Origin of the sequence: Flavobacterium keumense, assembly GCF_029866485.1 — a bacterium.
GTDB lineage: Bacteria > Bacteroidota > Bacteroidia > Flavobacteriales > Flavobacteriaceae > Flavobacterium > Flavobacterium keumense.
In genome coordinates this window covers 230686-346028 of record NZ_CP092332.1, presented here as the reverse complement: position 1 = coordinate 346028, position 115343 = coordinate 230686, and the positions used below count along the sequence as shown (strand labels likewise).

The 115343-nt window shown below is 34.1% G+C and carries 93 protein-coding genes, 4 tRNA genes and 2 pseudogenes (2 of these 99 only partly in view); 51 read left to right on the top strand and 48 right to left on the bottom strand.

Annotated features, from left to right (window positions below; all coding sequences use genetic code 11):
* The 6 genes from MG292_RS01480 to MG292_RS01455 all read right to left on the bottom strand — a co-directional run.
* A protein-coding gene (locus tag MG292_RS01480; RefSeq protein WP_264534460.1) for a LacI family DNA-binding transcriptional regulator crosses the window boundary here: on the bottom strand, nucleotides 1–65 show its beginning. Its footprint begins 961 nt before the window's first position; only the first 65 of its 1026 coding nucleotides appear in the window; the start codon lies at nucleotides 63–65; its stop codon lies off the left edge, out of view.
* A 232-nt stretch (nucleotides 66–297) separates the two neighbouring features.
* A complete protein-coding gene (locus MG292_RS01475; protein WP_264534461.1) occupies nucleotides 298–2049 on the bottom strand; it encodes a glycoside hydrolase family 13 protein in 1752 nt (583 codons plus the stop codon).
* Between the two features lie 21 nt (nucleotides 2050–2070).
* The gene (locus MG292_RS01470) at nucleotides 2071–2487 is read right to left on the bottom strand and encodes a VOC family protein (protein ID WP_229330420.1); all 417 of its coding nucleotides are present in this window, start codon (nucleotides 2485–2487) and stop codon (nucleotides 2071–2073) included.
* Nucleotides 2488–2490: 3 nt separating this feature from the next.
* Nucleotides 2491–3375, bottom strand: a complete 885-nt coding sequence (locus MG292_RS01465; RefSeq protein ID WP_264534462.1) for a carbohydrate kinase family protein — start codon at nucleotides 3373–3375, stop codon at nucleotides 2491–2493.
* Nucleotides 3376–3377: 2 nt separating this feature from the next.
* Nucleotides 3378–4706 carry a sugar porter family MFS transporter gene (locus MG292_RS01460; RefSeq protein ID WP_374505468.1) on the bottom strand — a complete coding sequence of 443 codons (1329 nt, stop codon included), beginning with the start codon at nucleotides 4704–4706 and terminating at the stop codon, nucleotides 3378–3380.
* A 49-nt stretch (nucleotides 4707–4755) separates the two neighbouring features.
* Nucleotides 4756–6342, bottom strand: a complete 1587-nt coding sequence (locus tag MG292_RS01455) for a glycoside hydrolase family 32 protein (RefSeq protein ID WP_264534463.1) — start codon at nucleotides 6340–6342, stop codon at nucleotides 4756–4758.
* A 514-nt stretch (nucleotides 6343–6856) separates the two neighbouring features.
* Between MG292_RS01455 and MG292_RS01450 the strand changes: the two genes are divergently transcribed.
* The 23 genes from MG292_RS01450 to MG292_RS11340 all read left to right on the top strand — a co-directional run bounded on the left by MG292_RS01450 (nucleotide 6857) and on the right by MG292_RS11340 (nucleotide 40885).
* On the top strand, nucleotides 6857–9928 hold the full coding sequence (locus MG292_RS01450; RefSeq protein ID WP_264534464.1) for a SusC/RagA family TonB-linked outer membrane protein: 3072 nt from the start codon (nucleotides 6857–6859) through the stop codon (nucleotides 9926–9928).
* A gap of 11 nt (nucleotides 9929–9939) precedes the next feature.
* Entirely contained in the window at nucleotides 9940–11523 is a 1584-nt protein-coding gene (locus MG292_RS01445; RefSeq protein WP_264534465.1) for a RagB/SusD family nutrient uptake outer membrane protein, read from the top strand.
* Between the two features lie 182 nt (nucleotides 11524–11705).
* On the top strand, nucleotides 11706–15020 hold the full coding sequence (locus MG292_RS01440; protein WP_264534466.1) for a VCBS repeat-containing protein: 3315 nt from the start codon (nucleotides 11706–11708) through the stop codon (nucleotides 15018–15020).
* Nucleotides 15013–18270 (top strand): VCBS repeat-containing protein, encoded by a 3258-nt coding sequence (locus MG292_RS01435; RefSeq protein ID WP_264534467.1) that lies wholly within the window; start codon nucleotides 15013–15015, stop codon nucleotides 18268–18270. Before MG292_RS01440 ends, MG292_RS01435 begins: the two co-directional genes overlap by 8 nt.
* A gap of 19 nt (nucleotides 18271–18289) precedes the next feature.
* Nucleotides 18290–19648: a vanadium-dependent haloperoxidase gene (locus MG292_RS01430; RefSeq protein WP_264534468.1), complete on the top strand. Its 1359-nt coding sequence runs from the start codon at nucleotides 18290–18292 to the stop codon at nucleotides 19646–19648.
* Nucleotides 19649–19662: 14 nt separating this feature from the next.
* Entirely contained in the window at nucleotides 19663–20574 is a 912-nt protein-coding gene (locus tag MG292_RS01425; protein WP_264534469.1) for a GyrI-like domain-containing protein, read from the top strand.
* A gap of 133 nt (nucleotides 20575–20707) precedes the next feature.
* Entirely contained in the window at nucleotides 20708–22006 is a 1299-nt protein-coding gene (locus MG292_RS01420) for an MFS transporter (protein WP_264534470.1), read from the top strand.
* 37 nt (nucleotides 22007–22043) lie between these two features.
* A complete protein-coding gene (locus tag MG292_RS01415; protein ID WP_264534471.1) occupies nucleotides 22044–22988 on the top strand; it encodes a carbohydrate kinase family protein in 945 nt (314 codons plus the stop codon).
* Between the two features lie 63 nt (nucleotides 22989–23051).
* Entirely contained in the window at nucleotides 23052–23477 is a 426-nt protein-coding gene (locus MG292_RS01410) for a CBS domain-containing protein (RefSeq protein WP_264534472.1), read from the top strand.
* Nucleotides 23478–23632: 155 nt separating this feature from the next.
* A complete protein-coding gene (locus tag MG292_RS01405; RefSeq protein ID WP_264534473.1) occupies nucleotides 23633–25909 on the top strand; it encodes an NADP-dependent malic enzyme in 2277 nt (758 codons plus the stop codon).
* 31 nt (nucleotides 25910–25940) lie between these two features.
* Nucleotides 25941–26522: a Holliday junction branch migration protein RuvA gene (ruvA, locus tag MG292_RS01400; protein ID WP_264534474.1), complete on the top strand. Its 582-nt coding sequence runs from the start codon at nucleotides 25941–25943 to the stop codon at nucleotides 26520–26522.
* 22 nt (nucleotides 26523–26544) lie between these two features.
* Nucleotides 26545–33708 (top strand): T9SS outer membrane translocon Sov/SprA, encoded by a 7164-nt coding sequence (gene sov, locus MG292_RS01395; RefSeq protein ID WP_264534475.1) that lies wholly within the window; start codon nucleotides 26545–26547, stop codon nucleotides 33706–33708.
* Between the two features lie 68 nt (nucleotides 33709–33776).
* Nucleotides 33777–34157 (top strand): glycine cleavage system protein GcvH, encoded by a 381-nt coding sequence (gcvH, locus tag MG292_RS01390; RefSeq protein ID WP_264534476.1) that lies wholly within the window; start codon nucleotides 33777–33779, stop codon nucleotides 34155–34157.
* Nucleotides 34150–34539 carry a VanZ family protein gene (locus tag MG292_RS01385; protein ID WP_342032615.1) on the top strand — a complete coding sequence of 130 codons (390 nt, stop codon included), beginning with the start codon at nucleotides 34150–34152 and terminating at the stop codon, nucleotides 34537–34539. Before gcvH ends, MG292_RS01385 begins: the two co-directional genes overlap by 8 nt.
* Nucleotides 34540–34581: 42 nt before the next feature.
* Complete coding sequence (locus tag MG292_RS01380; RefSeq protein WP_264534477.1) at nucleotides 34582–35721, top strand: MFS transporter; 1140 nt, start codon at nucleotides 34582–34584, stop codon at nucleotides 35719–35721.
* A 71-nt stretch (nucleotides 35722–35792) separates the two neighbouring features.
* On the top strand, nucleotides 35793–36695 hold the full coding sequence (gene cyoE / locus MG292_RS01375) for a heme o synthase (protein WP_264534478.1): 903 nt from the start codon (nucleotides 35793–35795) through the stop codon (nucleotides 36693–36695).
* 2 nt (nucleotides 36696–36697) lie between these two features.
* On the top strand, nucleotides 36698–37285 hold the full coding sequence (locus tag MG292_RS01370) for a cytochrome c oxidase subunit 3 (protein WP_264534479.1): 588 nt from the start codon (nucleotides 36698–36700) through the stop codon (nucleotides 37283–37285).
* A gap of 43 nt (nucleotides 37286–37328) precedes the next feature.
* Nucleotides 37329–38306 (top strand): cytochrome c oxidase subunit 3, encoded by a 978-nt coding sequence (locus tag MG292_RS01365; protein ID WP_264534480.1) that lies wholly within the window; start codon nucleotides 37329–37331, stop codon nucleotides 38304–38306.
* A 21-nt stretch (nucleotides 38307–38327) separates the two neighbouring features.
* On the top strand, nucleotides 38328–38678 hold the full coding sequence (locus MG292_RS01360; protein WP_264534481.1) for a cytochrome C oxidase subunit IV family protein: 351 nt from the start codon (nucleotides 38328–38330) through the stop codon (nucleotides 38676–38678).
* Nucleotides 38679–38756: 78 nt separating this feature from the next.
* A complete protein-coding gene (locus MG292_RS01355; RefSeq protein WP_264534482.1) occupies nucleotides 38757–39398 on the top strand; it encodes a hypothetical protein in 642 nt (213 codons plus the stop codon).
* An 11-nt stretch (nucleotides 39399–39409) separates the two neighbouring features.
* Nucleotides 39410–40093 (top strand): SCO family protein, encoded by a 684-nt coding sequence (locus tag MG292_RS01350; RefSeq protein WP_264534483.1) that lies wholly within the window; start codon nucleotides 39410–39412, stop codon nucleotides 40091–40093.
* Between the two features lie 2 nt (nucleotides 40094–40095).
* Nucleotides 40096–40641 (top strand): DUF420 domain-containing protein, encoded by a 546-nt coding sequence (locus MG292_RS01345; RefSeq protein ID WP_264534484.1) that lies wholly within the window; start codon nucleotides 40096–40098, stop codon nucleotides 40639–40641.
* A gap of 103 nt (nucleotides 40642–40744) precedes the next feature.
* Nucleotides 40745–40885: a hypothetical protein gene (locus tag MG292_RS11340; protein ID WP_374505499.1), complete on the top strand. Its 141-nt coding sequence runs from the start codon at nucleotides 40745–40747 to the stop codon at nucleotides 40883–40885.
* A gap of 1 nt (nucleotide 40886) precedes the next feature.
* On the opposite strand, the gene MG292_RS01335 is transcribed toward MG292_RS11340, so the two are convergent.
* Nucleotides 40887–42296, bottom strand: a complete 1410-nt coding sequence (locus MG292_RS01335) for a DUF4403 family protein (protein WP_264534486.1) — start codon at nucleotides 42294–42296, stop codon at nucleotides 40887–40889.
* A gap of 181 nt (nucleotides 42297–42477) precedes the next feature.
* Here MG292_RS01335 and MG292_RS01330 point away from each other — a divergent pair, with 181 nt between their 5' ends.
* Genes MG292_RS01330 through tsaB form a run of 3 tightly spaced genes read left to right on the top strand, consistent with a single transcriptional unit; the run spans nucleotide 42478 to nucleotide 45810 of the window.
* On the top strand, nucleotides 42478–43842 hold the full coding sequence (locus MG292_RS01330) for a TolC family protein (protein ID WP_264534487.1): 1365 nt from the start codon (nucleotides 42478–42480) through the stop codon (nucleotides 43840–43842).
* Nucleotides 43843–43848: 6 nt separating this feature from the next.
* Nucleotides 43849–45129 (top strand): efflux RND transporter periplasmic adaptor subunit, encoded by a 1281-nt coding sequence (locus MG292_RS01325; RefSeq protein ID WP_264534488.1) that lies wholly within the window; start codon nucleotides 43849–43851, stop codon nucleotides 45127–45129.
* Between the two features lie 6 nt (nucleotides 45130–45135).
* Nucleotides 45136–45810, top strand: a complete 675-nt coding sequence (tsaB, locus tag MG292_RS01320) for a tRNA (adenosine(37)-N6)-threonylcarbamoyltransferase complex dimerization subunit type 1 TsaB (protein ID WP_264534489.1) — start codon at nucleotides 45136–45138, stop codon at nucleotides 45808–45810.
* Here tsaB and MG292_RS01315 read toward each other — a convergent pair.
* Together MG292_RS01315 and MG292_RS01310 are read right to left on the bottom strand one after the other, a co-directional pair.
* On the bottom strand, nucleotides 45794–47809 hold the full coding sequence (locus MG292_RS01315; protein ID WP_264534490.1) for a thioredoxin domain-containing protein: 2016 nt from the start codon (nucleotides 47807–47809) through the stop codon (nucleotides 45794–45796). The genes tsaB and MG292_RS01315 overlap by 17 nt on opposite strands.
* 55 nt (nucleotides 47810–47864) lie before the next feature.
* On the bottom strand, nucleotides 47865–48764 hold the full coding sequence (locus MG292_RS01310) for a NifU family protein (protein ID WP_264534491.1): 900 nt from the start codon (nucleotides 48762–48764) through the stop codon (nucleotides 47865–47867).
* A 118-nt stretch (nucleotides 48765–48882) separates the two neighbouring features.
* Between MG292_RS01310 and MG292_RS01305 the strand changes: the two genes are divergently transcribed.
* Together MG292_RS01305 and MG292_RS01300 are read left to right on the top strand one after the other, a co-directional pair.
* Nucleotides 48883–49869: a PorP/SprF family type IX secretion system membrane protein gene (locus MG292_RS01305; RefSeq protein ID WP_264534492.1), complete on the top strand. Its 987-nt coding sequence runs from the start codon at nucleotides 48883–48885 to the stop codon at nucleotides 49867–49869.
* Nucleotides 49870–49878: 9 nt separating this feature from the next.
* Nucleotides 49879–50394 (top strand): gamma carbonic anhydrase family protein, encoded by a 516-nt coding sequence (locus MG292_RS01300; RefSeq protein ID WP_264534493.1) that lies wholly within the window; start codon nucleotides 49879–49881, stop codon nucleotides 50392–50394.
* An 8-nt stretch (nucleotides 50395–50402) separates the two neighbouring features.
* On the opposite strand, the gene murI is transcribed toward MG292_RS01300, so the two are convergent.
* The 8 genes and pseudogenes from murI to MG292_RS01260 all read right to left on the bottom strand — a co-directional run bounded on the left by murI (nucleotide 50403) and on the right by MG292_RS01260 (nucleotide 58865).
* A complete protein-coding gene (murI, locus tag MG292_RS01295) occupies nucleotides 50403–51179 on the bottom strand; it encodes a glutamate racemase (protein ID WP_264534494.1) in 777 nt (258 codons plus the stop codon).
* A gap of 113 nt (nucleotides 51180–51292) precedes the next feature.
* The gene (locus MG292_RS01290; RefSeq protein ID WP_264534495.1) at nucleotides 51293–51793 is read right to left on the bottom strand and encodes an OmpH/Skp family outer membrane protein; all 501 of its coding nucleotides are present in this window, start codon (nucleotides 51791–51793) and stop codon (nucleotides 51293–51295) included.
* A 20-nt stretch (nucleotides 51794–51813) separates the two neighbouring features.
* Nucleotides 51814–53013 (bottom strand): OmpH/Skp family outer membrane protein, encoded by a 1200-nt coding sequence (locus MG292_RS01285; protein WP_319799844.1) that lies wholly within the window; start codon nucleotides 53011–53013, stop codon nucleotides 51814–51816.
* 30 nt (nucleotides 53014–53043) lie between these two features.
* Entirely contained in the window at nucleotides 53044–55749 is a 2706-nt protein-coding gene (gene bamA / locus MG292_RS01280; RefSeq protein WP_413614229.1) for an outer membrane protein assembly factor BamA, read from the bottom strand.
* On the bottom strand, nucleotides 55721–56461 hold the full coding sequence (locus tag MG292_RS01275) for an undecaprenyl pyrophosphate synthase (RefSeq protein WP_264534497.1): 741 nt from the start codon (nucleotides 56459–56461) through the stop codon (nucleotides 55721–55723). Before MG292_RS01275 ends, bamA begins: the two co-directional genes overlap by 29 nt.
* Before the next feature lies 1 nt (nucleotide 56462).
* Nucleotides 56463–57148, bottom strand: a pseudogene (gene porG / locus MG292_RS01270) (type IX secretion system protein PorG).
* A 151-nt stretch (nucleotides 57149–57299) separates the two neighbouring features.
* Nucleotides 57300–58184: an NAD kinase gene (locus MG292_RS01265; RefSeq protein WP_264534499.1), complete on the bottom strand. Its 885-nt coding sequence runs from the start codon at nucleotides 58182–58184 to the stop codon at nucleotides 57300–57302.
* Nucleotides 58185–58205: 21 nt separating this feature from the next.
* On the bottom strand, nucleotides 58206–58865 hold the full coding sequence (locus tag MG292_RS01260) for a CBS domain-containing protein (protein ID WP_264534500.1): 660 nt from the start codon (nucleotides 58863–58865) through the stop codon (nucleotides 58206–58208).
* A gap of 114 nt (nucleotides 58866–58979) precedes the next feature.
* Between MG292_RS01260 and MG292_RS01255 the strand changes: the two genes are divergently transcribed.
* The 7 genes from MG292_RS01255 (at nucleotide 58980) to serB (ending at nucleotide 66089) form a co-directional block, all read left to right on the top strand.
* On the top strand, nucleotides 58980–59693 hold the full coding sequence (locus MG292_RS01255) for a pyridoxine 5'-phosphate synthase (RefSeq protein ID WP_264534501.1): 714 nt from the start codon (nucleotides 58980–58982) through the stop codon (nucleotides 59691–59693).
* Between the two features lie 98 nt (nucleotides 59694–59791).
* Nucleotides 59792–60553 (top strand): alpha/beta fold hydrolase, encoded by a 762-nt coding sequence (locus MG292_RS01250; RefSeq protein WP_264534502.1) that lies wholly within the window; start codon nucleotides 59792–59794, stop codon nucleotides 60551–60553.
* Between the two features lie 7 nt (nucleotides 60554–60560).
* Nucleotides 60561–60905, top strand: a complete 345-nt coding sequence (locus MG292_RS01245) for a phage holin family protein (protein ID WP_264534503.1) — start codon at nucleotides 60561–60563, stop codon at nucleotides 60903–60905.
* A gap of 116 nt (nucleotides 60906–61021) precedes the next feature.
* The gene (locus MG292_RS01240; RefSeq protein WP_264534504.1) at nucleotides 61022–62347 is read left to right on the top strand and encodes a trigger factor; all 1326 of its coding nucleotides are present in this window, start codon (nucleotides 61022–61024) and stop codon (nucleotides 62345–62347) included.
* 128 nt (nucleotides 62348–62475) lie between these two features.
* Nucleotides 62476–63147: an ATP-dependent Clp endopeptidase proteolytic subunit ClpP gene (clpP, locus tag MG292_RS01235; protein ID WP_264534505.1), complete on the top strand. Its 672-nt coding sequence runs from the start codon at nucleotides 62476–62478 to the stop codon at nucleotides 63145–63147.
* Between the two features lie 98 nt (nucleotides 63148–63245).
* A complete protein-coding gene (clpX, locus tag MG292_RS01230) occupies nucleotides 63246–64478 on the top strand; it encodes an ATP-dependent Clp protease ATP-binding subunit ClpX (protein WP_264534506.1) in 1233 nt (410 codons plus the stop codon).
* 375 nt (nucleotides 64479–64853) lie between these two features.
* Nucleotides 64854–66089 carry a phosphoserine phosphatase SerB gene (gene serB, locus MG292_RS01225; RefSeq protein WP_264534507.1) on the top strand — a complete coding sequence of 412 codons (1236 nt, stop codon included), beginning with the start codon at nucleotides 64854–64856 and terminating at the stop codon, nucleotides 66087–66089.
* Nucleotides 66090–66297: 208 nt separating this feature from the next.
* On the opposite strand, the gene MG292_RS01220 is transcribed toward serB, so the two are convergent.
* From MG292_RS01220 to MG292_RS01210, 3 genes are all read right to left on the bottom strand, one after another.
* On the bottom strand, nucleotides 66298–66645 hold the full coding sequence (locus MG292_RS01220; RefSeq protein ID WP_264534508.1) for a hypothetical protein: 348 nt from the start codon (nucleotides 66643–66645) through the stop codon (nucleotides 66298–66300).
* 86 nt (nucleotides 66646–66731) lie between these two features.
* Nucleotides 66732–67037 carry a DUF4279 domain-containing protein gene (locus MG292_RS01215; protein ID WP_264534509.1) on the bottom strand — a complete coding sequence of 102 codons (306 nt, stop codon included), beginning with the start codon at nucleotides 67035–67037 and terminating at the stop codon, nucleotides 66732–66734.
* A gap of 94 nt (nucleotides 67038–67131) precedes the next feature.
* Complete coding sequence (locus MG292_RS01210; protein ID WP_264534510.1) at nucleotides 67132–68649, bottom strand: GH3 auxin-responsive promoter family protein; 1518 nt, start codon at nucleotides 68647–68649, stop codon at nucleotides 67132–67134.
* 197 nt (nucleotides 68650–68846) lie between these two features.
* Between MG292_RS01210 and MG292_RS01205 the strand changes: the two genes are divergently transcribed.
* The gene (locus MG292_RS01205; RefSeq protein ID WP_264534511.1) at nucleotides 68847–69641 is read left to right on the top strand and encodes a DUF2797 domain-containing protein; all 795 of its coding nucleotides are present in this window, start codon (nucleotides 68847–68849) and stop codon (nucleotides 69639–69641) included.
* A gap of 160 nt (nucleotides 69642–69801) precedes the next feature.
* Here the strand turns inward: MG292_RS01205 and sppA are convergent, their stop codons facing one another.
* Nucleotides 69802–71562 (bottom strand): signal peptide peptidase SppA, encoded by a 1761-nt coding sequence (gene sppA / locus MG292_RS01200; protein ID WP_264534512.1) that lies wholly within the window; start codon nucleotides 71560–71562, stop codon nucleotides 69802–69804.
* Nucleotides 71563–71690: 128 nt separating this feature from the next.
* Between sppA and folK the strand changes: the two genes are divergently transcribed.
* Nucleotides 71691–72827, top strand: coding sequence for a 2-amino-4-hydroxy-6-hydroxymethyldihydropteridine diphosphokinase (gene folK, locus MG292_RS01195; protein WP_264534513.1), 1137 nt, complete (start codon nucleotides 71691–71693; stop codon nucleotides 72825–72827).
* A gap of 4 nt (nucleotides 72828–72831) precedes the next feature.
* Here folK and MG292_RS01190 read toward each other — a convergent pair whose 3' ends face one another.
* The 3 genes from MG292_RS01190 to MG292_RS01180 all read right to left on the bottom strand — a co-directional run bounded on the left by MG292_RS01190 (nucleotide 72832) and on the right by MG292_RS01180 (nucleotide 77210).
* The gene (locus MG292_RS01190; protein WP_264534514.1) at nucleotides 72832–76137 is read right to left on the bottom strand and encodes an Ig-like domain-containing protein; all 3306 of its coding nucleotides are present in this window, start codon (nucleotides 76135–76137) and stop codon (nucleotides 72832–72834) included.
* Nucleotides 76138–76173: 36 nt separating this feature from the next.
* Nucleotides 76174–76710, bottom strand: a complete 537-nt coding sequence (locus MG292_RS01185) for an RNA methyltransferase (protein WP_264534515.1) — start codon at nucleotides 76708–76710, stop codon at nucleotides 76174–76176.
* A 74-nt stretch (nucleotides 76711–76784) separates the two neighbouring features.
* Nucleotides 76785–77210: a DUF1573 domain-containing protein gene (locus MG292_RS01180; protein WP_264534516.1), complete on the bottom strand. Its 426-nt coding sequence runs from the start codon at nucleotides 77208–77210 to the stop codon at nucleotides 76785–76787.
* A gap of 157 nt (nucleotides 77211–77367) precedes the next feature.
* On the opposite strand from MG292_RS01180, the gene mutS reads away from it, so the two are divergent.
* The 4 genes from mutS to MG292_RS01160 all read left to right on the top strand — a co-directional run bounded on the left by mutS (nucleotide 77368) and on the right by MG292_RS01160 (nucleotide 80725).
* A complete protein-coding gene (gene mutS, locus MG292_RS01175; RefSeq protein WP_264534517.1) occupies nucleotides 77368–79974 on the top strand; it encodes a DNA mismatch repair protein MutS in 2607 nt (868 codons plus the stop codon).
* Nucleotides 79975–80120: 146 nt separating this feature from the next.
* Nucleotides 80121–80196 (top strand) — tRNA-Gly (locus tag MG292_RS01170).
* A gap of 15 nt (nucleotides 80197–80211) precedes the next feature.
* A tRNA-Leu gene (locus tag MG292_RS01165) sits at nucleotides 80212–80297 on the top strand.
* 80 nt (nucleotides 80298–80377) lie between these two features.
* On the top strand, nucleotides 80378–80725 hold the full coding sequence (locus MG292_RS01160; RefSeq protein ID WP_264534518.1) for a DUF1508 domain-containing protein: 348 nt from the start codon (nucleotides 80378–80380) through the stop codon (nucleotides 80723–80725).
* Nucleotides 80726–80808: 83 nt separating this feature from the next.
* Here MG292_RS01160 and MG292_RS01155 read toward each other — a convergent pair whose 3' ends face one another.
* Complete coding sequence (locus tag MG292_RS01155) at nucleotides 80809–81003, bottom strand: PG1828 family lipoprotein (protein ID WP_264534519.1); 195 nt, start codon at nucleotides 81001–81003, stop codon at nucleotides 80809–80811.
* Between the two features lie 182 nt (nucleotides 81004–81185).
* Nucleotides 81186–82412, bottom strand: coding sequence for a 3-deoxy-D-manno-octulosonic acid transferase (locus tag MG292_RS01150; RefSeq protein WP_264534520.1), 1227 nt, complete (start codon nucleotides 82410–82412; stop codon nucleotides 81186–81188).
* A 152-nt stretch (nucleotides 82413–82564) separates the two neighbouring features.
* On the opposite strand from MG292_RS01150, the gene MG292_RS01145 reads away from it, so the two are divergent.
* Both MG292_RS01145 and galE read left to right on the top strand, forming a co-directional pair.
* Nucleotides 82565–83698 (top strand): DegT/DnrJ/EryC1/StrS family aminotransferase, encoded by a 1134-nt coding sequence (locus MG292_RS01145; RefSeq protein WP_264534521.1) that lies wholly within the window; start codon nucleotides 82565–82567, stop codon nucleotides 83696–83698.
* Between the two features lie 20 nt (nucleotides 83699–83718).
* Nucleotides 83719–84732 (top strand): UDP-glucose 4-epimerase GalE, encoded by a 1014-nt coding sequence (gene galE / locus MG292_RS01140; protein ID WP_264534522.1) that lies wholly within the window; start codon nucleotides 83719–83721, stop codon nucleotides 84730–84732.
* A 74-nt stretch (nucleotides 84733–84806) separates the two neighbouring features.
* On the opposite strand, the gene fabD is transcribed toward galE, so the two are convergent.
* The 7 genes and pseudogenes from fabD to MG292_RS01105 all read right to left on the bottom strand — a co-directional run bounded on the left by fabD (nucleotide 84807) and on the right by MG292_RS01105 (nucleotide 91608).
* Nucleotides 84807–85679, bottom strand: a complete 873-nt coding sequence (gene fabD, locus MG292_RS01135; protein ID WP_264534523.1) for an ACP S-malonyltransferase — start codon at nucleotides 85677–85679, stop codon at nucleotides 84807–84809.
* A 60-nt stretch (nucleotides 85680–85739) separates the two neighbouring features.
* Nucleotides 85740–86456, bottom strand: coding sequence for a pirin family protein (locus tag MG292_RS01130; protein WP_264534524.1), 717 nt, complete (start codon nucleotides 86454–86456; stop codon nucleotides 85740–85742).
* A 12-nt stretch (nucleotides 86457–86468) separates the two neighbouring features.
* The gene (locus tag MG292_RS01125) at nucleotides 86469–86792 is read right to left on the bottom strand and encodes a DUF6370 family protein (RefSeq protein WP_264534525.1); all 324 of its coding nucleotides are present in this window, start codon (nucleotides 86790–86792) and stop codon (nucleotides 86469–86471) included.
* A gap of 13 nt (nucleotides 86793–86805) precedes the next feature.
* Nucleotides 86806–88668 carry a peptidase U32 family protein gene (locus MG292_RS01120; RefSeq protein ID WP_264534526.1) on the bottom strand — a complete coding sequence of 621 codons (1863 nt, stop codon included), beginning with the start codon at nucleotides 88666–88668 and terminating at the stop codon, nucleotides 86806–86808.
* Nucleotides 88669–88824: 156 nt separating this feature from the next.
* The gene (locus MG292_RS01115; protein WP_264534527.1) at nucleotides 88825–89181 is read right to left on the bottom strand and encodes a bleomycin resistance protein; all 357 of its coding nucleotides are present in this window, start codon (nucleotides 89179–89181) and stop codon (nucleotides 88825–88827) included.
* A 78-nt stretch (nucleotides 89182–89259) separates the two neighbouring features.
* Complete coding sequence (locus MG292_RS01110; protein WP_264534528.1) at nucleotides 89260–90447, bottom strand: pyridoxal phosphate-dependent aminotransferase; 1188 nt, start codon at nucleotides 90445–90447, stop codon at nucleotides 89260–89262.
* A gap of 64 nt (nucleotides 90448–90511) precedes the next feature.
* Nucleotides 90512–91608, bottom strand: a pseudogene (locus MG292_RS01105) (fatty acid desaturase family protein).
* Between the two features lie 106 nt (nucleotides 91609–91714).
* Here MG292_RS01105 and rsmG point away from each other — a divergent pair.
* Nucleotides 91715–92344, top strand: a complete 630-nt coding sequence (gene rsmG / locus MG292_RS01100) for a 16S rRNA (guanine(527)-N(7))-methyltransferase RsmG (protein ID WP_264534530.1) — start codon at nucleotides 91715–91717, stop codon at nucleotides 92342–92344.
* 138 nt (nucleotides 92345–92482) lie between these two features.
* Here the strand turns inward: rsmG and pruA are convergent, their stop codons facing one another.
* From pruA to MG292_RS01040, 12 genes are all read right to left on the bottom strand, one after another.
* Entirely contained in the window at nucleotides 92483–94108 is a 1626-nt protein-coding gene (gene pruA / locus MG292_RS01095) for an L-glutamate gamma-semialdehyde dehydrogenase (RefSeq protein ID WP_264534531.1), read from the bottom strand.
* A 173-nt stretch (nucleotides 94109–94281) separates the two neighbouring features.
* Nucleotides 94282–94668 (bottom strand): Co2+/Mg2+ efflux protein ApaG, encoded by a 387-nt coding sequence (gene apaG / locus MG292_RS01090; protein ID WP_264534532.1) that lies wholly within the window; start codon nucleotides 94666–94668, stop codon nucleotides 94282–94284.
* An 86-nt stretch (nucleotides 94669–94754) separates the two neighbouring features.
* Nucleotides 94755–96008, bottom strand: coding sequence for a type IX secretion system plug protein (locus MG292_RS01085; RefSeq protein ID WP_264534533.1), 1254 nt, complete (start codon nucleotides 96006–96008; stop codon nucleotides 94755–94757).
* Nucleotides 96009–96060: 52 nt separating this feature from the next.
* On the bottom strand, nucleotides 96061–96831 hold the full coding sequence (locus MG292_RS01080; protein ID WP_264534534.1) for a class I SAM-dependent methyltransferase: 771 nt from the start codon (nucleotides 96829–96831) through the stop codon (nucleotides 96061–96063).
* 18 nt (nucleotides 96832–96849) lie between these two features.
* Complete coding sequence (locus MG292_RS01075; RefSeq protein ID WP_264534535.1) at nucleotides 96850–97224, bottom strand: GxxExxY protein; 375 nt, start codon at nucleotides 97222–97224, stop codon at nucleotides 96850–96852.
* A 46-nt stretch (nucleotides 97225–97270) separates the two neighbouring features.
* The gene (gene map / locus MG292_RS01070) at nucleotides 97271–98089 is read right to left on the bottom strand and encodes a type I methionyl aminopeptidase (RefSeq protein ID WP_264534536.1); all 819 of its coding nucleotides are present in this window, start codon (nucleotides 98087–98089) and stop codon (nucleotides 97271–97273) included.
* Between the two features lie 32 nt (nucleotides 98090–98121).
* Nucleotides 98122–99510: a TolC family protein gene (locus tag MG292_RS01065; RefSeq protein ID WP_264534580.1), complete on the bottom strand. Its 1389-nt coding sequence runs from the start codon at nucleotides 99508–99510 to the stop codon at nucleotides 98122–98124.
* Nucleotides 99510–100856: an HlyD family secretion protein gene (locus MG292_RS01060; RefSeq protein ID WP_264534537.1), complete on the bottom strand. Its 1347-nt coding sequence runs from the start codon at nucleotides 100854–100856 to the stop codon at nucleotides 99510–99512. Before MG292_RS01060 ends, MG292_RS01065 begins: the two co-directional genes overlap by 1 nt.
* 4 nt (nucleotides 100857–100860) lie before the next feature.
* Nucleotides 100861–102525: a peptidase domain-containing ABC transporter gene (locus tag MG292_RS01055; protein ID WP_264534538.1), complete on the bottom strand. Its 1665-nt coding sequence runs from the start codon at nucleotides 102523–102525 to the stop codon at nucleotides 100861–100863.
* Between the two features lie 7 nt (nucleotides 102526–102532).
* The gene (locus tag MG292_RS01050) at nucleotides 102533–103204 is read right to left on the bottom strand and encodes a TetR/AcrR family transcriptional regulator (RefSeq protein ID WP_264534539.1); all 672 of its coding nucleotides are present in this window, start codon (nucleotides 103202–103204) and stop codon (nucleotides 102533–102535) included.
* A gap of 118 nt (nucleotides 103205–103322) precedes the next feature.
* Complete coding sequence (gene gpmI / locus MG292_RS01045; protein WP_264534540.1) at nucleotides 103323–104840, bottom strand: 2,3-bisphosphoglycerate-independent phosphoglycerate mutase; 1518 nt, start codon at nucleotides 104838–104840, stop codon at nucleotides 103323–103325.
* 126 nt (nucleotides 104841–104966) lie between these two features.
* Nucleotides 104967–107372 (bottom strand): DUF5916 domain-containing protein, encoded by a 2406-nt coding sequence (locus MG292_RS01040; protein WP_264534541.1) that lies wholly within the window; start codon nucleotides 107370–107372, stop codon nucleotides 104967–104969.
* 247 nt (nucleotides 107373–107619) lie between these two features.
* On the opposite strand from MG292_RS01040, the gene MG292_RS01035 reads away from it, so the two are divergent.
* Entirely contained in the window at nucleotides 107620–108318 is a 699-nt protein-coding gene (locus MG292_RS01035) for a murein L,D-transpeptidase catalytic domain family protein (RefSeq protein ID WP_264534542.1), read from the top strand.
* Here the strand turns inward: MG292_RS01035 and MG292_RS01030 are convergent.
* Nucleotides 108315–108761 (bottom strand): GNAT family N-acetyltransferase, encoded by a 447-nt coding sequence (locus MG292_RS01030; protein WP_264534543.1) that lies wholly within the window; start codon nucleotides 108759–108761, stop codon nucleotides 108315–108317. The two genes, MG292_RS01035 and MG292_RS01030, sit on opposite strands and share 4 nt — an antisense overlap.
* Nucleotides 108762–108924: 163 nt before the next feature.
* On the opposite strand from MG292_RS01030, the gene MG292_RS01025 reads away from it, so the two are divergent.
* Nucleotides 108925–108997: transfer RNA gene (locus MG292_RS01025), tRNA-Gly, on the top strand.
* 47 nt (nucleotides 108998–109044) lie between these two features.
* A tRNA-Gly gene (locus MG292_RS01020) sits at nucleotides 109045–109117 on the top strand.
* Between the two features lie 336 nt (nucleotides 109118–109453).
* Here MG292_RS01020 and pepE read toward each other — a convergent pair.
* Nucleotides 109454–110161, bottom strand: coding sequence for a dipeptidase PepE (gene pepE, locus MG292_RS01015; RefSeq protein WP_264534544.1), 708 nt, complete (start codon nucleotides 110159–110161; stop codon nucleotides 109454–109456).
* Nucleotides 110162–110302: 141 nt separating this feature from the next.
* Here pepE and MG292_RS01010 point away from each other — a divergent pair, with 141 nt between their 5' ends.
* Nucleotides 110303–111031: a carboxypeptidase-like regulatory domain-containing protein gene (locus tag MG292_RS01010; RefSeq protein ID WP_264534545.1), complete on the top strand. Its 729-nt coding sequence runs from the start codon at nucleotides 110303–110305 to the stop codon at nucleotides 111029–111031.
* A 149-nt stretch (nucleotides 111032–111180) separates the two neighbouring features.
* Here MG292_RS01010 and MG292_RS01005 read toward each other — a convergent pair whose 3' ends face one another.
* On the bottom strand, nucleotides 111181–111930 hold the full coding sequence (locus tag MG292_RS01005; protein ID WP_264534546.1) for a hypothetical protein: 750 nt from the start codon (nucleotides 111928–111930) through the stop codon (nucleotides 111181–111183).
* Nucleotides 111931–112134: 204 nt separating this feature from the next.
* On the opposite strand from MG292_RS01005, the gene MG292_RS01000 reads away from it, so the two are divergent.
* The 3 genes from MG292_RS01000 to MG292_RS00990 all read left to right on the top strand — a co-directional run.
* Complete coding sequence (locus MG292_RS01000) at nucleotides 112135–112638, top strand: DUF6702 family protein (protein WP_264534547.1); 504 nt, start codon at nucleotides 112135–112137, stop codon at nucleotides 112636–112638.
* A 56-nt stretch (nucleotides 112639–112694) separates the two neighbouring features.
* The gene (locus tag MG292_RS00995; RefSeq protein WP_264534548.1) at nucleotides 112695–114938 is read left to right on the top strand and encodes a M1 family metallopeptidase; all 2244 of its coding nucleotides are present in this window, start codon (nucleotides 112695–112697) and stop codon (nucleotides 114936–114938) included.
* A gap of 228 nt (nucleotides 114939–115166) precedes the next feature.
* A protein-coding gene (locus tag MG292_RS00990) for a twin-arginine translocase TatA/TatE family subunit (protein ID WP_264534549.1) crosses the window boundary here: on the top strand, nucleotides 115167–115343 show its 5' end (the start). It continues 225 nt past the right edge of the window; 177 of the gene's 402 nt are visible here — the first part of the coding sequence; its start codon is at nucleotides 115167–115169; its stop codon lies beyond the right edge, outside the window.

The following is a 115343-nucleotide window of genomic DNA, read 5'->3' as shown; positions in this document are numbered from 1 at the left end:
TTAGAAACTGTTGTAATCGAAATTCCTAAGGTGGTTGCAATTTCTTTAAGAGTGATATCTTTCATTATCTTGATGTTTCTTAGTAATTAGTTATAGCAGATTGATTCTGTTCTACCTCAATTTAAAGCTTGTTTTTGGCATACAAATTTATCAACAATATTATTGATTTTTATCAAATGATTAACCAATAAATTAAATAATTACAAATTATAAATCTAACGTTATATTTTAAACATTATAAGAGTTCTTAATAAAAAAGCGGTTTCCATTTGAAACCGCTTTTATTAAGATTATCTTTTATTTTAACTCTAAAATCACAGCCTCGTACGGTCGTAATGTATTGTTTTTTATAGATTTAGACTTTGGGTAATTGGCTAATAAAATTCTTGATTTTTCTGTTGAAAATCCTAAATTATACGAACTTTCTTTTTCCGTAAAGTTCAATACAATTACTATTTTTTTGCCATCAAGTTCTCTTAGGTATGAAAATACATTTGGATTTTCTCGGTCTAAAAGAGTGTATTTTCCATATTGAAGCACAGGATTTGCCTTACGAACTTTTACTAATTTTCTGTAATAATTCAATACTGAATTTGGATCTTTTTCTTGTGCTTCGGCATTAATGAATGTATAGTTTGGATTCACTTTTAACCAAGGTTTTCCTGTTGTAAACCCACCATTTGCCCTAGCATTCCACTGAAATGGAGTTCTTCCATTCTCTCTTGATGTTTGTTTCTTGTTTTCTAAAAAGGCATGTAAATCACCACCTGCGTTTTTAAGCTCTTCGTATTTGTTTCGAGTATCAACATCGTTGTAATCCTCGATTTTGTCAAAACGAATATTGACCATTCCAATTTCATCTCCATTGAAGTTGTAAGGAGTTCCTCTCATAGTCATGACAAAAGTGGAAAGCATTTTGGAAGAAATAGCTCTAAATTGCGGAGTGTCATTTCCAAATTTACTTACCATTCTGGGTTGGTCATGGTTTGCTAAAAAGATAGAAAGCCATCCTTTGTCTTTAAAAACTTCATCATATCTTGAAAATATGTCTTTGTATTTTACTAAGCCAAATTCACGAACATGATTCCCAATATCGACACTTTCAAAGTGATAAGCTAAATTCAACTCTTTACGAGCTGGATCAACAAACTTCATTGCCGCTTCAGGAGAATCTCCTGCTCCTTCTGAAACGGTCATAGCATCTGGGTATTTGCTAAGGACCTCGCGGTTCATTTCTTGAATGTGTTCATGGAGCCTTGGTCCGTTTCCGTAAAATTTGATAATTTCAAGCGTGTTTTTAACAATTTCTTTTGGTAATTCAGGGAAAGTATCATCTTTTGAAATAAATTGGAAAGCATCCATTCTAAATCCGTCGATTCCTTTGTTCAACCAAAACGCCATGATGTCATAAATTTCTTTACGAAGTGCAGGGTTATTCCAGTTTAAGTCAGGTTGTTTTTGAGAAAAATAGTGTAGGTAATACGCATTGGTTGTGGCATCGTATTTCCATGCATTACTTTTTACATCAAAAAAGCTCCAACGGTAAGGAGGAGTTCCTTTTTCGGCAGGCCACCAATAGTAGTAATCACGGTATTTATTGTCTCTAGAACTTTTGGATTGTTTGAACCATTCGTGTTCATCACTACTATGATTGACTACCATATCCATGATTAATTTGATGTTTCTTTTGTGCATTTCTTTTAACAAAAGATCAAAATCTGCCATCGTTCCAAAATCCTTCAAGATTTCTCTGTAGTTGCTAATGTCATAACCATTATCATCGTTTGGAGAATCATAAATAGGGCTTAGCCAAACCGCGTCAATTCCTAAACTTTTCAGGTAATCTAATTTTGAAATAATCCCTTTAATATCGCCAATTCCATCTCCATCGCTGTCTTTAAAACTTCGAGGGTAAATTTGGTAAATCACGGCTTCTTTCCACCATTTTGCATCGCTACTTTTAACAATAGTAGTTTTGTTTTCTTGTGCTGTCATAGAAGCCAAAGAAGCAAAAAATAAGGCAATTAATAGTAATTGTTTTTTAATCATAAGTAAGTCAAAATTTAGTTTTTATTTAATGATTTCGTTGAACTCCAAACGTTCTCCGTCAGGACCTAAAATATTGAAATATTTACAGCCTTTATTCCAAAAATCCAGGAAAACAGGTTCTGTTTCAAGAATGGTGAAATTGTTTTCTTTCAGTGTTTTGAAAGTTAAATCAATATCATCTACATCAAAGGCAACGTGGTCAATATGTCCGTCTTTTCTATTAGCAATTTCGGACAGGTGAGAGGCTGGCATTTGGTATAATTCCAAAATCATAGTGCCACGTTGCATCATGGCGACAATTCCACCTTTTTCACCTTCAATTTCAAAGGTTGATGGCATGACATTTTTAAAACCGAATTGCTCATAAAAAGCAATTGATTTTTGAAGGTTGGAAACTGGAATTCCAATGTGTTGTATGTGGTTTATTTTTAAATCCATGGTCTAGATTTGCATAAATTCAGCAATAGCTTCAGGTGAAATTGTTGGATTAGCACCTTCGTTTTGAGCGACTAAAGCACCTAAGGCACAAGCAAAATCAATCGCATTTTGAGGTGCAACTCCCGTTAATAATTTGGTTAACAAACCTGCCAAAAATGAATCACCAGCACCTACTGTATCGGCTACGGTTATTTTATACCCACTATTGTAAAATAATTGATTGTTGTATAACAAAACGGCTCCGTGACTGCCTTTGGTTACACAAATATGTTTAGTGTTAGTTTTTTCGGCAATAAACTGAATATTTTGTTCCAAAGAATGAAAAGGAGAGCCTAGATACTCGCTAATTTCATACAATTCATCATCATTAAATTTGATGAAATCAGCTTTCTTCATTAAGTCTGAAAGTAATTCTTTGGTGTAAAAAGGCGCTCTTAAATTCACATCAAAAATTTTATATTTAGCACAATTTAGCAGACTTAATAAGCTTTGGTAAGAGGTGTTGTCTCTACAAACTAAACTTCCAAAAACAAGTGCGTCCGCATTGGCAACTACATTTTGAGCTTCAGGAGTAGCTTCAATTTTATCCCAAGCTACAGGATAATTGATGGTGTATGAAGCCGAACCTTTTTCGTCTAATTTAACTAATACTTCACCTGTTGCAAAGGTGTTGTCAACTTGGATAGAGTCTGTACTTACACCATTTTGGCTAACAAAATCAAGTAATTCTTTACCGATTTCATCCTGCCCAATACGACTAATGATTTGCGTGTTAATTCCTAATGAAGCCATACGAAGTGCAACATTCAAAGGCGCTCCTCCAATTTTTCTGTGTGTTGGAAAAACGTCAAATAAGACCTCGCCAAAACAAACTATTTTTGTAGCCATAGTTATTCTTTATTAGATAAACTTTCAGACAATTCTTCCAATGTTCTTCCTTTAGTTTCAGGCATTTTAAAGAAAACCCAAAGCAACTGGAATACCATCATAATACAGAAAATAGCAAATACAGTTGTAGTACCAATTTCTTTGAATAAAAACGGAATAAATGATGGGATTAAAGCTGCTAAAACCCAGTGAACAGAAGTTCCAAAAGAAGTACCTGCCGCTCTTAATTTATTAGGAAACAATTCAGATATAAATACCCATATTACCGCTCCTTGTCCAACGGCGTGAGAGGCAATAAATAAGAAAAAGAATGCAGGAACAGCCATCCCTTTCCATTCGTAGAAAAAAGCAGTTGTTACTAATCCTAATGAAACAATATAACCCACCGAACCTAGATACATCAAGGTTTTTCGACCGTATTTATCGATTAATGAAATACCAATCATGGTAAATAATAAATTAATAGCACCAATCCCAATACTGCTTAAGAAAGAAGCTGATTTTTCTAATCCCGCTAATTCAAAAATACGTGGCGCATAATATAAAAACGCATTAATTCCAGAAAGTTGGTTGAAAAAGGCAATGAAAAAAGCCAATAACAACGGTTTTCTGTATTTTTTCATAAATATAGATTCATTTTTAACCTCTTGAGCGGTTTCTTTTTCAATAGCGGCCATTTCTTCGGCTACTTGAGCGTCAGTATTTACTTGTTTTAGAATAAAAATTGCTTGTTCTCTGTCTTTTTTGTATTCAAAAATCCAACGCGGACTTTCTGGAATGCCAAAAACCAAAAGGGTATAAACAAATGCTGGAAATGCTTGGATTCCTAGCATCCAACGCCAAGAATTTTCACCAATATCTTGTAAATAAAAATTAGAAGTGAAGGCAATAAGAATTCCAAATACGATATTAAATTGGTACAAAGCCACTAATTTTCCACGGTCTTTAGCGGGAGCAATTTCTGATACATAGGTAGGTGCTGCAATGGTCGAGGCACCAATTCCAATTCCGCCGATAAATCTAAAAATAGAGAAAATGATTGAATCGTTCGCAAAGGCTGTTCCTAATGCAGAAATGAAAAATAAAAGTCCGATGATAATTAATGTCTTTTTTCTTCCTAAAATATTAGTAGGATAAGAGCCAAAAATAGCGCCAATAACGGTTCCCCATAAAGCAGATGACATCACCACCAAACCGTGGTATAAATCGGAAGAACCCCATAATTGTTGTAACTGTTTGTCGGCACCTGAAATTACAACGGTATCGAAACCGAATAAGAATCCTGCCAAGGCTACTACAATGGACCAGTAGAGAATTTTTTTGTTGTTCATTTTTTTAGTTTTTGTGGTTGAGTTAATTTTGAGTTGGAAAGATACTATTTTACCAAATTCCTTTTACAGATTGAAAATAGATATTTTTAATTTCTTGATTTTCAGAAGACTGAATAATTAATTTTGTATAGGGTTGATTTGGAAAAAGTTGTTCAGTAAAAGTGTACACTCCTTGGTTTAAGAAAATTTCAATCGAAGACCAATCTAAAATAATTTGAAAATCTAGTGATTTTGAACCCAAATTGGGAGTAAGAGTGGTGTGAATTTTTTCTCCAAAACTCTTCTCAAAATTAACCTTGCCCGAATGGCGTCTGTCAATTTCAAAAATTTGTTTTTTGGCATCGTAATTTAGTACAAGCAAGTCATTTGCTTCATTTGTAAAAATCAATTTCAGATTTTTGTTTTTGGCATTGAATTGAATTTGAGATTGATTCAATTTAGAGTAAACGAAAGTTTTTTCATTTCCTTTTTCAATTTCAATTTTTTCTTTTGAGTAGTCTGTAGTTAATTGCTTTTTGAACGGTTCAACTGGTTTGCTTTGTAGTACATAATCTCCATTAATTGTTGAAAGAGATAGCGTTCTAGCTAAAGTCATTGCGCTTCTCCAATTGGTTGTTGGCGTATTTCGAGCATAATTCCAGTTACTCATCCAGCCTAAAAATACGCGTTCGTTCTTGGGCGCATCGTTGTAAGTAACACCTGCGTAATTATCGGTTCCGTAGTCTACCCATTTTATTTCTTTTTGCGCAGTTGTAAACGTTTTTCCGTCAAAATCGCCAATAAAATATTGGATACCTGAACCGCCATTGGGCGCTCCTGGATTAATGCTTACTAAAAGTACCCATTTTTCTTCTTGAGTTCCGTCTATCTTTAGTTTGAATAGGTCAGGGCATTCCCAAACGCCTCCGTGTGCGCCATTGTTTTGTCCAAACTCCCCTTCTAGTTTCCAATGAAGCAAGTTGTTGGACGTATAAAATTGAGCACGATCTCCCGCAACTAAAACTAAGTTCCATATTTTGGCATCTTCGTTCCAAAATACTTTAGGGTCTCTGAAGTCACGAAAAGTTGTATTATTGATAATGGGGTTCGCCTCATATTTTTTCCAAGTTGTTCCTTCGTCTAAACTGTATGCTAAGCCTTGGGTTTGTGTGTTGATTTTACCTGATTTTTCAAATTCCATATTGTGGTAGGTGAAAATAGCAATCATTGGAGGGTTTTCTTTGGTACCAAGACCTGAAGTGTTATTTACATCCATTACGGCACTACCCGAAAAGATGTATCCTAAATGATCTGGAAATAAAGCCATTTTTTTGTGTTGCCAATGAATTAAATCTGTGCTCGTGGCATGTCCCCAATGCATAGGGCCCCAAACAATATCCTCTGGGTAATATTGGTAAAATAAATGGTAGATTCCTTTATAGTACAACAATCCGTTAGGGTCGTTCATCCATTTTTTTTCGGGCGAAAAATGAAATTGTGGTCTAAAAGGTTCTTTGTAATATTGAGTAGAGTCAACAGCGATAGTTTCTTTTGATGAAATTGAAATAGGATGTATTTCTTGCGCTATGCCTTGTAAAGCCAATAGGCTGCTTATGAATAAGCGAACGGCTACTGTTTTATTTCTTTTAAATTCCATCTCGTTTTTTTTGGTGGCTAAAAATACTATCTTTTAACTAGAGTTATCATGTAAGAGCGTTATTATGTTTAAGAATCAATCCGAAAACGTTGTCGTATCTCCAAATCCTTAAATTTTGAAGAGATTAATAGTGTCTTCTATCTACTTTAGTTATATGTAACAGCTTAGTTTTAAATAGTTGATAATTTAAAAATTGATTAATAAATGATAATAATTAAGAGAAATTCACTAATCGCTGAATATTTTTCAATAAAAATTCTATAAACAGCTCTTTTTTGTGAATATTTCAATAAAAAAGTCATAATAATTATTGAAAATGTTTTTTTATCCCTTTTTTTTTGAAAGGTATCTATTTTTTAAATCGTTTTTTTGAGGTTACTACAACAAATCGAAAACGTTTTCGGAGCCCCGAAAACGATATAGTTGACTTTTTCTTAATATTTTCATAAAATTAATATTATGTTTGGTGCAATATTTAAAACAAACCATTTATTAACCAACTTATTTTTTACGTATGAAAAATAGTCTACTTAAAGGCTTGATGGTACTAGTAACCATCCTATGTACAAGTTTGACATACTCGCAAGATGTGTCAGGTACCGTATCCGATGCTAGCGGACCTCTTCCAGGGGCTTCTGTTTTAGTTAAAGGAACGACAAAAGGAGCGCAAACAGATTTTGATGGTAAATTTACTATCAAAAATGTGGGCTCAAACGCAGTTTTAGTTTTTAGTTACATTGGTCTTAAAACACAAGAAGTAAATGTAGCAGGAAGAAGTAATGTAAATGTTACTTTAAAAGAAGATTCAGCAGAATTAAAAGAAGTAGTCGTAATTGGTTACGGTTCTGTGAAGAAAAAAGATGCTACAGGAGCAGTTGATCAATTAAGCGCTAAAAGCTTTGACAACGTAGGAGCTCCATCTCCAGCAGATTTGTTGAGAGGTAAAGTTTCTGGGGTTCAAGTAACTTCTGCAAGTGGTGAGCCAGGAGCTGGTGCTAGCATCAGAATTCGTGGTAATTCATCTATTCGTTCAGGAAATGGACCGCTTATCGTGGTTGATGGTGTGCCATTGGATGGAGGAGATGTTTCTGCAGGTGGTAGTGATATTGGTTTGGGAGCTTCTTCTGCAAGAAACCCATTGAACTTTATCAATCAAAACGATATCGAGAGTATGTCGATCTTGAAAGATGCGTCATCTACTGCTATTTACGGTTCTCGTGGAGCAAATGGGGTAATTGTTATTACTACCAAAAAATCAAAATCTAAAGAGCCTCAATTAACGTATTCTAACTCATTTACATTTAGTACTTTGTCAAGTAATTTGACTATGATGGATGCTACAGAATATGCTAGTCGAGTTGCTTCAGGAGACGTAACTAGAAAAGCTGCTGCGATTGCTGATGCATTAGCTAACGGTAAGTCACAAGCTGAAGCTAATGCGGCTGGTGAAGCTGCTAAATTTGATCAAGGAGGTAGATCTTATAATTGGGAAGATGCAATTCTTCAATCAGGTTTGACTAGTAATCATGATTTAGCGTTTACAAAGTCTACAGAGAATTCGTCAACTCGTTTCGCTGTTGGTGCTTCTAATACTGAAGGGATTGTAAAAAATACAGGATTAGACAAGTATACTTTAGCTTTCAATAACTCTAATGATTTCTTTGGCGGAGCTTTGAAAGTTGATACTAAAGTTAATTATGCTAGTTTGAGAGATAAAGCGTCTTTAATTTCAAACAATGCAGGATATATTGGGAATGTTATTGGGGCAGCATTATACTGGAATCCAACTTTACCTATTTACAACACTAATGGTTCTTATTACACAAAAAGTAATACTTACATTAACCCAGTTCATTTATTGAATGCTTACACAGATTACACTAATACTAACAAATTATTAGCAAGTATTAAATCTACTTTGAAGCTTAATGACAATTTGAACTATCAATTTTTATTTGGTATAGAGACTTCTAATTCAGCTAGAAAATTCCAATTAAACCCAACTATTGATATTCAAAATGTAGCACAAGCAACTCCTCCTGGAGCATCTTCTGCTAAATTTGGTCAAGCAGGAATTTCAAATGTTGAAAAATTTAACAAAACATTTGAGCATACTTTGAACTACAACAAAACGTTCAATGATAATTTTGTAATGGATGCATTATTGGGTTATTCTTACTACCAATACAATGCTAATGGTAATGATGTGTCTGCAAAAGGATTTTCTGCAAATCAAATGAATTTAATTGACAATATTGAAGGAGGTTTACAAAACGAATACCGTGCGTCTTCATGGAAAAATCAAGTAGAATTACAATCTTTCTTTGGAAGGGTAAATGCTACTTTATACAAAAAATTCCTAGTAACAGCTACAATGCGTGCTGACGGTTCTACTAAATTAGGTAAAAACAACAAATATGGCTCTTTTCCATCTGTAGGTTTGGGTTACAAAGTATTTGAAGACAAAGCAGGTTTAGTAAACAGTTTGAAACTAAGAGCTAACTATGGTATCACTGGTAACCAAGAGTTTGCTGTGAATTCAGCAGTTGCTCGTGCTTCTTACGGAAACAATGGTTCGTTAAATGTGGATACTAATGCTAACCCTGATTTGAAATGGGAAACTACTACTTCTTCAGGTGTAGGAGTTGATTTCGGCTTATTGAATAACAGATTGACAGGTACTGTAGATTATTTCCAAAGAGATACTCAGGATTTAATTTTCCCTGTACCATCAGCAGCTACTCAACCAGGTCCACCATCACCTCGATTTGTAAATTTACCAGGAAACTTGATCAACAAAGGTCTTGAGGTAAGTGCAAACTACAAAATTATCGATTCAGAAAAATTAACTTGGGATGTTGCTGCTAATGCCTCTTTCTTGAGTAATAAAATGGAAAACTTCGCTGGATTCATCCAAGCAGGTGCTTTAAATGGTCAAGGTTTGACAGGAGCTTATGCGCAAGTAGTTACTAATAATCAACCAATCTACAGCTACTATATGTACGAGTGGAGAGGATATGACTCTACAGGAGCTTCTATCTATGCAGATGCAGCAGGTGCTGATGCATCTTTAGGTTTAGCGGCTAAAAAATTAGTTGGAAAACAAGGGTTGCCAAAAATGAACTTAGGTTTTTCTACTAATGTAACCTACAAAAACTTTGATGCAGCGGTTTCATTCTACGGAGCATTTGGTCACTATTTATACAACAATACTTCAAATGCGTATTTCTTTAAAGGAGCATTTGAAGGTGGAAGAAATGTACCTAGCAGTGTAGCTACTTCAGCTCAAGCTCAAGGAGATCCTAACTCACCTTCTACTAAATACTTAGAGAAAGGAGATTTCTTAAGAATGGGTAACTTGACCGTAGGATATACTTTCAACGGTGCTGCTTTAGAGAAAATGAAAATCAAATCAGCGCGTTTCTTTGTAAACGGTCAAAACTTATTGTTGTTCACCAACTACTCTGGATTTGATCCTGAAGTGAATACTGATAAATCAATGAATGGAGTTCCATCTGCTGGTATTGATTACTTATCATATCCACGTTCAAAAGCAATTGCTTTAGGTCTTAATGTAACTTTTTAATACTAATATCAATGAAAAGAAATAATATAATAAAAGGATTTTTATACTTAGGTATAGCTTCTTTTAGCATCGGGTGTACTAACTTAGATGAAAAAATCTTAGATGGTGTTTCCAATGATACTTCTGGAGGAGGAACTATTAATACAGCTGCACTTTTAGAAACTGCATACAATGGTTTACGTGATTTCAATGGTCAAGGAGGAGTGTATGCCTTGAATGAAATGTCAACGGATGCTATGGTAGGTCCTACTCGTGGAGGTGACTGGGATGATAATGGAGTGTGGAGACAAATTCATACGCAAACTTGGGCGCCTGACCATGGTGAAGTTAGAGGGGCTTGGAATTCCTTATTATCAAATGTTTACAATTGTAATTTGATAATTGAAAATGGTGGGACTACCGCTCAAAAAGTTGAAGCTCGTTTCTTGCGTGCTTGGTACTACTATAACATTGTAGATTTATTTGGTCAAGCACCATACAGACCAGCAGGTTCAGCTTTAACAGAAGATCCAAAAGTTTGGTCTCGTTCTGAAGCTACAGATTTTATTATCTCTGAATTGGAGGCTATCGTTAATAGTTTGCCAAACAGAACAGCTAACGATGCAAGTATTGCAAATAAAGATGCGGCTCACTTTTTGTTAGCTAAAGTATATTTGAACAAAGGAGTATTCAAAGCTTCTAATCCTGCGGGACCTTATACTTTTGATGCCGCGGATATGACTAAAGTGGTACAACACGTTGATGCTATTACAAATACTTTATCAACGGATTACTGGTCTAATTTTGAAACTAATAACAATACTTCTAGTGAAATAATTTTCTCTTCAAAAAATATCCAAGGTGGAGATGGAGGAAATATGCAATCTAAATGGAGGATGTGTAATCATTATAACCAGAGCCCTTCAGGCTGGAATGGATTTACTACAGTAGCTGATTACTATAGTACATTTAACACATCTGATAAACGTATTAGTTATTCTACACCTACTATACTTTCTAATTTCGGAAATCCTGTTGGATTCTTGGTAGGTCAAATCAAAAACGGTAAAAATATTGACGCAAAAGGAAGTCCTAAAGATGCTAATGGTAATGCTTACACAAATTTAGCAGCAGGTACTTTAAATTTGAAAGACAGAAATGGTAATCCTTTAGTGTTTACTTCTGCTATTACTTTGATTACTTCTGGGACTACATTAGAAACAGCTGGTATTCGTGGTATCAAATACGTTCCTGATGCTGTTAATATTGAAAAACCTGATAATGATTTAGTATTAATGCGTTATTCAGATGCCTTATTAATGAAAGCAGAAGCTATCACTAGAGGTGGTACAGGTACTGGAGTAGCTACAATTTTATCTAATCTTGCAACTAGAGCGGGTGTTACTGCAGCTGCTGCAACTTTGGATGGTATTTATGCTGAAAGAGGTAGAGAATTATGGTGGGAAGGATGGAGAAGAAACGATGCAATTCGTTTTGGAAAATTCTTAGCTGCTAGAGCTTTGAAACCATATGCTTCAGATGCTAAATATTTATTGTATCCAATTCCTGCGGATGCATTATTTAACTCTAATTTATCTCAAAATCCTGGTTATTAATAGCTAGATTTAGATAAGTATATTGTAAGGAGGGTGTAACACCCTCCTTATTTTTTTAAGAGCCGTTACGGCTCTTTTTTATTTCAATAATTTCACAAAATAGCTTGATTTATGAGGGTTTAAATTTTTTTATATACTGAATAATCCATAAATTGCTCGCTATATTTTTGATTTTAAAATAAATGAATATTGTCATGTTGAAACGCATTTTCTTTTTTATTCTTTTTGGAATACTTGTGAGTTGTTCAAAAGGAAATTCTGACACTCTTTTTACTCCATTGGACAGCTCAGATACGGGTATTGATTTCATTAATGAAGTAAAAAACGGTAAGAATATGAACATCTTCAAGTACCGTAATTTTTATAATGGAGGAGGTGTGGCCATAGGAGATATTAATAATGATGGTTTAGCGGATGTTTTTTTTACCTCCAATCAAGGAGAAAATAAATTGTACTTAAATAAAGGCAATTTGAAGTTTGAAGATATTTCTGAAGAATCAGGAATTGTTGGCAAAAAAGCATGGTCAACAGGAGTAGTAATGGTGGATATTAATGGTGATGGTTTTTTAGATATTTATGTGTGCGACGCAGGGAGTAATATAGACGCTATTAGAAAAAGTCAGTTGTATATCAATAATGGTAACGCTACATTTACAGAGAAAGCGAAAGAATATAATTTAGCCGATACAGGAATAACTACTCATGCTGCTTTTTTTGATTATGATAAAGATGGAGACTTAGATTGCTATATATTAAACAATAGTTTTATACCTGTAAATTCATTGAATTATTCCAACAAGAGGGAATTACGTGATAAAGATTGGGATGTAGCCGATATTTTAAAAGGAGGAGGGGATAGATTATTACGCAATGATAACGGTAAATTTGTTGATGTGAGCGAGGCTTCGGGTATTTATGGCAGTTTAATAGGGTTTGGACTAGGAGTTACAGTAGGGGATGTAAATGGAGATTTGTATCCAGACATCTATGTTTCTAATGATTTTTATGAAAGGGATTATTTGTATATTAATAATAAAAACGGCACTTTTTCTGAACAAATTCAGATATGGGCAACCCATATTAGTCAATCCTCAATGGGTGCCGATTTAGCAGACATCAACAATGATGGTAAATCAGATATTTTTACAACCGATATGTTACCAGAGGGGGATGAGCGATTGAAAACAACCACTAGTTTTGATAATTATGATTTATTAAGACGAAAGCTGAACATGGATTTTTTTAATCAATATATGGCCAATGCCTTGCACATTAATGAAGGGGCTTATTTTACAGAAATTGCTCATTTTGCTGGAGTTGGGAAAACAGATTGGAGTTGGGGGGCTTTGATGTTTGATATGGATAATGATGGTTATAAAGATATTTATGTGTGTAATGGCATTTATAATGATTTGACTAATCAAGATTTTATGGATTTTTTTGCTAATGAGGTGATGCAAAAAATGGTGGTCACTGGACAAAAAGAAGATATAGAAACTATTATTGGTAAAATGCCAAGTACTCCAATTCCGAATTATGCTTACAAGAACAACCATGACTTAACATTTACTAATACTGCAGTAAATTGGGGCTTAGCAACACCGAGTTTTTCTAATGGAGCTGCTTATGGGGATTTAGATAATGATGGGGATTTGGATTTGGTGGTTAATAATGTCAACATGCAATCATTTGTTTATCGAAATAATTCAGAAAAGAACAAAACCAATCATTTTGTGAAAGTAAAGTTGAAAGGAGACAAACAAAATACGTTTGCAGTAGGTAGTGTAGTAGAGTTGTATTCGGGCAAAGAGATTATTCGTCAAGAATTGATTCCGTCAAGAGGGTTTCAGTCTTCTATTGATTATGTAATGACTTTTGGATTGGGGAATAAAAAAATTGATTCATTACAAGTTATTTGGCCGAATGGCAAATCACAAACGATTAAAAAAGTAGCTTTAAACACAACAATTAATTTGTCGATTGTTGATGCGAAATCCGATTATGTTGTTAAAACAACTCAGCCAAAGCCTTTGTTTAAAGAACTGAAATCAAATTTTGTTGCACATAAGGAAAATGATTTTATTGATTTTGATTATGAAGGTTTAATATCTAAAATGCTTTCGCAAGAAGGTCCTTCATTAGCAGTTGGAGATATTAATGGAGATGGAAATGAAGATGTATTTATTGGCGGAGCCAAAGGGCAATCAGCTAAAATTTATGTCAATAAAGGGAATAATAGTTTTAGTGTTACCGCACAAAAAGCCCTGGATATTGATGCTGGTTTTGAAGATACCGCAGCAAGCTTCTTGGATGTTGATAAAGATGGAGACTTGGATTTGTTAGTAGGTTCAGGCGGAAATGAGAGAACTAGTCCTACACTGTATGCCAATCGTCTTTATTTGAACAATGGACAAGGTTTATTTATGAAATCAATTACAACACTCCCTTCTGCCACAACGAATGTGTCGGTTATTGCTCCTTCTGATTTTGATAATGATGGCGATATTGATGTTTTTATAGGAAGTAGAAGTGTACCTGGAGTGTATGGAATTGACCCAAAACATGTGTTGTTAGAAAATGATGGGAAAGGAAATTTCAGTAATGTAACTGATAAGAAAGCCTTTAAACTAAACTCAGTAGGAATGATTACCGATGCGGTTTGGGAAGATGTTGATAGCGATGGTAAAAAAGATTTAATTGTTGTTGGTGATTGGATGGCACCGCAAATTTTTAAAAATACTGGTAGACGTTTAAGTCCTTTTAAATCTAATTTGACAAATTATTCAGGTTTTTGGAACTCGGTGCAATGTGTAGATTTGAATAATGATGGTAAAAAAGATTTTATTCTAGGTAATAAAGGAACAAATACGCCTTATAAAGCTACGGCTAAAAATCCGATGAAATTGTTTACCAACGATTTTGATAGTAATGGAACAATTGAACAAATTACGACTCGTTTTATAGACGGAAAGGATAAACCAATTAATTTGAAACAAGAACTAGCAAAACAAATTCCTTTTATTAAAAAGAAAAACCTAAGTTATACTGATTATGCAGTCAAATCAATTCAAGAAATTTTTGAACCTGAGTTGATCGCTAGTTCAATCCAAAAAAGTGCGGTTATTCAAGAAAGTGTAGTTGCGATGAATAAAGGAAATGGACAGTTTGCAATTCAAAAATTACCATCTCAAGTACAATTTTCTACCGTCAATGCGATTTGTGTGATGGATGTCAACAAAGATGGTATTTTGGATATTATTCTTGGAGGCAATCAATATGATTTTAAACCACAGTTTGGTCGTTTAGATGCTAATCATGGAAGTGTATTGATAGGAAATAAAAAAGGTAATTTTACTTGGTTGCCAAATGCTACTTCCGGATTGTTTATTACAGGAGAAGTTCAAAAAATAAAGACCATTAAAAATAAAAACAATACCACTGCTATACTAGCGGTTATAAATAATTCTACTCCAAAATTATATAGTAGCAATGAATAAGTTTATTTCAATAGGTTTAGCTGCATTGCTATTTATTGGTTGTTCAAAGACTGAAAATCAATTATTTGAAAAACTGTCACCAGATGTTAGTAATGTGAAGTTTTCAAATCAACTAGATGAGTCAAAAAACATTTCTATATTGGATTACCTCTATTATTATAATGGAGGTGGAGTTGCTTTAGGGGATATTAATAATGACGGATTAGTCGATATTTATTTTACATCAAATCAAGGGAAAAATAAATTATACCTTAATAAAGGCAACAATACTTTTGAAGATATTTCGGTAAAAGCAGCAGTAGAAGGAAAAAGCGATTGGCAAACGGGAGCTATTATGGCTGATGTAAATGGGGATGGCTATTTAGATATCTATGTTTGTGCTGTGGTTGGAATTCATGGGTTTGAAGGGCATAATGAATTATATATCAACAATAAGGATAATACTTTTACTGAAAGTGCTTCAGAATATGGATTGGATATAGATAATTATAGTACATCTGCTGCTTTTTTTGATTATGATAATGATGGCGATTTGGACATGTATTTATTAAACCACGCAGTTCATTCTGAAGTCTCTTATGGAAAAGCTGACATTAGAAACAAAAGAAATTATGAAACTGGGGATAAATTATTCCAAAATAACAATGGCCATTTTGTTGATGTAAGTGAAAAAGCTGGAATTTTTGGTGGTGCCAATGGATATGGTTTAGGAATTGCAATCTCTGATTTTAACTTAGATGGTAATCCAGATATTTATGTGTGTAATGATTTTCATGAGGATGATTATTACTATTTGAATAATGGTGATGGGACTTTTACAGAGAGCATGAAAAATTATTTTGGACACACCAGTCGTTTTTCTATGGGGGTAGATGCTGCCGATATCAATCACGATGGATTTCCAGATTTGATGACTTTAGATATGTTACCTGAGGATGAAACGGTATTGAAATCCTCAGCAGGAGATGATAATCCTCAGATGTTAAAGTATAGAATAGAAAAATTAGGTTATCATTACCAATATACAAGAAATATGTTGCAAATTAATCAAGGAGGGCAACATTTTACAGAGCAAGCATTGTTGAGTGGTGTAGCGGCAACAGACTGGAGTTGGAGTGCATTATTTGCAGATTATGATCAAGATGGAGAGCAAGACATATTTGTGTGTAATGGAATACCTAAACGTCCTAACGATTTGGATTACATCAAGTATTATTCCAATCAAAGTATAAAAACAAAATTAAATGCTACTAAATTGTTAGACAAACAGGCATTGGAAAAAATGCCAAAAGGAAATGTCTCTAACTATGTATTTCAAGGAGGAAAAAATTTACAGTTTATTAATAAATCTAAAGAATGGATCACAAATGATTCCATTATTTCTAATGGAGGGGCGTATGCTGATTTGGACAATGATGGTGATTTAGATATTGTGACCAATAATTTGAATAGTGTAGCTTCTATTTATAGCAATAAGACGGATGAGAAAGCACATTATTTAAAATTAAAATTGCGTTTTGGAGGAAAGAATACTTTTGCAGTTGGAAGTAAAGTAATTTCGTATGTCAAAGGAAAAAAGCAATTTAAAGAAATTCAAACTACTCGAGGTTTTCAATCCAGTTCAGAACCGATTGTTCATTTTGGTTATGGAAAAATAAGTCAAGTAGATTCAATTCAAATTATTTGGCCGGATAAAACATACCAAACTCTTAAAAATGTAAAAACAAATCAAACGCTGACAATTCAGCCGAATAAGATTCGTAACACATTCAATTATGCTAAATTACATCCTAGAATTTTACCTATTTTTAAAAAATCAGCAACCAATTTAGGAATAGATTTTATACATCAGGAAAATGATTTTGTAGATTTTACAGCTCAAAAATTAATTCCGTATCAACGTTCCGATAGAGGGCCAGCAACAGTAGTTGGAGATTTGAATAATGATGGGAAAAGCGATATTTTCTTCGGTGGAGCTCAAGGAAAACAAGCTGCAATTTATCTTCAAAATGGAAGTGGATTTATTAGAAAATCATTTTCTTCAATAGTTTCAGATTCGATTTATGAAGATGCTTCAGCAGTGATTGCTGATTTGAATAATGATCGTCAAAATGATTTGCTTGTAGCTTCTGGAAGTGGGCAGTATGCAGCCAATTTAATTCATAGATTGTATTCAGGCAATACGTTATTAAAAACCAGTTTCCCAGACACCAAAGCAATGAATGCTTCGGTTATCAAAATAATTGATTTCGATAAAGATGGTGATTTGGATGTATTCATTGGGAATAATTCTAAATCAAATAGTTTTGGTAGAATGCCAAATTGTTATTTGTTTGCTAATAACAAAGGAGTTTTTACATCCGTACAATCCAAGATTTTTGAAGGAATTGGAATGGTAACAGATGCAATAGTTACCGATTTCAATAAAGACGGAAACCAAGACTTGATTGTGGTGGGCGAATGGATGAAACCGAAGTTTTTTGCTAATACAAAAGGTGTATTTAAAGAGGTAACCAATACTTTATTGTCTGGTAATCAAAATGGACTGTGGCAATCTATTGCTGAGTTTGATATTGATCACGATGGTGACCAGGATTATATAATAGGAAATTGGGGAATGAATTCTAAATTTAAAGCTTCGGATACATTTCCAATGAAGATGTATTATGATGATTTTGATACCAATGGGACATTTGAAACCATTGTTACAATAGAAAAAAATGGGAAGTATTATCCAACCATGGGGTTAGATGAATTGGCTGAAGAGTTTAGTGGAATGTTAAAAAAGAAATTTAATACGTATAAATCATTTGCAGGAAAAACAGTGGATGAAATTTTTGATTCCAATATGCTTGAAAAAGCCACTTTGTATGAAGTGCACAATTTGAAATCAGGTTATTTACGTAATGATAAAGGAAAATTTACTTTTGTCCCATTTTCAAATAAATTGCAAGTAGCTCCAATCACATGTTTTGTCAAGAGTGATTTTGATGGAGATGGAAAAGAAGAAGTTTTTGCAGCAGGAAATTATTTTGGGGTTACCCCGTATCATAGTCGATTTGATGGTTTTTCAGGTGCATTGATTAAAGATCAAAAGACAACTTATTTAGGGAATCAAATAGGAATTGATTTAACTCAAAAAGAGGTAAGACATTTAAATATCATTACAATGAATGGTGAAAAATATCTTTTGGTAACAATAAATAATAAAAAAGCGGAAGTGTATGCACTACCAATGAGTAAGAAGTAAACTATATATTTTTTAAAAAATGAAAACTAAAATTTACCTTTTTGGAATACTAGCGATTGTATTCGCTTCTTGTAAAAAAGAACAACCTATAGTGGTTACTACAGATGATTATTGTGCAGCTGTTGATACAGTAACCGGTATTATGGTTCATGATATTTTCTCTCCACCTGTAGCTGCTAGAGTATACGTGTATCCTAATATAGCTGCTTATGAAATTATTGCGCAGAATAGTGCTAAGTATAAAAGTTTACAAGGACAGCTCCATGGTTTAGATTCTATTCCGGAATTAGAGGTTAATAGTGGTGTAAATAAAAATTTAGCAGCATTAATTGCACATATGGAGGTAAGCAAATTACTAATATTCTCAGAGGAGGCATTGGAGAAGTATAGAGATAGCTTGTATGCAAAATGGAATGATGAAAATAAAAAAGAGTTTGATGCTTCAAAACAATACGCCTTAAAGGTCGTGGATAGAATTAAAATATGGATGGGTAAAGACAATTATAAACAAACAAGAACCTACCCTAAATACTCTGTTCATACCGATCAACCTGGTAGATGGCAACCTACTCCACCTGCCTATATGGATGGGGTTGAACCGCATTGGGGGGAGATACGAACTTTAGTGATGGATTCTGCAGCGCAATTTAAACCAAAAGCACCACATCCTTTTTCAACGGATAAGAACTCTTTGTTTTATAAAGAAGCTAAAGAAACCTATGATGTTGGGAATATGATTTCTAAAAAATTAGTGGAATTTGAGAATACTAAATCCACTCAAATTCCTGAAGAATCAGCAATAGCCACTTTTTGGGATTGTAATCCGTATGCAACAGTAACTCAAGGCCACATGATGTTTGCCAAAAAGAAAAACTCACCAGATGCGCATTGGATTAATATTGCAAAAATTGCTTTGAAGAAAACAAAATCTGATTTTGAAACAGCTGTTTTTGTCAACACCAAAACTTCTATTGGAATTTTTGAAAGTTTTATAAGCTGTTGGCATGAAAAATACAGAACGAATGTGATTCGACCAGAAACGTATATTAATTTGTATATTGATGAAAATTGGCGACCACAATTGCAAACACCTCCATTTCCTGAATACACAAGTGGGCATTCTGTAGCTTCTTCTTGTGCTTCGGTTATTTTGACCAGTATTTTTGGGGATAATTTCAGCTACACTGACGATTCGGAAATTCCTTTTGGATTGCCTAAAAGAAATTTTAAATCTTTTAAACAAGCAGCTTCAGAGGCTTCGATAAGTAGATTATATGGAGGAATTCATTACAGAGCTGCAATTGAAAATGGAGTGGTTCAAGGAACTAACCTAGGTAATTTTATCAATAGTAAAATCAATTTTTTTAAAACTAAATAAATCCAATTAAAACAATGAATGCTAAAATTAAATGGTCAATTGTTATAATTTTAAGTGCTCTATTAGGGTGGTATTTTTTAATCAAACAGTCTGATTATATAATTTCTTTTAAAGCTAAAACAGCTACAGGAACTATCTCTCAAGGTGTTCAGGAATGGGCATTTAACCAAAATAGAGTTGGTAAAGAGACAGTAGCTATTTTAGAAAAAAAAGAATATGAACAACTAAAATTAGAATTTTCAAAAGGGGATCGTAAAGTGGAGTATAATTGGGAGATTAATGCTATAAATGATTCGACTTCTGAAGTTAGTATTGGGATTAAAGAATTAGGTCATAGTTTCTATAATCGCTTAACAGCTCCTTTTATTGAAACTCCTTTCAAAAAAGAACAGATTGCTAGAGTAACAGATTTTAAGAATGGACTGGAACAGCATTTGAAAGCTTTTAAGGTAAAAGTTGAGGGAGAGGGTTCTTCAAAATCAGATTATGTAGCCTATATTAAGTTAACTAGTATTATGTCTGAAAAAGCACAAACTATGATAAGTAATGATGGTTATATCACAGGCTATTTACAAAAAAATAATATTAAAATTATTGGGAAGCCTTATGTTGAAGTCACTAATTGGAATAGAGATAAAGAAACATTAGAGTTTAATTATTGTTTTCCAGTCTCTAAACAAGCCATCCAAGTGCCAGATGCTAAAGTGAAATTTAAGGCTATACCTTCTATTAAAGGCTTGAAAGCCACTTATTATGGAAATTTTAGAACTTCTGATAGGGCTTGGTTTGCTCTTATAGATTACGCTAAAAGAAATCAGATTAATTTAGAAAATAGAGTTCTAGAAAACTTCTTAGCCAATCCATTTAATGGAGGAAATGAATTAGAATGGGAAACAAAAATAATTATCCCTTTCGCTTCAAAATAAGACTATTTTTCTTTGATAAATTAGTCAACTCGAAAACGTTTTCGCGATAAACGAAAACGTTTTTTGTATTATTAGCCCTTTAGATTGTTATTTTCAGACTATTTTTATAAACTAACCAAATAAACCAAACCCGATGAGTACAAAATTAAAATTAAGTTTCTGGCAAATAATTAATATGAATGTTGGATTTTTTGGTATCCAATATAGTTTTGGTTTGCAGCAAAGTGCAGTCAATCCTATTTATGATTTTTTAGGTGCAAATCCAGATCAAATCCCTATTCTGAACCTTGCAGGACCATTAACTGGATTGTTAATTCAACCGATTATCGGGGCTATGAGTGATAAAACATGGCACCCACGTTGGGGACGACGCAAACCCTATTTTTTTATAGGCGCTATGATTTGTAGTTTGGCATTATTGCTATACCCATTTAGTAGTTCATTATGGATGGCGGCGGGATTATTATTATTATTAGACGTTGGAAATAATACCGCTATGGAACCGTATCGCGCATTTGTTGCCGATACATTAGACGAAGAACAACAGCCAACAGGTTTTCAAGCGCAAAGTTTCTTTACTGGTTTTGGACAGTTTTTGTCTTATATTTCACTTTTCTTATTTCCAATAGTTTTTGTTGGATATACAGGTTCTTTGCCTAATTGGATTTATGCCTCTTTTTTTCTTGGATCAGTATTATCCATCACTTCTATTTGGTGGAGTATGAAAAAAACTCCCGAAATACCACCAACACAAGAAGAGTTAGTTCAACTTAAAGCAGAGCCATTAAATATATTCTCACCATTTATAGATATTTATAAAGCGGTTTTGGAGATGCCTAAAGTAATGTGGCAGTTATTTTTAGTATATTTATTTCAGTGGTATGCTTTAATGTGTTACTGGCAAAATAATGCTAAAAGTATTGCGCTTTCGGTTTGGAATACGACCCCAAAAAATAAATCTCTTTATGAAAATGCAGTTGAATGGAATGGGTTGATAGGAGCTTTTGGATTTATAATTACCTTTTCAGTTGCTTTTTACTTGGCTAAATTAGCTAAAAAGTACAGCCCAAAATTAGTGCATTTTGCTTGTTTGGTTTTAGCAGGTTTAAGTTTTATCATTTTTCCGACTGTACATAATCAATATTTGTTTTTTGCAATTATTATCGGTTATGGTGTTGGTTGGGCGAGTATGATGGGTATTCCGTATTTAATCATTGTTAATAATATTCCTAAGGAGCGATATGGAGTGTATATGGGAATTATCAATATGATGATTGTAATTCCAATGATTATTCAGAATCTTACTTTTGGATATGTCTTGAAAAATTTCTTAAATAATGATGCTCGATTAGCTATAGTTTTTGCTGGGGTTTTGTTAATTATAGGTGCACTTTGCACACTCTTGATAAAATCAAAGAAAGTTTCTCATTAGTAACTAGTATAAATTTTTTAATCTTTATAATTTTAAATTGGAAAAAACAGTTGACCTTATATGTGCAGGAGAAGTGCTTATAGATTTTATAGGCCATGAAGTAAATACATCAATTAATAGAACCAAAGATTACCACCGCTTTCTGGGAGGTTCACCAACAAACGTTGCTGTAAATGCCACCCGTTTGGGCTTAAAGTCAGTTATAGTAGCAACCTGTGGTGAAGATGGCTTGGGCGAATATATCGTTCGAAAGTTAAAAGATAACCATGTAATTACATCTCAGGTTCGAAAATCAGAAACAGAACCTACTTCGGTAATTTTTGTGTCAAAGTCGACAGGAACACCTGATTTTATTCCGTACAGAGAGGCTGATTATCAAATTTTACCTTCTCAAATTCCAGATGAATTGTTAGAAAGGGCTAAAATCTTTCATACTACTTGTTTTGCTTTAAGCAAAAATCCAGCCCGAACTACGATTGTAGAAAGTGCCAAAAAAGCCAAAGCTTTAGGATTGCAAACCAGTATTGATATTAACTTTTCGGAACGAATTTGGCCAGACAGAGAAGAAGCCAAACAGGTGTTGCGAGAGTATTTGTCAACTAATCCTTTGGTAAAATTGAGTGAAGACGATTGCTACCGCCTTTTTGCCGCTTCAAAAACCGAAGATTATATTTTTGACTATTTCCATGATTTGGGTGCTTCTACTATTTGTTTGACCAAAGGTAAAGATGGAGTCGTTTTGTCTGATAAAGAATTCGGAATGTTCCATCAACAAGCCACTCGAATAGATGATATTAAAGACACCACAGGAGCAGGAGATGCTTTTTGGACTGGATTTTTGTATGCCCGTTTGTTAGGAAAAGACTTTGAGGAAACGATTACGATTGCCCAAAAATTAGCCGTTTTAAAATTACAAAACGTTGGAAGACTTCCAGAAGGGATTAATATTCAGGAGTATTTAGGGGCAGAAGTAGCTAAATAAGCTTCTAAAAGTTGTTTTTTTGAACATTTTTTTTAACTTTATAGTTCACTAAAAATACTTGTTATGACTGTAAACCAAATCCTAAATGCTAAAGGAAAGGAAGTCTATTCTGTCCTTTCATCTCATACAGTGTATGAAGCATTAACTGTAATGAGTGAAAAAAATATAGGTGCAATTCTCGTAATTGAAGATGCCATTTTAAAAGGAATTCTTTCAGAGAGAGATTACGCCCGTAAAATCGTTTTGAAAGATAAATCATCTAAAGAGACCTTAGTTAAAGAAATTATGGTAAGTGAGGTAATCTGTGTCAAACCATCCGATACTTTAGAGTATTGTATGGAGTTGATGAATACCAAAAAAATAAGACATTTGCCTGTTTTAGAAGAAGATAAGGTAATTGGGATTATTTCAATTAGTGATGTTGTAAAAGCTATTATTGAGATTCAAAAAGATACGATTAATCATCTAAATTCGTATATAACACAATAAAAAATTAAAAAAAAATAGGAAACAGCTACAGTAATTTGTAGCTGTTTTTTTTGACATTTACTTGAAAATAGTACTCTTACTTGTAAAAGAATGAACTTAATCTCTCCTATTTCGGTCAAGAGTTCTATCTTTGTCAATTAGAAAAATAGAACCAAATGGATAAAAATAATAAAAAAAGTGAGGCTTTATTATATCATTCAAAACCCCAGCCAGGTAAAATTCAAGTACTTCCAACTAAAAAATACGCTACACAAAGAGATTTGTCTTTAGCCTATTCTCCTGGTGTAGCCGAACCTTGTTTGGAAATTGCAAAAGACATTAATGATGTCTATAAATATACTACAAAAGGGAATTTAGTTGCAGTAATTTCAAACGGTACCGCTGTTTTAGGATTAGGAGATATCGGTCCTGAAGCTTCTAAGCCAGTGATGGAAGGTAAAGGTTTGTTGTTTAAAATTTTTGCTGGAATTGATGTGTTTGATATTGAGGTGGACACCAAAAATGTAGAAGAATTTATTCAAACCGTTAAAAATATTGCACCCACTTTTGGAGGAATCAATTTAGAAGATATCAAAGCACCAGAATCATTTGAGATTGAGCGTCGTTTGGTTGATGAATTGAATATTCCAGTAATGCATGATGATCAACATGGAACGGCAATTATTTCTTCAGCAGCGCTTATTAATGCCTTAGAATTAGCAGGCAAGAAAGCCGAAGACATGAAAATGGTGGTTTCTGGTGCTGGTTCTGCCGCCTTGGCTTGTGCCGATTTATACATTTTATTAGGAGTAAAATTAGAAAATATATTGATGTTTAATAGTAAAGGTTTGTTAACCAAAGACAATCCTTCGTTATCATCATTACAACAAAAATATGCTAAGGATATGCCACAGATGACATTGGCAGAGGCTTTAGTAGGGGCAGACATCTTCTTAGGATTATCGTCGGGAGATATTATGTCGCCTGAGATGTTATTAACAATGGCAGATAATCCAATTGTTTTTGCTATGGCAAATCCAATTCCAGAAATTGATTATAATCTAGCTATTGCTACCCGAAAAGATGTGATCATGGCAACAGGAAGATCTGATTTCCCTAATCAGGTGAATAATGTACTTGGGTTTCCATATATTTTTAGAGGTGCATTAGATGTTCGCGCTACTAAAATTAACGAAGCGATGAAAATGGCTGCGGTTAGAGCTTTGGCTGCCTTGGCAAAAGAACATGTGCCAGAACAAGTAAACATAGCTTACGGAGTGACTAAATTGACTTTTGGTAGAGAATACATTATTCCTTCGCCATTTGATCCAAGATTAATCACTGTGGTGGCACCTGCTGTAGCTAAAGCAGCTATGGATTCAGGAGTGGCATTAAATCCAATTACCGATTGGAATGAATATGAAGAATCGCTTTTAGAGCGTTTGGGACACGACAATAAAATGGTTCGCTTAATTACCAATAGAGCCAAAAGAGATCCGAAACGTATTGTTTTTGCTGAAGCAGATCATTTAGATGTATTGAAAGCAGCTCAAATTGTTCACGAAGAAGGAATTGGTTATCCAATTCTGTTAGGGGATAAGGAAGTAATTTTAGAATTAAAAAATGAAATAGGCTTTGATGCAGATGTCACTATTATTGATACTAAAATTGCCGAGGAAGAAGAGAGACGAAATCGATTTGCAAATGCGTATTGGAAAACAAGACAAAGACGAGGAATTTCGTTGTTAGACGCTCAAAAATTAATGAGAGAAAGAAATTATTTTGCTGCTATGATGGTGAATGAAGGAGAGGCCGATGCTTTGGTTTCTGGACACTCGAGAAGTTATCCTTCGGTGGTAAAACCAATGTTACAATTAATAGATAAAGCGCCAGGAGTTTCTATTGTGGCTACTACTAATATGATGATGACGGCTCGTGGACCAATGTTTTTGTCAGACACAGCAATTAATATTAATCCGTCTGCAGATGACTTAGCCAAAATTGCTGTTATGACTGCCAAAACGGCAAGAATGTTTGGAATTGAACCTGTAATTGCTATGGTGTCATTCTCTAATTTTGGGTCATCAACCAATGAAGGTGCAGCAAAAGTGAGAGAAGCAGTGGCGTATTTGCATAAAAATCATCCCGATTTGATAGTAGATGGAGAAATTCAAGCTGATTTTGCTTTAAATCAAGAGATGCTGGAGAAAAAATTTCCATTTTCTAAATTGGCGGGTAAAAAAGTAAACACCTTAATTTTTCCTAATTTAGAGTCGGCCAATATAACTTATAAATTATTGAAAGAGTTGAATAGTGTAGAGTCTATTGGGCCAATTATGTTGGGAATGGGTAAGCCAGTTCATATCTTTCAATTAGGAGCTAGTGTAGAAGAAATGGTTAACATGGCTGCTATTGCAGTGATTGACGCTCAAGAAAAACAAAAAAACAATTAAATTGAGATAATAATTTATCCCCCACATAATTATGATAGCACATATTCAAGGAAAATTAGTAGAGAAAACACCCACCGAAGTTGTAATTGATTGCGGTGGAGTTGGATACCAAATTAATATTTCGTTACATACTTATTCTTTACTTCCGAATTCAGATCAAATTAAATTATTTACATATCTTCAAGTAAAGGAAGATGCGCATACTTTATTTGGATTTGTTGAAAAATCAGAAAGAGAAATTTTTAAAATGCTTTTGTCGGTTTCTGGAATCGGGGCAAGTATAGCTAGAACGATGCTTTCGTCATTAGAACCCAAACAAATAATTCAAGCAATAGCTTCAGGGGATGTAGGGACCATTCAATCCATAAAAGGAATCGGAAATAAAACAGCTCAAAGGGTTATTCTGGATTTAAAAGAGAAAGTCATTAAATTATATGATTTAGATGAAGTTTCTATGGTGCAGAACAATACAAATCGTGATGAAGCGTTATCTGCTTTGGAGGTATTGGGGTTTGTTCGTAAATCTTCTGAAAAAATAGTCGAAAAGATTATCAAGGAAGATCCAGATGCTTCTGTAGAGACCATTATAAAAAGAGCATTAAAAAGTTTGTAATTACATAAAGAAACATTAATTTATGAATAAAATTTGTCAGCTATTGCTAATTTTATTTTCTACTTATGTAGTTCAAGCTCAAGGTACATCTGTTGCTCAAGATACGATACCAAAAGGATACTCGACAGGAAAAATTGCGATTAAAAATCCAAAGAGTATTTTATCTGGTTATACTTATGATCCGGTTACTGATCGATATGTTTATACTAATTCTGTTGAAGGTTTTACAATTGATTACCCCATAATCTTAACTCCAAGAGAATATGAAAACTTAGTATTGAAGGAGTCAATGCGTAATTATTTTAGGAAAAAATTAGATGCAGTAGATGGTAAAAAACAAGGTGCTGATGCAGCTAAAAAAGATTTATTACCTAAATATTATATTAAGTCAGGTTTGTTTGAAACTATTTTCGGAGGCAATACTATTGATGTAAAACCTACGGGTTCCATTGAGATGGATTTAGGGATGCGTTATACAAAGCAAGACAATCCTTCTTTTTCATTACGTAATCGGACGAATACCACTTTTGACTTTAATCAGAGAATAAGTCTTGGCTTAACAGGTAAGGTAGGTAAGAGATTGAATGTTAATGCTAATTATGATACACAATCTACGTTTTCTTTTCAAAATTTAATAAAACTATCTTACGATCCTAAGTATAGTGCTAGTGAAGATGCAATCATTCAAGATATTGAGATTGGTAATGTTAGTATGCCTTTAAACAGTACTTTAATTCGAGGTGCACAAAGTTTATTTGGGGTAAAAACTAAATTACAATTTGGTAAAACAACTGTAACAGGTGTGTTCTCTGAACAAAAATCTAAAACCAAAAGTGTTGTTGCTGAAGGAGGAGGTACAGTTCAAAATTTTGACATTTTTGCATTGGATTATGATAGTGATCGCCATTTCTTTTTATCGCAATATTTTAGAAATAAATATGATACAGCTTTAAAAAATTATCCATTTATAGATAGTAGGGTTCAAATAACAAGGCTTGAAGTATGGGTAACCAATAGACAGAATCGCATTACAACAACCAATAATAATATTAGGAATATTATTGCTATTCAAGATTTAGGAGAGAGTCAGCTGTCAGGGTTAACTGATGGCGAAGTAGTTGTATTAAGTCCTTCAACAGGAATGTTTAGTCAGCCGGCAGATTCTCCATCAGATAATACCAATAATAAATTCAATCCTGATTTGATTAAATTAGGAACAGGATTATTGAATCCCAATATTCGAGAGATGGTTACAGCCAAGTCAGGGTTTAACGTTTCTGTTAGTGAAGGTCAAGATTATTCTAAACTAGAAAACGCTCGTAAGCTGAACCCTAATGAGTACACTTTTCATCCTCAATTAGGGTATATTTCGCTTCAGCAAAAATTAGCCAACGATGAGGTTCTTGCAGTTGCCTATCAGTATACAATTGGAGAAAAAGTTTATCAAGTAGGAGAATTTGGTAATGATGGAGTTGATGCAACAGTAGTTACAGGAAACACGCCTTCAACTCAGGCAGTAATTACTCAAAGTTTAATTTTGAAAATGCTTAAAAGTAATTTAACAAATGTCAAAAATCCTGTTTGGAATTTGATGATGAAAAATATTTATCAAATTCCTGGAGCATACCAGCTTAAAAAAGAAGATTTTAGGTTTAACATTTTATATACTGATCCCTCTCCATTAAATTATATCACACCTGTATCAGGAAGCCCTTTCCCTGTGAATCCAACTCCGGATAACAAAGTGGCAGAAACACCATTGTTAAAGGTGTTTAATTTAGATAAATTAAATTATAATAATGACCCACAAGTAGGAGGTGATGGTTTTTTTGATTTTATGCCTGGCTTAACTATTGACGCTCAAAATGGCCGAATTATATTCACAGTTAAGGAGCCTTTTGGAGAATTACTTTTTTCAAAATTAACGAATCAAGGTTCTGGTGAGAGATATAGTGATGTGGATACATATAATCCAAATCAAAAAAAATATGTATTTAGAAATATGTATCGAAATACTCAATCTGGAGCATTACAGGATAGTGAAAAAAATAAATTCTTATTAAGAGGAAAATACAAATCATCTACTGGCGATGGAATTCCTATAGGAGCCTTTAATGTACCTCAAGGTTCTGTTAGAGTTACTGCGGCAGGCAGAGTATTGGTTGAGGGCATTGATTATAGTGTGAATTATCAATTAGGACGAGTTCAAATTTTAGATCCTTCATTACAAGCCTCTAACACTCCTATAGAAGTTTCATTGGAAAATAATTCCATCTTTGGACAGCAAACCAGAAGGTTTATGGGAGTAAATGTAGAACATAAAATTTCGGATAAATTTTTAATTGGAGCTACATTCTTAAAAATGACCGAAAGGCCTTTTACTCAAAAGTCAAGTTTTGGACAAGAGTCTGTGAATAATACAATTTTTGGATTCAATACCGCTTTCTCATCTGAAGTGCCTTTTTTAACTCGTTTAGCAAATAAATTACCTAATATAGATACCGATGTTGCCTCTAATCTTTCAGTAAAAGGTGAGATTGCATTTTTAAAACCAGGTACTCCAAAAGCAGATCAATTTCAAGGAGAATCAACAATTTATGTAGATGATTTTGAAGGTTCACAATCAACTATTGATATGCGATCTCCCTTGGCTTGGAGTTTGTCTTCTACTCCTGTTAATGATACAGAAAGCAGGTATGATTTTAATGAAAGTTCAAATGATTTGGCCTATGGATTTAAAAGAGCGAAGTTAGCTTGGTATTCTATAGATCCTCTATTTTATACTCAAAAACCAGGCGGAATTACTTCGGATGATCTTTCTCTAAATGCTACTCGAAGAATTTTTAGTAAAGAATTATACCCTTTGACAGATATTGCACAAGGACAATCTCAAGTAGTAAACACCTTAGATTTAAGTTATTATCCTTCCGAAAGAGGTCCCTATAACAACAATCCTACTTTTTCTTCTAATCCGAGAGGGAATTTTGGGGGCATCATGCGTGCTATTAATGCTACTAATTTTGAACAAGGAAACGTTGAATACATTCAGTTTTGGGTATTGGATCCCTATGTTGGTCAAGGAGCGGCTCCATTGTCTAATTCAGGAAAAATCTATTTCAATCTTGGAGAAATTTCAGAAGATGTATTAAAGGATGGTAGAAAACAATATGAAAATGGATTAGGAACAGATCAAATTTTAGTAAATCCAAGACCTATTTGGGGTAATGTTCCAGCCTCTCAATCGCTTATTTATACTTTTGATGGGAATGCTACTAATAGAAACAATCAAGACGTTGGTTTAGATGGTTTAAAAAACGATGATGAAGCAGCAACCTACTCTAATTTTTCTACAGAAACTGACCCGGCGGCAGATGATTATATGTTTTATCTTAATACAACAGGAAGTGTATTAGATAGATATAAAAATTATAATGGAACAGATGGGAACTCAGCAGTTTCAGTAGATACACCTAATAGAGGATCTACTACAATGCCAGATGTTGAAGATATCAATAGAGATAACACAATGAATACCATTAATGCGTATTATGAGTACAGTATTGATATGATGCCTAATATGGCAATAGGACAAAATTACATCACTGATATTCGAAATACTCAAGTGGAGTTGCCAAATGGATCAACTACCGAGGCACGTTGGATACAGTTTAAAATACCTGTATCTCAACCTCAAAACACGATAGGTTCTATTACGGATTTTCGTTCTATTCGTTTTATGAGAATGTTCATGACTGGCTTTTCTAGTCCTGTAACACTTCGTTTCGGATCATTGGATTTAGTTAGAGGAGAATGGAGAAGGTATGCTAATACATTGGATTTTAGAGATACAAATAGTGATGATGATAGAACGGATTTGGATGTTTTGGCAGTAAACATTCAACAAAACAATGAAAGATGCCCTATCAACTATATTACACCTCCAGGAGTGGTTCGTGAGCAGTTATATAATAACAATACTGTAATAAATCAAGATGAACAATCACTTTCTTTAAGAGTTTCAGGTGATGGATTAGAGTCAGGAGATTCAAGAGCAGTGTTTAAAAATGTGAGTGTAGACATGCGTCAATTTAATAAATTGAAGATGTTTTTGCATGCAGAGTCTTTACCTAACGAAATTGCTATTCGCGATAATCAAATGATAGGATTTATTCGTTTTGGAAATGATTTTACTCAGAATTTTTATCAAATAGAAATTCCTTTAAAGGTTACTTTACCTTCCTCTTCGGCTAATTCAGGTTGTTCGCCATTAAGCCCAGAAATAGTTTGGCCTGAAGAGAATCAGATAGATTTAGCTTTAGAATTGCTAACTCAATTAAAAATTAAGTCAATGGGCGTTGATCCTACAACACTTCCTATAGATGGGATTTATTATCAAAACGAAGATGAATTAAATCCAAAGTTGGCTAATAAGACCAATAAGTTGCGATTAGGAATAAAGGGAAATCCTAATTTTGGGTTAGTAAGAACCTTGATGGTGGGGGTAAAAAGTAATGAAGCTTCAAGGCGAATTAAAGGAGAAGTTTGGTTTAATGAGCTTCGACTGGCAGATATGGATAATAAAGGAGGTATGGCTGCTATTTTGAATGTAGATTCAAATATGGCTGATTTTGCTACAGTTTCGGCCTCAGGTAAAAAAAGTACTATCGGGTTTGGGGCTTTAGAACAGGGTCCAAACGAGAGAAGCAGAGAGGATATTCAACAATACAATATTGTAACTAATTTTAGTTTAGGAAAGTTATTACCAAAGAAATGGGGAGTTAACTTACCTTTTAATTACGGTGTTGCAGAAGAAGTCATTACTCCTGAATACGATCCTTTCAATCAAGATATTAGGTTAAATCAGCTTTTAGATAATACTACAGATGCTTCAAAAAAAGCAAATATTCGTAATAGAGCGATTGATTACACAAAACGTACGAGCATCAATTTTATAGGAGTTCGAAAAGAAAGGGCCCCTCAGCAAAAACCACACATTTATGATATCGAAAATTTTACATTTTCTCAATCAATTAATGAGGTAAAACGACATGATTTTGAAATTGAAGATTATTCAGATCAAAAAGTAAGTTCTTCTGTAGATTTTGCTTATACTTTTAATTCTAAAGCAATTGAGCCGTTTAAGAAAGTAAGTTTTATGAAAAAAAGTAATTATTGGAAATTACTTCAAGACTTTAATTTTAATTTTTTACCTGCTTCGGTTACCTTTAATACAGATATAGTTAGACAGTACAATCGTCAACAGTTTAGACAAGTAGATGGTGTAGAAGGAATAGGTTTAGACGCATTATATAGACGAAATTATGCCTTTAATTATCAGTATGGATTTAATTATAATTTATCCAAATCTTTAAAATTAAATTATGCAGCCTCTTCTGGGAATATTGTGAAAAGTTATTTGAATCCTGATAATACTTCAAAAGAAGGATTGACGGTTTGGGATGATTATTGGAATATTGGAACCCCAAACCAACATCAACAACAAGTTGTTCTTAATTACGAACTTCCAATTAACAAAATTCCTCTCTTTAGTTTTGTAAAAGCGAATTACTCCTATACTGCCGATTATAGTTGGCAACGTGCCTCAGAGGCATTATCAAAGATTGATATAGGAGGCACTACCTACAACTTAGGGAACACTATCCAAAATGCAAATTCCAATAATGTAAATGCTACATTGAATATGGAAACACTATATCGCTATTTGGGTTTGACTAAATCAAAGCAACAAAATAATTTTAAACCAAGCAAGAGTGTAGTTCCAAAACCAGGAGAAAAAGTGGTAAAAACGAACATGCAACAAAATCAATCTAATTTGTTTTTAGATGGTGTTATGGGGGTTTTAACAAGTGTAAAGAATATCCAAATGAATTATACGTATAATAGCGGAACAGTTTTGCCGGGGTATACGCCGAGTATAGGTTTTTTAGGAACCTCTAAGCCTACTTTAGGATTTATTTTTGGAAGTCAAGATGACGTGAGGTATGAAGCGGCAAAGCAGGGTTGGTTGACTAATTATCCAGAATTTAATCAAAATTTTACCCAAGTAAAAAACAAGATATTTAAAGCATCGGCTAATCTAGATGTATTTCCAGATTTAAAAGTTGATTTGAATTTAGACCGATCATACTCTGAAAATTTTTCGGAACAGTACGATGTTGCTAATGGAGTTTATAATTCTAGATCACCTTATTCATCAGGAATTTTTTCTATTTCTACCGTTTTAATTAAAACCTCATTTTTGTCTAGTAATGCAAATTCGTCTGTTGCATTTGATGATTTCAGACAAAATAGACTAGTTGTGGCTAATAGATTAGCTCTTCAGCGAGGTATAGATATAACTAATCCGGCGAATATTGATGGGGATGGTTTTCCAGTAGGTTTTGGAAAAAACAATCAGGCGGTTTTGTTACCAGCTTTCTTAGCGGCTTATTCAGGAAGTAATGCAGCAAGTGCTTCCTTGGGAATTTTTAGAAGCCTTCCTTTACCTAATTGGTCTTTGCGATATAATGGATTTATGCGGTATGAATTTTTTAAGAAAAATTTTAAGCGTGTTTCGTTACAACACAATTATAGGGCTTCGTATACAATTAACGCTTTTCGATCTAATTTTGAATTTGATAAAGATCCAAATGGAGTTGATAAAAATGGGAATTATTATAATTCCACTATTATGTCAAATGTTAATTTAGTAGAGCAATTTAGTCCATTGGTTCGTATGGATATGGAATTGAAAAATTCGTTAAAGGTTTTAACAGAAATCAAAAAAGATCGCGCTTTGTCGATGAGTTTTGATAATAATTTATTGACCGAAGTAAAAGGGATTGAATATGTAGTTGGACTAGGATATCGTTTCAAAGATGTTATTTTTTCTTCGCGATTAGCAGATAGTCCTACTGGAATTATCAAAAGTGATATTAATGTCAAAGCAGATTTGTCATTAAGAGATAACAAGACAATTGTACGATATTTGGATTATAATAAAAATCAATTAGCAGCAGGACAAAACATTTGGACTTTAAAAGTAACTGCGGATTATTCGTTAAGTAAGAATCTTACAGCGATATTTTATTATGACCATTCTTTTTCAAAAGCAGTTATTTCTACTACTTTTCCTTTAACGAATATTCGTTCAGGTTTTACTTTGAGGTATAATTTTGGAAATTAATTTTTAATTCTAATCTAAATTTCAAATGAAGATAGTACCTTTGCCACAATTAAATTAATTCACATATTATGAATATACCTGCAAATTTAAAGTACACAAAAGATCACGAATGGGTAAGCATTGATGGAGATGTTGCTACCGTTGGAATTACTGATTTCGCTCAAAAAGAATTGGGTGATATCGTTTATGTTGAGGTTGAAACTTTAGATCAAACTTTGGATAAAGACGAAGTTTTTGGAACAGTAGAAGCAGTTAAAACAGTTTCTGATTTGTTTTTGCCTTTGTCTGGCGAAATTATTGAATTCAACGAAGAATTGGAAAGTACTCCAGAAAGTGTGAATTCAGATCCTTATGGAGCAGGTTGGATGATAAAAGTAAAGGTTTCTGATTTGGGAGAAGTAGATACATTACTTTCAAGTGAGGCCTACAAAGAATTGATTGGTGCTTAAAAATATCTTTTTTTGGATTGCATTGTGCTGGACAGGAGTGGTAAGCTTTTTTTGTTTGACTTCTTCTAATGATATTCCAACGGTTAACATTCCAAATTTAGATAAATTTGTTCACGCTTTTTTTTATTTTGTTTTTACCATACTTTGGTTTTTGTTTTTCAAAAAACAAGTTAAAAAAAAGAATCAGTTTAAGTTTCTTGTAGTTGCTGTTTGTTTTTCTTTATTATTTGGAATAGGAATTGAAATTTTGCAAGACAAATTGACCACAACAAGAAGCGGAGATTGTTTTGATGTATTGGCAAATTTAATAGGTACAATTATCGCGTTTAGTTTTGTGCTTTTTGCTAAGCAAATAAAGAAAAATCAGAATACAAATGAATAGATAAGTCCCACTTCGGTGGGATTTTTTATACCTTGATAAGTTATGAAAATACAACCTACTTCTGTTATATCGTTTGCTCTTTTCTTGATAACTTTAGCGGTTAACATATCAATGCCGCTTTTTAGACCGTATGCTGAGGTGGCGGGATTCAATAACGGTCAGACGGCTTTGGTATTAGCGACTTATATTTTAGGTATGCTACCTTGTTATGTATTCCTAGGTGGTATTTCAGATCGAATAGGTAGGAAGCCAGTCCTGCTTTTTAGTTTATTTTTGGCTTTAGCTTCGAATCTTACGATAACGGTGTTTCCAACAGTTTACGCGTTGATTTTTGCTCGGTTTTTTCAAGGTGTGGCTTTGGCATTAAGCATGGGAACAGGTACGGCTTATATTTCAGAGATTCTTGCTTCAAATGTGAATGCGTCTGTTCGTGCTGCTAATGCTACTTCAATGGCAACAGCAATTGGCTTTAGTGGAGGCGCCTTTATGACAAGTATTGCTTTATTGATCCATTTTACTTATTTACCTATCACTTATTTTGTAGCTATTGTCATTACGCTATTGGGAATTGTATTGGCTTTTTTTCTTCCCAAATTGCCTCCTATTGGAGGAAACCTAGTTCGATTACCGTATTTTCCTAAAGGGTCATTTCCGGTTAATTTGTCAATTGCAATTTGCTGGGCTACTACAGGAGTGGTTATTGCAATCATCCCTACTCAATTGGCCACATTCCATTTAACAGCTTATGCGGGATTTTGTTTGGTACTAATTAATTGGACAGGTGGATTCATGCAGCCATTTATCCGTAAAAGATTTCAGCCTAAAACAAGTCTTAAATTAGGATTTGCGATTATTCCTTTTGGTTTCGGATTAGTGATTTTAGGGTCCTATTTGGGAATGTTACCAGTTGTTTTGTTAGGGACCGCTTTTATTGGTTCTGCAGCCTATGGATTTAGTTATCAAGGAGGATTAGCTATAATTGCTGATCTAGGAGGCAGTCAAAAAGCACGTGCTGTTTCGGGCTATATGTTTTTTGGTTATGTTGGGTTTGGTATTCCAGCTGTAGTATTAGGATTTTTAGCAGATGCGGTAGGAATAGTAACTTCATTATTGACTTTTGAAGTTGTAATCCTGTTTTTGAGTTTGTATTTGTATCTAACTTTTGATAAAGCAAAAGATTGATTTTAGGTGTAAAAAATCTAAAATTCAGGCGCTACTTTCTATAATCTTATTTGTATCTTCGCGCCAGTTTTATGCTAAATACATTGAGTACTATTTCTCTTAAATCCATTTATATCGATTTTAAAGCAATCACTAAAGCCGGTTTGGCTGTCAGTGTTGTATTTTCATCTATTGCGGGTTTCGTGTTAGGTGAGACCGATTTCCATTCATTTCATTGGCTTGTATTACTCAAATTAGCCATTGGCGGGTATTGTATGGTGGGGGCTTCTAATGCTTTTAATCAAGTGATTGAGAAAGATTTAGATGCTTTGATGGATCGGACTAAAAATAGACCCATTCCTGCTGGCAGAATGCAATCAAATGTTGCTTTGACTATTGCAAGTTTGTTGACTATAATCGGGATTTTTCTATTATATACAATCAATCCTAAAACAGCTATGTTTGGTGCGATTTCCATTTTTTTATACACCAGTGTTTATACCCCATTAAAAACAGTTACCTCTTTATCGGTATTCGTGGGGGCTTTTCCAGGAGCTATTCCATTTATGTTAGGATGGGTGGCGGCAACAGGTAATTTTGGTATTGAGGCTGGGACTTTATTTTTGATTCAGTTTTTTTGGCAATTCCCTCATTTTTGGGCAATTGGATGGTTTTTATATGAAGACTATGAAAAGGCGGGTTTCTTTATGTTGCCAACAGGAAAAAAAGATAAAGGAACGGCACTCCAAGTAATTTTATATACGGTTTGGTTGATTGTTGCGTCGCTTTTGCCAGTTTTAGGATATACAGGGCAATTATATATTACACCAATTGCTGCGATTATTGTGTTTTTGTTAGGCCTCTGGATGTTGTTTTATGCTGTGAGATTGTATCAATTACGCACCGCTAAAGCGGCAAGAACTTTAATGTTAGTAAGTGTTTCGTATATTACTTTGTTGCAATTAGTTTATATATTTGACAAATTTTTAAGATAGTTATGAATATGACAATGATACAAGACGAAGAAAAAGCCAGAAAATCAAGGTCGGCTAAGTTGATTTTATTGTTTGCGATGGTTAGTATGACCATGATGTTTGCAGGTCTTACAAGTGCTTTTGTGGTGAGTAAATCAAGGGCCGATTGGTTGAAAGATTTTCAATTACCATCAGCTTTTTACATAAGTACAGCTGCAATTATAGGGTGTAGTGTAACATTTCATTTGGCTAAAAAAGCAATACAAAGGGATGATCGCTCTAAAACTACTGCATTTCTTTTAAGTACTTTAGCGTTAGGAGTGTTATTTGTAATTTTGCAATTTGTTGGTTTTGGGCAGATAATTTCTGAAGGGTATTATTTTACGGGTCAAGCGAGTTCTATTACAACTACCTTTCTTTACATTGTTACGTTAATGCACCTGTTGCACTTGGCGGGAGGGATAATTTCACTTTTAATTATAATTTATAATCATTTTAAACAAAAATACAATTCAACACAAACTCTTGGAATTGAGCTGGGTGCGATGTATTGGCACTTTCTTGATATTCTTTGGGTTTATTTATTTTTATTTTTATTTTTCTTTAAATAAGAAAAAAACGTAAATTTGGGAACTTTTTAACGAATAACTTTTTATGGGAGCGACAGTTACTACTGCAAATAGTGAAGAAAAAACTTGGGGAGGCGGAAATGAGCCAATGGGAGCAAGTTATGGAAAATTAATGATGTGGTTTTTTATCGTATCAGATGCCTTAACATTCTCTGGATTTTTAGCTGCTTACGGTTTTTCTAGATTTAAATTTATTGAAACATGGCCTTTGGCTGATGAAGTGTTTACACACTTTCCATTTATGCATGGAGTATCTGCTCCAATGTACTATGTGGCATTGATGACATTTATCTTGATTTTTTCATCAGTTACAATGGTTTTGGCAGTTGATGCAGGACATCAGTTAAACAAAAAGAAAGTAACTATTTATATGTTTTTGACGATCATCGGAGGTTTAATTTTCGTTGGTTCTCAAGCATGGGAATGGAAAAATTTTATTAAGGGAGAATACGGTGCTATCGAAACAAAAGGAGGTAGTTTGCTTCAGTTTGTTGATAAAGAAGGACATAGAGTGGCCTTAGCTGATTTTGCTGCGACCTTACCTGAAGAGAGAGAACAGTTGTCAAGAAATAAAGCTAAATGGTTTATGGATGAACCAACCTTACCAACGTATTCAGTTGCAGAGGTTCAAGCTGGTTTTGCTGCTCATCCAGACTTGTTAATAAGAACAGAGACAATAACTAAAGACAAAAAGAAAACAGTTTTGTCCAGAGAAGAGTCTGAAGCAAGATTAAAAGAGGCAAAAATTGTGGTGGAAGGAGCTAATTTAATCAGAAACGAATATGGTAATAAGTTATTTGCTGATTTCTTCTTTTTTATAACAGGATTCCACGGTTTCCACGTTTTTTCAGGAGTTATCATTAATATCATTATCTTTTTTAATGTTCTTTTAGGAACTTATGAAAAAAGAAAGAGTTATGAAATGGTTGAAAAAGTGGGGTTATACTGGCACTTTGTAGATTTAGTATGGGTATTTGTTTTTACAGTATTCTATCTTGTTTAATTTTCAAAAAAAGTAATTATCATGTCACACGAACACGTATCAAATACTAGCAGAATCTGGAAAGTTTTTGGGATTCTTTCAATAGTAACAATTATAGAAGTTATCCTAGGAATTATTAAACCTGAATCGCTTCATATGACGAATCTATTAGGAATGAATTTGTTGAATTGGATATTTTATGCATTAACGATTTTTAAGGCGTATTATATTGTATGGGCTTTCATGCATATAGAAGGAGAAAAAGCTTCTTTACGAAATTCAGTAGTTTATCCAGTAGTGTTTTTAGTTATATATATTCTGTTTATTTTATTAACAGAAGGAGACTATGTTTTTGAGGTTTTTAGAAATTCTACAATTAAATGGAATTTTTAACACGATATTAATTCAAAAAAAAGGTGCGCTTTGCGTGCCTTTTTTTATTTTTGTACTTAAATAACATACCCTTTTCAAATGAAAAAAAAAATAGTCCTTTTTATACTTTTTGTTTTACCAATAGTCGCTTATCTTTTTTTCGCTTCAGGGGTAAATAGTTATACTAAACTGCCTGTGCTAAAGTCGAAAACTGCTGATTTTGGTAATTGGACGTCATTACAAGGTAAAAGAGTAAGTTTAAATGGCAAAATTACTATTCTAGGTTTTGCAGGAAATAATTTGGTAAAGAATAGAGGTAACTTATTTAATCTCAATCAGAAAATATATCAGCGTTATCATGGGTTCAAAGATTTGCAGTTTGTCTATATTTGTCCAGTAGGGACAGAAAAGGATGCAAAAAAAATTCACGAAGCTTTTGAAGCGTTTACTGACATGTCCCAATGGCAATTTATTTTTGCAACACCATCAGAAATACAACAATATTATAAGCAATTAAATTTAATAAGTCCTTTAGATAGTGTAATGGGGACTTCTAATGTTTTTATTATTGATAAAGAGAGAAATCTTAGAGGAAGAAAAGCGGATAAAGAATATAAAGAGGGTTATGACACATTTCATCCTTCGGAATTAAGTAACGAAATGTTAGATGATTTTAAGGTGATTTTGTATGAATATCGTGCTGCCTTGAAAAAGAATCATAATGCATCAAGACAGATTTAAGAGTATATACTATGAAGAATAAGTCTTATATTGGAATATCTTTTATTATTTTAGTTTTTGGAATACTTGTTGTTCCAAAAATTATAGATCGAATACAAGATGGCGCTGTTACTTCAGCAGATAGGCTAGATAAAGTAGAAAGTAGACTTTCTGAAAATGAGAGTTTGATAAAGATTGGTCCAGCACCGAAATTTGAACTTATCAATCAGGATAATCAAAAAATTTCGAATGCTACTTATAGGGGGAAAGTATTTGTAATTGAATTTTTCTTTACAAGCTGTCCTACGATTTGCCCAAAGATGAATCAAAGTATGTTGGCTATTGAAAAACAATTTTTTGGGAATCCAAACTTTGGTATCGCTTCGATTAGTATTGATCCAGAAAAAGATTCGCCTCAGGTATTAAAAGATCATGCTAAATTATTAGGAGCAACATCATCAAATTGGCATTTTCTTACAGGTGAGAAGGCCTATATTTTTGATTTAGCCAATAAAGGGTTTAACTTGTATGCGGGAGAAAATGAAAAGGTGAACGGCGGATTTGAACATTCTGGATTATTTGCATTGATTGATAAAAATGGGAATATTCGTTGTAGAAAAGACAAATTTGGAAATCCAATTTTGTACTATGATGGTTTAGATCCAGAAGGAGTAAAAGACATTCAAGAAGATATTAAATTACTATTAAAAGAATAAAAATGAAAGACAATTCAACAGTAGATCAAAAATATAATAAACTCATCGTATTCGTATCTGTATTGATACCTGTGGTGGTAGCAGTTTTGTTTAATGTTAAATTAAATGATTTGGGGTATAATGTGGAGCCGTTATCTTTTTTACCACCAATTTACGCAACAATTAACGGATTTACAGCTGTAGTCTTAGTTAGTGCTGTATTAGCTATTAAAAAAGGGAATAAGAAATTACACGAACGTCTAATGACATTTGCCATTGTTTTGTCATTGGCTTTTTTAGTAATGTATGTTGCTTATCATATGACTTCTGATTCAACAAAGTTTGGAGGAGAAGGAGTAATTCGATTGGTGTACTTCTTTTTGTTGATATCGCATATTCTGTTGTCTATTGCAGTGATACCATTAGTTTTGATTACGTATGTTCGAGCTTTGGCGGCTAAATTTGATCCACATAAAAAAATAGCTAAAATTACTTTTCCAATTTGGTTGTATGTTGCTGTTACGGGAGTAATTGTGTATATAATGATAGCTCCATATTATGTTCATTAATAGACATCTTAATATTAAAAATAAGAAAATAAGGTTGATTTTTAGAGTCTGTCTCTATCTAGTTTTCTTTTTTGTTTTTTCTACTTCAAATGCACAATGTGCGATGTGTAGAGCTGCTCTAACCAGTGAGGGCAATACAACTAAAGCCGAAGCTGTAAACGACGGAATTGTCTATCTGATGGTAATTCCCTACTTATTGGTGGGAGGAATAGGATATGCTATTTATAGGATGAAAAAGAAATAGTTTATTTCAATCCATCAACTGTAATATTGACTTCACCGCTTATCTTTAAAAATGCAATAATGGCTTGATTAGTCAATTGTATTCTTTTGAATTGAATATCTTCAATTTTGCCATTAACAAAAACCCCTGCCATGGGGGAATAATTTTTCAAATAAGCCATTATGCTTATCTTGCCTTCGTCTAAATTAGTTTGAATAGAATAGTGGCAATTGGCCTGAATTTTATTTAAAATATAGCCTTGTGCTAACCAATTAGCGGTTTGGAGTAATTTGTTTTTAGTATCTAAGGCATAATCCATTTGATCAAAATAAATTTCCTTGGTAGTTTCATTGTATTTAGGTATACCTGTTAAATAAACAGTTCCATTGAGGCTCCCAAGAACATCTAAACCAATTACCATTTTACTGTTTTTATGCCAAATACTTACATTGTGAACTTTGATTTTCTTTTTGCCTGAACCAAATTCTTGACCTGAAAAATTCTTCGTTAGGATTTTTGAAGCTTCATCATAATTTGAAACAGCAGTGATATTGGCAGTGATTTGATTTGGAATTTTGGCTACAGGTTTTAAAACAATAGTATTTGCGTTGAATTTTGTTTCGGGTTTCTTACCTATTAGTGTTTCCATGATACATCTAATCCCCATATCTAAAAGGATTGTTTGGTTTTTTAGGATGGCATTAGTACTGTAAATTTCAGTAGGGGTAATTCGTAGCCAACTTTCGTATTGTTCACTCATTTGGAAAGGAATACTTATTTTTTCCAAAGCATGTACTACATTGGATTTAAAATCCATTGATTTGGCAATCGATTCGTCAATTTTTTGTTCGATTTTCGATTTGAAAAGAGTTGTACTAGAGTTAATAAGAAAAGTTATGGGAACATTTTTTCCAAAAAGTACCATTGTCGGACTCTCGTTCCAATTTAGCGATTCCAATTTGGTTTTAGTATTCAATTTCCAATTCACTAGTTCCACTTCGCTATTTAATGTAATTATGCCATTGAAATTGAACTCTTTAATGGTGTATAAAGCAAGTCCCATTTTTTTTGTTCCTATCCGATATTTCACATTTGCTTTTAATGGGAGGATGGTTTTTATCTTTCTATCAGTATCTTTTGAACTGTTTTCAATTGTTATTGGGGCAAGTTTCCAAATCTTTATTTCAATATTGTCATCTTCAATAATGTTATCTTCGTAGATTAAGCCGTTTAGTAGGTTATTCGTTGTGTTTTCAATATCTTTTAACTGTATGGTGATGGGTAAATTGATAAAAGAGGGAGTGTTTTCGTAAACCAATGGAATAGCATCATCAGGCTCAGGCTTGAAGGAATTTATTTTTGAAGGGGTAGAACAGTTAGTTGTTACAACTACCAATAGGAATAAGAGGGCAAGATTGTAAAATCGTTCCATTACGTCATTATTTGATTAACAAAATTACTAAAAGAATTATAATTTTGATTGTAGTTGTAACAAATAGAGGATTATTTAGTCTAACGAATGTTGGTTTAAAATAATAGTTACAGTATTACTGATAGAATTAGTATAGAAACCTTAAATTTGTGAATATTTTTTGAACATTCATTTGAATAATATGAGAAACAATAATTGTTTAATTTATATTGTGATCCTTCTTTTTGGATTATCAATTCAGGCGCAATCCAAGAAATGGACACTAGAAGAGTGTGTAAAGTATGCTTTAAGTAATAATATAACGATTAAACAATCAGAACTTGATACTAAAGCGGCTATAATTGATACAAAAAGTGCTTTAGGAAAGTTTTTACCTTCACTTAACGCTAGTACATCTCATTCATGGAATATTGGTTTAAATCAGGATATTACAACGGGTCTTCTGCGAAATCAAACCAATCAATATACATCAGCAGGAGCTAATGTAGGGATTGATATTTATAAAGGGTTACAAAATCAAAACAATTTAAGAAAGGCAAATTTAGCCTTGGTAGCTTCAAAATATCAATTGTTGAAAATGCAAGAAGATGTTGCCTTAAATGTAGCTAATGCTTTTCTTCAAGTACTTTTTAATAAAGAAAATCTTAAAGTTCAACGAGAACAATTAGCCATAAATGAAAAACAATTAGCACGTTCAATTGAATTGGCAAATGCAGGTTCAATTCCTAGGGGGGACGTTTTGGATACAAAAGCTAATTTAGCTCAAAATCAACAGAATGTTGTGATGGCTGAGAATAGACTACTAATTTCTAAATTGAGTTTAGCTCAGTTGTTACAGTTAAAAGAATTTGAAGAATTTGACGTTATTGATGCTACTGAGATAAAAGAGGATGTGTCAATTTTGTCGCAATCTCCGAATACTATTTTTGAAAAGTCAAAAATGATTAGAACAGAGCTAAAAATAGCACAAACAAATTTAGAGATTGCTCAAAAAAATCTTCAAATTGCTAAAGGTTCATTTCAGCCTACTTTGCAAGGGTATTATGGGTTTAACACACGAATTTCGTATGCTGATGTAGCAACAATTTCAGGCAATTCAATTCTGATGCAACCTGCACCAAAATTTTGGAATCAATTTAATAATAACAAAGGGCAGAATTTTGGATTTCAATTATCGGTACCTGTATTTAATGGCTTTGCAACAAAGAATAATGTGGAGCGTTCAAAAGTGAACGTAGAAAAATCAAAAATTGCTTTAGAACAACAAGAGTTAGATTTACAACGAAATGTATTTACCGCTTTTACAGATGCTCAAGGAGCTTTAAAAGCTAATGAGTCAGCTATAATTGCTTTAGAAGCAAGACAAGAAGCTTTTAATTATGCAAAAGAAAAATTTGCGGTAGGATTAATGAATGCATTTGATTTTACACAAGCTCAAACACTATTAGTTAATGCACAATCAGAAGTGTTACGAACGAAATACGATTATATTTTCAAAATTAAAATACTGGAATTTTATTTTGGGATACCAATTATTAAAAACTAATTTATTATGTCAAAGAAAACCTTATACCTTTTAATAGGTGGAGCAGTCGCTTTAATTACATTGTTAATCGTTTTGTCAAAAACGGGAGTAATTGGAAATAAAGATGAAGGTAAAGAAATTGAAACAGTAAGCGTAGCTACCTCTACCATTGTCGAGACAGTTTCTGCTACAGGTAAAATTCAGCCAGAAATTGAAGTTAAAATTGCATCAATGGTTTCGGGTGAAATTATTGAGTTGCCAATTAAAGAAGGTCAAGTTGTAAAAAAAGGAGATCTCTTAGTTAAAATCAATCCAGACTTATATACCTCTGGTCTGAATAGAGCTCAAGCTAATTTATCGGGAACCAAATCTGGTTTGCAACAAGCGGATGCTAGTTTTAATGAAGCGAAAGCAAATTATGAAAGAAACAGAATATTGTTCCAAAAAGGTATTATTTCTAAAGCAGATTGGGATAAATCAGTTGCTTCGTTTGAAGTCGCAAAGTCGAATAAAGAATCGGCGTATTATAATGTAAAAAGTGCCTCAGCTACTGTAAATGAAGCCAAAGATAATTTAGGAAGAACAGTAATTTATGCGCCTGCAGATGGAACAGTATCTGTTTTGAATGTGGAATTAGGAGAACGGGTTTTAGGAACACAACAAATGGCTGGAACTGAAATTTTACGAGTAGCTAATTTGAACAATATGGAAGTTGAAGTAGATGTAAATGAAAATGATATTGTTAAAATAAAAGTAGGCGATGAAGCTAAAGTGGAAGTAGATGCTTATTTGAAAAAAGAATTCAGAGGAGTGGTTACGAGTATTGCTAATTCAGCAAGTTCCGCTTTAACAGCTGATCAAGTGACTAATTTTAAAGTGAAAGTGCGCATTCTAAAAGAATCATACCAAGATTTATTAGCAGGTAAACCATCCACTTATTCACCATTTAGACCAGGAATGACAGCTACTGTTGATATTATAACGAAAACAAAAAAGAATGTTTTAGCAGTGCCAATTAGTTCGGTTGTGGTAAAATCAGACACCGCGGCTGTAAAAGAAATTAAAGTAGAAGATCCAGAAGAGCAAAAAGCAGCCCCTAAAAGTGATAAAAAAATGGAGTGTGTTTTCGTAAAAGTAGGAAATAAAGCTAAAATTAAGGTAATTAAAACCGGTATTCAGGACGATACTAATATTGAAGTTGTAACTGGACTTAAAAAAGGAGATGTGGTAATAACAGGACCTTATACAACAGTATCTAAAGAATTAAATTCTGGGGATAAAGTAAAAATTAAGAAAGATAAGAAGTAATTAGCGTTGCATTATATTTTAAATATAGAAACGGCTACAAAAAACTGTTCTGTAGCTTTGGCAAAAGATGGGCAAACTATTCTTTGTAATGAAATTGCAGAAGAGGGGTATTCTCATGCAGAACAGTTACATGTCCTTATTGAAAAAACCTTACTAGAAGCAGGGATTTGTTTCCAAAATCTAAAAGCAGTTGCAGTGAGTCAAGGTCCGGGTTCTTATACGGGATTACGAATAGGAGTTTCTGCCGCTAAAGGTTTGTGTTTTACCTTAGATATTCCTTTAATTGCGGTAGATACTTTGCAAGTGTTAGCCTCTCAAGTAAAAGTCACAGAAGGATTAATTGTTCCAATGATCGATGCTCGAAGAATGGAAGTGTATAGTGCTATTTTTAATTCCAAATTAGAAAAGCGACGTGAGGTTCGGGCGGAAATTATTACTGAAAATTCTTTTGACACAATTTCGGGAACGGTTTATTTTGTTGGCGATTGCGCCGATAAATGTAAAGCTGTTTTAACAAAACCTAATTTTATTTTCTTAGAAGAGATTAAATACCCTTCGGCAAAAGAGATGAGTGTTTTGAGTTTCTTTAAATTCCAAAATAATGAATTTGAAGATGTAGCTTATTTTGAACCGTATTATTTAAAAGATTTTATGATTACTACTTCTAAGAAAGTTGGTTAATCACTTCTTGAAAATCTTCCAAAGGTAATTGGCACGTTTTGTTTTGGCAAACATAAAAGAGGGATTTACCTTCAACAAAACGATTTTGTAAGAAAGGCAAGCGCGATGGTTTTTCGTTCCCTGCAATAATTACATTCGGAAAATATAAAGCTCTAATCATTTTGTTTATTTCTCTTGCATCTGTTCCACAAATAGCCAATTCTTTATTTTGTTCAGATATAGTTAAAGCCAAATCCAACCAATTGGAATAAGCCGATGGATAATCGATATTAGGTAAAAGAATAGTGAGCATTTGTTTGGCTACCTTTTCGTAATACGAGTTGTCAAAATAGATACTGAGTTGGTATAGGTTTTTTGCCATCACTGAGTTGGAAGCCGGAATTACATTGTCTTCCGTTTCAAAATGCACACTGATTAACGCTTCGTCTTTATCCGAAGTGAATCTAAAAAATGCTTGTTGCTCATCGTAAAAATGTTCTAGGGTATAATCCGTAAGTTGCTTGGCATCGTAAAGCCATTTTTCTTCAAATGTGACTTCATATAAAGCAATAAAAGCTGCAATTACAAAACAATAATCTTCTAAATAACCATTTATGGTGCTTTTCTCATTTTTATAACTGTGGAATAAATTTCCTTCATTTGACCACAGCTTTTTGATGATGAAGTTGGCATTTTCAAGGGCAATATCGAGATATTCTTGGTTTCCTAATGCTTTAAAAGCATCAATATATCCTTTTAGCATTAAGGCATTCCAAGAAGTTAGACATTTATCATCTAATCTTGGTTTAGATCGTTTTTCTCTTTCGTTATAAAGTAGTCGCTCCCAGATTTTCTTTTTGGTTTCTAATTCAGTTGTAGTAAGTTGATTGAGTTTGGCAATAGTTTCGATACTTTGATTCTGAATTAAAACATAATTTTCATCTTCCCATAAGCCAAAAGAATTAATATTGAACACTTGACTGAATAAGTAAAAATCCTCCTTTAGAATTGTCTTTAATTGAGGAATTTTCCAAACATAAAAAGCACCTTCTGCTAAATGGTTTTTGTCATTCAAACTATCAGCATCCAAAGCAGAAAAGAATCCGCCTTCAGCAGTTTTCCATTCTTTTTTTACAAAATCTAATGATTTCTCAATGATTTCTTTATACAGTGGATTCTGTGTCAACTTGTATGCGTCGCTGTACAATGAAATCAGTTGTCCATTGTCGTATAACATTTTTTCAAAATGAGGCACATGCCATTTTAAATCAACTGAATAGCGAGAAAATCCGCCATCAACAGTGTCAAAAATTCCGCCATATCCCATTTTTGTTATAGTGAGATTCACAAATTCTAACAATTCAGCGTCCTTATTTTGATGAGCATAACGAAGTAGGAATTGATAATTGTTGGGCATCATGAATTTTGGCGCTCTTGCCATGCCACCAAAATCCCAATCAAAACTCTTTTTCCATTTGGAGACTAAATTTTCTAAAAGCAATTTTTGATTGGAATTTTCACTACCGTCATTTTGGATTATGGAAATAGCTTCAATTCCTTGATGCAATTTTTCGGCATAGTCTACCATTTTTTCAGGTGCCAATTGATACATTTTTTGCAACTGTTCCAAAGTATCTATCCATTCGTTCGTTCTAAAATAAGTGCCACCCCAAACAGGTCGACCGTCAGGGAGTGCTACAATATTTAAAGGCCAACCACCGTGACCTGTCATGATTTGTACCGCTTTCATGTACACAGCATCTACATCAGGACGTTCTTCTCGATCTACTTTAATATTAACGAAATGAGTGTTCATTACGGTAGCTACGGCTTCATTTTCAAAACTTTCATGTTCCATTACGTGACACCAATGACAAGCTGAGTAACCAATGCTGATAATGATAAGTTGGTTTTTTTCTTTGGCTTCAGCCAAAGAAGCGCTATTCCAGGCTTTCCAAAAGACTGGATTATTGGCGTGTTGTAGTAAATAAGGACTGGTTTCTAAGTGAAGCTCGTTCATTTTTTTGATGCTAAAAAAAGCGTTTCTACATGAAACGCTTTTGGTATTTGGATGATTAAGCGTTTGCCGCTTCTACTATAATGGTATCGTCATTGAGCATTGTTTTAAGTAAACTTTCAATTCCGCTTTTTAAAGTAAATGTAGAAGAAGGGCATCCGCTACAAGCACCTTGTAAAATCACTTTCACTACTTTATTTTCTTCATCGTAGGATTCAAAAGCAATATTACCACCATCAGAAGCTACAGCAGGTTTAACATACTCTTCTAAAATGCTGATAATTTTTTGTGAAGTAATATCTAGGTTGCCAAAATCCTCTGACTTTTTAGTTTCTTCAACAATCGTTTTTTGAACAAAATTTTCTTCTAATACTGTTCCTCCGTTTTCAATAAACTGTTTGATATAACTTCGTAATTCCAACGTGATTTCATCCCAATTATTAATATCATATTTAGTAACTGAAATGTAGTTTTCGTCAATAAAAATTTCCTTTACATAAGGGAATTTAAACAATTCTTTTGCCAAGGGTGATGAAGCTGTTTGATCAATATTTTTAAACTCGACAGCGTTTCGTGTTAGCATTCGGCTTACTACAAATTTTAAAGCCGATGGGTTTGGTGTGGTTTCTCCGTAAACGGTGATGGGTTGTTTTTTTGCTTTGTTCTCGTCTTGTTTGATGATTATTCCGCCATCAGCAACAAATTTCTCAATTTGTTCAGCAACAGCCTCTTTTACATCGTTCCATTCTACAATGCTAAAACGTTCAATTGCGATGAAATTCCCCGAAATATAAACTGTTTTTACAAAAGGTAAATAAAAAAGTTGTTGTGCCAAGGGAGAAGCTCCTGCTTCATCAATATTTTTAAATTCAAAATTTTCATTTTGAGTAATAAAATCAGAAAATTCAAATTTTAATATGGTTGGATTTTGAGTTTCTTTTATGGTAACTTTTGTCATGAGTTTTATTTTTTTGCAAATTTACTAAAGTTATTTTCTTTGAATCGTTATATTTGATAATTAAAAACAATACTATTATAATAGTAACGTTAATTTAAAAATCAAATTTTTCTAAAGAGTGTATAATAAGTTAAAATTTTTGCTTCTTGTTTTTTTAATTCCGTTTTCTTCCAAAGCGCAAGAAGGAATACCAGTGTACTCGGATTATTTGACTGACAATTATTATCTTTTACATCCTTCAATGGCAGGAGCTGCTAATTGTGATAAATTAAGAATAACAGGACGTAAACAATGGTTAGGCCAAGAAGATGCGCCAGAATTGCAAACCATAAGTTTTAATAGTCGAGTTGGAGAAAAGTCAGGAGCGGGAATTATTGTTTTTAATGATAAGAATGGGTATCATTCGCAAAAAGGAGTAAAATTGACTTATGCTCATCACATTATGTTTTCTAGAGATGAGATTGATTTAAATCAGCTTTCTTTTGGTATGAGTGTGGGGTTTATTCAAAGTCAATTGGATGAGACTACTTTTACAGATTATGACCCGATTGTTTTTGGGCAAGTTCAAAAGAGTTCTTACTCAAATGTTGATTTTGGGATGTCGTACAATTTCTTGAATTTTTATGCACATGTTACGATTCAAGGTGCTATTGAAACTCGAAGAGCTTTGTATAGTGATTTTGAAAGTAATAATTTAAGAAAATACTTATTGAGTACAGGATATGTTTTTGGTAATAAAGATACTTTCCTTTGGGAACCTTCCATCTTATTTCAATTGATTGATAAGACGAAAGAAAAATTAATCGACTTTAATATTAAACTTCATAAAGAATTACCTATAGGGACTGTTTGGGGTGGATTGTCTTATAGAAGAAGTTTTGAGGGAGCTCAATATGTAACTACAACAGGAGTTGCAAGCCAAAAGTTGCAGTATATCACACCTTTTTTTGGGGTTAATTATAAAAAATTCATGATTGCTTATACGTATTCAAAAGTTTCGGGACCAGTGTTGTTTGACACAGGAGGTTATCATCAAATTACCTTGGGAATGAATTTATTTTGTAAACGAGAACATTACGATTGTCATTGTCCAGCTATTAATTAATTGTATAGTATGTTAATCAAATCAGTTAATGGGAAATCACCTATAATCCCCGAAGATTGTTATGTTGCTGAAAATGCGACTATTGTAGGAGAAGTAACTCTAGGACATTCTTGTAGTGTTTGGTTTAATGCAGTTATTAGAGGAGATGTTAATTGTATTACTATAGGTGATAAAGTGAATATTCAGGATGGAGCTGTTATTCATTGTACGTATCAAAAACATCCTACTGTTATAGGGAATAATGTATCTATTGGTCACAATGCGATTGTTCATGGTTGTATTATCAATGACAATGTTTTAATTGGTATGGGAGCTATTGTGATGGATAACTGCGTCATAGAAAGTAATTCAATTGTAGCAGCGGGTTCTGTAATTACTCAAAATACTATAGTAGAATCAGGAACTATTTGGGCAGGAGTTCCAGCTAAAAAGGTGAAAGATATCAATCAATCTGATTTTGCAGGTGAAATTGAACGTATTTCAAATAACTATGTAATGTATTCTAATTGGTTTAAAGAAGAATAGTTTTCTTTTTAAAAATCAATTTGTTCCACTGTATATTTTCCATTTAAAATTTCTAATAATACTTTTGGATTTGTGTTAGTATAAAAAATAGGTTCAGGTGTTTGCAAATTGGAAACGCCTACTTTTTCTTCTAATACCTTTTGTGTTTGTCGGGCAACTGCCTGACCTGAATCGATTATTTGAATGTGTTCGGGTAGTATTTTCTTAATTTGCGGAATCAAATATGGATAATGACTACAACCTAATACTAAATAATCAATATTGGCATCAATCATTGGTTGTAAATAGGAGTGGAGTAAATCTTCCATTTCTGGCGAATTGATTTTACCTCCTTCAATAAGTTGAACTAAACCGTGTCCTACCTGTTCCATGATTGTAGTATCTTGATACATTTCGGTTGCTTTGTGGAATAATTCACTATTAAGTGTTCCTTTGGTTGCTAAGATTCCAATAGTTTGTGTTTTCGAATTAGTTGCTGCAGGTTTTATGGCGGGTTCAATTCCAATAAAAGGCACATTGTATTTAGCTCTTAATTCTTGGATGGCATTTGTCGTAGCAGTATTACAAGCTACGACAATCAACTTACAATTCATTTTAAGCAGAAAATCAGTATTTTTCATGCTCAAATCAATTATTTCTTGTTTTGATTTTTGACCATAAGGAGCATTTATACTATCAGCTAAGTAGATGGTTTTCTCATTGGGAAGTAATTGGTGTATTTCTTGCCAAATAGAGGTGCCTCCAATGCCAGAGTCAAAAATTCCGATAGGTTGGTTATTCTCCATAGAAACAAAGTTACGAGCTACAATTTAAATTTCCTACATTTATATTGGATCAAAAAAAAACTGCTCGCCTAAATTATAGTAACGAGCAGTTTTGTATTTTTATTTGGTTTATTTTAGAAACCTAAATCTTTTTTTACATCAGCAGTCAAATTTGGACCATCAGCTAATAAAAGAGAAGAACCGTCTAATACGTATTGGAAACCTTTTGCTTTTCCTACTTTCTGAATAGAAGCTCGTACTTTTTCCATCAATGGTTTTACAATATCAGATTCTTTCTGTTGTAATTCTTTTTGAGCGTTATCTCTAAAGTCAACTATTCTTTTTTGCATGTCTTGCACCTCTTTAGAGCGTTCGCCATTTACAGCTTCAGTTACAGTCGCAGCTTCAGCTTCGTATTTTTTTAATTTTCCTTGATATTCTTCCACCATTTTTTTGTAATCAGCATCATAAGTAGTGCTTAATTTTTCTAATTGTTTTTGAGCATCTAACATAGCGGGCATTTTAGCCATGATTTCATTTACATCTACATGAGCCGTTTTTGCTTGAGCATTAATAGTTTGATTTGCTCCTAAGATTAGTATTGTAGCGATTACTAAAGTCTTGATTTGTTTCATTGTTTTAAGGTATTTAATAATTAATTTTTGTTTGTATTTGTTTTTAACTTCTCTTCAGCTGCTTTTCTTGCAGCTGCTTTTTCTTCAATAATTTTATTTCTCTTTTCCTCTAGTGCTTTTTTGTTTTCTTCTATAATTCGTTTGCGCTCTTCTAGAGCCTTTTGCTTTGCTACTGCTTGTTTCTGTTTGGCTTCTTCTATTTTAATTTTTGTAGAATCGACAGTTACAGTAGGTGCTTTTTCAGAAACCATGCCATTTTTTTTAGCTTCCCTATCTTCAATTGCTTTCTTTCGTTTTTCTTCTAACGCTTTTTTGTTTTCCTCAATAACTTTTTTACGTTCTTCAATTGCTTTTTGTTTTTCTTCGGCCTGCTTTTTTTTGGTTAATTCAGCAGCCTCTATTTTCTCTTGCGCTAGTTTAGTTGTTTCAGGGTTTACTCCAACTGAGCTTACACCAGAGGTGTTATTTTTTTTAGCTTCTTTTTCTTCGGCTAGTTTTTTTCTTCGTTCTTCAAATTCTTTTTTCTTTGTTTCTTGCTGTAATTTTCTTTCAGCTATTATTTTTTCTCGAGCAGCTTTCTTTTCGTCTAAAAGTTTTTGTCTTTCTTTTAGATTAGGATTTTCATTCAGTTCATCTTCTTTCTTTTCTTTTTCTTCTATCTCTTTTTGTTGTTTCTTAGAAAGCTGGTCTCTTTTTTCGGTTCTGTTTAAGACACGTAAAACTTGGTCACTGATGTCAAATCGTTTGGCTGCAAAAAGCATTGTTAAATCGGATGATTTATCAAAAATAAAATCAAATTGTTTGGCTTCTGCAATATCTTGAACCGTTGTAAAAACTTGATCTTGAATAGGTTTGGCTAAAACCATTTTTTGTTGGATTAAATCGCCATTAGCTCCAAATCTTTTTTGTTGAAAGTCAATTAGTTCTTTTTCTAAAAATTTGATTTCAGTTTCTCTCTCTTCAATAAGTTCTTTAGTCAAAAGCGGTTTTTCTATTTTTAGTGCATCAACAAGCTTTTGTATTTCATTTTTTTTAGTTTCAATTTCTTGTTTCCATTTTTGAGCTTTTTGTTCTAATTGATTTTGAGCTTCATTGTAATTGGATACATTTTGTAAAATGTATTCCATATCTATATAACCTATTTTGGGACTTTTTGTTTGTGCCTTAGCACCAAAAGATCCAATCAGGGTTAAAAATAGAAATAAAAATTGTTTTCTCATAACTTGATGTTTTAGAAAATGCAACTATTTTTAGAATTGCTGTCCAATTATAAAGTGTGTTTCCCATCCATTTGGAGTAGTTTGTCCTGGAAGCGCATCAAAGCCTTTGCCAAAATCAATTCCTAATAAACCAAATGCCGGCATAAAGACTCTTAATCCTAGTCCTGCTGATCGATTTAAAGAAAACGGTGTGAAATTCTTGAAGGAATCGTATGCAGAGCCTGCTTCTAAAAAGGCTAAAGCATAAATTGAAGCAGAAGCTTTTAGTGTTATTGGATATCTTAATTCCATTGAGAATTTATTGTATACGGTTGCTCCAACTTGCTCTCCATTACTGTTTATTGGTGTTAGAGAGTTATTAGGATATCCTCTTAGTTGAATAGTTTCTCTACCATCCATAGCGTACATAGCCATACCATCCCCACCTAGGAAAAATCTTTCAAAAGGAATTGCACCTCTATTTTGATTGTAAGCTCCCATAAATCCAAATTCAGAAAGACTTCGAAGAACTAATTTACCATAAATTTTTGTATACCAATCTGCTTTGAATTTTATTTTATAGTATTCAAGCCAATTAAATTTCTTTTGATCAACTTTAGCAGGATCTGCTGCGGCGTCTTGATAATTTGCTACACTATTTGGGAACGGATTCGTACTACTAGGTACAGCAGCTAAATAATCTCCTTCGTTTACTTGTATTCCATTAGCTCCTGTATAAGTGGTTCCGGTGTATTTGTATTTGTAAGCCTCTTGATTCCCAAGATTTGAATAATCTATTTTATTGAATAGCGAATACGGAGGAGTTAGTTTTGCAGTAATACTAAATTCAGAACCATAAGTAGGGAATATAGGATTTACACCTTTATTATTTCGAGTTAAACCAATCGTATAAGCAAAATTTCTTGAAGTACCATTTCCAAAAGTAAATAGTCCGGTATTGTAGTTATTTAAATCATAATGTTGATAACTGATGGCTTGAGACAAAACAAAGAAATCATCAGGAACGGTTAATCTTTTTGCTAGTCCTACTGATAAGGTAAGTATATTAAAACTCTTAGTTTTATCTACTTTGTATGTAATGTAATTGTTTAAAAATTGTTTAGTATAGGATAATGAAGAGCTAAATTGAACTGGTTTTTTTCCTCCAAACCAAGGTTCAGAAAATGAAGCACTGTAGGTTTGAAAATAGGTACTTGCTTGTAAACGTAATGATACTTTTTGACCATCACCCATAGGCAAAGGTCTGTAGGCTTCTTTTTTCAACATATTTCTTGCTGAGAAATTATTGAAAGATAATCCTAAGGTACCGATGAAGCCACCGCCCCCATAACCACCTTGAAGTTCAATTTGGCTCGCTCCCTTCTCAGTAAGATGGTATTCTATATCCACGGTGCCCGCACCCGAATCTACGTTCTTGAACTTTGGGTCAATAGTTTCTGGGTCGAAAAAACCAAGTTGTCCAATCTCACGAATGGTTCTCACAAGCTCTTCTTTGCTGTATTTTTCTCCAGGTTTGGTTCGCAATTCACGATAAATAACATGATCGTTTGTTTTGTCATTACCCACTACAGATATTTTATTAAAATAAGCAATAGGTCCTTCTGTAACTCTTATTTCAAAATCTATAGTATCATTTGCGGTTTTTACTTCAACAGCGTTAATGCTAGAAAATAAATACCCATTATTTTGGTATAAATTTGTGATGTCTTCACCGTCAGGTTTTGACTTGTCGGCGATTCTTTTTTCTAACAATACACCATTATATACATCTCCTTTTTTTACCCCTAAAACTTTACTTAAACCTTGATCGGGGTAAACGGTGTTTCCTAAGAATTTAATGTTACCAAAGTAATACTTATTTCCTTCTTCGACTTTGATTTTGACCGCTAAACTATTTTTTTCCTTGTTATACGATACTGTGTCAGAAACTATTCGGGCATCTCTAAATCCTTTTTCTTTATATATATCTATAACTTTTTCTAAGTCTGTTTTGTATTTATCTTTGATAAATTTCGAAGCTTTAAAAATACGAGTAAGTTTTTTTTGTTTTGTATTTTTCATTGCTTTTCGCAATGTTCTATCCGATATTTTTGAATTACCTACAAAATCAATTTCATCTATTTTAACCTTGGTACCTTTGTCAATGTTGAGTACCATATTTACTTGGTTAATAGTGGTAGTATCTACAATAGTGTTGATGGTAACTTTAGTATTGTAATATCCTTCTTTTTTGTATTTATTTTCAATATAATTTTTAGTTGTAGTGATTAAATTTTCATTAACAACTTTATTTTCAGTCAGTCCATTATCTTTAATTAGACTTTCGGTTTTACTTTTCTTTAGTCCTACAAATTTTACTTTGTTTAGTTTAGGAAGCTCCTCTAAATGGAGGTCTAAAAAAACACTATCATTTTGAATCTTATTAACATAAAAGGATATTTCATTAAAAAGACCTAGCTTTCCTAGCTTTTTAATAGCACTACTAATCTCTTCTCCAGGAATGCTAATTTCTTTCCCTTTCTCAAGGCCAGTAAAGGTTACAACGGTTTGAGCGTTGAATGTTACTTTGCCAACTATATTTACATCTCCTAAGATATATTTTTTTCCTTGATCAAAAGGGACTCTATCTTGTGCTTTTGCATGAAAAAAACATCCAAAAAACAATAGACATAGGGTTATTTTTATATTTTTTTGTAACACTAAAAAATTATTTAATCTGTTCGCTTGTTTTTCCAAATCTACGTTCTCTTTTTTGATAACTTATAATCGCTTGATAAAGATCTTGTTCTTTAAAATCAGGCCATAAGATATCGGTAAAATATAATTCCGCATAGGCAATTTGCCAAAGCAGAAAATTACTTATTCTATGTTCCCCACTAGTGCGTATTAGCAAATCTACTTCAGGGAGATTTTGTGTGTAAAGATGCTCATTTATAATTGAATCGTCAATAGTGTCTATTGAAATTATATTATTTTTAACTTTATCACTGATTTTTTTGACAGCATTTACAATTTCTTCTCTAGAACCATAGCTTAAAGCTAGTGTTAAAGTAAGCTGTGTGTTGATTGCTGTTTTAGTAATTACCTCTTGAAGTTCTTTTTGTGCACTTTTTGGGAGTAGACTAAGATTTCCAATAGCATTTAACCTAATATTGTTATTCTCTAAAGTAGGAAGTTCTTTTTTTAAAGAGTTAACTAATATACGCATTAACGCTTCGATCTCTAATTTGGGACGGTTCCAATTTTCAGTAGAAAATGCGTATAGAGTAAGGTTTTCAATGCCTAATTTTGCGCAAACTTCAATTACTTTTTTTACCGATTTGGTTCCGTTTTCATGACCTAAAGCGCGCAAAAGTCCTCGCTGTTTTGCCCAACGACCATTGCCATCCATGATAATAGCAATATGCTTAGGAAGTTTATCTTTATCAATACTATTTATTAATTCCATTTTATTCTGCGCAAAAACAAGGTTTATTACCAAACGTATAGGTCATAGTTATACCTGAAAACACGTACCAATCCTTGTTGTTTAAATTTCCAAATTTTAGAGGTTGCCAGTTTTCATTCTTAGGGAAACTACCATCTAGATCGTCTGCAAATGTAAATCGAGCCCCTATTTCTAAACCAAGCACAAAATTAGAAGTTAAATTGGATTTTACACCTAAAATTATTGGTAAAGCGAGTGTTTTTTCTTTTGAATCAAATTCAGCGTGACCATATTTGAAAAATAAGCTATCGTAAAAGCTTAAACTAAGCCCTGTAAAAACATAGGGTGTAAATCGTCTTTCTAGTGGATTGTTGATGTCAAAATTAAAAAAATTAAATTCGATACCCCAGCAAGTTCTTTTATGTTGTTTTGAAACTCAAAACCTCTTAACTTTCGTCCAATTTCTTTAGAATCAGTATCTTTTGCTATTATTTTTGATTGAATATAAGAAAATCGCCAAGAATGTCTGGGTGTTTTATTCCATTTATAAATCAATCCTATTGCAGGGCTATTGGGATTGATATAGGTAGTGGTACCAACATCTCCTATATAGTTGCTTCCGCCAACAAAAACACCCAACTCATTAATTTGAGCTTGAGTACTTATAAAGCAAAAGAAACTTACCAATACATGAATGACTTTATTCATTGAAATAAAAATTGGGTGCAAATATAAGAATTATCAATCCGAAATACTGTTCGTTAAGTAAATGTCATTTATTTCTGAACTTGATAAGCGTAATGTCAATTCAGAATAGATAATTTAAACGAAAGATAGGATTAAATAGTATGAAATCAATTTAATTTCTTTTGTCCTCACCCCAAAGTAATTTGTTGCGCAAGGTTTTTAAGAAAGTCTCTTCTGGAATTTCGATCATATTAATTTCGAAAGGATTCTTTTTGATAATTAAAATGGATTCGTTTTTAACCGTAGTTACTCGGGAGTCAAGCGAAACTAAATATTGGTCTTCGCGACCTGTTACGCGTAGTTTGATTTCGGTATCGTCTGGAATAACAAGAGGTCTAGCGTTTAAATTATGAGGAGCAATAGGGGTAATTACCAAGCTTTTTACCTCCGGAGTTAAAATAGGACCTCCGCAACTCATAGAATATCCTGTAGAGCCTGTTGGAGTAGAAATGATTAAACCATCTGCCCAATACGAATTTAGAAATTCATCGTTCAAATAAGTTTCTATGGTAATCATCGAAGTAGTGTCTTTTCTACTTACGGTGATTTCATTCATAGCAAAATTAATTTCATTGATGGCCTCGTTTTCAGGCGAACAATCTAGCCCAAGTAAGGTTCGTTTGGAAATGCTGTATTTTTTATCGATTACAAATTGTAAGAACGAATCAATATTTTCTTTTTGCACCGTAGCCAAGAAGCCTAATCGACCGGCATTGATACCTAAAATAGGGACTCCAGAATTACGTACTAAAGTAGCGGCTCGCAAAATGGTTCCGTCTCCACCAATACTAATTAATAGATCAAAACTTGCATCTAATTCGGTATGAGAGGAGAACGTTTGGTAGGTTTCATGAATAATATTTTTTTCGTGCAACATTTTAAGAAATGCTGATTCGATAATGAGCTCAATATTGTTCTTTTTAAAAAAAACAAAAATGTCTTTAATAATTGGTTCTGTACTATTGAGGTAATATTGTCCGTAGATGGCTATTTTCATTTGCTATGGATTAACGCGAAGTTAAATATTGAGGTATTTGTCCAAATAATCAGAACGTTCTTTGAGACTATTGATGTAATTATCTTCTTCATGTTCGGATATAATTTCATAATTGTAGCGTCTGAAGGTTTGAATGATATCATTCATAATGCCTAGAGTCACTTTGATAGTAATTTCGATGGTTTCGGTATTTGAATCAGAAACAAAAAGGCCTAATAATTTTCCATTATTGCTTTCTACAATCTGAGTAATTTGGCTCATAGAGTAATCAATCAAGGGTTTTTTTACAATGATGATGCCTCCAGCTTCTTTGATGAACGGCGTTTCATGAAAAAATTTCATAATTTCAGCTAGTTCATAATAGCCCACATAGTGATTGTTTTCGTCCAAAACAGGAACGATATCGGAATGATTTTTACCAAAAACTTCCAAAACATCTAACCAAATCATATTGGTTCTTACAAAAAAAGGTTCCAAAGTGTATTTGTAATCACTAATTTTTTTGTCGCTATCAAAGGTTTCTAAGTCGTCGGCAACAACACTACCAATATATATTCCATTTTCCAAAACTGGAAAATGAGAGAATGTGGTATCCATAAAAAAGTCTTGTACCGCCAAAATAGTTTCTTGGCTGTCAATGGCTCTAAAATCGTTATTGATGTAGTCTGTAATCGCTGTCATAAAATCAATCCTCAATAGTTAATGCAAAATAATCAAAAAAAGGGAGAAACTCCTATCTTTTACTTTGTATTTTTGTATCCGCAAAATAGTTTAATAAACTAATTAGTAGATTTTATGACAAAGTTAAGTGTAAATATCAATAAAATAGCCACTTTACGAAATGCTCGTGGCGGAAATGTGCCTGATTTGCTGAAAGTAGCTACTGATATTCAAAAATTTGGTGCACAAGGCATCACTATTCATCCGCGTCCAGATGAGCGTCATATTCGCTATCAAGATGCGCGCGATTTGAAATCGATTGTGTATACCGAGTACAATATAGAGGGGAATCCGCAACATAATTTTATTGATTTGGTTTTAGAATGCAAACCAGACCAAGTAACTTTAGTTCCCGATGCTATTGGTGCAATAACCTCTTCAGCAGGATGGGATACGGTAAAAAACCAAGTGTATTTGACCGAGATGATTCAAGAATTTCAACGCAACGGCATCCGAACTTCAATTTTTGTGGATCCTGTTCTAGAAATGATTGAAGGAGCAAAAAAAACAGGAACTGACCGAATCGAGTTGTACACAGAAGCCTTTGCACATCAATACGATTTAGGGAACGAAAAAGGGATTGAACCGTATGTAGCTTCGGCAGTTTTAGCCAATGAATTGGGGTTAGGAATCAATGCAGGACACGATTTGAGTTTGGATAACATTCAATTTTTCAAACAAAATATTCCAGGTTTATTGGAGGTTTCCATCGGTCACGCGCTAATTTCCGAAGCCTTGTATCTAGGTTTGGACAATGTGGTTAATATGTATTTGCAAAAATTAAAATAATTGGGGCGTGTCCCTTCGGGTCGGGCTTTCGGCTTTATCTCTCCGTTGCACTACGAGGATATCGCCTTTATCCCTCACGCAGCTCAAAATAATGTAGTATGTTATATTCAAAAATAGAAGGTTCCGGTAAACCACTTTTGATTCTTCACGGATTCTTGGGAATGTCTGATAATTGGAAAACTATGGGAGTGCAATTTGCTTCCGAAGGTTTTGAAGTCCATATTTTGGATTTACGCAATCATGGAAGAAGCTTTCAGTCGGAAGAATTTAGTTATGAACTGATGGTGCAAGATATTGTGCAGTATTGTGCAGCACATCATTTGGAAAAAATTAATGTTGTTGGTCATTCTATGGGTGGAAAAACGGCGATGCTTTTAGCGGCGCGTTATCCTGATTTGGTCGAAAAATTAATTGTGGCTGATATTGGACCTAAATATTATGCACCCCATCATCAAGATATTTTGGCGGGATTGAATGCGGTTGATTTTTCTCAAAAACCAAGTAGGAATGATGTGGAGGGAATACTTTCGCAGTACATTCCTGATTTTGGAACGCGACAATTTTTATTGAAAAATTTATATTGGCAAGAGCCAGGTCAATTGGCGTTCCGATTTAATTTGGCGGTTTTTAATAAAAAAATCACCGAAATTGGTGTTTCTTTGCCAGCGGATTTAGTTTTTGAAAAACCAACACTTTTTATTCGTGGCGGCAATTCAAATTATATTTTGGATGAAGATTTTGAAGCTATCAAAGTACAATTTCCAAAAGCTATTCTTGAAACTATCCCAAATGCGGGTCATTGGCTTCATGCCGAAAATCCTGCGTTGTTTTATCAATTGAGTTTGTCATATTTAAATTAAAAAAGTTATGAAGTTATTAATTAGAATAGTAGTTACCGCCCTTTTGGTGTTGGTTTTGTCTTATTTTATGAAAGGGGTTCGTGTAGATGGGGTAGTTACCGCTTTGATTGTGGCGGTAGTTTTAGGATTATTAAACGCTTTTATCAAACCTGTTTTAGTATTTTTTACGTTGCCCTTTACCATTTTTACTTTAGGTCTATTTTTAATTGTAATTAATGGGATATTAATTTTGGTGTGTACCAAGATTGTAGGAGGATTTCATGTAGATTCGTTTTGGACAGCAACCTTGTTTAGTATCATCCTGTCTATTTCACAATCTATTATGTACAAAATTACGGGAGGATCTAAATAGATACCGCTTTTAAGCACTGTATTTACCCTATTTTTAGATTGAATTAAAAACTTGTTTGGGTTGTAAAAATTTTATAATTTTGCAACCCAATTTTATTATGTAAATTAAAGAACGAGATGGATATCAAAAGAGTAGCTATAGACGCTGTAAATGAAACAATTGTCATGACTGTAGTTCATATGGATTACAAAGGACAAGTAGCAAAAAGAATCAATGAAAAAATGCCTTTAGCTACAATAAAAGGATTTAGAAAAGGACAAGCGCCAAAAGATCTTGTTGAAAAGCACTACGGTAAAGCAATAAAGAAAGAAGAAGTAAAGAAAGTAGTTGATTTAGCTCTTGAACGTTTCATTCAATCTGAAGGATTACAACTTTTAGGTACTCCATTAGCTAAAGTAAATGAAGACTTAGATTGGGATGCTGAGGAATTGGTATTCGAATACGAAATAGGTTTAGTACCAGATTTCACTCTTGATTTAGAAGCAAAAAACAATATCATCAAGTACATCGTTAAAGCAGATGATAAATTAATCGATGGTCAGGTTGCGCGTATCCAAAAACAATTTGGTAAAGCGATTCCTCAAGAAGTAGTAGCTGAAGGTTGTGATGTAACAGGAACTTTTTCAAATGAAGATAAAGGAATCAGCAATAAAACGGTTTTATCGTTAGATGTTTTTAAAGATAAAAAAACAGCTAAAAAATTCATCGGAAAACAAGTAGGTGATGTAGTAACTGTAAATACTAAAGGTTTATTTGAAGACGATCACCAATTGATGGACTACCTTAAAGTGGGACACGATGAGGTGCATTCTTTAGCAGTAGATGTTGACTTTACAATTGAGTCAATCAACTCAACTGAATTAGCTGAATTGAACCAAGAATTGTTTGATAAATTATTTGGTGAAGGAGTTGTAACTTCATTAGAAGATTTAAAATCAAAAATAAAAGAAGATGCTGAAAGCCAATTTGCGCAACAAGCAGACCAAAAATTATTAGGTGATGTAACAGAGTTTTTAATTGATAACACGAAGTTTGATTTGCCAGCTGAATTCTTGAAAAAATGGTTGCAAACTGTTGGTGAGAAAAAATTATCTGCTGAAGAAGCTGAAGTAGAATACGCTCGTTCTGAAAAAGGATTGCGTTTCCAATTGATTGAAGGAAAAGCTTTGGCTCAAAGCAATATCCAAATTACGTTTGAAGATTTGAAATCATTTACTTCAAATGCCATCAGACAACAAATGGCACAATTTGGACAAACCAATCCTACTGACGAAGAAGTTCAAGGAATTGTAGCTAGAGTTTTATCAAATCAAGACGAGGTAAAACGTTTGTCTGACCAAGTGGTTGCTGCTAAATTATTGGAAGTTTTCAAAGAAAAAGCAAACCCAACTACAAAAGAAGTTACTTACGAAGAATTTATTGCTGCTTCATACGGAGAATAAATTCTAAAAAATTGAGTATATTTGAGCGTCAAAAGAATTTCTTTTGGCGCTCTTTATTTTGTTTTAAGCTAAGGTTCTTGTTGAGTACTTTAAACTTTTAAACTTTTAAACTTTTTAAACTAAGAAAAATGAACTACGGTAAAGAATTTAGAAAATTTGCTACAAAGCACCAAGGGGTAAACGCTATGTATTACGATAAAATCGTAGGGGCAATGACTCCAAAAAATATGACTCCTTATATCATTGAAGAACGTCAATTGAATATTTCTCAATTGGATGTGTTTTCACGATTAATGATGGATAGAATTATCTTTTTAGGAACAGGAATCGATGACCAAATTGCTAACATTGTGCAAGCGCAATTGTTATTCTTAGAAAGTGCAGATGCTTCTAAAGATATTCAGATTTATTTGAATTCTCCGGGAGGAAGTGTGTATGCTGGATTAGGAATTTATGATACCATGCAATACATCAAACCAGATGTAGCTACAATTTGTACAGGAATGGCTGCTTCTATGGGTGCGGTATTGTTATGTGCAGGTGCTGCTGGGAAGCGTTCGGCATTGCCACACTCAAGAGTAATGATTCACCAACCTTCAGGAGGTGCTCAAGGAGTAGCTACGGATATGGAAATCAACTTGCGTGAAATGTTAAAATTGAAAGACGAATTGTATAAAATTATTTCACACCATTCTGGACAAACTTTTGAAAAAGTACACGCCGATAGCGAACGCGATTATTGGATGATTGCTGAAGAAGCTAAAGTATACGGAATGATTGATGAAGTTTTAGTAAGATAGCCCCCTAACCCCCAAAGGGGGAATAAAACAACTAACTTAAAATATAGTTTCTCTCTCCCTCCCTTTTGGGGAGGGCTGGGGAGGGGCTCCAAAAATAGATGGCAAAACAAGTATTAGAATGTTCTTTCTGTGGTAGAAAAAAGCCTGAAACCAATTTATTGATTGCGGGTATTGATGCACATATTTGTGATAAGTGTATTGAACAAGCACACGGAATTGTTGTAGAAGAATTAAAATCGGGTGAAAGCTCGAAATTGGTTGGAGACTTAATTCTTAAAAAGCCAAAAGAAATCAGAGCTTTTTTAGATCAGTACGTTATTGGTCAAGACCAAACCAAAAAAGTAATGTCGGTTGCGGTGTATAATCACTACAAACGTTTGATTCAACAGCAATTAGACGATGAGGTAGAGATTGAGAAAAGTAATATTATTATGGTAGGTCAAACCGGAACAGGTAAAACATTAGTGGCTAAAACTATCGCTAAAATGTTGGATGTTCCTTTGGCTATTGTAGATGCTACAGTACTTACCGAAGCCGGTTATGTAGGGGAAGATGTTGAAAGTATCTTGACGCGTTTGCTTCAAGCCGCTGATTATGATGTGGCTAAAGCCGAAAGAGGGATTGTATTCATTGACGAGATTGATAAAATTGCTCGTAAAAGCGATAATCCATCGATAACTCGTGATGTTTCTGGAGAAGGAGTGCAACAAGCCTTGTTGAAACTGTTAGAAGGAACGGTGGTGAATGTACCGCCAAAAGGAGGTCGTAAACACCCCGATCAAAAATTTGTGGAAGTGAATACCCAAAATATTCTGTTTATTGCAGGAGGTGCTTTTGATGGCGTAGAACGTATCATTTCGAAACGATTGAACCGTCAAGCAGTGGGGTACAGTAGTTCGAAAAATGTGGATAATATTGATAAAGACAATTTGCTACAATACATCATTCCTAAAGACATTAAGGATTTTGGTTTGATTCCGGAGATTATTGGTCGTTTGCCTGTTTTAACGCACATGGATCCTTTGGATAAAGCGACCTTGCGTGCTATTTTAACCCAGCCAAAGAATGCCTTGATTAAGCAATATGCTAAATTATTTTTGATGGATGAGGTGGAATTCACGATTACGGATGATGCATTAGATTTTATCGTTGAAAAGGCTTTGGAATACAAATTAGGCGCTCGTGGATTACGTTCGTTATGCGAGGCTATTTTAACCGATGCCATGTATGAACTACCAAGTTCTGAAGATAAAAAATTGGCGATTGATTTAGAATATGCTAAAGAAACCCTGAATAAAAATTTATTGAAGCGATTGGAAATAGCTTCTTAAAAGTTTTCTCAGAAATAATAAAAACCTGTCTAATACAATAGACAGGTTTTTTTGTGGCTATTGCTTTATGAATTACTACTTTTTTAAATGTTGTCCCTACGAGACATTGGAGTAGGGGCGCTATATTGAATACCCAAATTGCATCCCTAACGGGATTTTTTGGAAGTAGTAATAAAATAAAAAGTTTTACTTCAATTTATTTTCCAGAAACTGTCCCGTAGGGACAAAATAGTGGTAATGAAAACAGTATTGGATTATAAAAAGTCCCGTAGGGACGAAATATTTTTTTGTTACAAACACTGAAAAATCAAACATTATTCTTTTTTATCAGCGATAGAATGTCGATTTTTGCCTTTCTAACTAACAACACTACAAATGACCATAGAAGATAAAGAAATTATTTTGTTGAAAGTTTCGGGTCAAGATAAACCAGGTGTAACAGCGGGTTTGACTTCTATATTGGCAACCTATGATGCCGTTATTTTGGATATTGGTCAAGCCGATATTCACGATACCCTTTCATTAGGAATTTTATTTCAAGTCAAAGCGGGGTCTTCTTCAGGACCTGTTTTGAAAGATTTATTATTTAAGGGGTATGAGTTAGGAATTAAAGTGAAGTTTATTCCGATTTCTATTCCCGATTATGAAAATTGGGTAAAAGCACAAAGCAAGCAACGCTATATCATCAATATTTTAGGCGAAGAACTAACGGCGGTTCAACTCGCTGCGGTAACCAAAATCATGTCAGACCAACATTTGAATATTGATTCGATTATTCGTTTAACAGGTCGTACTTCGGTAGTGGAGAAAGAAGAGTATCCGCGTTCTTGTGTGCAATTAGCAGTGACCGGAATTATTGAAGATAAAATAGCGATGACAGCTAGTTTCATGGAAATTTCTAGAACCTTGGATGTCGATATTTCGTTCCAAGAAGACAATATGTACCGCAGAAACCGCCGTTTGGTGTGTTTTGATATGGATTCGACCTTAATTCAAACTGAAGTGATTGACGAGTTAGCTGATTTAGCCGGCGTGGGCGAACAAGTGAGAGCCATAACCGAATCAGCAATGAATGGCGAGATTGATTTTAAAGAAAGCTTCAAAAAACGCATGGCTTTGCTAGAAGGGTTAAGCGAAGAAGTATTGCATAACGTAGCGGTTAATTTACCGATAACTAAAGGCGCGCACCGTTTGATGAGAGCTTTGAAATACTACGGTTACAAAACGGCTATTTTATCGGGTGGGTTTACTTATTTTGGAGAGTATTTGCAAAAGGAGTTGGGAATTGATTATGTTCATGCCAACCAATTGGAAATCAAAGACGGAAAATTAACGGGTAAATACTTAGGCGAAATTGTCGATGGACAAAAGAAAGCCGAATACCTTCAAGCCATTGCGGATAAAGAAGGAATTCATATTAACCAAACTATTGCAGTGGGGGATGGTGCCAATGATTTGCCGATGCTGAATTTAGCAGGTTTAGGAATTGCGTTCCATGCCAAACCTACGGTAAAAGAAAATGCCGCTACTTCAATTTCTAGTTTAGGATTGGATGGAGTTTTGTACCTGTTAGGCTACCACGACCGCCATATTGATATGATGGAAGAATAGCAATTCGATTGATTATAATTATAAAAGCTCAACTTTATGTTGGGCTTGGTTTTTATATAAGGATGTGCAGATTGCAATTTAATGATAAACCATAATTAAATAGTTTACGTACCGATCTAAATTTATTGTATTAGGCATAAATTATAAATCCGTATAATAATTGTAAAACATCACTAAATTTTAATATATTAATAATTACTAGTAACCATTATCTTTCAGATTTTGAGAATAATAATATATAGTATTTTATTACCAAAGAATCTGGTTTTCTACTTATAATTCTTGAAGGCTCTTTTTTAGAAATTCTTTTTATAGCCAACATTTTAGCTTGATAAACACTATATCCTTTAAATTTTAAATTAGTTGAACGTCTAGCATCATTTGCATTTTTCAATAATAAAGGGATATATTTACTATCTCCAGAATTTGCAGCTTCAAATGCCCCTTCAATTATTTCATCTTTTTCATTGCTGTTAAGCAATTTACAAATTTCCTTATCCTTATTACAGGATAGAAAGACTAAAATTATTAATATTATTATATAGTTATTCCTCATAGTTTCAAAAATTAATTACAGAGATGCTCCATATTGACAAAGAAATTTATAAGAAATAAAAAAGTGGAGATAAAATATTAAGGTGTTTATTGCCAACAACTTATGCATAAATTAATATTTAGTTTGCTTAATTGTAATAAGTCATTTGCTGAAAACTCTATGTTACATTGTCCTTCATATTCATAATATAACCATATAGTTACATCTTCATTTTTTATTCCAATATCATTAAGCAATACAATTTTATTATTCAATATTTCGAATACTTTTCGCACTGAATTATCAACAATTTCATACTCCCAATCAATTAATTCAGATGTTGGAATTAACCCTAAAATTCGAGATATTTTATTATAAACTGATTTTGGGCTATTAATTTTTATGACTAACATTTTCACTATTTAAAATAATCTATTACTTTCAACCCAATAGCACAGATTTATAATCTGTACCTATTAAGTAATTTTTTGCTATTAGTATAGCATTTTAGTGGCTCTGTAACCCTTTCAACTGCTCCAAATACTCTCTTTGATTCGATAATCTAGGAATTTTGTGTTGGCCGCCTAATTTATTTCGTTCTTTGAGCCAATCATAAAACAGATGTGGGCGCGCTATATTAATAACCAAAGGATTTAGGGTCATGTTATTGTACCGTTTGGCTTCATAATCAGAGTTGAGGCTTTGCAAAGTATCGTCCAATATCTTTTGAAATTGTGCAATGTCGGTTGGATTTTGTTTGAACTCAATCATCCATTCGTGAGCGCCTTTTTCTTTGCCATCCATAAAAATAGGAGCGACGGTATAATCTACCACTTCCGTTTGGGTGAGTTGACATGCTTTGGCGATAGCCTGATCGGTATTTTCAACCATGAGTTCTTCGCCAAAAACGTTAATGTGGTGTTTGGTTCTGCCCGAAACACGAATTCTATAGGGATTTAGGGAAGTAAAACGAACGGTATCGCCTATTAAATAACGCCACAATCCTGAATTAGTAGTAATCACCACTGCATAATTTTTAAACAATTCCACCTCTGCCAAACGGATTATTTTTTGATTGGGTGTGCCAAAAGTATCCATCGGAATGAACTCATAAAAAATCCCGTAGTCTAACATTAATAATAAATCGCTAGAATCATTCAAATCCTGAATGGCAAAGAAACCCTCAGAGGCATTGTATATTTCGTAGTATTTAAAATCAGACTTTGGAAGTAGTTTTTTATACTGTTCGCGATAGGGTTCAAAACTAACTCCACCGTGAAAATAGACTTCTAAATTAGGCCAAATTTCTAATAAATTCCCTTTGCCTGTTTCTTCTAATAATCGATTCATTAAGACCAAAAGCCAAGAAGGAACTCCCGCAAAACTGGTTACATTTTCGTTTTTGGTTTCATTGATAATAGCAGTTAACTTGGTTTCCCATTCGCTCATCAACGAAATTTTATTACTGGGCGTACTGCTAAATTCAGCCCAAATAGGCATATTTTCAATTAATATAGCCGATAAATCGCCAAAAAAAGTATCCTTGTCTTCATAGATTTGAGAGCTTCCGCCCAAGCGAAGGCTTTTTCCCAAAAACATTTCCGATGCTTCGTTGTTGTTCAAATACAAACACAACAAGTCCTTACTTCCTTTGTAATGACAGTCTTCTAACGCATCATTACTTACGGGGATAAATTTACTTTTGGCATTGGTAGTCCCACTTGATTTGGCAAACCATTTAATTGGGGCATCCCAAAAAACGTTTTGTTCGCCTTGGCGCGTACGTTCAATTAGGGGTTGTAAATCTTCGTAACTGGAAACTGGAACTCGCTCTGAAAAGGTAGTGTAAGAGGTTATCGAACTAAAATCGTATTGAGCTCCAATTACCGTATTCTCTGCTCTCCGAATCAAATTCATCAATAGCTCTTCTTGTACCTCATTGGGGTACTTTAAGAACAATTCGATTTGATGAATCCGTTGCTTTAAAACCCAAGAAGCAATGGAATTAATGATGGGTATGGGCATAGCAATTTATGATTTTAGAATGCTGATTTTAGAATGACAAATACTAACTTTGCGGCTGTATCAAAAATAGTGTTTTTTTGTATAAAAATCTATTCTTATAAATATTGGAGCTTGATTTAGAGGTAAAGCAATAAAAAACAAAGAAATCACACCTCAAATTTGAAATCATCAATCGTTAATCAACAATCATAAATGCTATGACTTACGAAGGGGTATTAACCAAAATGCAAACTGAATTTGGAGCGCCAATCCAGTATTATCTTGTTTTTGAAGACAGCTTTTTGAATGTAAACCAACTATTGGGTAAACCAATGGAAATCAATTTTGTAGGGTTTCAATGTTTGAATTGTGGGAAGAAGAAAAAAATATTCCGACAAGGATTTTGTTATGATTGTTTTTATTCTAGTCCGGCTGTGGGAGATTGGATTATGAAACCCGAATTGAGTACGGCTCATCTCGGAATTGCAGATCGCGATTTGGCTTATGAAGAAAAAGTACAATTGCAACCGCATATTGTCTATTTGGCTTTATCAAGCGAAGTGAAAGTAGGAGTAACCCGAAAAACACAAATGCCTACGCGTTGGATTGACCAAGGAGCAAGTCAGGCAATTGCCATTGTTGAGGTGCCTAATCGGTATTTGGCAGGAATCACTGAGGTGGCTTTGAAAAATCATTATGCCGATAAAACCAATTGGCGAAAAATGTTGACGAATACTTTTGAGACGATTGATTTAGTTGCAGAACGATTGAAAGTAGAACATTTAATTCCCACCGAAGTTCAGGAGTATTTTTACAATCAGAAAATTGATTTGTATGAGATGCAGTATCCTGTTTTGGAATATCCTAGCAAAGTGACTAGTTTGAGTTTGGATAAAACACCTAATTTTCAAGGGAAACTAATTGGAATCAAAGGACAATATTTGCTTTTTGAAGGCGGAACTGTTTTTAATATTCGAAGTTCCGAAGGCTATGTGGTCAAAATTGAGGTATAAAAAAACAGTAATGGGGATGTCCTAAAAGTTCTATTCTTGTCAAACTGAACTTGTTTCAGTTTCTTCTTGTAATTGAATAATTTATTGGATTCCGAAATAAATTCGGAATGACAAAATCCTTTTTTAGGACATCCTCACCTTTTGTTAAATAATTTTTTATTTATTGAATGTTAATTTCAAATGGCATTCGAGCCTGAATTCCTTTGTAGCTTTGAACGCGTTTGATTTCTTCCATTACTTTATAATTTTCCTCGCCAATTTCTTCTTTAATCAAACGTTCTTTGGTTTTAGCAAAAGGTAAATTCTCGAATAAATCTTCAAAATTTTTCTTGTATTCAGGATAATTTTGAGTGGTGTAGGATGTAATTTTTGCTAAACGAGCCGCTTCTTGTATGGCATCGTTTAAGCCTCCAATTGTATCTACTAATCCAATTTTGATAGCGTCTGAACCTGTCCAAACCCTACCTTGTGCAATAGCATCTACTTGTGCAAAAGTCATTTTACGTCCCTGAGCCACGTGAGAAACAAAGGTTTTGTAAATTTGTTCTACACCTTCTGTAGTCACGGCTTTGAATTTTTCGTCTATTGGTGCAAATGGATTGTAGTTTCCTGAATTCTCATGCGTTTTTACTTGTTCAGAATGAATCCCCATTTTATTGGTTAAGCCGCTAAAATTAGGCAGTATTCCAAACACACCAATAGAACCCGTAATGGTATTGTTTTCTGCAAAAATTTTGGTGGCATTACATGCAATATAGTACCCTCCGGAAGCCGCATAATTTCCCATGGAAACGACAACGGGTTTTACTTTTTTAGTCAATTCAATTTCTCTCCAAATCAAATCAGAAGTCAAGGCGTTTCCACCTGGGCTATCAATGCGAAGAACAACCGCCTTTACATCGTCGTTGTTTCTTGCCTCGTTGATTGAACGACGCATCGCCCCTTCGCCAATAATATTGACATCGCCTTCTCCGCTTTGAATTTCGCCTTGCGCATAAATAATCGCAATTTCATCTGTAGCATCCGAAGGAATAGATGTAGTGTTAAATTTACGCGTATAATCAGCTATTGAAACTTTTTCGTATTCGTCTTTAGTATTGACTTTGAGCAATTTTTTAATGGCGTTATGGTATGCATCTTCGTACGCTACGACATCTACTAATTTTTGTGCTTTCGCCATTTCTGGAGTTCGAGCTAAAAGGCCATTTGCAATTTCGTTCAGTTTTTGAACAGATAGGTTTCGGCTTTTGGCAATATCAGTTACTACTGAGTTCCAAATCGAATTCAATAGGGCTGTAATTTGTTCTCTGTTGGCGTCACTCATTTTATTTTCCAAGAAAGGCTCCACGGCACTTTTGTATTTTCCGTGGCGAATTACTTCCATTTTGATACCTGTTTTATCTTGGAAATCTTTGAAAAATAATAAGTCCGAAGACAATCCTTTGAAATCTAAATCACCCACAGGATTGAGATAAATAGTATTGGCAACCGAATTCAGATAGTATTCTTTTTGTGAATAAGTATTGGCATACGCCATAACAAACTTTCCTGATTTTTTAAAATCTTCCAAAGCATCTCTAACGGCTTTACTTTGTGCCATTCCAAGAGAAGAATTGTTGTTTAAAATGGAAATTCCTTTAATATTGTCATCGGTTTTAGCAGCTTCGATTGCATCAATGATATCTGTCAATCCGATGTGCTCTTTATCTGAAAAAGCCGTTACCCATGGGTCAGAATATTTTCCAGCATAGTCATTGTGGATTTCCCCTAAATTCAATTCAATCACCGAGTTTTCTTTGACAGTAACGCTTTCTTCTTCGCCACCAAAAAGGACTCCAATAAGTACGATTCCGAAAAAGAATAACATCGTGAAAACAAAAATACCTACAATGGTAGCCAATACATTTCCTAAAAACTTCATACTAATTTATTTTTCTAATGAGTAGTCATCGGTGTTAAAATGTTACAGATTTTCATTTTTTAAAATCGAAATTTAGTTATTAACACCTCACACAAATATAACATTCTTTTAGTTAATTTGCAGCCATTATGAAATCACAGCATCAGGTCGTTTTATCTATAGGAACTAATCAAGGGAATCGATTGGAAAACATCCAGCAATGTTTGCAATTGATTCATCATGAGGTAGCTACAGTAGTTAAGGTTTCTAAAGTGTATGAAACACCTTCTTGGGGATTTGATAGCGATAATTTTTACAATGCGGCTATTGTAGTGCATACCTTTGATTCGGCAGCCACAATTTTGTCAAAAATCTTGCAAATTGAGCAGCAGATGGGACGCGTGAGAGAAGAAGTATTAGGCTATCAATCTCGTGTTATTGATATTGATATTATTGCATTTGACAGTGAAATTATTAAAACAGAGCATCTGCAGGTTCCTCATCCTTTGATGCAGGAGCGGAATTTTGTCTTGAAACCCATGTTGGATTTGAATTTGGAATGGATTCATCCCGTTTTGAATAATACGGTTGCGGAGATGCTGTCTGCTACTGATGATAAAAGTGAGTGTGTAGCTGTTCAAAGTTTAGAAAGTCCGTTGCGAAAAGTTAGCTTGGAACAGTTTAATTATGTGGCTTTTGAAGGAAATATTGGGGCTGGAAAAACTACTTTGGCAACTAAAATAGCAGAAGATTTTAATGCTAAGTCCGTTTTAGAACGTTTTGCAGACAATCCGTTTTTACCTAAATTTTATAAAGACCAAAACCGATATGCTTTTCCGTTAGAAATGTCTTTTTTGGCCGATAGGTACAAACAATTGTCGGATGATTTGTCGCAATTTGATTTGTTCAAAGATTTTATTGTGGCCGATTATCATATTTTTAAGTCCTTAATTTTTGCAAAAATTACTTTGGCGGATGATGAATATAGATTGTACAGCAATCTATTTCACATCATTTATAAAGAAATGCCTAAGCCGGATTTGTATGTGTATCTGTACCAAAACTCAGAGCGATTGTTGCAAAACATTAAAAAGCGTGGCAGAAGTTACGAACAAGAAATTCCTGCCGAGTATTTGGACAAAATCAACATAGGTTATTTGGATTACATCAAATCACAAACGGATTTGAATATTTTAATCATTGATGTTTCGGATCGTGATTTTGTCAAAAATCATGAAGATTATCTTTTCATTTTGAGTGAAATTCAAAATAAAATAAATTCATAAAAAGTTATCTTTTTAATGAAAAATGCCCTCTTTTTTCTTGACTTGTTGGGTCTAATTTTAAAACAAACCAATAATCAGAAGATGGAAGTTCTTGCCCATTAAAACTGCCATCCCAACCTGTACTTCCTGGAGTTAATTCTTTGATTAATTTTCCGTAACGGTCAAAAATTTTGAGGTCTGAATTTGGATAGGATTCCATTCCTTTTACAATCCATACATCATTATAGCTGTCATTATTGGGGGTAAAAAATTTTGGAATACTTAATACAGTAATTTCTTTAGAAACCAATCCGCATCCTTTTTTATCATTGACTACAACTTGATGAATACCTCCAGGGACATTAGTAAAAAAATTAGAATCTTGCCAAACGCCATTTAAGTAGTCTATACTGTATTCATAATCGCCTTGTCCAGAAGCATTTACTGTGACTGTATTTATATCCGTTAGATCGGTTATATTTATTTGGGTAATGATTGCTTTGTTTGATGCGGTAACTGTTATAGTTCTAGTAGCGCTACAAGAAGCTGAATTAGTCACTTGAACAGTATAATTTCCTTCAGAATTTACGCCTAGAGTTGGAGTTATGGTGTTTAGATTGACACTGTTTTTTGCCCAATTATAAGTGTAATTGTTAGGCAAGGAGCCATCTAAAATACCAGGGTCTAAAGTGACGAAAAATGTTGGATTATCTGAACAAATTAAATTGGTTGAATTGAGCTCAATATTGGGTAATTTTTCTACGTTCAAGTTGATGTATGGACCTAATCCTACACAACTATTATCCAAATTGCTTTCTATTCGGATCCAAAGCGTTTGAAAATTGGGATATCCAATATTTCTGTAGTTGGTAATTGTTGAAATGGCATTAGTTTGCGACAAGGCATCTGCTTGAGTTCTGTAGTAATTAATGGTATAGGTTTGGTTTGAAGGTAATTGAGATAAGATAATTGCTTTAGATGGAGAAAGATCAAAACTCGCGATCCCATCCGAATTACTATTGCTAGCTGTGTCGTTACCATTGGCGTCTAAAAAATCATCACAAACAGAATAGGTAAAATTTGTTGCTGGATGAAAATTAGCAGTAGGAACGTTTAAGGTAATTTTACTCACGCTATGACAACCGTAGGAATTACTTATTCTAGTCCAAATGTTCATTGATGTAGGTGTGGTGTTTTCAAAAGCCAATTCGTTTGTGATTAAGTCAGCTGCTATATCGTTAATCGCTCCATTTAACGAGGTGTAATATTTGAAAGTTTCGTTTGTATAATTGGAAGAAATCAGATTATTATTTACTGTTAAATTAAAAGATGTTTTTCCATCCGAAATTAAATCAGTGTCACATTGCGTAATTGTAATATCATTTACTGTTGGTAAAGCGTTAACAGTAACTGTAATTTCGGCACGCGGTCCTTCACAAGCTGTAAATGTGTTGGTTTGACTGACATAATATTTAGTAATTCCACTAGAGGAGGTTATAGGAGTAGGACTGATAACACTTGAAGTTCCACCGCTTGACATAGTATACCAATTAAGTGTACTATTTGCATCAGCAGTTGCAGTTAAAGGTATGGCAGTAGTATTTAAACAATAGGCAACCGGAGTTACATTGGGAGTGTTTGGTAATGCGTTAATAGTAACTGTAATTTCGGCACGCGGTCCTTCACAAGCTGTAAGTGTGTTGGTTTGACTGACATAATATTTAGTAATTCCGCTAGAGGAGGTTATAGGAGTAGAACTGGTAGCACTTGAAGTTCCTCCGCTAGCTACTGTGTACCAATTGAGCGTGCTATTTGCATCAGCAGTGGCTGTTAAAGGTGTTGCGATATCATGTAAACAATAGGAAATGGGAGCTACACCAGGAGTAGTTGGTAATGCGTTAATAATAACTGTAATTTCGGCACGCGGTCCTTCACAAGTTGTTAGTGTGTTGGTTTGACTAACATAATATTTAGTAATTCCGCTAGAGGAGGTTGTAGGCGTAGGACTGGTAGCACTTGAAGTTCCTCCGCTAGCTACTGTGTACCAATTGAGCGTGCTATTTGCTTCAGCAGTTGCGGTTAAAGGTGTTGCACTATTGTTTAAGCAATACGAAATAGAATTAGTAGTACTCGGATAATTAGGTAGGGATATTATTGTTGCTTTAACTTCTGTTCTTACAGTACATTCTGATGTTGTTACATAGTAAGAAGTAGTGTTACTGAGTGTAGGAGTAGTGTAATTTGTTCCAGTTCCTAATACAGTTCCTCCTGTACTGGTATTGTACCAACTAATTGTTCCAGAAGAAGCTGTTGCGCTAAGTGTTACACTGCCTGGTCCACAATTTGAAGCTGGATTGGTTGCAGTAATTTGTGCTGCAATTGAAAGTGTGGTACTGGCTGAAAGCTGCAGTGTAGGATCTCCGGGCATCCCTCCGTATTCTACAATATAGCCTTTGGGCTGGTAGGAACCACTAGATGCTCCTGTATTAGATAAGTCATTCCACGATCCAGGAAATCCAACTCCTGGCGCAGTGATGTGTGCATAGTCTTCATCTCCAGCGTTATTAGGTTCGCCTGCATTCCAGTTTGCATACGACATAATAGTGCCTGCTTCAGGACCAGTTACCCATTTCCATACTCCTTCGACAGCTTCATCTGTTGCACCAATCCATCCTGTTCCAGGAGCTTGTTTTCCCGCTAATTGAGCTTCGTCAGCTGCGGTAAGAGTGGCTAGATACCCTTGTAAGCCGTAAAATGATTTTAATGAAGCGGCCGTTTTGGCATCAGACCAAGTAATACCTAAACTTGGGAAATATTGGTAATAATGGCCATTTCTTGGTAAATAATTAGCTTGTCCATTCCCTAAAGAAATAGAAAAGCTCCGAGTTCCAGATGGATTAGGAGAGGAATTGTAGTAGGCAACATCTTTAATTGCCGCTTCAAATTCAGAATAATTAACAGGTGTTCCTGCTATAGGACTCGATAAGGTTAGTTTTCCTTCTGTTGCATTCCAGGACGAGGTAATCGTAGGGTGTGAGCTAGTATTAGTTAATAGTAATTGGTCAGTTCCAATTACATAGCCACCAGCAATTTGAATATAAACGGCTTCGGTTGTAGGGTCGGCAACATCATGAGTAATAGTTACTGTTGTTGCAATTTTAGTTTGAGTAAGAGGGCAATAGGCTGTGTTTCCTGTTGCGGTTATTGTGGGAGCTGCTATAGAGGTTGATTTTTTGATGGGGGGATCCAAAGAGATACTTTTGGAATAACCTATTTGGATTCCAATTAATATAAGAAGTGCTAAGAAGAGTGGGGTGTTTCTTTTCTTCATGCTATAAATATAGTATTTTCAGTAAATTGGTTCTACTTATTTTGAAAAATGTAATTTTTTAAACAAATCCCAAACAACAATCCCTGCACTAACGGAAATATTTAGAGAATGTTTTGTTCCTAATTGCGGGATTTCAATAGCGCCATCACAAAGGGCTACGGCTTCTTGGGCTACCCCAAAAACTTCGTTGCCAAATACCAGCGCATATTTCTGATTGTTTTCAACTTCAAAATTTTGAAGAAAAATAGCGCTTTCGACTTGTTCGATTGCAAAAGTCTGAATTTTTTCTGCTTTTAGTTTTTGGATAACATCCAAAACATTTTCGGCATGTTCCCAAGCTACAGTTTCAGTAGCGCCAAGGGCGGTTTTATGAATTTCTTTATTAGGTGGGGTAGCAGTGATACCACACAGGTAGATTTTTTCAATTAAAAAAGCATCTGCAGTTCTAAAAACAGAACCAATATTGTGTAAACTGCGAATGTCATCCAAAATCAAAATCAAAGGTGTTTTTGCTGATTTTTTAAAATCTTCAATTGATTTTCTGTCGAGTTCGCTGTTTTCTAATTTTCTCATAGTAGTCAGAAGTAGTAGGTAAAAAAAAAGCTTCCGTGAAAGTAGGAAGCTTTTGTGTTTATTTTGAAATAAAATTAGCTTTTTGCTGCAGCCGCTACAACATTCCCCTTAATAGTTAAAACTTTAGTTGGTTGACCTGCTGCGTTTGATGAAATAGTAACTGTTTTTGTAAATGGCCCCACTCTATTAGTGTCATATTTTACACCAATAACTCCTTTTGCTCCAGGAGCAATAGGTTCTTTTGGACTAGAAGGTACTGTACAACCACAAGAACCTTGTGCATTAGTAATTACTAAAGGGGCATTACCATTATTAGTAAATACGAACTCGCGTTTTCCATCAGCATTTTGATTAATTGTACCGTAATCAATTACTTCGTTTGCAAAAACCATTCCTGCTCCATCTACTTTAGCAGTTTTTGCAGTGATTTTTTTGGTTTCTTGAGCATTTGAAGCCACAGATCCTAATACTAACAAGGCTAAGATAATTATTCTTTTCATAATTTATTTAATTAAAATTTAAATAACAAAGCTAAAAAAAAATGTAAAACTAAATCATAAAATTCCCTTAAAAATAGATAAAACTTTAGAACAGTTTATTATTCGCTATAAAATCTATAAATTCGCTCACATATTTTAATCGATTAAAAAAAATAAATTGGCAGCTAAAGAGAAAGTAGTAAAAGAAACTCCTTTAATGAAACAATACAACGAAATCAAGGCAAAATACCCTGATGCGTGTTTGTTGTTTCGAGTAGGAGATTTTTACGAAACATTTGGAGAAGATGCGATTCGAGCTTCAAAAATTTTAGGAATTATATTGACCAAAAGAGGAGCTGGTTCTGAAACCGAAACGGCTTTGGCAGGATTTCCTCATCACTCTCTTAATACCTATTTACCTAAGTTAGTCAAAGCGGGTTTGCGTGTTGCTATTTGTGACCAATTAGAAGATCCAAAAATGACTAAAACCATCGTGAAACGTGGGGTTACGGAGCTTGTTACACCGGGTGTTTCGATGAATGATGAGGTGTTGCAAGCCAAAGTCAATAATTTTTTGGCCTCAATTTATTTTACCAATAAAAACATTGGGATTTCATTTTTAGATGTATCTACAGGAGAATTTCTTACTGCTCAAGGGAATGTGGAGTATATTGATAAATTGTTGCAAAATTTTAGTCCGAGCGAAGTTCTAGTTCCAAAAAATAATAAAAATGATTTCAAAGCTGCTTTTGGGGAGGATTATCATAGTTTTTATTTAGAAGATTGGTTGTACAAAGAAGACTATGCTTTTGAAACCTTGACGAAACATTTCCAAACAGTTTCCTTGAAAGGTTTCGGGATTGAAGAATTGAAAGAAGGAATAATCGCTGCGGGTGCGATCTTGTATTATTTGTCTGAAACACAGCACAACAAAGTACAACATATTACGTCTATTCAACGAATCGCTGAAGATGCCTACGTTTGGATGGATCGTTTTACGATTCGTAACTTAGAATTGTACCACAGTTATAATCCGAATGCAGTTACTTTACTAGATGTGATTGACAGAACGCTTTCTCCAATGGGAGGGCGTTTGTTAAAACGTTGGTTGGCTTTGCCATTAAAAGATGCTGCTAAAATTCAAAGTCGCCATCAAGTAGTGGCGTATTTGAAAGACAATCAAGAAATTTTAAAAAACATACAATCGCAAATCAAACAAATTTCAGATTTAGAACGTTTGATTTCGAAAATTGCGACAGGAAAAGTATCGCCACGCGAGGTTGTGTATTTAAAAGAATCATTAGACGCTATACTTCCTATTAAAACTTTGGCTTTACAAAGTCCACAAGAAGCGGTTAAAGTAATTGGCGATAGTTTGCATAGCTGTGATTTGTTGCGTGAAAAAATAAAAACCACGCTGAATCCAGAAGCTCCTGTGGCTATTGCCAAAGGAAACGCGATTGCGGTAGGTGTGAATGCCGAATTAGACGATCTGCGCGCTATTTCTATTTCGGGGAAAGAGTTTTTAGAAGGAATTGAAAAAAGGGAATCTGAAAGAACAGGAATTTCTTCTTTGAAAATCTCGTTCAATAATGTTTTTGGGTACTATATTGAGGTCAGAAATACGCACAAAGATAAAGTGCCTGAGGAATGGATTCGCAAACAAACTTTGGTAAACGCAGAACGATATATTACCGAAGAATTGAAGGAATACGAGACGAAAATTTTGGGAGCTGAAGAGAAAATCCACAAAATAGAATCCGAATTATTTGAACAATTAGTACAATGGATTGGTACGTATATCAAACCGGTTCAAATGAATGCCAATTTGATAGCGCAATTGGATTGTTTGTGTTCATTTACCCAATTGGCAATTGAAAATAAATATGTTTGTCCAGAAATTGATGATTCGTATGAATTAGAAATTAAAGAAGGAAGACATCCTGTGATTGAGAAACAATTGCCTGTGGGAACACCTTACATTTCTAATGACGTATTTTTGGATAGAGAAACACAGCAGTTGATTATGATTACGGGACCTAATATGTCGGGTAAATCGGCTATTTTACGTCAAACTGCTTTGATTGTGCTCTTGGCTCAAATGGGAAGTTTTGTTCCGGCAGAGAGCGTACGAATGGGAATTGTAGACAAAATTTTCACCAGAGTAGGAGCAAGTGATAATATTTCGATGGGCGAGTCGACTTTTATGGTTGAAATGAATGAAACGGCCTCTATTTTGAACAATATTTCAGACCGAAGTTTGGTGCTTTTAGACGAGATTGGAAGAGGAACAAGTACTTATGATGGAATATCGATTGCTTGGGCTATCGCTGAATTTTTGCATGAACATCCTACGCAGCCTAAAACGTTGTTTGCTACACATTATCATGAGTTGAATGAAATGAGTGAATCGTTGCCGAGAATTCAGAATTTTAATGTGGCAGTAAAAGAATTGAAAGATACCGTTCTTTTTGTTAGAAAGCTGGTTAAAGGAGGAAGTGCGCATAGTTTTGGTATTCATGTAGCTAAAATGGCAGGAATGCCTCAAATTGTAATTTTGAAAGCGCAAAAGCTATTGAAGAAATTAGAGAAGAACCATTCAAATGAGGCGCTTAATGGCATCAAAGAAATTAAAGAAGAAATGCAAATGAGTTTTTTCAATTTAGATGACCCGCTTTTAGAAGAAATTAAAGAAGAAATTCTAAATTTAGATATCAATACCATTACGCCAATGGAAGCTTTGATGAAGTTGAATGAAATAAAAAGAATGCTGACTAAAAAATAGTTTTGATTTTAAAGGTTACGTTATCAGAAGATTACCTTTTTGGGGCTATTTTTTTAAAGAAAAGGCTTGTGTAATTGAATTAATGTATTAAATTTGCATCCGCAATACAGAACAAGTATCGCGATTCTTTCATAAGAATTGAAAATGCGAAAATAGCTCAGTTGGTAGAGCGCGACCTTGCCAAGGTCGAGGTCGCGGGTTCGAGCCCCGTTTTTCGCTCCAACAAGACCATATAATGCTCGGATGGTGAAATTGGTAGACACGCTGGACTTAAAATCCAGTGAACAGCAATGTTCGTGCGGGTTCAAGTCCCGCTCTGAGTACTAAAGCCTCTTCAATTGAAGAGGCTTTTTTTATTTTTATAGATAAAACGATAGATGTGGTTTTTAGAATAGTATAGAACATGGGGACTTTTGTAATTACAAAACGATTTAACGACGAATATAAGTTTGTATTTGCTTCTAGAAAAGGAAAAACAATCTTTACAAGTTTGAGTTACGAATTGAAATTTGAAGGAGAAGAAGCTATTGAAAAATTTAAGGCCAATATTGATTTAGTTACATTCTTAAAATTTAAATCGCCTAAAGGGAAGTTTTATTTTAAACTACTTTTGGATGGTGTGCATTTTGCAACTAGTAGAAAATACACGACCGAGTTGCGGCTTCAAAAAGGAATTGATGAAATTGTGAAATATGCTGGACAATCTGATGTACTTGATTTTTCGGTCAATGATGTCGTTTTTTCGGATTAAAAATACGTTGGATTCAACTTTATTAAATAAAAAAAGCCGTTACACTATGTGTACGGCTTAATTTTTTCTGTGTCGTAATTTAATTACTTTGCAGCAGCAGCAGAATCAACTGGAGCAGCAGCAGAATCAACAGCAGCAGCAGCAGTATCAGTTGCAGCAGAATCAACAGCTACAGCAGTAGTATCAGCAGCTACTTCTTCAGCAGGAGCTTCAGCTTTTTTACAAGATACAACAGTTAATACAGCAACAACAGCTAAACTTAAAAATACTTTTTTCATCTTACTTTATTATAAAAGGTTAATTATTAATTCGTGGCAAAGATATAAAATTTTTAATATGTAAAATATTTTTTCATTTTTTTTTTAAATAATATTCGCTAATAGTGTTATTTTTTGGTCAAAAGAACTTCTAATTGAGAAAATACCCTATGTATATTCAAAAAAAGGAAAATTATTGAGCCCTAGATGTATTTGAGAATTTGATTCACAGCACCTTTATTTTTTTGTACAAATTGTGCGCAAATTTTACCCATTTTAATTCGTTCAGATGTATTTGCAATTAAATTTTCTAATGATTTATTGAGTTCTGTTTGGTTATTTATGGTGATACATCCTTTCAGGTCAACTAAGTCGATAGCTTCGGCAAAATGAGAATAATGGGGGCCAATAATTATCGGGATACCAAAGGTAGCAGGTTCTAGGATGTTATGAACGCCGGGATGTCCAAATCCACCACCCACATAAGCAATATCGGCATAGCTGTATATTTTAGTTAAAATTCCAATAGTATCAATAATAAAGACATTATAATCAGCAAGATTTTTATCTTCTTTTTCTGAGAAAAAGACGACCTTTTTAACACAGTTTGTTTTTAATTGTTGAATTTGTTCTCGCTTAATATTGTGTGGTGCAATAATGTATTTACAGTTAGTGGGACTAGAATTAATGAAATTTAGAAGTAATTCTTCGTCTTTTGGCCATGAACTTCCGATCACAATAGTTGTTGTATTGTTTTTGAATGTTTCAATAAAATCCAATGTATTGTCTTTTTCTAGAATAGTTGCTACTCTATCAAATCGTGTGTCTCCAGAAACTACCGCATTGTTTTTGCCTAATTGATGAAGTAGTTGTAATGAACTTTCGTTTTGCACAAAAAAGTAAGTAAATGCTTCCAACGCTTTTCTGTAAAATCCACCATACCATTTAAAGAAAGCCTGTTTTTCTCTAAAAATACCTGAAATCAGGTAGGTAGGTATTTGTTGTTTTTTTAATTCGTTTAAATAATTAGGCCAAAATTCATATTTAATGAAGAACACCAAGTCAGGATGTGCTAACTGAATAAATTTTTTAGCATTTTTCATCGTGTCTAAAGGTAAATAAACGGTTGCATCTGCTACGGTGTTGTTTTTGCGAACTTCATAACCAGAAGGAGAGAAAAAGCTAACGATGATTTTATGGTTGGGGTGGTTCTCCTTCATTTTTTCAATCACGGGTAATCCTTGTTCGTATTCTCCTAATGAAGCAGCATGAAACCAAATCGTTTTGTCGTCGGGTTTGATTTTGGATTTTAAGGTTGAGAATACGTCTTTTCTTCCAGTAACAAAAAGATTAATCTTTGGTATAAAAAAAGCAAAGATTTGTAATAATAGCCCTGCTATTGAAACAATTACACTATAAATTAAAAGCATACCCGATATTTTGGTGCTAAAATACAGTTTCTTTATTTTATTTTGATTGGTTGGAACTTTTTAAATGCCTATTTTTGTTTTTCGTTTTACGAATAGACGCAATTTAATTGGAATTTTAACTCAAAATTTTCCAATCATTAAATAAAAAGTAAATGAAAAAAATTCAAATGGTTGACTTGAAAAGTCAATATGATGCGATAAAAGAGACAGTTAATGCTTCTATTCAAGAAGTTTTAGATACAACTACTTACATCAACGGGCCTCAAGTTCATTCGTTTCAAAAATCGTTAGAAGATTATTTAGGTGTAAAACATGTTATCCCTTGTGCAAATGGAACCGACGCTTTGCAAATTGCGATGATGGGCTTAGGTTTACAACCAGGGGATGAGGTTATTACGGCTGATTTTACTTTTGCTGCAACGGTTGAAGTAATTGCTTTGTTGCAATTAACACCTGTTTTGGTCGATGTAGAGATGCACAATATGAATATCGACATTAACAAAATTAAAAAAGCAATTACTCCTAAAACGAAAGCCATTGTACCGGTTCATTTGTTTGGTCGTGCCGCTAATATGGAAGCCATTATGGCTTTAGCCAAAGAACATAATTTATATGTTATTGAGGATAATGCGCAGGCCATTGGAGCCAATTGTAAATTTTCTGATGGTACAAAAAAGAAAGCGGGAACGATAGGTCATGTGGGGGCCACTTCTTTCTTTCCTTCTAAAAATTTAGGCTGTTATGGTGATGGAGGAGCAATTTTTACTAATGATGATGCATTAGCACATACACTTCGCGGAATTGTTAATCACGGAATGTATGAAAGATACCATCACGATGTAGTGGGGGTAAATTCTCGATTGGATAGTATTCAAGCAGCTGTGCTAAATGCAAAATTACCCTTGTTGGATCAATACAATAAAGCAAGACAAAACGCCGCAAGAAAATACACTGCAGCTTTAGAAGGTCATAAAAACATTATCGCGCCTAGTATTTGTGATATCTGTGATTGTCACGTTTTTCATCAATATACGTTGCGAATTATTGATGCCGACAGAAACGGTTTGATGCAATATTTATTAGATAAGGGAATCCCATGTGCTATATATTATCCCATTCCACTACACAGTCAAAAAGCCTATGCTGATGCACGCTATAAAGAGGAAGATTTCCCAGTTACCAATCAATTAGTAAAAGAAGTGATTTCGTTACCTATGCATACAGAATTAGACGATGAACAGATTAAATTCATCACAGATAGTATTTTAGAGTTTTTAAATAAATAGGCGCAATACCCAAAAAGCAAATGAAAATACTAGTAACAGGAGGGTTAGGATTTATTGGTTCACATACAGTTGTAGAACTTCAAAACGAAGGTTTTGAAGTCATTATAATTGATAATTTATCCAATACTTCATTGTCTGTTTTGGATGGAATTCAAAATATTACGGGTAAAGTTCCTGCCTTTGAACAATTAGACTTACGCGACAAAAATAAAGTACAAGATTTTTTTAAACGCCATACTGATATTGAAGGTGTTATTCATTTTGCAGCCTCTAAAGCGGTTGGGGAAAGTGTAGGCAATCCATTGTTGTATTATGAAAATAACATTAATGTGTTAGTGTATATTCTACAAGAATTGGAGAAAAATCATACCGCTAATTTTATTTTTAGTTCGTCTTGTACGGTTTACGGTCAAGCCGAAAAAATGCCTATTACCGAAGATTCATCGGTTCAAACTGCGCTATCTCCTTATGGTAATACAAAACAAATTGGAGAAGAAATTATTATAGATACCGCTAAAGTTACCAATGTTAATGCTGTTTTACTGCGTTATTTTAATCCAATAGGCGCTCATCCTTCAGCTGAAATTGGAGAATTACCTTTGGGAGTTCCGCAAAATTTAGTGCCTTTTATTACGCAAACTGGAATTGGATTACGTCAAGAATTATCCGTTTATGGAGACGATTATCCTACTCCAGATGGAACGGCGATTCGCGATTATATTCATGTAGTAGATTTGGCAAAAGCACATGTTATTGCAATGCAACGTTTATTGAATAAGAAAAATCAAGATAAAGTAGAAACCTTTAATTTAGGAACAGGGACAGGAAGTTCGGTTTTGGAAGTGATTCATGCTTTTGAAAAAGTAAGTGGACAAAAATTACCGTATAAAATTGTAGCGCGTAGAGAAGGTGATATAACAGAAGCGTATGCCAATACTGATAAAGCTAATACGGTTTTGGGATGGAAAGCACAATTCACTCTTGAAGAAGCTATGGCAAGTGCTTGGAAATGGGAACAAAAAATTAGAAGTTAATCATATTCTTAGTTCAATTAAAATAAAAATCCCAAACGAGTAGTTTGGGATTTTTATTTTTGAACACATTTTATTTACGCATTAGCAGTAATTGCTTCTTTGTCAATTTTTCCAATTAGACCAGCTAAAACTTTTCCGGGGCCAACTTCAGTAAAGCTTGTTGCACCATCTTTAATCATTTGTTGAACCGATTGTGTCCATTTTACTGGAGCTGTCAACTGAATGATTAGGTTTTTCTTAATTTCAGCTGGGTCAGAAACGGCGTTCGCCGTTACATTTTGATACACAGGGCAAATAGGAGTAGAGAAAGTAGTCGCTTCAATTGCGGCTGCTAGTTCTTCTCTTGCTGGTTCCATCATTGGGGAATGAAAAGCACCACCTACTGGCAAAATTAACGCACGTTTTGCACCTGCTTCTTTCATTTTTTCACAAGCTAGCTCCACTGCTTTGTATTCGCCCGAAATTACTAATTGTCCAGGACAGTTGTAATTAGCCGCTACTACAACACCATCAATAGAAGCACAAATATTTTCTACAATTGTGTCTTCTAAATTCAATACTGCTGCCATAGTTGATGGAGTAATTTCACAGGCTTTTTGCATGGCTAAAGCTCTTTGTGAAACCAATTTTAATCCGTCTTCAAAAGATAAAGTGCCATTGGCAACTAAAGCTGAAAATTCTCCTAAAGAGTGGCCAGCTACCATTTCTGGTTTGAAATCAGCTAAGGTTTTAGCTAAAATAACCGAATGTAAAAAAACAGCAGGTTGCGTTACTTTGGTTTCTTTTAGTTCTTCGGCAGTACCTTCAAACATGATGTCTGTAATGCGAAATCCTAAAATGTCATTGGCTTTTTCGAATAGTTCTTTTGCTAAAGGTGAATTCTCATATAACTCTTTACCCATTCCGGTAAATTGTGCTCCTTGTCCAGGAAATACGTATGCTTTCATAAGTTTTATTTCTGTTTATTTTCTCTAAAATTGATAATAGCAAAAGTACTATTTTTTGGTTTATTGTTCCATCGGAATTTCCATGATTAAAAAACGAGAATCTGAATTGGCTTTGATTTCGACTTCATCGGTTTCCCAAATTCCAATAGCATCTCTTTTTTCTAATTTTTCTCCATTCACTTCGATTTCACCTTCAATGTTCATGATGTAAAAACCATTTCCTTCTTTTTTTAGTGCCAATTTTTTAGACAAGTCTTTGTCAAAGTCACCTAAGTAAAACCAAGCGTCTTGATGTATCCATACACCTTCATCATCTGGATTTGGCGATAAAATTTGAGCAAAATTATTTTTTTGCTTAGCGGTATCTAAAGTAATTTGTTGGTAACGCGGCTCCACATTTCTGTATTTTGGGAACAGCCATATTTGAAAGAGTTTAGTTTGTTTATCTGCATTAGGATTGAATTCGCTATGTTGAATACCAGTTCCTGCACTCATCACTTGTACATCGCCTGTTTTAATTGTTGAGGCGTTGCCCATGCTGTCTTTGTGAGCCAAATCGCCTTCTAATGGAATCGTGATGATTTCCATATTGTCGTGTGGATGCGTGCCAAAACCCATTCCGGCAGCAATTGTATCGTCATTCAAGACACGAAGCATACCAAATTGGATACGTTCTGGATTATACCAATTGGCAAAGCTAAAACTGTGATAGGCATTGAGCCAACCGTGATCAGCATGACCTCTTGAACTCGCTTTGTGTAAAATAAAATTTTCCATATTGATTTGGATTTAAAGTTTTTTTAGCGGTAGTAATTTAAAGTAAGTTACAACAAATTTGTTGTCTTTTATTTCACCAATTACCTCTGCTTTGCGAATACTAGCACAAAAACCATCATCTGCATGAGCATCTCCGTGGGCATCTATATTGGTGCCTTCTACAAAATAGGATTTTCCATCAATTCGAACGGCTAAGTCACAACTTTTTCCTTCCATTTTAAATTGGCATTGGCCACAAGAGGCTTCTACAATTTGAATTTTTGAATTTTCTTTTTTGTCTTGTGCCAAAATTACGGCGCTACTTAAAACAAATAAAAAAGTTAGTAATTTTTTCATAAGCTATTGTTATTTAATCTTCCTCTTCAATTTCAAATTCAGCATCTTTTTCCCAGATTTCCATTTCGCAAGGTTTGCAATTGAATTTGAGTTTGTACTCGAGTTCGCCTTGTTTTAAAACCAAAGGTTCTTTGACTTTTTTGTCGCGGTGCTCAGGATGGTATTTTGGACAACGCTCCAATTCGTATTTGATGCAATATTTGGTCGTCATTACACGAGATTTACCCGGATCCCATTGCAATTCAAAAGCTTTTTCAATTTCGGTAACGCCGTGACGTTCGTAGAATTTTCGTGCCAATTTATTGGAAACATTATACGTGAAATCCAATTGGGCCACAGGAAACGGATGATTGGTTTTTACGATTTGGTGTTCCTCTCGCTTGTAATTGGCTAGACGAATTTCGGTCAATTGCTCGTATACGGTGCGACGCATTTCGTTGACTTTTGAAATCGGCAAAAACCAATTTTCTGAAAACTGAATTGTAATTTCGTCTGCTGTGTAAGGTGTAAAACCCGTTTTGGCTAACTGTGTTTTGATGTTTTCTTCTATGGACAAATTATTTTTGGTGGTTTCTTTGGCATGTTCCAATTGGACATTGCTTACATAACCATCTTCATCAGTTGCGGTGAGTACAAAACCAGTTTCGTTTTCGGTTAAAACCAAAGATGTACTAATTTTTCTCACGGCACTGTCTTCGCGCTCTACAATTTTGATGAAAGCTGCGTCGTTGTTTCGGTAAATGAAAGTTCCGTCTTTGATTTCTTTTAAAACGTTGGGGTAAATAATGCCGTTTTCGGCCTTGTTTACATAAATTCCGTCAGCTTCGTTGTTCTCGTTTATAAAACACAAACCATCGCCATTGTTGAGTAAATGACCATTCTCAATTTCGTAGGAGTTGCCAATAGTTCGGATCAATTTTCCAATATATTGTCCTTTGGATTTTGGGCTTTCCCAAGAACCGATGGATTGGTGTCTTTCGTTGACGAAATAGTCAGTGTAACCACGGTTGAAAGTGCGGTTCAACTCCGAATCGAAAGTGAAGGTACATTTACCCGAAGACGCTTTTGTATAATTGGGATTTTGTTCTAAGAAGGCGTCTAGTTTTTTTCTAAGGAACGACACATTATTTTTAACATAAACAATGTCTTTCAATCGGCCTTCAATTTTAAAAGATACGATTCCAGCTTCGATCAAGTTTGGGATTTGGTCGGTTACATCAAAATCTTTGATGGAAAGCAAGTGACTGTTTTTGATTAAGGTTTCGCCGTGACCGTCAATTAAATTGTAGGGCAAACGGCAGTTTTGAGCACACGAACCTCGATTGGCAGAACGTTCGCCATTGGCCACACTCATATAACAATTCCCGCTAAAGGAAACACACAAAGCGCCCGTTACGAAGAATTCCAATTCGACATCGGTTGCTTCGCTGATTTCTTTGATTTGGTGTAAGTTCAATTCTCGTGCTAAAACTACACGTTTGATTCCTGCATCGGCAAGGAATTTAATATTTTTTGGATCTCGGTTATTGGCTTGGGTACTGGCATGTAACACAATAGGGGGTAGCTCCATCTCCATAATTGCCATGTCCTGAATAATCAAAGCATCCACCCCAATGTGGTACAATTTCCAAATCATTTGGCGACAGGTTTCAAGCTCGTTGTCGTATAAAATGGTATTGATTACTACAAAAACTTGGGCGTGATACAAATGGGCATATTGAACTAAGGCCGCGACATCTTCGATGGAATTGTGAGCGTTGGAACGCGCTCCAAATTGTGGAGCTCCAATATACACAGCATCGGCACCGCTATTGATAGCAGCCATACCATGCAATAAGTCTTTGGCAGGCGCTAGTATTTCGATTTTCTTTTTCATTATTGGATTACTTTCTTTTAGAAAAATAAGGCTGCAAATTTCTTATAAATAATTGAGATTTTTGGAAAAAGTTTTTGGTTTCAGAGTTTCAGGTTTCAGGTTTCAGGTTTCAGCGTTTCAAAGTTTCAAGTTTCTTTACTATCACGTATTACTAAACTAAACACTTTCTCCAAAAGTCAATAGATTATGATCGGGATCGAGGAGAGAGAATTCTTTTTGTTTCCAAGGTTTGGTTTCAAGCTGTCCTGCGGGATGAATGGCTACATTGTTTGCTATAAAATGATTGTATATGTCTTCTATATTTTTCGTACGGATGTAGACTTGTCCATAATTTTCCATTGGATTTAGATTGGGGAATTCAAAAAAATGCAATTGAATTTCGTCTTTTTGCAACATTAAATAGCTCTCAAAGTCAGCACTGCCAAAAACTTCAAAGTCCAATTGGTTACAATAGAAATCTTTGGTTATGGCTTTATTGCGCATCGGAAGTTTGGGGTGGGTTTGTTTGAGCATTTTAGTTGATTTGTTATTGTAAAAATAGGAAAAAGCCCCAAGTTTCCTTGAGGCTTTGATAGTTTTTTAAATAGTGTTTTATGAAAGCGCTTCTTTGATTCGGCGTAAGGCTTCTTTTAAAATATCTTCGCTAGTAGCATAAGAGAAACGAATACAGTTTGGGTTTCCAAAAGCATCTCCTGTTACGGTAGCTACATTGGCTTCGGCTAAAAGGTACATAGAGAAATCGTTAGCGTCTTTAATTTCAGTTCCTCTTAGGGTTTTCCCAAAGAAAGAAGAAACGTCTGGAAATACATAAAAAGCACCTTCTGGAACGTTGATTTTCATTCCTGGAATCTCTTTGATTAATCCCACTACTAAATCTCTACGGCTATGGAAGGCATCTACCATGTGCTTCAAAACGGATGGATCAGCATCTACTGCAGTAATGGTAGCGCGTTGAGCCACAGAGTTAGCTCCACTAGTTACTTGTCCTTGAATTTTAGTACAGGCTTTGGCGATGAATTCTGGTGCGCCAATGTACCCAATTCTATATCCTGTCATGGCGAATGCTTTGGCAACTCCATTTACAGTGATCGTTTTTTCTAACATTCCTGGAATAGAGGCAATACTGCAAAAAGTTCCAGAAAAATTAATGTGTTCGTAAATTTCGTCAGCAACCACATAGATGTTTGGATATTTTTCTAACACTTTGGCCAAAGCAGTTAATTCTTCACGGCTATATACGGAACCACTTGGATTACATGGCGAACTGAACCACATCATTTTTGTTTTTGGTGTGATTGCGGCTTCTAGTTGTGCTGGTGTGATTTTGAAATCAGACTCAACAGAAGTTGGAACTTCTACAGGAACTCCTCCTGAAAGTTTCACGATTTCGAAATAAGAAACCCAATACGGTGCTGGTAAAATTACCTCGTCTCCGTCGTTTAACATTACTTGAGCAATGTTATATAGTGATTGTTTTGCTCCTGTCGAAACTACAATTTGCGATGGTTTGTAATCCAAATCGTTGTCTCTTTTGAATTTTCTACAAATAGCTTCTTTTAATTCTACATATCCATCTACTGGAGAGTAGGTGCTGTAATTTTCGTCAATGGCTTTTTTTGCGGCTTCTTTGATGAAGTCTGGCGTATTAAAATCAGGTTCGCCTAAACTCAAACTGATAATGTCTTTTCCTTGTGCTTTTAATTCTCTGGCTAAAGCGGCCATGGCTAAAGTTTGTGATGTAGCCAAATTGTTAATTCTGTCTGAAAGTGGATTGCTCATTTTCTAATTGTATTGAATAGTCTAATTTGTAGTTGTTAAATTAGGTTTTAGTTAGTATTTGTTTTTATGCACTTAATTCGGGTTTCATTCCTAAATTTTTTAAATGGGTAAAATGTGAAAGTATGGCTTCTCGTGTGGTTTTAAACTCATGATACGGAAGGTTACATTCTTTAGCGGTTTGTTTGACAAACTCAGCTATTTTACTATAATGGATATGAGAAATATTTGGGAAAATATGGTGTTCGATTTGGTGATTTAAACCACCTGTATAATAATTCACTAGCCAATTTTTAGGAGCAAAATTAGCCGTAGTATATAATTGGTGGATGGCCCAGGTGTTTTCTATTTCGCCTTCTTCGTTTGGTATTGGATTTTCTGTTTCATTAACTACGTGAGCCAATTGAAAAACAATACTCAAAATCAATCCAGCAGTGTAGTGCATTACTAGAAAACCTACAATTACTTTCCACCACGTGATGCCTAAAACCATTGGAATTACTAACCAAATAGAGAAATAAATAATTTTTGTAATGATTAAAGTAGTCCAACGAATAACTGGTTTTTTGAATTCGCCATACGACAAATTGCGTTTTAAATAGCGTTTCATTTGAAGAAAATCAGTAGTGATTGCCCAATTGAAAGTCAATAAACCGTATAGGAAAACAGAATAATAATGTTGGAATTTATGGTAGCTATACCATTTTGCAGTTTTAGAAAATCGCAAGATGCGACCTGCTTCTAAATCTTCATCATGCCCCAAAATATTAGTATAAGTGTGGTGTAACACATTGTGTTGTACTTGCCAGTTGTACACATTTCCTGCCAAGATGTAAATACTACCCCCATAAATTTATTGACCCAAGATTTACTCGAATATGCCCCGTGATTGCCATCGTGCATTACGTTCATTCCCACACCAGCCATACCTACTCCAATAACAAAATTCAGTAACAAATAAACCCAAAACGGCATATCCATAGCTAACAAGAAAAAATACGGTGTCAGGAAAATAGAGAACATTACAACTGCTTTGAGATGCAATTTCCAGTTTCCGGTTTTGTCAAGATTGTTTTCTTTGAAATACGTATTGACCCGCGAGTTTAATGTTCTAAAAAATTTTAGATCGTCTTGCTTTGCAAATGTTGGAGCGGTGTTTTTCATAAACTTGTGTAATAATCTACAAAGATACTTATTAAAAATTTTCGATGTGCAAAAATGAACTACTATTTCCAATCTAAAAAGAGTACTTTTGTTAAAAATTTTTAAAATGGAAGCAATTCTGAAGCATTTTCCAAATTTAACTGAAGTTCAAAAAGAGCAATTCCGTCAGTTAGATGTATTATACCACGATTGGAACGAAAAAATTAATGTCATTTCCCGAAAAGATATTGATGCGTTATATACCAAACACGTTTTACATTCTTTAGGAATTGCTAAAATTCAGCCGTTTGCTCCAGGTACTTTTGTGTTGGATGTAGGAACAGGAGGCGGATTTCCAGGTATTCCGTTAGCGATACTTTTTCCAGAAACTCGTTTTTATTTGATTGATGTGATTGCTAAAAAAATAAAAGTAGTTCAAGCAGTGGTTGATGCTTTAGGACTGGAAAATGTGAAAGCAGAACAAATTCGTGCCGAAAATGTAAAAGGTGATTTCGATTTTATCGTTAGTCGGGCGGTAACTAATATGCCTGATTTTGTTTCTTGGGTGAAAACCAAAATCAAAAAACAACACAAACACGAACTGAAAAATGGTATTCTTTACCTCAAAGGTGGCGACTTAACCGAAGAATTGAAAGATTTTCCTAAAGCGACCTTGTACGACTTAGCCGATTACTTTGAAGATGAATTTTTTGAAACCAAGAAAGTCGTGCATTTACCTTTGAAATTTACGATTTAAGATATACGATATACGATTGTAAATAGTTACAATAAAAAAAACCACAAATTGAAATTTCAATTTGTGGGTTTTTTATATCGTACCTCGTATAACGTATATCGTATATCGTACCTCGAATATCGTACTTCGTATATCGTCTTATCCTAAAAACGGATATCTGTAATCTTCGGGAGCTACTAAAGTTTCTTTAATAGTTCTTGGCGACACCCAACGCAATAAATTTAAGGCAGATCCGGCTTTGTCATTAGTCCCTGAAGCTCTAGCGCCACCAAAAGGTTGTTGTCCTACAACAGCTCCTGTTGGTTTATCATTGATGTAGAAATTTCCAGCTGCATTTTGAAGTGCTACAGTTGCTTCTTCAATAGCATAACGATCGGTACTGAAAACAGCTCCAGTTAAAGCGTATTCAGAAGTCGTATCTACTAATTTTAGAGTTTCAGACCATTGCGCATCTTCATACACATAAACGGTGATCACTGGACCGAACAATTCGGTTTCCATAGTAGTATATTTTGGATTGGTAGTTACAATTACCGTTGGTTCAATAAAATAGCCTTTTGATTTATCGTAATTTCCTCCTATAATAATTTCGGCATCGGCATCTTTTTTAGCTTGGTCAATGTAACTTGCTAATTTGTCAAAAGACCCTTCGTGAATCACCGCCGTAATGAAGTTAGAAAAATCTTCTGGAGATCCCATTTTCATTGACTTTACATCCGTAATTACTTGTTCTTTTACAGCAGGCCATAAACTTTTTGGAATATAAGCTCTAGAGGCTGCAGAACATTTTTGTCCTTGGAACTCAAAAGCCCCACGCACAATTCCTGTAGCTACTTGTTTTACATTTGCCGAAGGATGTGCAATGATAAAATCTTTTCCTCCTGTTTCTCCTACAATTCTTGGGTAGGTTTTATAATGATGGATGTTGGTTCCAATTTTAGCCCAAATATCTTTAAAAACATGAGTCGAACCTGTAAAATGAACTCCAGCAAAATCACGACTTGCCAAAACTGTATCGGTCACCATTAACGCATCTCCAAAAACCACATTGATTACACCATCAGGTAAACCCGCTTCTTTGAAAATGTCGATAATAATTTTAGCAGAGAAAACTTGGCTGTCGCTTGGTTTCCAAACCACAACATTTCCCATCATGGCAGCACTAGCCGGTAAATTAGCGGCAATGGCTGTAAAGTTGAAAGGAGTAATAGCGTAGATGAAACCTTCTAATGGTCGGTATTCTAAACGATTCCAAACAGACGAATCAGATTTAGGTTGGTCACTATAAATTTGTGACATGAATTCTACGTTAAATCGCAAAAAGTCAATTAATTCACAAGACGCATCGATTTCGGCTTGGTGAATTGTTTTAGATTGTGCAATCATCGTGGCGGCATTGATTCTGGCTCGGTAGGGTCCGGCAATCAATTCGGCCGCTTTTAAGAAAATAGCAGCGCGTTGTTCCCAAGCCATGTTAGCCCAAGCTTGTCTGGATTCCAAAGCATTTGCAATGGCTTTTTCTACATGTGATTTCTCAGCCAAATGGTAGGTTCCAACAATGTGTTGGTGGTCGTGAGGTGCCGACATGGTTCTGGTATTTCCAGTTCTGATTTCTTCACTTCCAATATACAATGGAACGTCGATAGTGGTATTCCACATTTTTTTATAAGCTTCTAATACAGCTGTTTTTTCAGCAGAGTTAGGGGCGTAACTTTTTACGGGTTCATTTACCGCTTTGGGTACTTGAAAAAATCCTTTTAACATAACTTTGATATTAAAAAACCTGTTAGTTTAACAGATTTGAATTAGAAAATCAATAATTAAATTTATTCTGAATCTTGCGAATAATTTAAACTTATACAAAAGTACAAAGGATAATTCAATAAAAAAGATAATTGGAACTAATAAATTAAAATTTATTCAACAAAATAAAAAAATTAATTAAGAGCAAAAGGAGCACTTAGTCTAAAAGAAGGGACAATTACTTTAAAAGTCTTGGTTGTGGTGAAATTAATCATGTTGAAATGTCCTTTCATCGCACCATGCGGAGATGATAGTAAACAGCCTGAACTATAGGTGTAAAATTCGCCTGGTTTTAATACTGGTTTTTTGCCAATAACACCTTCGCCATCTACTATTTCTAATTCGTTCAATGAGTCAAAAATTTCCCAATGACGAGAAACTAACTGTACAGAATCTTTACTGTGGTTTTCGATTTTGATTTCATAACTAAAGGCAAAATGGATTCGATAGTTTTTGAAGTAAGTACCTTCAAAACTAGTCAAAACTGAAATTTTAATACCTCTTGTTATTTGAGAAACCATAGGAAATTGTTACTGAAAATCAAATCTATTGTTACAAAATTACAAAAAAATGATTTTGCTTCAACAATTTGATTGGAAAATGTTTTTTAATTGATTATATTTAAGGAAGTTGCGGTTCCTTTTCCTATTACATGGTCATATCGATCGGTGTTTTCTCGGTAATATACAAGAACCGTATATTCGTTTTCCGTTTGATAAAAATTACCGTCAATGGCATTTTCTAAATCAATAGTTCCGTTGGGTTTCACTGCTGAATATTCAAAATTTGTAAATCCTTGTTTGATTAAAATGGCTTTTTCATAAATCCCTTTTTCAGTATTGTACTCCATTTTGTTTTCAGGAGTGAGGGCATAATTATTAAACATTCCAGTTACATAAATTGCTCCATCAGAACTTCTAAAAAGTGGTGCTGAAAGACTAAAATATATCCAAGAATAATCGGCTTCAATTTCACTGTTTTCGGCAAATAATCGACGGACTACGAAGTTGCCATTGACATCGGGCCAGTTGTAATAATTGGAATTTGCGCGTGCTTCATTAGTAAATAAATAGGTACTATAAATGTCTTTTTGACTGTCAATTCGAGAGATGTTGTTGCTTGCTACTCGAATTTCTTTGTTGTCAAAATACAGAAATTCGTTTCCAGCCCAAAATTGAGTTGGGGCGTCGTATTTGTAAACCAAATCATTGCCCATTGTGTATTGTGGAGTAATATTGCTGATTGCAGTGTGGAATTTTCCATTTTGAATCAAGACTGTTTTTACGTTTTTTAATGGGTTTTGGAACGTAATTACATTGGATTTGATGGTGAATTCTAAATTGTGTTTAGCGTCTAAATTAGTTACAGTTCGCGCTCTTTTGACCTGCATAGGAACAGTGACTAAATCTTCGTACACAATAAATTTTCTAGAGAAAACGACTTCTTTGTCTTCATTTAAAATTTTCAGAATGTAATTGCCGCTGATTTTTAGTTGGGTGTTGTTATTAGGGAAATTTAATCGGTAGTGGGTGTAAATCTGCAAGCAGTTAAATGAACTTGCGGATTCCTGAATTCGCTGGTTGTCAAATCCCTGTAAATACTCTCTTTTTTGTAAATCAGAGGGATTCCAGTTGTAATCACAATGAATGATTTCGTAAAAATAAGAAGCGTCATTCCCAAAAAGATCGTCAAATTGTAATTGAAATGCATCTCCTAGTTGGAAAATAGGTACTACATTTTGATTGTTTTGTACAAAAGAAATGGTCTTAATGTGGTAGGGAGGTACAATTTCTTTTTCTACTTGAGCTGTTGCCAAAGTAAATACAAAAAAGAGTAGTGTTTGAAATAAATAACGAGTCATAATTGTCATCAGAATTACGGAAATGTAAATATAAACAATTACTGGTTGTTAATTATTTGAAACAAACCGGTATAATTTCGCCAGGTGCTAAACAGTACTTTGTGACTAATTCTGGACTTATTTTTTTGGTATAATCTTCTTCAACTACAGTAAATCCAATACTTCGTAATTTGTCGAAATAATCGCGTCCATATACTCTAACGTGGTCGTATTGTCCGAAAATCGCAGCGCGTTCTTTTTCATCAGTAATGGAATCGTCAGAAAAAGTAGTAGCTCGATTTAAATCTTGTGGAATTTGAAGAATGGCCATTCCTCCTGGTTTTAAAACGCGATACAATTCTTGCATGGCTTTGGTGTCGTCAGGAATATGTTCCAAAACATGATTACAAAATAGCACATCGTATTGATTGTCTTCAAAAGGCAGGTTACAAATATCTGCTTTTACATCGGCTAGAGGCGAAAATAAATCGGTAGTGGTGTATTGAATGTTTTTTTGCTTTTTGAAACGTTTGTAAAATTCTTGTTCTGGTGCAAAATGGAGTACATTTTTTTTCTCAGTTGCTGTAAAAAAATCGGTTTCATTTTGTAAATACAGCCATAATAAACGGTGTCTTTCTAACGATAGTGTACTTGGCGAAAGCACATTGTTTCTTTGCGTACCATAACCATAAGGCAAAAACATTCTAAAACTTTTTCCGTCAATTGGGTCGGTGAATGTGTTTCCTTTTAATAAAAATGCTAAAATAGGCCTTGCCACAATACTCAATCGAATTAAGACAGGGCGTGGGATGGTATTGAGGATAAATTTAAACACAGATTTCACAGATTTCGCAGATTTTAATTATAAAATGATTCGTTTGTATTTTAAGCTATCTTCTCCAAAATTGATTAATAATCCAATTTTATTCTTTGATGCCGCTAAATAATTTAAAGTTTGTTTTATTTCGCTACTTGATAAACTTTCAATTGCTTTTAATTCTAAGATAATTTCATCGTAAACCGTAAAATCAGAAAAATAATATCTAGGTAAAAGAATATCTTTGTATTCAATAGTGTATTTTTTCTCTCTTTCGTAAGGGATGTTATTTATTTTAAATTCATATTCTAAAGCATCTCCGTACGTATTTTCACTATGACCTCTGCCTAATATTTTATGGACTTCCATACACAAACCTATTATTTTATAGGTCTCATCTTTTAAATAGAAATTTTCCATAATTAGGGTTTGTGAAATCTGTGAAATCTGTGTTAGAATAAAATAGTTAAATCAAAGTTGGGTCTTTTCTAAATTCATCTTCCTCATTACTCACAATTCCTAAGGCGTCATAGATATATTTGAAAGTCGAAAGCAATTCAGGTTTTCCATCTACTAAGGCTACATCGTGTTCAAAATGTGCAGAAGGTTTGTTGTCAGCCGTGGTGATTGTCCAACCGTCTTTGTGTTGTTTGATATTTTTGGTGCCCAAATTAATCATTGGCTCGATGGCAACTACCATTCCTTCTATAAATAATTTTCCGCGGCCTTTTTTACCATAGTTAGGCATTTCAGGTTCTTCGTGCATTTTTTGTCCTAAACCGTGACCTACTAACTCGCGAACAACTCCGTAACCATGAGCCTCGGTATATTTTTGAATCGCATTACCCACATCTTCTACACGATTTCCTGCTCGAAATTCACGAATTCCAACGTACAATGATTCTTTAGTGATTTGTAATAATTTTTTGGTTTCGGGAGCGACTTCGCCCACTTCAAAAGTATAGGCATGATCGCCATGAAATCCGTTTTTAAAAGCACCACAATCTACTGAGATAATGTCGCCACTTTGTAAAGGGGTATTGTTTGGAATTCCGTGTACTACTTGCGTATTTGGACTCATACAAAGTGAATTTGGAAATCCGTATAGCCCTAAAAAACTTGGGATTGCTCCGTGATCACGAATGAATTCTTCGGCTAGTTTGTCTAAGTATAATGAAGTGACTCCTTCTTTGATTTCGGAAGCAATCATTCCTAAAGTTTTGGATACGATTAAAGCACTTTCGCGCATTAATTCGATTTCTTCACGTGATTTTACTATAATCATATTCTAAAAATAAGAATGCAAAAGTAACACTATTAATCTGGATTTGCCATTATTTTGAATAATTCAGCATTGGAGTTAAAAAATCGATTTTCTAATCCTAATTGCGACAATTGAATGTTTACTAAATTATTCTCTCTAGAGTTCAGTAAAAAAATAGAACTTTCTCCCATTGAAAATAGGCGTTCTTCGGATTGTAACATTTGCAAATTGTCTTTAACTAGTCCTAAAATTATTTGGTATTGTTTTTCAATTGATTTTATTTCGGTTTGTTGTGCTTTGATTTTATTTGTAAGCTGGATACGTTCAAAATCTAATGTAAATTTTGCATCCTGAATCTTAAATTTGGATAATTGTAAACTACCTCGTTCTTTTCTTAAAAATAGAGGGAATTTAAAATTTAACCCAATTTTATAGTTATTAAAATTAGTTTCATTCCAATAATTTGGTTCTGATAAGTAATGATATCCTAAATCTAATTTTGGTAATAAATTGTTTGCTTTGAGTTTCCTATCTACCTCTAATAATGCAAGTTTGCCTTGAAGAGCATTGATTTTAGGATGGTTCTCGATAGGCAAATCTTGGATTAGTAATTCATTTGTGTTTAAAGTTTCTAGGATTGTTTGGGTTAATTTTTCTTCGGGAACAATTGTGTCTTGTAATTCTAAAGGAATGTTATTGTCAATCCATAAAAAATTAGCCAATTCTAGTTTAGACTTGGTGAGTTTTAATTTAGCTTCTTCTAAATTCCATTGTCTTGTTTTAACTGTAATTCCTGCTTCGACACTGTCTATTGCTGGTTTGTCGCCATTTTTAATTAAAGATAAAATTCCATTATAGCGGAATTGGGCATTTTTTAAATAACTGGAATAAAGTTCTACTTCACTATAATTTCGTTTCCAATTAAAATAGGCTAATGATGCCTTGTAGAGAACCTCGATTGCTTCCAACTTGCGTTCGGCTTGACTTAATTGAATTTGAATTTTAGCTTTTCTTACATCAGCCATTCGTTGGTTAATCAATAATCCTTGTCCAATAGGGATTGTTATTCCTAAAGAAGTTAACCCTTGATTTGGGACCGTATTTTCGGGATTAATAAAAATTCCCTCACTGTTGTCAAAACTCGCTTTCAGTTCTATACCATACCAAGTAGGAATTTTAAAACTACTGTTAAAAAAGGAATAATATTCCTTGTTTTTGAACTGCTTTTTATCATAATCAACTTCAATTTTTGGATCAAATCCCCCTCTTGCAATCATTAAGTTTGCTTGTGCCATATTGATTTCTAGATTGGCATTTTTTACTAAAGGGTGGTATTTCTTTACATATCCTAAGAACTCATTATAGGTAAGTTCTGTAGAATTTTTGTTTTGGCCCCATAAAAAACAACTGCAAAACAGAAAAGTTACGATTAGTTTTTTCATCATTTTTTTTCTTTGGTTTTACTTTCTTTTGGGGAGTAATAGTTAGGAGGAAAACCGTTCAGAGTTCGCCATAATTCAAACCAAATAGGTACATTTTCTAGTAACGCCAAGGTTTGTGCTCCTGAACCGATACTGATTTCTTTTGGCCATTTAGCTTCTTTTGGATCAGGTGCTACCAAAACTCTAAATTTTCCGTTAGGACTTATATATTTTTCAATGGCTACAATTTGTCCACCAAAAGTACCATAGCTCATATTGGGCCATCCAGAAAAAACTATTGTTGGCCATCCATCGAACCAAATTCGTACTTTTTCGCCTTTATGGATTAAGGGCAGGTCTGCGGGAGATACAAATGTCTCTACAGCAATATCATATTGAGAAGGCATAATGCTAACAATTTCGGTACCTTCTTTAATAATTTCTCCAATACCCGATTGCATTGCTCTGTTCACGTAGCCATCTTGAGGGGCTTTGATATAATACATACCATTACGAATTTGGTAGTTTACATATTGATTTTGTAATTTATTTACCTGAGCCTGAGTGTCATATTGATTGCTAATTGCGGTATATTGATCGCTTCTTGCTTTTGCAGCTTTTTCACTATATTCAGCATTGATTCGGTTGATTTCTATTTTAGAATTTATCAAATCGTTTTTACTCGCTAATAGTTTGTTTTCTTGCGTAATTATTTTAGCTTCCACTTCTTGTAGTTTTAGCCTTTTTTCTTCAACATCTGTTAACGGTTTTAACCCTTCTTTGTTTAATGTTATCGAACGATTGAATTGTGTTGTTGCGATTTTTATTTGTGTTTTAGTCGCCTCTAAATCCATACTATCACTTTTAACTTTGAGTATCGATTGACGAATTTTATTTAGCGCTTGTTCTAATTTTAGACCTTTCTCATTGTTAATTGCATTAATTTGGCTAGAAAGGGTTGTTACTTTATCTCCATACGAAGCTAGGGATAAAGATTTTGCATCTACTTGATTTTTAGTGTTTTGAACTAAATTAGGATCAAAATAATCTTCTTTTATTTCAGAGATAAATAGGATAGTATCGCCTTTCTTTACATAATCCCCCTCTTTTACGTACCATTTTTCAATTCTTCCAGCAATAGCAGAATGAATGGTTTGTGGTCTTTGATCTGGTTTGAGTGTTGTTACTGCTCCAGAGCCTGAAATATTTTGAGTCCAAGGCAAGAACAGGATTATAATTCCAAGAAGTGCTACATAGAGAATAATCTTGTTTAAAATTTGATAATGAGGTCTATTAGTTAAATTCTGTACTGTGCTGTATTTTTCTATATTTTCAGCAATTGGATTTTTTTTCGAAATATTTAGCATAGTGTTATTGTTTTACATCGGCAATGATATGCCCATTGTTCATAGTAATTTTTCTGGTGCATTTCTTTTTCCAATAATTGTTTTTTGAAGATACAATAACCGTCCATTTGTTTGAAGGATTAGTGATAAAGTCAATAATCTCTTTGGCAGCAATTTCATCCATTTTGTCTAAAGGGTCTTCATAAAAAAGTATTTTAGGTTTGCTTACAATACTTCTCGCTAATAGGATTTTTTGTGCATTGGAAGACGAAAGTTGTCTACCATCTGGGAAAATTTTAGTCTCTAATCTATTTGGTAACGTTTTAATATAATCTCCAAGTTGTACACTTTCTATAGCCCATTTTATATCTTCATTTGAAATAGTAGGATTGTTTAGAGTAATGTTCTCTAATACAGTGCCTTCAAAAGGAGTCTCTCCTTGAGTAATGGTGCTAATTTGAGATCTATATTGAGATAAGTCTATTTTTCTATACGTATCGTCGTTGATGAAAAAAGAACCTGAAGAGGGTTGTATAAACCCTGAAAGAATTCGAATAAGCGTTGTTTTACCCGAGCCGTTGACTCCGTCAAGGTATATTTTTTCTGAAGGCTCAATTTGAAGGCTAATTTGGCTTAAAATATCATCTGTTGAATCAGGGTATTTGAATCGAAGGTTTTCGGTTGTTATGGAGATGTTTGTAAAGCAATAATCAGCATCTGCTTCGCTTGTATCTTCCATTTTTAAATCGGCGATTTGGCCTATTTTTTCTACAGATGTAAGAACGTCATATAGGCTTTCCAATCCAATAATTATTTTTTCAATAGAACTAAGTACTAATAAAATGATGATTTCAGCAGCCACAAATTGACCAATATTCATTTTTTGGTTTAATACCAAATAACCTCCAATAAGCAGTAAACTCGCTGTGATAATTACTTTAAAAAATATTAGTTGTGTGTACTGTCTTTTAATTATTTTAAAATGTTTTTCACGATAATTAATATACTCTGTCACTAGGGAGTTGTTTTTTTCGAGAGCGTATTCAAAATTTTCTTGTTTTCTGAAACTGAAATTATTTCTTGCGATTTCTTGTAGCCAACTGACCACCTTGTATTTGTATTTTGATTCTTTTAAACTTGATGATAATCCGGGATAGTATGAAAATCGAAAAATAGAAAACAATAAGATAGATAAAAGGATACCAAAAAAGATGAAAAATGGATGGTATAGAGAAAGTAAGAGTATCCCAAAAAGAATCTGTAGTAATGCAGTAGAAAAATCAATTAATAGTTTAGAAGTGCCTTTTTGGATTGTTAGTGTATCAAAAAATCGGTTTGCTAATTCAGGAGGATATTGGTTGTACAATTCTTCGAATTGTATTTTGGGTAATCGATATCCGAATTCAAAAGAAGAGCGAACAAATATTTTTTGTTGTAAATTTTCAGTAATACGCAATTGCATTAGCGATAAAATTCCAACAAGAGCTACACCAATCACCACTATAATCACTAAGACTATCCATGAAATACTGACTCTTCCCGCTTGGATGAGGTTGATAATTGCTTGAATTCCTAAAGGCAAAGACAGGCTTACTAAACCTGAAAAAATGGCATAGAAAAATATTTGGTAAATATCCCTTCTGTCAAGTTTGAGTAAATTGTAAAATCGTTGTAATGGGGTTAAGCTCATAATTAATTTATCTTAAAGTTTTTTCTACTAGATCAATATAGAAATCAGTTACAGAATTTTTCTCAGTACAGTTGGTGATCGTTTTTAAATGGTTTTTCAAAAAATGTTGGTGTAAGGCTCCTTCCACTATACAAGAGGCTAAGCTTTTTGCGAAAGGATAGTTTGGGTTTACTTCTGTTATAATTGCAACGATTCTGTTTATTATTCTTTTATAAACCATAAAGAAGCCTTCTTTGTTTTCTTCATCAACTTCTTTGGTAAGTAATGTTTTGGTGAATTCTTGGATGATAATATTATTCAGTATAGATTCGTTAATATGTAAAGTGCTATTGTCATCTTCAACTTTTTCAGTAACAATTGTAATCGCTTTTTTCAATCGTTGCATTGGCTCTTCAACATTATTTGTCGCAAAAACGAGTTTGTATTCTATCCAGCCCCAATACCAAGAGGATAGGTACAACATTAATTTATGTTTGCTTTCGAAGTAGCGATAAATTGAACTTTCGTTGGAATTTATTTTTTCTCCTAATTTTTTAAAAGTGAAGTTTTCAAATCCAATTTCATCAATCAAAAGAATACTCTGCTCAATTATTTTTTTTCCTAGATCAGATGTTTCTGGGTTTTTGACATACAGTTTATCGTTAACCGCAATAATGATGTTTGAAAGTATGTTTTGCATAACACGATATATTTTTATGCAAAAATAATAGTATTACTATTAATATTCAAATTTTAACTTTTATTTATAAAAAAAACCGTCCCAATTGGAACGGTTTTAATGTAAGATGAAATGGATATTATAATAACGAATGACTTGTCATAGCAGCAGGTTGTGCAACACCCATCAATTCTAAAATGGTTGGAGCAATATCTCCTAAAACACCGTCGTTAATTTTTTTCAAGTCTTTGTCTACTAAAATAATTGGCACAGGATTCGTAGTGTGAGCTGTATTAGGCGAACCATCAGGATTAATCATGGTTTCACAGTTTCCGTGATCGGCAATGATGATGGTAGTGTAGTCATTGGCTAAAGCCGCTTCTACCACTTCTTTTACACAAACATCTACTGCTTCACAGGCTTTGATAGCGGCTTCCATAATTCCGGTATGTCCTACCATGTCTCCGTTAGCGAAGTTTAAACAAACAAAATCCACTTCTCCTTTATGCAATTCAGGAACCAAAGCGTCTTTCAATTCGTAAGCACTCATTTCTGGTTTCAAATCGTAAGTTGCCACTTTAGGTGAGTTTCTTAAGATTCGAGTTTCACCCTCAAAAGGAGTTTCTCTACCACCCGAAAAGAAAAACGTCACGTGTGGGTATTTCTCTGTTTCGGCAATACGAATTTGTTTTTTGTTGGCTTTTTCCAATACCTCTCCTAAAGTTTCTGTGATGTTGTCTTTATTATAGACTACTTTTACATTTTGGTAGGTTTCATCGTAGTTGGTTAGCGTTACATAATACAAATTCAATTTGTGCATGTTTTGCTCGTGAAAATCTTGTTGCGAAAGCGCTTCGGTCAATTCACGACCTCTATCGGTTCTAAAGTTGAAGAAGATTACTACATCGTCTTCTTCAATTATTGCCAATGGTTTGTCGTTAGCATCCACAGCAACAAGTGGCTGAATAAATTCATCGGTCACATCGTTTCCGTAACTGGTTGCTATAGCAGTTACCACATCTTTTGTTGGAGTTCCTGTTCCGTGAACTACTAAATCGTAAGCTAATTTTACACGTTCCCAACGTTTGTCACGATCCATTGCGTAGTAACGACCAATTACCGAGGCAATTTTAACCGGTGTTGGCGCAATATAATCGTGTAAGTCTTGAAGGTATTTTTTCCCTGATTTAGGATCTACGTCACGTCCGTCAGTAAACGCGTGAATAAATACTTTTTCCAATCCGTATTCTTGTGAAGCATCGATCAAACCTCTTAAATGAGAAGTGTGAGAGTGTACCCCACCATCAGAAACTAAACCTAAAAAGTGTACTTTTTTGTTATTGGCTTTAGCATAATTAAAGGCATCGATTAAAACGGGCTCTTTGGCTAATGTTTTATTGGCTACAGCCAAATTAATTTTGGCTAAATCTTGGTACACAATGCGTCCAGCTCCAAGGTTCATGTGACCTACCTCTGAATTTCCCATTTGCCCCTCAGGTAAACCAACGTTTAAACCATCGGTTCTCAATTGAGCATTTGGATATTGAGAATATAAACTATTTATAAAAGGGACATTTGCATTGTCTATAGCAGATACTTTCGGGTCAGGAGATTTTCCCCAACCGTCTAAAATCATAAGGATAACTTTCTTGTTCATTGGAATTTATTTTAGGCAAAGATAAGGCATTTTAAAAATCTCCGAATACTTACCATTCACAATTATTCAAATAGTAACAAATACAATCGTTTTTGTTTTATAAATGACTCTTCTTGTGATTAGCGGTTATTTTTTGAATGAATTGTAATCGATGAAATAGCGCATGCTAATAGAAAAGATATGATTTAAGTAGTGTCTATCGATTACTTTTTTTAAATTGGTTCCTAAGTCATTGACAAATTCATTTTCAAATAGTGTTGCATTGTTTCTATATAAAATTGAGAGTTGACTTCCAGGAGCAAACCACCAAGAATACGACACATCTAAATTCCACGCATTGAATATGGAATCACTATTTTGACTAAAATGGGTAGTTGGAGAGAGTGTTCCGTTAGTATTAAGACTATAATATTGACTGTATTTGGCATAACTTAAATAATGACGTAACGAAAGGTTGAAATTCATGTCACTATTCACGGTAAATTTTCCTTGGATAGCATTGATATAGGTAGTTCGGTCCCTTCTTCCCATAAAAATTTCGTTTGAAGATGAGTTGTTGCCAACATAGCCTAAGTTGTTATCTTGATGACTGTATTCTACACTGTATGTTAGTGATAAATGATCCGAAAAACGGTATCTTGGCGAAATAGAAAATCCATAACCTATTCGACCTTTTTCATTAGCGATTCCGAAAGAAGGATTGAAATCTAATGCAAATTTTTTGTTGTAATTAGAGGAATAGTAGAAGAAAGCATTGACAACTTCTGGAATCTCTAAAAATCGAGATTGGTCAGCGGTACGGGGTTCATAAAAATCATACGTTTTTATTGGTCTAGCATTGAATCCTCCTCCAAAATAATTATTTTTTTTATTGATAGAATTTAAGTTGAAATTCAACATTCCTTGTTGGATTCGACCAGTACGATTATCGAATTCTGAATAGAGATTCAAATAAATGTTGAACATGTTGAATGTCTTGGTTGGATTTAAAATGCGGTAACTGCCATTAGAATAAAAACTATGGTAATTGCTCTGAAATTGAATACCCATATCGTCTTTATCAAATCCTTTTGAAATGTATTCAGCTCCTGCTCCAAATTGGAACTTTCCACTCGTTTCTCCAAAATTGATGCTTGAGCTATATCCTTTTTTATTTTCTGTATCTAGTAAATTAACATAACTGTACTTATAATCTCCAGATAAATTGTAGGTGTTTTTCTTTGTGTTTAAATCAAATAAAAGAGCAGATACATTTCCGTCACGTCCATTCCCATTTCGAGTTACATTGGTATTGATAAATGAAACAGATGAATTTTTTCTAAAGCGTTGATCTAAAACAAATACATTATAGTTAGCCATTGGTTCTATTAAAGCTTTGCGCGTTGTTCCAGTAATGTCATTAGTAATGATGGCTTCTGTTTTTTCGGTTACAGCGTTCAAAACTCCAATCCCTAGTCCATTTTTGGTTCGGCCAGAAATTTTTAACGCATTCAATAAGTTTACTTTTCCTGGAGATTCAGTAATAGATTCATTAGCAGATAGTTCAGGGGTACTACTTGGGCTTCCGCCAATTCTGCGCGAATAAAATAGATTTCCTTTACTAAATAATTCTGTTCCTTCAGTAAAAAAAGGACGATTTTCATTGAATTGTTGTTCGAATGGCCCTAAATTTAAAATGACATTATCAAATGTGGTTTGCCCAAAATCAGGGACTAAAATAGCATCCAAAGTAAACGCATCATTGATGCCGTATTTAATATCGACTCCGCCTTTTAAATTGCCTTTTGTTTTTTGATTGGCATTGGAATTCAAATAAAAAGAAGAATAGGGAATTAGAAATAATCGGGTGGGCGTTTTGATATTTTCTATCCCATTCAAAATCCCTTCTTGATTGCCTCTAGAATTGATTTTATTGTCAATTAAATTCCAAGAATAAAATTTGCGTTCTCTCTTGAAATCTCTGATGAAATTAATTCCCCAAGTTTGTTTTTTTTCTGACGAAAATCGAAGGGCAGCGTATGGGATTTTAATTTCGGCGGTCCAACCAAAATCAGTGATTTGCGTTTTTCCTTCCCAAATAGCATTCCAAGAGGAATCTTCGCCATTGCTTTCGGTAAAAAGAAAATCTTCTTGAACTCCAGCTGCGCTAATAATGAAACTAAATTCTTGTTGTCCGTCATTGTATCCATTGATAAAAACCCCTACACGATCTGCTGCTCCTGAATCGTCCCTTTGGCTTAATTCTTTTAAGATTTTATTCGGTTCGTCATCATACATAGTAGCAGCAAAATAGATTGCTTCATTATCATAAGTTACTTTGACTTCAGTTCGATGTTCTTTGGGTTCAGCTTTTCCATTGTCTGGCATCCACATTACAAAATCTTTAGCGACGTCGGCTTTTAACCAAGCAGTTTCGTCAAATTTACCATCAACGATGATTTTTTCAGTTGTAAATTGGGTAGTCAATGATTTTTTTTGGCTGTATCCAAAACAGCATACAAAGGCTACAAATAGGTTGAAAAATGATTTCATATTTTGGGGATGCAATTATCAGGGTTAGATTAAGACAACGTAATTTTTTCTATAAAATTGGATTGCATGCCATTAGTCTTGAGAATTTCGTATTTGTTACAGAATCTTCATTCATCTATTAAGATAAGTCGTACTAAACCGTTTTAATTTGTTAAAAATAACGTTAAATTACTGTTTTTTAATTAATTAACTTGTTTTTGAGCCTATCTTTGCAATTCTCAAATCTAAGAATATAATATCAAAATCTATGGTTGTCCAATTTTTTACGATTTCTCTTTTTTTATTTTCTTTTTTTTCGGCTCCTTTGAGAGCCAATTCTTTTACAGCAAAATTACCCAACAAAGAAACGAGTTTAGTTACTGAAAGCGCAATCGTATCACTGTATTCCGGTTTACAGACGAATCAGTACGAATTGCCTAAGTTGGCAAGTTTTACTCAAGCGTTGAAAGGGTTTTATAAATTGAAAGAAAGAGGAATAATCAAAAAAGACATTCTGACTTTGATTGATTTTAGTTTGTCGTCTAATGCGAAACGCCTTTGGGTAATCGATTTAGCCTCAAAAACTATTTTGTTTCAATCCTTGGTGGCACATGGAAGAAATACAGGTGAAGAATTTGCTAACAGTTTTTCGAACGCCACACAGTCTTTTAAAAGTAGTTTAGGATTTTACGCTACAGGAGAGGTGTATAATGGGAAACACGGATTGTCACTGCGATTAGACGGTCTTGAAAAAGGAATCAACGACAATGCAAGGAATAGGGGAGTGGTGATGCATGCGGCAGACTATGTGTCTAATTCTTTTGTTAAAAACAATAAAAGATTAGGTCGAAGTCAAGGATGTCCAGCCGTTCCAGTTGCTCTATCTAAAGAAATTATTAGCACGATTAAAGACAAATCCTGTCTTTTTATTTACCATCCCAAATTAGTGTCATCTTTATCTTCTTAGATTTTTTTATACATCAAGAAATGAGGACCAACTTCTTGAATTTCAAATTCGTTTCCCTCTATTTCATAGCCCATTTTTTTATAAAATCCAACCGCTGAAGTTCGCGCATTGAACCAAATTAATGTGGTTTTTTGTTTTTTACAAAAGGTTTCTGCTTCTCTAACCAATGCCTCGCCAATGCCTTTCTTTTGATGGCTTTCTAAAACGGCCATTCCTCTAATTTGAAAGGATTTTTGTTGCTCAAAAGTAGTATTTTCAGCTTCAAATAGCGAGATCACTCCTATGAGTTCAGTTGTTATATAATAGCCAAAATGATGAGTAGAGGATAATTCATCTCCTACAAAATGACAACTTTCAATAGGCTTGCCCGCTCTTAAAATGGCGTGTCGTACAGGGTAGGTGTCGATTGCCGTAATTTCTTGAATAAAATGGGTGTTTTTCAAAGCAAAATTTTAATACAAATTAAAGAGATAATAATTTCATACTAAAATATTTATGAATTAAATGGAGTACAGGTATTGATTTTTTTAAAAGAGAAGTTTGTTATTTTTTTGAAAAAAACTTGCAATCATGAAAACTTATTATTTATATTTGCACCGTTGAAATGCGGAAGTAGCTCAGTTGGTAGAGCTCCAGCCTTCCAAGCTGGTTGTCGCGAGTTCGAGCCTCGTCTTCCGCTCTAAAGCCTCAAATTTAATTTGAGGTTTTTTATTTACTGTTTTTCATGCGGAAGTAGCTCAGTTGGTAGAGCTCCAGCCTTCCAAGCTGGTTGTCGCGAGTTCGAGCCTCGTCTTCCGCTCTTTAGAGCCGAAACTTTTGTTTCGGCTTTTTTATTTTCTATGTGGTAAAAAAGTTTGTAAAATAATCTGCGAATCTGCGGTTTCCTTAAAATTTATTTTGTTTATTGATATAATTTATTAGATATAAATTAACCACATAGAAACATAGGGCTATTAGTAAACAAAAAGAAAAGATAGAAATAATCGTATTTTTCACATAGCTATGTGAAGAATGAAATGACTATCACAATCTTTCAAAGACTTCCTTTCTATGTTTCTATGTGGTAAAAAGTTTGTAAAATAATCTGCGAATCTGCGGTTAAATATTTGCCACGGATTTCACGGACAGAACAGATTTATTTTATAAAACTTAAATCGGCACCGCTTTCTAATTCTTCAGGTAGCTGATTTTGTCTAAAAAGTCGCGCTTTGAGATGGCCTTTTAACGTTATTGTATTCCCCTTAATTGCTAGCCAACTTCCTTCACGAAGTCCTAAAACAGGAATGGAATTAAAGGCATGAAATTCCTTAATTCTTGCTTCTCGGGTTTCTCCCATGTGATTGTCAGGCCCTTCAGAATCTATAAAATGCGGATTCAAATTGAACGGAATCATTCCCAGTGTTTGAAAGCTTGGTGGGTACACAATAGGCATATCATTAGTGGTTTGAATGGTTAATCCTGCAATATTACTTCCGGCGCTGGTACCTAAATAAGGCGTTCCACTTTTTAGTTTTTCAGCCAAAACATCCATTACTTGATTTTTGTATAATTGGGAAACCAAAACAAACGTATTTCCTCCTCCGGTAAAAATTCCTTCAGCATTTTGAACGGCTTCTACAGGATTTTCAAATTCATGAATTCCTTTTACGGCAATGTTAATTTTGGCGAATGCCAAAGCCACTTTAGCCGTATATTCCTCGTGTGTCATTCCGCCAGAACGAGCATACGGAATAAAAAGTAGGGTGTTGCAGTCCTTAAAATGCTGCACCAATTCAGGAAGTAAGTAGTCCAAAAAGCCACTTCCATATACCGTTGAGGTGCTTGCCAATAGGATATTTTTCATCTTCAAAATTATTGTATAGTAGGGTAAAGGTACATAATCCCGTTTTTTAATTAACAAATTTTTACCAACTCATTAATAATTAATTTGGAGTGTACTCAAATACTTTTGTGAACAATTCCAACCGCCCCGAATGGTTATAGTATGATACGACTGATTTGTTTTATAGTTTTTTGGTGTACCGCCCAGCTTTTTGCTCAAGGCAACGTTCCTGTTGAATGCCATGGCAAAGTCAATGCCGATATGACTAATCTAGAAGGGATTTATGTGATTAATCTAAAAACTGAAAATGCTTCGATAACAGATAGAGAGGGATATTTTTTCATCAAGGCAGCAGTGGGTGATACGTTGCTATTATCGGCTTACCAATTCAAGTCGGTTAAAATAGCCTTAACGCCAGAGCATCTTCAAACTAATGTGTTTTTTGTAGAAATGAAACCTATTATGAACGAATTGAAAGAAGTTGTTGTAAGTCGTTATCCGAATATCTCTGCAGAAGCCCTAGGGATTATCCCAAACGGAATAAAAAAATATACCCCAGCAGAGCGCAAATTAGCAACAGCTTCTTCGGGATTTGGGCTAGACCCCTTATTAAACCTAATGTCGGGCAGAACAAATATGCTAAAAAAAGAATTGGAAGTAGAAAAGAAAGAGACTTTTTTGGCCCAACTTGAATCGATGTTTGATCAAAATCATTTGGTCAATACCCTGCACATTCCAACGATTTACGTAAAAGGATTTTTGTATTTTGCTGTTGAAAATCCAAAATTCACACGAGTTTTGGAAACCAAAAACCACACTTCCATTGAGTTTTTGTTGGCTGAATTGGCTAGACAATACCTTGAAATTGTTGTTCCCAAAAAGGAGAATTAAGTAGGATTTGATTTCAGCAATTATTCTAAAATGAATTTCTATTCAACTGCTGCCTGAAATGAAACTGGACGAAGTCAATAATTGTGGGCACGGATTACTTCGTCAGTTCACTTAGTTCGTTTGAAAATCAACTCTATCGGTTAGTTTTTTTATTTCTTTTTCAGAAAAATTTCAATTACCCCATTTTTACCTTTTTCACCATACTTTTCGGTTGCGCTTACTTCTTTTAAAACATTTATAGAGTCCACGTCATCAGGTTTTATTTCGGCGATAATTTTTTCGGTCACTTCTTTTCCATCAACAATATAAAGAGGTTGGATTTTTTGTTCATTTTGTTGAATTGAATAACAATCGGAAACAATATCAATTCCTTCGATTTGCTGTTCTGAATAATATTTGTTGTCAATTGGATAACGAGGTTTTTTTTTCTGGTTTAATTTAACGTAAAAGTAAATTTCTTTATTTCTATTTATTCCTAAATAATCTGAACAACCTCGAGAAGTCCAAATGTCTAAACTATCATATTTTGCAATTATTTCACTTGCTTGGATAGTTTTTAAGTCAACATATGTACCATCAGGCAAATACCCTTTGAAATCTTTCGATAAATGAATTTTTGCAATTATATTCAAATCCTTATGATATTTTTGGAATATAACTCCAGGATATAATTTTGAGGTATATCCGATTCTATTTTCAAATCGACCATCTTCTACAAACTCGTCAGAACATAAATTCATCTCTTCTAAATTGGCTTGTTTTAAGTCTGCGTCATTTTGTTTTAAATCTTCTAAAGTTAAGTTACACAATTTTATATCGGAAAGTCTAATAGCGTCTTTCTGTTGGGAAAAAGATTTAATGCTAAATAATAAAATTAAAATTATAGATATTTTCTTCATTTGATATTTCTGTTGGTTTCTTCAAAAAAATGCCTATTAATGTGCTTACATGTCTAACAAAATCACACATAGCGTCTTGTTTGGTGTGTATAAGTCTGATACGAATTCGTTTTTATCGTAATGCTAAAATATAAAAAATAAGTTACAAAGTAACGACTTAGTGAAGCGCTACTCTCATTTCAAAAGAATTACTACTTTTGAAAAATGAAGAAAATCATTTGTATGGCCTTTTTAGGGCTGCTGTTTTGTAGTGTTTCGGCCTTTGTAGTCCATAAGTTTTATATGGCTATTTTTCAGGTGAACTATGCGCCAGAAAAGAAGATGCTCCAAATCACGTCCCGCATTTTTGTCGATGACTTGAACTTGGCAATCGAAAAAAAATACGGTAAAAAAGTGTATTTGGGTTCAGAGAAAGAGTCGGCAGACGATCAAGGAGTACTCAAAAAATATTTTGCCGAAAACTTGCAAATCAAAGTCAACGGTCAATCCAAGCCGGTGGTTTTTTTAAGCAAAGAACTAGAAGGCGATGTCTTGATTTGTTATTGTCGTGTTACCGATGTTACTAAATTACATTCGGCTGAAATTACCAATACATTGTTAACGCATTGGAATTCAGAACAACAAAACATTTTGCATTTCACTGCCTTTGGAAACAAGCAAACGGTTCTTTTTACGGCTTCAAACAAAACCGAAGTGTTAAAATTCTAATTATAATTAGTCCATTTGTTAAAAAGTAGTATTTTCACAAGCTAAAATTCCCCAAAATGAAAAAAATCGCATTATTAGTACTGTTACCAGTAATTACTTTGGCTCAAGAGAAGTCAGCGCCGGTAGCGCCAAAGCAAACCGGAAAATATGATACGAATAAATTCAGTCAGATGTACGATTTGTTGGCTACGCCCAATATGTTTCGTACGGCTGCAGGAGCACCAGGCCCTGCTTATTATCAGCAACAAGCAGATTATAAAATTGACATTGAATTAGACGATAAAAATTCAAAATTAAGTGGTTCAGAAACGGTTACATATACGAATAATTCGCCAGATACTTTAGAGTATTTATGGGTGCAATTGGATCAAAACCAACAAGCAAAAACATCGCAATCTCCTTTGGCAGAAAGCCAAAAAATTGACCAGGTCTTGCCCGCTGAAAAATTTGCGACAGACTATTTGAGAGAAAAACCAGATCGCGGATTTCATATTGACTATGTAAAAGATGTTAAAGGGTCTCCGTTATCCTATACCATCAATCAAACGATGATGCGCATCAATTTGCCAGTGCCAATGAAGCCAGGAGACAAATTCGTTTTTTCTACAAAATGGTGGTACAATATCAACAATTATAGAAAAGAAGGGGGGCGTTCAGGATATGAATTATTTGAAAAGGATGGCAATAAAATTTATGTAATTGCTCAATTTTACCCAAGAATGGCAGTGTATAATGATGTAGAGGGTTGGCAAAACATGCAGTTCTGGGGAAGTGGTGAATTTGCCTTGCCTTTTGGAAATTTTGATGTGAATATTACAGTACCTGCAGATCATGTAATTGATGCAACGGGAGAATTACTAAACCGTGCCGAAGTATTTACACCTGCTCAAGTGAAGCGATACGAATTGGCTCAAAAAACTTTTGATAAACCAGTAGTAATTGTTACTCAAGAAGAGGCTATCGCTAATGAAAAAGGATTTTCGGATAAGAAAAAAACTTGGCGTTTTAGTGCTAAAAATGTGAGGGATTTTGGAATTGCTTCGTCAAGAAAATTTATTTATGACGCGATGGCTGTGAAATTGAACAACAAAGTAGTCATGGCGGAGTCGGTGTATCCAAAAGAAGCCAACCCACTTTGGGGGGATTATTCTACAAAAACGGTGGCGCATACCTTGAAAAGTTATTCATCGCATACGTTTGATTATCCGTATCCAAAAGCAGTTTCGGTTTCGGCAGAAGATCAAGGAATGGAATATCCAATGATTTGTTGGAACTACGGTCGACCAGATGAAAATGGAGTGACCAGCGATAGAATTAAACATGGAATGATTAGTGTGATTATTCACGAAGTAGGTCACAATTTTTTTCCAATGATTGTCAATTCTGATGAGCGTCAATGGACTTGGATGGACGAAGGATTGAATTCGTTTATGCAATACATGGCAGAACAAGAATTAGAGGCTAATTACCCATCTAATCGTGGGCCAGCAAAAAACATTGTTCCTTATATGAGTGGTGACCAAAAATTCTTGGAACCAATTATGTCTAATTCTGAAAACATTTACCAATTTGGTAATAATGCGTACGGGAAACCAGCAACAGGATTGAATATTTTGAGAGAAACCGTTATGGGACGCGAATTATTCGACCATGCTTTTAAAGTATATGCTAACCGATGGAAGTTCAAGCACCCCACTCCAGAAGACTTTTTTAGAACTATGGAAGATGCTTCAGCCTTTGATTTGGATTGGTTCATTAGAGGATGGTTTTATTCCACTGATTTTGTAGATATTGGGGTGGAAGACGTTAAACAATATTATGTTTCTGAAACAGCAACGACTGATTTAAAAGACGTGAAAGTGAGAAGAGGACGTTTTGGTTTAGATAAAGGGCCTTTTGTGTATTTGGTTTCAGGACAAAATGCGGAGGTGAATCCAAATGACAAAAAAGCATTGAAAATCGAGGATGTTAAATTGCTTTCTGACTATGTAAATCAAAATTTATCTGCAGATGAAAAAGCGAATTTAAAAGCACCTAAATACTTCTATGAAGTAACGTTCAATAAACCAGGCGGTATGTTGATGCCTATTTTAGTTGAAATCACATATGAGGATGATTCTAAGGAAAGCTTTAAATATCCAGCACAAATTTGGAGAAAAAATAACGATACTGCGCGCAAAGTGTATGCTACGGCAAAAGCGATCAAAAAAATTCAAATTGATCCCAACTTAGAAACAGCTGATATTGATGTTACTAATAACACTTGGCCAAAGCAAGAAGTGAAATCAAAATTTGAATAAAAAAAGTTCTACATTTAGGGAACAATTACATTTTTATTTAAACCATTAAGTTGTTAAGATTCATTAAGTTTTACCTTAATTACCTTAATTTCTTAATGGTTTTTGATTTTTATAATTTTTAATAAAATCTAATCTAAATTAGTTTAGGGGAGCTGTATTTTTTATGAAAAATTTAAAATAGACCGAGTTGAATTTTGGTATATTTGTCCCCAAGAAAAAAAATAAATTATGTTTGGTATAGGTGGAGGTGAAATAATTTTCATCATGTTTGTTGTTTTAATGCTCTTTGGTTCTGATAAAGTACCAGAAATTGCACGAACATTAGGTAAGACGATGGCGCAGATTAAGCATGCTACTAATGATATTAAAAACGAAATTCAAAAAGGAGCTGAAGAAAATGGTTTT

Coding starts and splice junctions, on each gene's coding strand:
- MG292_RS01475 (WP_264534461.1), bottom strand. CDS start 2,049: ATGATTAAAAAACAATTACTATTAATTGCCTTATTTTTTGCTTCTTTG.
- MG292_RS01470 (WP_229330420.1), bottom strand. CDS start 2,487: ATGGATTTAAAAATAAACCACATACAACACATTGGAATTCCAGTTTCC.
- MG292_RS01465 (WP_264534462.1), bottom strand. CDS start 3,375: ATGGCTACAAAAATAGTTTGTTTTGGCGAGGTCTTATTTGACGTTTTT.
- MG292_RS01460 (WP_374505468.1), bottom strand. CDS start 4,706: ATGAACAACAAAAAAATTCTCTACTGGTCCATTGTAGTAGCCTTGGCA.
- MG292_RS01455 (WP_264534463.1), bottom strand. CDS start 6,342: ATGGAATTTAAAAGAAATAAAACAGTAGCCGTTCGCTTATTCATAAGC.
- MG292_RS01450 (WP_264534464.1), top strand. CDS start 6,857: ATGAAAAATAGTCTACTTAAAGGCTTGATGGTACTAGTAACCATCCTA.
- MG292_RS01445 (WP_264534465.1), top strand. CDS start 9,940: ATGAAAAGAAATAATATAATAAAAGGATTTTTATACTTAGGTATAGCT.
- MG292_RS01440 (WP_264534466.1), top strand. CDS start 11,706: ATGAATATTGTCATGTTGAAACGCATTTTCTTTTTTATTCTTTTTGGA.
- MG292_RS01435 (WP_264534467.1), top strand. CDS start 15,013: ATGAATAAGTTTATTTCAATAGGTTTAGCTGCATTGCTATTTATTGGT.
- MG292_RS01430 (WP_264534468.1), top strand. CDS start 18,290: ATGAAAACTAAAATTTACCTTTTTGGAATACTAGCGATTGTATTCGCT.
- MG292_RS01425 (WP_264534469.1), top strand. CDS start 19,663: ATGAATGCTAAAATTAAATGGTCAATTGTTATAATTTTAAGTGCTCTA.
- MG292_RS01420 (WP_264534470.1), top strand. CDS start 20,708: ATGAGTACAAAATTAAAATTAAGTTTCTGGCAAATAATTAATATGAAT.
- MG292_RS01410 (WP_264534472.1), top strand. CDS start 23,052: ATGACTGTAAACCAAATCCTAAATGCTAAAGGAAAGGAAGTCTATTCT.
- MG292_RS01405 (WP_264534473.1), top strand. CDS start 23,633: ATGGATAAAAATAATAAAAAAAGTGAGGCTTTATTATATCATTCAAAA.
- ruvA (WP_264534474.1), top strand. CDS start 25,941: ATGATAGCACATATTCAAGGAAAATTAGTAGAGAAAACACCCACCGAA.
- sov (WP_264534475.1), top strand. CDS start 26,545: ATGAATAAAATTTGTCAGCTATTGCTAATTTTATTTTCTACTTATGTA.
- gcvH (WP_264534476.1), top strand. CDS start 33,777: ATGAATATACCTGCAAATTTAAAGTACACAAAAGATCACGAATGGGTA.
- MG292_RS01380 (WP_264534477.1), top strand. CDS start 34,582: ATGAAAATACAACCTACTTCTGTTATATCGTTTGCTCTTTTCTTGATA.
- cyoE (WP_264534478.1), top strand. CDS start 35,793: ATGCTAAATACATTGAGTACTATTTCTCTTAAATCCATTTATATCGAT.
- MG292_RS01370 (WP_264534479.1), top strand. CDS start 36,698: ATGAATATGACAATGATACAAGACGAAGAAAAAGCCAGAAAATCAAGG.
- MG292_RS01365 (WP_264534480.1), top strand. CDS start 37,329: ATGGGAGCGACAGTTACTACTGCAAATAGTGAAGAAAAAACTTGGGGA.
- MG292_RS01360 (WP_264534481.1), top strand. CDS start 38,328: ATGTCACACGAACACGTATCAAATACTAGCAGAATCTGGAAAGTTTTT.
- MG292_RS01355 (WP_264534482.1), top strand. CDS start 38,757: ATGAAAAAAAAAATAGTCCTTTTTATACTTTTTGTTTTACCAATAGTC.
- MG292_RS01350 (WP_264534483.1), top strand. CDS start 39,410: ATGAAGAATAAGTCTTATATTGGAATATCTTTTATTATTTTAGTTTTT.
- MG292_RS01345 (WP_264534484.1), top strand. CDS start 40,096: ATGAAAGACAATTCAACAGTAGATCAAAAATATAATAAACTCATCGTA.
- MG292_RS11340 (WP_374505499.1), top strand. CDS start 40,745: ATGTGTAGAGCTGCTCTAACCAGTGAGGGCAATACAACTAAAGCCGAA.
- MG292_RS01335 (WP_264534486.1), bottom strand. CDS start 42,296: ATGGAACGATTTTACAATCTTGCCCTCTTATTCCTATTGGTAGTTGTA.
- MG292_RS01330 (WP_264534487.1), top strand. CDS start 42,478: ATGAGAAACAATAATTGTTTAATTTATATTGTGATCCTTCTTTTTGGA.
- MG292_RS01325 (WP_264534488.1), top strand. CDS start 43,849: ATGTCAAAGAAAACCTTATACCTTTTAATAGGTGGAGCAGTCGCTTTA.
- MG292_RS01315 (WP_264534490.1), bottom strand. CDS start 47,809: ATGAACGAGCTTCACTTAGAAACCAGTCCTTATTTACTACAACACGCC.
- MG292_RS01310 (WP_264534491.1), bottom strand. CDS start 48,764: ATGACAAAAGTTACCATAAAAGAAACTCAAAATCCAACCATATTAAAA.
- MG292_RS01300 (WP_264534493.1), top strand. CDS start 49,879: ATGTTAATCAAATCAGTTAATGGGAAATCACCTATAATCCCCGAAGAT.
- murI (WP_264534494.1), bottom strand. CDS start 51,179: ATGGAGAATAACCAACCTATCGGAATTTTTGACTCTGGCATTGGAGGC.
- MG292_RS01290 (WP_264534495.1), bottom strand. CDS start 51,793: ATGAAACAAATCAAGACTTTAGTAATCGCTACAATACTAATCTTAGGA.
- MG292_RS01285 (WP_319799844.1), bottom strand. CDS start 53,013: ATGAGAAAACAATTTTTATTTCTATTTTTAACCCTGATTGGATCTTTT.
- MG292_RS01275 (WP_264534497.1), bottom strand. CDS start 56,461: ATGGAATTAATAAATAGTATTGATAAAGATAAACTTCCTAAGCATATT.
- MG292_RS01265 (WP_264534499.1), bottom strand. CDS start 58,184: ATGAAAATAGCCATCTACGGACAATATTACCTCAATAGTACAGAACCA.
- MG292_RS01260 (WP_264534500.1), bottom strand. CDS start 58,865: ATGACAGCGATTACAGACTACATCAATAACGATTTTAGAGCCATTGAC.
- MG292_RS01255 (WP_264534501.1), top strand. CDS start 58,980: ATGACAAAGTTAAGTGTAAATATCAATAAAATAGCCACTTTACGAAAT.
- MG292_RS01250 (WP_264534502.1), top strand. CDS start 59,792: ATGTTATATTCAAAAATAGAAGGTTCCGGTAAACCACTTTTGATTCTT.
- MG292_RS01245 (WP_264534503.1), top strand. CDS start 60,561: ATGAAGTTATTAATTAGAATAGTAGTTACCGCCCTTTTGGTGTTGGTT.
- MG292_RS01240 (WP_264534504.1), top strand. CDS start 61,022: ATGGATATCAAAAGAGTAGCTATAGACGCTGTAAATGAAACAATTGTC.
- clpP (WP_264534505.1), top strand. CDS start 62,476: ATGAACTACGGTAAAGAATTTAGAAAATTTGCTACAAAGCACCAAGGG.
- clpX (WP_264534506.1), top strand. CDS start 63,246: ATGGCAAAACAAGTATTAGAATGTTCTTTCTGTGGTAGAAAAAAGCCT.
- serB (WP_264534507.1), top strand. CDS start 64,854: ATGACCATAGAAGATAAAGAAATTATTTTGTTGAAAGTTTCGGGTCAA.
- MG292_RS01220 (WP_264534508.1), bottom strand. CDS start 66,645: ATGAGGAATAACTATATAATAATATTAATAATTTTAGTCTTTCTATCC.
- MG292_RS01215 (WP_264534509.1), bottom strand. CDS start 67,037: ATGTTAGTCATAAAAATTAATAGCCCAAAATCAGTTTATAATAAAATA.
- MG292_RS01210 (WP_264534510.1), bottom strand. CDS start 68,649: ATGCCCATACCCATCATTAATTCCATTGCTTCTTGGGTTTTAAAGCAA.
- MG292_RS01205 (WP_264534511.1), top strand. CDS start 68,847: ATGACTTACGAAGGGGTATTAACCAAAATGCAAACTGAATTTGGAGCG.
- sppA (WP_264534512.1), bottom strand. CDS start 71,562: ATGAAGTTTTTAGGAAATGTATTGGCTACCATTGTAGGTATTTTTGTT.
- folK (WP_264534513.1), top strand. CDS start 71,691: ATGAAATCACAGCATCAGGTCGTTTTATCTATAGGAACTAATCAAGGG.
- MG292_RS01190 (WP_264534514.1), bottom strand. CDS start 76,137: ATGAAGAAAAGAAACACCCCACTCTTCTTAGCACTTCTTATATTAATT.
- MG292_RS01185 (WP_264534515.1), bottom strand. CDS start 76,710: ATGAGAAAATTAGAAAACAGCGAACTCGACAGAAAATCAATTGAAGAT.
- MG292_RS01180 (WP_264534516.1), bottom strand. CDS start 77,210: ATGAAAAGAATAATTATCTTAGCCTTGTTAGTATTAGGATCTGTGGCT.
- MG292_RS01160 (WP_264534518.1), top strand. CDS start 80,378: ATGGGGACTTTTGTAATTACAAAACGATTTAACGACGAATATAAGTTT.
- MG292_RS01155 (WP_264534519.1), bottom strand. CDS start 81,003: ATGAAAAAAGTATTTTTAAGTTTAGCTGTTGTTGCTGTATTAACTGTT.
- MG292_RS01150 (WP_264534520.1), bottom strand. CDS start 82,412: ATGCTTTTAATTTATAGTGTAATTGTTTCAATAGCAGGGCTATTATTA.
- MG292_RS01145 (WP_264534521.1), top strand. CDS start 82,565: ATGAAAAAAATTCAAATGGTTGACTTGAAAAGTCAATATGATGCGATA.
- galE (WP_264534522.1), top strand. CDS start 83,719: ATGAAAATACTAGTAACAGGAGGGTTAGGATTTATTGGTTCACATACA.
- fabD (WP_264534523.1), bottom strand. CDS start 85,679: ATGAAAGCATACGTATTTCCTGGACAAGGAGCACAATTTACCGGAATG.
- MG292_RS01130 (WP_264534524.1), bottom strand. CDS start 86,456: ATGGAAAATTTTATTTTACACAAAGCGAGTTCAAGAGGTCATGCTGAT.
- MG292_RS01125 (WP_264534525.1), bottom strand. CDS start 86,792: ATGAAAAAATTACTAACTTTTTTATTTGTTTTAAGTAGCGCCGTAATT.
- MG292_RS01120 (WP_264534526.1), bottom strand. CDS start 88,668: ATGAAAAAGAAAATCGAAATACTAGCGCCTGCCAAAGACTTATTGCAT.
- MG292_RS01115 (WP_264534527.1), bottom strand. CDS start 89,181: ATGCTCAAACAAACCCACCCCAAACTTCCGATGCGCAATAAAGCCATA.
- MG292_RS01110 (WP_264534528.1), bottom strand. CDS start 90,447: ATGAGCAATCCACTTTCAGACAGAATTAACAATTTGGCTACATCACAA.
- rsmG (WP_264534530.1), top strand. CDS start 91,715: ATGGAAGCAATTCTGAAGCATTTTCCAAATTTAACTGAAGTTCAAAAA.
- pruA (WP_264534531.1), bottom strand. CDS start 94,108: ATGTTAAAAGGATTTTTTCAAGTACCCAAAGCGGTAAATGAACCCGTA.
- apaG (WP_264534532.1), bottom strand. CDS start 94,668: ATGGTTTCTCAAATAACAAGAGGTATTAAAATTTCAGTTTTGACTAGT.
- MG292_RS01085 (WP_264534533.1), bottom strand. CDS start 96,008: ATGACTCGTTATTTATTTCAAACACTACTCTTTTTTGTATTTACTTTG.
- MG292_RS01075 (WP_264534535.1), bottom strand. CDS start 97,224: ATGGAAAATTTCTATTTAAAAGATGAGACCTATAAAATAATAGGTTTG.
- map (WP_264534536.1), bottom strand. CDS start 98,089: ATGATTATAGTAAAATCACGTGAAGAAATCGAATTAATGCGCGAAAGT.
- MG292_RS01065 (WP_264534580.1), bottom strand. CDS start 99,510: ATGAAAAAACTAATCGTAACTTTTCTGTTTTGCAGTTGTTTTTTATGG.
- MG292_RS01060 (WP_264534537.1), bottom strand. CDS start 100,856: ATGCTAAATATTTCGAAAAAAAATCCAATTGCTGAAAATATAGAAAAA.
- MG292_RS01055 (WP_264534538.1), bottom strand. CDS start 102,525: ATGAGCTTAACCCCATTACAACGATTTTACAATTTACTCAAACTTGAC.
- MG292_RS01050 (WP_264534539.1), bottom strand. CDS start 103,204: ATGCAAAACATACTTTCAAACATCATTATTGCGGTTAACGATAAACTG.
- gpmI (WP_264534540.1), bottom strand. CDS start 104,840: ATGAACAAGAAAGTTATCCTTATGATTTTAGACGGTTGGGGAAAATCT.
- MG292_RS01040 (WP_264534541.1), bottom strand. CDS start 107,372: ATGAAATCATTTTTCAACCTATTTGTAGCCTTTGTATGCTGTTTTGGA.
- MG292_RS01035 (WP_264534542.1), top strand. CDS start 107,620: ATGGTTGTCCAATTTTTTACGATTTCTCTTTTTTTATTTTCTTTTTTT.
- pepE (WP_264534544.1), bottom strand. CDS start 110,161: ATGAAAAATATCCTATTGGCAAGCACCTCAACGGTATATGGAAGTGGC.
- MG292_RS01010 (WP_264534545.1), top strand. CDS start 110,303: ATGATACGACTGATTTGTTTTATAGTTTTTTGGTGTACCGCCCAGCTT.
- MG292_RS01005 (WP_264534546.1), bottom strand. CDS start 111,930: ATGAAGAAAATATCTATAATTTTAATTTTATTATTTAGCATTAAATCT.
- MG292_RS01000 (WP_264534547.1), top strand. CDS start 112,135: ATGAAGAAAATCATTTGTATGGCCTTTTTAGGGCTGCTGTTTTGTAGT.
- MG292_RS00995 (WP_264534548.1), top strand. CDS start 112,695: ATGAAAAAAATCGCATTATTAGTACTGTTACCAGTAATTACTTTGGCT.